The following is a 113936-nucleotide window of genomic DNA, read 5'->3' as shown; positions in this document are numbered from 1 at the left end:
CCGCGGCGGCAACCAGCAAGCAGCAGGGCATCGCGCCGATGTCCGGCACCGTGCAGCAGACGGCGTCGCTGGGCCTGCCCGCGCTGCCGCAGACCGGCGGCGAGACCTCGCCGCTCAGTCTGCTGTCGGGCTCGCACGAGGTGAAGGTCTGGTACGGCGGCGACCAGAAGTTCCGGGTGGCCATGCCGACCCAGCTGAACGAGACCAACCTGATCGTGAACGGCGACCAGGGCTGGTACTGGGACAGCGCCACCAACACCGCGACCAAGTTGACGGTCAAGGCAGGCGGCGAGCAGCAGCACAAAACGCCGGTGCCGCAGCCGACCGACCTGACGCCGGCCCAGGTGGCGCAGCGGATGCTGGAAGGCGTCGACGAGCACTCGTCCGTCCGGGTGATCAACACGGCCGAGGTGGCGGGCCGGCCGGCCTACCAGCTCGTGCTGGCGCCCAAGGATGAGGGCTCGCTGGTGCAGGAGGTACGCATCGCGCTCGACGGCGAGACGTACGTGCCGCTCCAGGTCCAGCTGTTCGCCAAGGGGTCGGCGGAGCCGGCATACCAAGTGGGCTTCACGCAGGTGACGTTCACCACACCGGCCGAGGAGAACTTCACCTTCACCCCGCCCGCGGGCGCGAAGGTGGAGGAGGCGACGCTGGGCGGGGAAGGCTTCGGCAAGCAGGCCGAGGAGCGCGCCGAGCACGCGGCCGACGTGGCCGGCGAGGCCAAGTGGGTCGGCGACGGCTGGTCGAGGGTCGCGGTCGTGCCCTTCAAGCTGTCGGACCTGCAGGCCCAGACGGCGAAGGGAGGCGAGGACGGCAACGCGGCCGCGATGCTGGACACGGTGCTCAAGTCCGCCACCCCGGTGAGCGGCACGTGGGGCTCGGGCAAGCTGATCAAGACCAAGCTCGTCACCGCCCTGCTGACCGACGACGGCCGCCTCCTGGCCGGCGCGGTCACGCCCGAGGAGATCATCAAGGCGGCGGGCATCAAGTGACCGCCATCACGCTGGAAGCGGGGTCGCCCTTCGGGGCGGCCCCGCCCTCGGGGGACGCGATTGTGACGCACGGCCTGACCAAGCGTTTCCGGGGCGGCCAGGTCGCCGTGGACGCGCTGGACCTGGCCGTACCGCGCGGGTCGGTGTTCGGCTTCCTCGGGCCCAACGGCTCGGGCAAGACCACCACGATCCGCATGCTGCTCGGCCTGGTCGCGCCCACGGAGGGGACCTACTCCGTGCTCGGCCTGCCGGTCGCCCACGCCCTGCCCCTGGTGGGGGCGCTGGTCGAGGGGCCGGCCTTCTACCCCTACCTGTCGGGCGCGGCCAACCTCATGCGGTTCGACGCCGCCGACCCGACCGCGGAGCGCGCCACCGCCAAGCGGCGCGTGGCCGACGCGCTCGAGCGGGTGGGCCTGTCGGCCGCCGCGGGCAAGCGCTACCGCAACTACTCGCTCGGCATGCGCCAGCGGCTGGCCATCGCGGCCGCGCTGCTGGGGCCGCGGGAGCTGCTCATCCTGGACGAGCCGACCAACGGGCTCGACCCGCAGGGCACGCGTGAGGTGCGCACGCTGGTCAAGGAGATCGCCGCCGACGGCACCACCGTCTTCGTCTCCTCCCACCTGCTGGCCGAGATCGAGCAGATGTGCACGCACGCGGCGATCATGCGTACCGGCAGGCTCGTCGCGCAGGGCACGATCGCCTCGCTGAGCAGCGGCCTGGTCGCCCGCGTGCGGGTGGAGACGCCGGACGTGGCCGCCGCCGCGCGCACGCTCGGCACGCTGGGCCTGGCCGATGTGCGGGCCGGCGACGCGGAGGTGACCGCCGAGCTGGGCGGGCACGCCCCGGAGAAGATCAACGCCGCGCTGGTGGGGGATGGCGTGGCCGTACGGGGGCTGGCGGTCGTGCGGCCGAGCCTCGAGGACGTGTTCGTCGGGCTGACAGGAGAGGGATTCGATGTCGACGGCTGACACCCGGACGCAGACCCCCGAGACTCGCGAGAACCGCCGCACACCGGGCTTGGTGCCCGTATCGGAGACCATGCGCACCACCGAACGTCGGCCACCGCAGCCCGCCGAGCAGATCGGCTCTCCAGCGCCTCCGGCCAGAAGGACGTGGGCGTTCTGGCGGCTGCTCGGCTCGGAGCTGGGCCTGACCTTCCGCCGGCCGCGCAACCTGGCGCTGCTGGCCGTGCTCGGCGTCGTGCCGATCATCCTCGGCGTCGGGCTCTGGATCGCCGCCGGCTCCGGCGGCGACGACGAGATGAGCGGCATCATCCAGGACGTCGCGGGCAACAGCCTCATGCTGACGTTCCTGTCGTTCTCCTTCCTCGTGCTGCTGCTCATGCCGGTGGTCGTCAGCGTGGTCGCGGGCGACTCGATCGCGGGGGAGGCGGGCACGGGGACGCTGCGCTATCTGCTGGCCGCACCGGCCGGGCGCACGCGGCTGCTGGCGGTGAAATACCTCAACGCGGTCGTCTTCGCCTACGCGGCCACCGCAGTGGTGGCTCTGTCGGCGCTGCTGACGGGGCTGATCCTGTTCCCCGGCGGATCCGTGACGCTGCTGTCGGGCACCACCATCTCCGTGGCGGACGGGCTGCTGCGCATCCTCATCACCGTCGGGTACGTCGGCGCCGGCATGGCCGCGCTGGCCGCCGTCGCGGTGGCGCTGTCGACGTTCACCGAGGTGTCCATCGGGGCCATCGCCGGGACCATGGTGTTCATCATCATCTGCCAGGTGCTCCGGGCCATCCCGGACCTCGCCCCGATCGTCCCCTACCTGCTGCCGAGCCGGTTCACCGACTTCGACGCGGTCCTGCGCAGCCCCATCGACACCGCCGTCCTGCGCGACGGGCTGCTGGCCTTCGGGGCGTACATCGTGCTCTTCGGCTCCATCGCCTGGGCCCGCTTCTCCGGTAAGGACATCACGTCCTGACCGGCCGTCGGCCGCTCAGGACGTGCCGGTGGCCGTCGGCGTCGCAGTGGCGGAGACCGTCGCGGAAGGATCCGGGGACTCGCCCGGCCCTTCCTGCGGGATCGTGCTGATCGAGCTGGACGGTTGCGGGCAGTCCCGCCGGGCCGCGGCGTTGCCCCGCCTGCGTCCCGCCGGGCTCGCGCACGGACCAGGGTCGGCGCCGCCCGGGTCGCCGGGGCCGCTGGTGTTCTCCGGCCGGGTGGTGTCCTTCCTGCCGGGCGGGGGGCTGAGCACGGCGGCCGGGTTGCGCGTGCGGGTGGGCGTGACGAAGACAGTGGGCACCGTGGGCGTCGAGTTGACCGGGGCCACGGTCGCCCGCGTGGGCGGCAGGCCGCCGGTCGGACCGGCGGACCGGCGGACGGTGGAGTCGGCACTGCCGCGGGGCTGGACGATGGCCGGGTCGGCGGGCACCAAGGAGCCGCCTCCCATGCTCGTCCCGTCGCCACCGGAGGCCGCGATCACCGTGACCGCCGCGATCGACACGGTGGCCAGGGCCGCGAAGGTGGCGTGGGACAGATGCGCGCCGGCCTTGGCGCGGCTCTTCCTGCGCGGCTTCGTGCCCGGCGCCGGCTCGTCGGGCGGCGAGGCGAGACGCACCAGCCCTCCGCCGGGCGGATACGGCACGGGGGTCCAGATCTCCGCGAGCACGCCCGACACGGCCTGCCGCAGATCCCAGGGATCGCCGACACCGCCGGCGGCCAGCAGCGCCCGCAGCAGGTCGGCGGCCTTCGGGCGGTCGGCGGGGTCCTTGGCCAGAGCCGCCTCGACGGCGGGACGCAGCAGGGCCGGCACACCCTCCAGCCGCGGCGGGTCGAACAGGATCCGCCTGGTCAGCACATCCGGCTCACCCCCGCCGAACGGATGGTGCCCGGACGCGGCGAAGGCCACCAGGCACCCCCACGCGAACACGTCGGAGGCGGGCAGCGCGGGACCGCCCGTCAGCCGCTCCGGCGCCACCCAGCCGGGACTGCCCATGACCTGCCCGGCCTGCGTGTGAGCGGCCAGCGTGTCGACGTCGCGGGCGATGCCGAAGTCGATGACGCGCGGCCCGTGCGTGGACAGCAGCACGTTGCCGGGCTTGAGGTCCCGGTGCACCAGCCCCGCCTCGTGCACCGCCACCAGCGCGGCGGCGACGCCGAGCGCCACGCCGTAGGACAGGTCGGGCGTGAGCGGCCCCCTGGCCATCACGACCTGCGAGAGCGCGGGGCCCGGGATGTACTCGGTGACCAGGTACGGGCGGTCCTTGTCGGTACCGTCCTCCACGACCGCAGCCGTGCAGAAGGGCAGCAATCTGCGCGAGAATGCCACTTCCTCAGCGAAGCGTGCCCGTAGCGTGGCATCGTTGAGATGCACCGTATGCGGTGTCTTGAGGGCGACCAGGCCACCCTGAGGGTGTTCAGCCAGGTACACCACTCCCATCCCGCCCGTGCCGAGGCGGCCCAAGAGCAGGTATCGGCCGATGATGACCGGGTCGCCCACCGTAAGCGGTCGCACGCCAGGTGGCATGCCGCTCTCCCCACGCGCCATCCGGGCCTCGCCTCTTCTTGATCTGGACACGGCAAAGCACACTGTGGCCGGATCCGCGGGAGCTTTCCGCATGTCTTACATAAGGGGTATTGGAGGTAAGGCGGTCATACCTCCGAAGTAAGGAAGGGGAGTGATTTAACGGTCTGAAGTGGCGTTTTGCCGTTCGTGGGACCGTGGCCCTTCAGCTCGGGAAGACGGCGGCCAGCTCGGGGATGCGGGCGCGGTAGCCGTCGAGCAGCCTGTGTGCCGTCGTCACCGAGTCGACCAGCGGATGCAGCGCGAACGCCGCCACCGCCAGATCGGAAGATCCGGTCAGCGCGGCCTCGATGGCCGTCTGCTCGACCGCCTTCACCTGCTGGAGGAGACCCAGGAACCGCCCGGGGAGCGGGCGGGTGGCGAAGGGGCGCACGCCGGCGCCGCCGACCGCGCACGGGATCTCCACGACCGCGTCCTCGGGCAGGCCCGGCACCGCCGAGCCGTTGCGCACGTTGAGGATCATGGTGGCGGGCTCGCCGCGGGCGATGGCGGCCATGAGCGCCAGCGCGATGCCCTCGTACCCGCCCGCTTCGAGGTCGGCGGCCTCCCGCTCACCGGCGTCGGTGGCGTCGCGGGCCTCGGCCATGTAGGTGGCGTCGCGCTGCCTGCGTGCGCTCAGCCACTCGGCGAGCGCCTCGTCCGGCCGCGCCCGCACCGCGGCGTAGAACGCGTCCTGCTGGCCCAGCAGGGACTCGCCCCGGGTGGGTCCGGAGATCGCGGCGACGGCCTCGCGGGTGAAGTAGTAGTAGTACAGGTATTCGTTGGGCAGCGCCCCGAGCGTGCGCACCCACTCGGGTCCGAAGATGCGGGCCTCCTCGACCTTCACCAGCGCCGCGTCGTCGGTGAGCAGGCCGGGCAGCACGTCGCGGCCCTGGTGGACGAGGCCGCGCAGCCAGCCGAGGTGGTTGAGCCCCACGTAGTCGGGCGACACCCGGGCCGGGTCGAGCCCGAGCGCGGCGGCGGCCCGCCGGATCAACCCGATCGGGGAGTCGCAGATGCCGATCACCCGGTCGCCGAGCACGCGCCGCATGGCCTCGGTGATCATCCCCGCCGGGTTGGTGAAGTTGATGACCCAGGCGCGGGGCGCGAGCGCGGCCACCCGCTCGGCCACGTGGAGCGCGACCGGGATGGTCCGCAGGCCGTAGGCGATGCCGCCGGGACCGGTCGTCTCCTGGCCGAGCAGGCCCAGCTCCAGCGCCACCCGCTCGTCCGCGGTGCGCCCGGCCAGGCCGCCCACGCGGATGGCCGAGAAGACGAAGTCCGCCTCGCGCAGCGCGGTGTCCAGGTCGGTGGTGGTCCGCACGACGGGCGGGTCGTCGTGTCCGGCGGCGAGCTGGCGCAGCACGTGCCCGATGGTCTCCAGCCGCTGCGCCGACACGTCGTACAGCACCACCTCCTGCACGCGGGGCTTGGCCCGATCGCGCAGGAGCGCGCCGTACACGAGCGGCACCCGGAAGCCCCCGCCTCCGAGGACGGCCAGTCTCATCCGCATCCCTTCACGTGAGCAGGACCTCGGCGCCCGCGGCGGCGCAGTTGCGCAGCGTCGCCGCGTCGGCGCCCTCGTTCGTCACGATGACGTCGATGTCCTCGGGGCCGCACACGCGCAGCGCGCCGGTGCCGGGGAACTTGTGCCGGTCCACGAGCAGCACCACCTGCCGCGCCGCCGCGATCATGGCGCGCTTCAGCGGCACCTCGGCGAGCGTGGTGTCCACGAGCTGCCCGTCCGGCCGCACGCCGCTGGCGCCCAGGAACACGCGGTCGGCGACCACCTGGCTCAGCGCCGCCTCGGTCAGCACCCCGACGAGCGAGTGGTAGGGCCGGCGCAGCATGCCGCCCAGCATCAGCAGCTCGACCGCCGGGTCGGCGCGGAGCACGTCGAGCACGGCGAGGCTGGAGGTGACCACGGTGACGCGGCGCCGGCGCAGCCGCTCGGCCAGCCGCATCGTGGTCGTCCCGATGTCGAGCAGGATCACATCCCCGTCGGCCACCAGCTGCGCGGCCCGCGCGGCCACCGCCTCCTTGTCCTGCTCGTCGACCGCCTCGACCGCGGCGAACGGCCGGTCGGCGTCGGCGTCCACGCTGGCCAGAGCGCCGCCGCGGACGCGCCGCAGCGTCCCGTCGCGGTCGAGCACCTCGAGGTCCCTGCGGATGGTCGACGGGCTCACGCCGAGCTGGCTGGCGAGATCACGAACGCTCGTGGCGCCTGAGAGCCGGACGCGGCGCATGATCTCGGCATGCCTGAGGCGCTGAAGCACGGCGCGAGTGTATCAACCAATTTCGCGCAGAAGTAGGCATCTTGCTCCAAACACTTGCGTGGAAATACTTGAAGTGTCCGAGTAAACGTGCAAGATTGCGCACATCTCGGTGTGTCGAGGAGGACCCATTCCCGTGTCTGTCCAGGCGTACGACCCTCTGGCCGGCGAGCGGACCCCCGAGGGTCCGCAGTTCGACGTGTTCCTGGCCGGGACGGTCTTCCTGGACATCATCTTCACGGGCCTGCCCGCGATGCCCGAGGCCGGCACCGAGATCTGGGCCGAGGGCATGGGCTCGTGCCCGGGCGGCATCGCCAACCTCGCCATCGCGACCAGCCGGCTGGGGCTGCGCACGTCGCTGGCGGCCGCGTTCGGCGACGACGACTACGGCGACTTCTGCTGGCGCACGCTGGAGGAGCAGGAGTCGGTCGACCTGTCCAGGTCGCAGCGTTTCGAGCACTGGCACTCGCCGGTGACGGTGTCCATGGCGGTGGACCGCGACCGCAGCATGGTGACCCACGGCCATCGCGCGCCCATGCCGGCGTCCGAGATGATCGGCAAGCCGCCCCGCTCCAAGGCCGTGATCGTGACGCTCTCCCCCGAAGAGCCGCTCGGCGCGCCGGGCAGCTCGTGCAACTGGGCCGAGCTGGCGCACCGCGACGGGGCGCTGATCTTCGCGGACGTGGGCTGGGACCCGTCCGGCGCCTGGTCGTCCGAGGTGCTGGAGCAACTGTCGGTCTGCCACGCGTTCCTGCCGAACGCGACCGAGGCGATGGCCTACACCCGCACCGACACGCCCCGCGACGCGCTGTACGCGATCGCCGACCGGGTGCCGCTGGCCGTGGTGACCGACGGGGCCAACGGCGCCATGGCCATCGACTCGATCACGGGGGAGGAGGCGTTCGTGCCCGCGCCGCGGGTGACGGCGCTCGACCCGACCGGCGCGGGCGACGTCTTCGGCGCCGGCTTCGTGCTCGGCACCCTGTGCCGCTGGCCGCTCGCCGACCGGCTGGCGTTCGCCGAGGTGTGCGCTGCGCTGGCGGTCCAGCAGTTCGGCGGGTCGCTGGCCGCGCCGGGCTGGGGGGACATCGCGGACTGGTGGCACGAGGTGCGCGAGGCGGCCGGGCACAGCGGCGCCTACGGCAGCTCGCTGGCGCGCCGCTACGCCTTCCTCGACCGGCTGGTGCCCACTGTCCCGGTCGGCGCGGTGCGCCGCGCCGTCGCCACCATCGCCCGTTACGCCGACGTCGGCATGGCCTCCCAGAGGCCCCCTGCCGAGGGCGAGGACCCGGACGCGCCTCGCGCGCCTGCGCAGAAGGAGTAACACCATGACCCCCCCGATGCGACTCGCCGCGCTCGCCGCGGGCATGCTGGTCCTGACCGCGTGCGCGCCCGGCTCCTCGGCCCCGCCGTCGCCGGCCTCGCCCGCAGGGTCGTCTTCAGGGTCGCCGAATGCGGTGCGCACCGATGCCGCCGGTCTCGGCAACGTCACGCTCACCGTCTGGGATCAGGAGGTACGCGGCGGGCAGGCGGCCCAGATGAAGCAGCTCAACGACGCCTTCCAGGCCAAATACCCCAACATCAAGCTGAACCGGGTCTCCCGCTCCTTCGACGACCTCAACACCACCCTGCGCCTGGCGCTGAGCGGCAACGAGCCGCCGGACGTGGTGGAGGCCAACAACGGCCGCTCCGCGATGGGCGCGTTCGTCAAGGCCGGTCAGCTGCGCCCGCTGGACGCCTACGCCGACGTGTACGGGTGGAAGCAGCGCTACCCGGAGTCGGTGCTGCGGTACTCGCGCTACAGCGCCGACGGCAAGCTGTTCGGCGAGGGCAACCTGTACGGCCTGCCGCAGGTCGGCGAGGTCGTCGGCATCTTCTACAACCGGGCCAAGCTCACCAAGCTCGGCCTGGAGCCGCCGAAGACGTGGGCCGACTTCGAGACGGCGCTGGCCACGGCCAAGGCGGGCGGCGAGGTGCCGCTGCAGCTCGGCAACCTCGACAAGTGGCCGGCCGTCCACGTGTTCGGCACCGTGCAGGGCCGCCACGTCCCACCCGGCCAGATCGGCACGCTGGCCTTCGGCCGCAAGGGCGCCTCCTGGAACACGACCGAGAACACCACCGCCGCCGAGCAACTCGTCGGCTGGGTCGACAAGGGCTACTTCGCCAAGGGCTTCAACGGCCAGGGGTACGACCCGGCCTGGCAGGCGTTCGGCAAGGGCCAGGGCGTCTTCATGATCGCCGGCACCTGGCTCCTCGCCGACCTGCAGAAGACCTTGGGCGACGACCTGGGGTTCATGCTGCCGCCGGGCGTCACGGCCGACGCGCCGCCGGTCGCGACGGGCGGCACGGGACTGCCGTTCGCGATCACCGCCAAGAGCCCCAACCCGGACGCGGCGGCGGCGTACATCAACTTCATCACCAGCGCCGACGCCATGAAAGTGCTCACCGAGACAGGGAACCTGCCGGTCGCCGAGACCGACCAGCAGAGCGTGGCCAAGGGCCCGCAGCAGGACGTCTTCACCGCGTTCGGGACCGTGACCGCGAAGAACGGGCTGGTGCCGTACCTGGACTACGCCACCCCGACGTTCGCCGACACGCTGGGGGCGGCGCTGCAGGACCTGCTGGCCAAGAAGGCGACCCCGCAGGAGTTCCTGGCCACGCTGGAGAAGGACTACAAGACCTTCGCCGAGAGCAACGGATGACCCAGCCGACGATGGGGACCCGGCCTCCCGGGGAGCCCCGCCGCGTCGCCTACCTGTACGTGCTGCCGGCCTTCGCCGTGTACGCGGCGTTCCTGCTCTATCCGATCGGCCGCGCGGTGCAGCTCTCGTTGTACGACTGGGACGGCCTGTCCCTGGGCAGATGGGTCGGCCTGGAGAACTATGCCGCGATCGTCGCCGACGAAGGGCTGCGGGCCGCCTTCGGCCACGCGCTGGTCCTCATCGTCTTCTACGCGGCAGGGCCGCTGGTGATCGGGCTGGGGCTGGCCGCGATCCTCAACCACGCCAAGGTGCGCGGGCTGGGGTTCTTCCGCACCGTGGTGTTCCTGCCGCAGGTCGTCGCCATGGTCGTCGTGGCCGTGGCGTGGCGGCGGGTGTACGCGCCCGACGGCACGCTCAACACGCTGCTCGGCGCGCTGGGGCTGGACGCGCTGACCCGGGGCTGGCTGGGCGACTACACCTTCGCCTTGCCGGCGGTCGGCGTGGTGGGCACGTGGTTCGAGACGGGCCTGGTGACCGTGCTGCTGCTGGCCGGGATGAGCCGCATCCCCGCCGAGTTGTACGAGGCGGCGCGGCTGGACGGGGCGGGCGCGGTGCGGGAGTTCTTCGCGGTCACGCTGCCGTCGGTGCGCGGGGAGATCGCGGTCGCCCTGACGCTGACGGTGATCGCCGCGTTGCGCACGTTCGACCTGGTGTACATCACGACGCGGGGCGGGCCAGGCGACTCGACGTCGGTGCCGTCGTACGAGGTCTACCACCGGGCCTTCGGGCTCAGCCAGGTCGGCTCGGCGGCGGCGATCGGCGTCACGCTGACCGTCGTCATCTTCGTGATCTCGTTCGGGATCAACCGGTTCGCGGACAGGGGGGTCACGTGATCTCGCGCGGGGAGCGGGCGGCCAACTACGTCATCCTGTCGGTGTTCGCCGCGTTCGCGCTCTTCCCCATCGTGACCATCCTGTCGGCCGCGCTCGGGCCCGCCGACAGCGGCGGCACGGCCGGGCTCGGGAACTTCGCGGCGGCGTGGGAGATCGGCCGGTTCGGCACGTACCTGCGCAGCAGCCTGATGGTGTCGTCGTTCGTCGTGGTCGTCAGCGTGCTGCTGTCGATCATGAGCGGGTACGCGTTCGGCACCATGCGCTTCCGCGGCCAGTCGGTGCTGTTCTACCTGTTCATGCTCGGGATCATGATGCCGAGCGAGGCCGTCGCGGTGCCGCTCTACTTCGACCTGCGCACCCTGGGACTGATCGACACGTTCTGGTCGGTGGCGCTGCCTCAGGTGGCGTTGTCGGTGGCGTTCGGCACGTTCTGGATGCGGGCGTACTTCCGCGCATCCAACCGGGCGATCGTCGAGGCCGCCCGCATCGACGGGGCCTCGACGTGGCGCATCCTGTGGCAGGTGCTGGTGCCGCCGGCCCGGCCCGCCCTCGTCACTCTGACCGTGCTGGTCTTCATGTGGACGTGGAACGAGTTCCTCATCCCGCTGATCATGGTGACCAGCGAGTCGCTGCGGACCGCGCCCCTCGGGCTGGCGTTCTTCCAGGGCCAGTACACCTCCGGCTTCACCCTCCTCGCCGCCGGGTCGGTCATCGTGGCGACCCCGGTCGTGATCTTCTACTTGTTCCTCCAGCGACACTTCGTCCGCGGCCTGCTCCAGGGGGCGGTCCGCGAATAACCCCACGGAGGTTCCATGCGACGACTGCTGATGGCGTTGGTCACCGTTTCCGCGCTGTTGCCCGCTCTACCGGCCGACGCCGAGGCCGCCGAGGCGCCCGTGGACCTGGACGCGTTGTTCGTCGGCGCGCACCCCGACGACGAGGCGTTCACCCTGTCCACGCTCGGCCAATGGAACGAGGACCACGACGTGCGCGCCGGCGTCGTCACCGTCACCCGCGGCGAGGGCGGCGGCAACGCCGTCGGCCCCGAGGAGGGCCCGGCGCTCGGGCTGCTGCGCGAGGCCGAGGAGCGGACGGCGGTTGCCAAGGCCGGCATCGGCGAGGTGTTCAACCTCGACGACGTCGACTTCTACTACACGGTCAGCGCCCCGCTGACTGACCAGGTCTGGGGCGGCGACACCCTCGAGAAGGTCGTGCGGACCATCCGGCAGACCCGCCCGGAGATCCTGCTGACCATGGACCCCGCCCCGACACCGGGCAACCACGGCAACCACCAGGAGGCCGCCCGGCTGGCCATCGAGGCGTTCTACGCGGCGGCCGACCCGAAGGCGTTCCCCGAGCAGATCACCCGCGAAGGGCTGCGTCCCTTCGCGCCCGCGCGGCTGCTCACCGGCGGCGGGCGCGGCACCTCGCAGACCGGGCCCTCGTGCGCCGCGTCGTTCCGGCCCGCCAACCCGGCGCAGAACGTGTACGGCGTGTGGAGCGGACGCCCCTCGCAGCGCGGCCGGACGTGGGCCGCGATCGAGCGTGACGCCCAGCGCACCTACGCCTCCCAGGGCTGGGCCGTCTTCCCCGACGTGCCGTCCGACCCCGCCCAGCTGGGCTGCGACTTCTTCACCCAAGTGGACGCGCGGGTGCCCTTCCCCGAGCCGGGCACCCCGGCGGCGGCCGCGCCGACGGCCATCCTCGACGGGGCGCTGACCAGGCCGAGCGGGACCGTCCCGCTCGGGACCCAGCTCGGCCTGCGGACCAGCACGTTCGACGTCCGCCCCGGCACCCCCTTCACCGTCGAGGTCGCCGCGAGCGCCGCTCGCGAGCCGCTGGGCCGCTCGTCCGCGGCGCTCCGGGTGCCCGAGGGCTGGACGGTCACGGGCTCCGGCGACCTCGGCCGGATCGCCGCCGGACGCACCGGTTCGGCGCGCTTCACCGTGACGCCGACCCAGAGCGCGGCCGGCAGGACCAGGATCGGAGCCGTGCTGACCACCGAAAGGGGACGGGGCTACACCGACCGGCAGGTCGAGGCGGGCCCCGCCGTGCGTGGGCAGCAGCAACTGCTTCCCCAGGTCGACCAGTACGAGACGTGGGTGAGCGAGGTCGGTGTGCCGCAGCTGCGCGGGCTGGTCACGCCCGTGCTCACCCTCCCGTCCGGTGGCTCCCGGCAGATCGGCGTCGTGGTGACGAACGTGGGCGACGCCGCCCGGTCCGGCACCGTACGCGTGGACCTGCCCGCCGGCTTCGCCGCCGACCGCGCCGAGGCCGCCTACCGCGACCTGGGCCCGGGGGCGTCGGTGACGGTGCCGTTCACCGTCACCAACACCGACACCTCGCTGAAGACCTCCAACGAGGGCGGCGACTACGCCTACACCGTCACCGTGGACGGCGCGGTCACCGGACGACCCGCGCTCGAACTCGTCCCGGCCACCACGATCCCGCAGGCGGCGTCTACGGGGCCCACCGTGGACGGCGCAGAGGGCGACGGCGAGTACACCGGGCCCGCGCTCGACCTCTCCCGCCGCTGGGAGGGCACCGCGTGCTCGTCGGCGGACGACTGCTCCGGCACGGCCAAGCTGGCCTGGCGCGACGACACGTTGTACGTCGTGGTGCAGGTGAAGGACGACGTGCTGGGCACGCGGCTGGCCGCCGCCGACTGCAAGCGGCACTGGCGTACCGACGCGGTGGAGGTCACCCTCGACCCGCGCGGCACATCCGAGAACACCTCCACGACCTTCAAGGCGGCCATCCTGCCAGTGACCGCCGAAGGGCCGCCGTGCGCGCTGCGGGACGCCGACAACCGCCAGGGTCCCGCCACGGGCGTGCGGATCGCCTCTTCGGTCGTCTCCGGCGCGTACACGGTGGAAATGTCCATCCCGATGGAGGCCCTGCCCGGCTCCGTCGACCCCGAGCACCTGGGCCTGAACATCCTGGTGTACGACTCCGACACGCAGAACAAGACCGGCCAGACCCGGATCGGCTGGTCGACGTGGGGCGGCGTACAAGGCGACCCGTACCGGTGGGGCGTGGCGACCCTGCCGGGGTACCGGCCGCCCGCGGACCGGCCGGCGCCCGATCCGGTGATCCCCGACACCGCCCTGTCCAGCCTGGACTCGCCGCAGTCGCTGGAGCAGGCGGTCCGCGCGCACGTCCCCGTGGGCGGCGGGCCCGCGGCGCAGGCGTCCGCGAGCGGCCACGCGACCGCGGCCACGGGCGTGCCGGACGGAGTGAAGGTGACGTTGCGCACGGCCGCTGCCGGCAAGGCCCACCTGTTCGTCCGCGATGCTCGGGGAACGGCAGGCAGCCGGGTCGTCACAGTGTCCGCCAAAGGCACGACGACCGTGACCGTCCCCCTGACCCGCGCCATGGATGCCTCGCCGACGGTGGTGTCCGGCTGGGAGGCCGCCGGCGGCGGCACAACGGCCTCCCAGGTCCCGGTGCGGTAGCCGACCGCAGCGCGCGGCGGGCTGTGCGGCGCCGGGCCGCCCGCGCGGGGCCGCGCGCGGCGCGCGTGTCAGGCTGAGCGGCGGCGGAGGCCGAGGGCGGCGAGGACGACGCCGACGACGCCCACCGCCAGACCGGCGCCGCCCAGCAGGCGCGCGGTGCCGTCAGACCCGGCCGGATTCAAGACCACCGAGGTCGCAGCCGGGGAGGCGGCCGCCGCGGCGGCGCTGGGGGAAGCGGACGGGGAGGCGGCGGCGGGGACGAGCTTGAGCAGCGGAGCCGGGTGCTCGTCCTCCGTGCCGTCCGCCTTCGGCGCCTCGGCCCAGTCCACGACCTCCCCGTTCGAGTACGTCTGCTTCGTCGGGAACAGCAGCTGATCCGTGTCCTTGGGCAACTGCCCCATGGACACCTCGAACTCCTGGAACTCACCCGGGTTGATCTTCCCGCCCGACCAGACGACCGTGGTGACGGCCTCCTCCAGGTCGCCGTACTCGGTCTTGACCGGCGTGGGCAGCTTGCCCTCCGTCACCTTCACCTCCCATCCGGGCAGAGGCTTGACCGACACGAAGGCCAGCGGGTGGTCGGCGGGGAAGCTGACTTCGATCTTGGTGGTCGAGGCGGTGTCACGCTCGTTCGGCACCCGGAACGCGACCTTGGTGAAGGACCCCTGCTCGGCGGTGCCCGGCTGGACGGTGACGTGGGCCAGCGCGGGCAGCGCGAGGCCGGCGGTGAGAGCAGTGGCGGCGGCGAGCACGGTCGCGGCACGGCGTACGAAGGACATGGCGATACTCCACTTGGCTGATTGAGAGGAAAGAGGTGTCAGAGGGTCAGGCGGGAAGTGGAGGACCACGCCTGGCCAGACAGTGCCGGAACCCCGGCTGGGGCGGGACGACCCGGGTGAAGACGACCGGCACGTACGCACGCACGGCGGGCACCGCCACCGGGCGCAATAGGACGAGACGGCGGCCGAGGCGGCGCAGCAGCGACCAGAGCGCGGCCTCGCCACGCGCCAGCCACGCGCCGGTGATCAGCGTGGCCGTCAGGTGGGCGAGCAACATCCCGGCGTTGACCGCCAGGCCGCCTCCGTGGACGTGCACGGAGACGTAGGCGGTGTCGTCGCCGGCGAACAGTTCGTGCAGCCCGAGCTGCGCCACCGCCAGCACACCGTTGACGGTCACGGGAGAACGTTCCCTGCCGCACAGGGCCAGCCCCAGCCCTGCCACCGCCGCGAGCCCCAGCCCGGCGGCCCATGGCTCGGGACCCGAGCCGCCACCCACGACGTGTGCGAGCGTGGCGAGGATCACGCAGACGGCGGAGAAGGCGGCCGTCCGCGCGAGACGGAGGGGAAGTTGCGCGCGCATGGGTGTGCCACATGGTCTCACGGGGCAGGGTGTCTTGAGACCTCAAGTGCTCAATGCCTGGTCGGTTTGCGGCATTTGTCGCTAGGGTCGTGCCGATTACGTTGATACAGAGGTGAGAACGTTGCGGCACTTGGCGGGTTTGCTTATCGGGCTTGTAGTAACGGCAGCTGTAGTGGCAGGTGGCGGCTGGGCTGTACAGCAGGCCGTCGGCAGTGCGGCGGCGGCTCCACCGGACAGCCAGCAGATGTGGATCGCGCTCGGCGCGATGGCCGCGGTCGGCCTCGTCCTCGGGCTCGTGGTGGCGGGCAGGGTCTCCCCGCTGGCGGCCTTCGTGCCGTCCATGGTCCTACTGGCGTGGACGGTCATCTACGCGCTCGACGTGAACAGGGCGCTGTCCCTCATCCCGTCCGAGCCGTCGGTGAACCAGATCATCAGGGACGCGGGGTTCGGCGCCAAGACCATGCTGACGACGGGCGTGTTCGCCCTGCTCGGCGTGGCGCTGTTCATTCCGGTGCTGATGCCGTCGCGCTGGTCGCGCCAGCGCGACGACCTGGACGAGGAGTACGAGCCCGCGTCCGAGAGCACCTACTACTGAGCAGTGGTGCCGGTGTAGAGGCGGGTGACGACGTCCTCGATCGTGGACTGGTCGGGGGCGGTGGCCATCAGCTCCTCCAGCGTCCCGTCGAACGCCAGCCGACCGTGGTCGATCAGCATCACCCGGCGGCACAGGCGTTCGATGTCGCCGAGGTCGTGCGTGGTCAGCAACACGGTCGTGCCCTCCTCGGCGTTGAGCTTGCGCAGGAACTCCCGGATGCCGGCCTTGCTGACCACGTCGAGCCCGATCGTCGGCTCGTCGAGCACCAGCACGTCCGGCGCGTGCAGCAGCGCGGCCGCCAGGTCGCCGCGCATCCGCTGGCCGAGGCTGAGCTGCCGGACCGGTGTGCGCAGGAACGCGCCGAGGTCGAGGGTCTCGGTCAGCTCGTTGAGCCTCGACCTGAACGCCGCGCGCTCGACCTTGTAGAGCAGCCGGATCAGCTCGAAGCTGTCGGCGAGCGGCAGGTCCCACCACAGCGTCGTGCGCTGCCCGAACACCACGCCGATCCGCCGCGCGAGCGTGGTGCGCCGGCGGGACGGGTCCAGCCCGGCCACGCGCACCCGTCCTGAGGTGGGCGTGAGGATGCCGCACAACATCTTGATCGTGGTGGACTTGCCCGCCCCGTTGGGCCCGAGGTAGCCGACGAACTCCCCGGCCGACACGGTGAACGACAGGTCGCGTACGGCGTGGACGACGGTCCTTTTCACTTTGAACGAGCGTCCCGCCCGCTCGAGCTCGATCATTCTCAACTCCCCGTGGATCGGTAGTGCCTGATGCCCTGCCGCCAGGCCAGCGCCGCCAGCAGGGCGAGAACCAGCGCGGCGGCCGGCCCCATGAACCGCATGAACTCCGGCGTGCCGAACGGGTCGTCGCGGCCCAGCACGTACAGGCCCGGCTGCCAGTTGATGAAGGCCAGCGGGACCGCGTACGTCACGCCCCTGACCAGGTCGCGACCGTAGATGCTGAACGGGTATTGACTGAGCTGCTGGCTGCCGTAGGTGAAGGAGCTGACCACCTCCGGGGCGTCGGTCAGCACGAACTGCAGCGCCCCGCCCAGCGTCCACAGCGCCGTGAAGATGACCATCCCTGTGATCAGCATGACCGGGATCAGCCAGGCACGCCGCCAGTCGACGTCCAGCACGGCCAGCGCGTAGCCGAGCACCGCGCCCGCCTGCATCACCCGCCCGACCCTGGTGCCGTTGAAGTGGTCGGTGGCCAGTTGCAGCCACGCGCTGACCGGCCGGATGAGGAAGGTGTCCAGCGTGCCCGCCTTGATGTGCTGGCTGACCCGGTCGAGGTTGCTGACGAACATGTCGCAGACGGTGAAGGCCACGCTGGAGGTGCCGTACAGGAAGAGGACCTCCTCGCGGGAGAACCCGGCGAGCGAGGTGGTATTGGCGAAGATGACCAGGATGACGGCGACGTCGAGGGCGGCGATGACGCCGCCGAGCGCGACCATCAGCCAGAACGACGCCGGGTACGCGGCCGCGGCGCGGGTCCACGTCCAGGCCAGCAGGAAATACGTCCTAACCACCCTGGATCACCACCTTGTGGCGGATCACCCGGGTGCCGAGCGCGCCGAGCCCGAGCAGCACCACCGCCCAGAACGCCTGGAAGGCCAGCGTCTCCAGGACGGGCGCCTTGCCGAGGTAGAGGTCGGTGGGCAGCTGGACCATGGCCGCCCACGGCAACGACGCGGCGAGGTCGCCGAGCCAGCCGGGGAAGATGCGCAACGGCAGCATCAGCCCGGAGAAGAAGGTCGTCAGGACCAGCGACAGCACCGCCACGCCGCGGTCGTCGACCAGCCAGCAGACCGACAGCGCGACCAGGTAGCGCCAGCCGAAGCTGACCACGACCGCGATCGCGAAGCCGCACAGGAACGCCGCCCACCGGCCGGGATCGGCGGGCACGACGATGCCGAACAACGCCGCGCCGAGCAGCATCGGCGGGATGCCGCGGACGAGGAACAGGTAGGCGGCCCTGCCGAGGTCCTCGGCCAGCGACCACAGCTGCAGCGAGGCCGGGCGGACCAGGTCGAGCGCGATGTCGCCGCTGCGGATGCGCTCGGGGAGGCCGAGGCCGCCGCCGAACAGCTGCATCGGCCCGATGAACGCCTGGGTGACGAAGCAGAAGGTGACGGCGTCGGTGATGTCGTAGCCGGCCAGCCCGGGGCGGGCTTGCCAGAGTGCGATGAGGATGTAGGCGCGCAGGACGCCGAACACGCTGTTGGTGAACGCGCCGGCGAGTGCTGCCCAGACGTAGGTGGCGTGCTTGCGGAAGCCGTACCGGACGAGCCGGGCATAGAGGAGTATGGTTGACACCTCCGGATCTGTAAGGACATGGCTACGCGCCGTGTCCGGACCCGCGCACGGGTCTGCCGACGGAAAGCATGGAATTATCCGTCGGAGCGTCAGCGGTTCGCAACGGGATAAACGAGGCCCGCCAGCGTGACACATTGCCGAAATGTCCGTGTAAGCGATGAGACACTTACTGGCTGGTAGGATTCGGCTCTTTGGGGAATGACACTCTTCGGAGGGTCATTATGCGGATCGACGGGGATGTGTCTCCTCAATACCCCTTGAGCTGGCAGGCCCGCGCGCTGATCAGTCTGATGCGCGGAACGTTGAAGCCGGCGTCCAGTCTCTTGATGCGCCATCCGCTCGCGCTGGTGGGGGCGGCCCGCATCGGCAGGCTCGCACGGCTGGTGCAGGTGCCGCACCCGGCGCACGTGTCCATCACGTCCGCCGCCTTCCCGGATTGCGGCGGGGAGTGGGTACGCGGCGGCGAGGGCCTGGATGAGGGCAAGGCCTTGTTGTACTTCCACGGGGGCGGCTATTTCTCCTGCTCGCCGCGCACGCACCGATCCATCACCTGGCGGCTGTCGGTGGTGTCCAGGCGGCCGGTGCTGGCGCTCGACTATCGCCAGGGCCCGGTCCACAAGCTGGCGGACTCGCTGGCCGACGCGCTGGACGCCTACGACTGCCTGCTGCGGCACGGCTACGCCCCCAAGGACATCGTCCTCGCGGGCGACTCCGCCGGCGGCCATCTGACGCTGGTGACGCTGCTGGCGCTGCGTGACCGGGGGCTGCCGCTGCCCGCGGCCGCGATCTGCCTGTCGCCGTGGGCGGACCTGACCGACATCCCGCGCCGCGCGAACCGCTGGGAGGACCCGCTGCTGCCGGCCAGCCGGGTGGGGTGGCTGGCGCGCCGGTGGACCTCCGGGCTGGATCCGCACGACCCGCTGGTCTCGCCGGTGCACGGCGACTTCACCGGACTGCCGCCGCTCATGATCGTGACCGGCTCCACCGAGGTGCTCCGCGACGAGGCACGGCGGGTGGCCGAGCGGGCACGGAGCGGCGGGGTGCTCGTCAGGTATGAGGAATGGCGGCGCATGCCGCATGCGTTCCCTATTTTGGCGGACGTGTTGCCTGAGGCGCGGCTGGCATTCCAGCACATGGCACTGTTCTTGTCCGCGGTGGGGGCGGGCCCCGCCGCGTCGGCGGGCGACACGGCGGCCGCCTGACCGCGACGGAGATCCGGCCCCCACTGGCAGGATCGGCGAGACGGAGTATAAGGTTAGGCATGCCTAACTCTGTCAGGGGGATGTTTCTCTATGGCTGAAAAGCCCACGGACCATCATCGGGGTGTCGTCCTACGAACCGAGCGGCTCTCCCCGCACATGGTCCGCATCGTGGTCGGCGGCGACGGGCTGGCCGACTTCGCCACCTCGGGCCTGACCGACCACTACGTGAAGGTCGTCTTCCCCTACGAGGATGTCGAATATCCCCAGCCGTTCAGCGTGAAGGCCTGCCGTGAGACCATGCCGCGCGAGCTCTGGCCGCGGCTGCGCACCTACACCGTGCGCGCCTGGGACCCGGACGCCCGCGAGCTGACCCTTGACTTCGTGGTCCACGGCGACGAGGGCGTGGCCGGGCCGTGGGCGGATCGTGCCGCGCCGGGTGACGTCGTGCTCCTGCTGGGGCCCGGCGGCGGCTACGCGCCCGATCCGGCGGCGGATTGGCATCTGCTGGTGGGTGACGAGAGCGCGCTGCCGGCCATCGCGGCCTCGCTCGAGGTGCTGCCCGACGGGGTGCTCGCGCACGTCCTGGTGGAGGTGGACGGGCCGGAGGACGAGCTGAAGCTGGACACGGCCGCGGACGCCAGGATCACGTGGCTGTACCGGGGTGACCGGCCGGTGGGTGAGGTTCTGGTGCGGACCGTGTGCGAGCTGGAGTTCCCGGACGGGAACGTGCACGCGTTCGTGCACGGCGAGGCCGGTTTCGTCAAGAAGCTCCGCCGCCACCTGCGCCTGGAGCGGGGGATCTCGATGGATCGCCTGTCGATCTCCGGCTACTGGCGGGCCGGGGTGGACGACGAGGGGTGGCGCGCCGCCAAGCGCGACTGGAACCGCCAGGTCGAGGCCGAGGAAGCCGCCGCGATCGCCGGCTGACTCCGCCGCGTCGCGTAAGGGGGCCGCGCCAGTCGCTGGGGGAAGACTGACGCGGCCGTCGCCGGGGAACCATCCCATGCCCTGGAGGTGGCCGGCGAGATCAGGGGATCAGTGGGTGAACTGCTCCTCTTCCGTCGAGCCCTTGAGGGCGGTGGTCGAGGAGTCGGGCGCCACGGCCGTGCTGACCAGGTCGAAGTAGCCGGTGCCGACCTCGCGCTGGTGCCGCGTCGCGGTGTAGCCGCGCGACTCGGCGGCGAACTCGGCCTCCTGCAGCTCGACGTACGCCGTCATGCCGTCGTTCGCGTACCCCTGGGCGAGGTCGAACATGCCGTGGTTCAGGGAGTGGAACCCGGCGAGGGTGATGAACTGGAACGTGTACCCCATGTGCCCGAGCTCCCGCTGGAACTTGGCGATCGTCGAGTCGTCCAGGTGCTTCTTCCAGTTGAACGAGGGCGAGCAGTTGTAGGCGAGCATCTGGTCCGGGTACTCGGCCTTGATCGCCTCGGCGAACTCGCGCGCCACGTCCAGGTCGGGCGTGCCGGTCTCCATCCAGAGCAGGTCGGAGTACGGCGCGTAGGCCAGGCCGCGCGCGACGCACGCCTGGATGCCGTTCCTGACCCGGTAGAAGCCCTCCGCGGTGCGCTCGCCGGTGGTGAACTGCTGGTCGCGCGGGTCCACGTCACTGGTCAGGAGCGTCGCGGCCTGGGCGTCGGTCCGCGCGACGATCAGTGAAGGGACGCCGCAGACGTCGGCGGCGAGGCGGGCGGCGTTCAGGGTCTTGATGTGCTGGCCGGTCGGGATGAGCACCTTGCCGCCCAGATGGCCGCACTTCTTCTCGGAGGCGAGCTGGTCCTCCCAGTGCACGCCCGCGGCACCGGCCGCGATCATGCCCTTCATGAGCTCGAACGCGTTGAGCACGCCGCCGAACCCGGCTTCGGCGTCGGCCACGATCGGCGCCAGCCAGTGCGGCGCCTCAATGCCTTCCGACCAGGTGATCTGGTCGGCGCGCAGCAGCGCGTTGTTGATGCGGCGCACGACGGCCGGCACGGAGTTGGCCGGGTACAGGCTCTGGTCCGGGTAGGTCTGCCCGCCCAGGTTCGCGTCCGCCGCGACCTGCCAGCCGGACAGGTAGATCGCCTTCAGGCCGGCCTTCACCTGCTGCACGGCCTGGTTGCCGGTCAGCGCGCCGAGGGCGTGGACGTAGTCCTCGGTGTGCAGGAGGTCCCACAGCCGCTCGGCGCCAAGCCGGGCCAGCGTGTGCTCCTCCTGGACGCTGCCGCGCAACCTGATCACGTCTTCGGCGCTGTAGGTGCGCTCGACGCCCTCCCACCGAGGGTCGTTGTCCCACTCGTCCCGCAGCTGCTCAGCAGCTCCCTTGAGGCGATCGTTCATCGTTCACTCCTTTGTCGTCCCCTGGGTGCTTACGCCGAGTCTCATGCCCGGGAGGGCTCGTCCAATAGGCAGAGCGGCTGAGAAGATTCGCGAAAATTCTGAACCTGTCCATTACTGACGGGTATTTGAAGGAGAAGAAATCGCGAGTTTTACCGTTGGCCTAGACCAATCGCGCTGTGGCGGACGATGTGGCGCTGGGGGTAGAAGATGGACCGAATTTCTGTCTAAGATCGGGCCATGGCGTCCTTGCTGGGTGAAGAACCGCTGTCTTTGACGCAAGAGCTGGATCTCATCGCGTTTGGCCAGCGCCTGCGCCACCTGCGCAAACAGCGCGGCATGACCCTGTCCGACCTGGGCTCACGCGTGAGCAGGGCGCCGAGCCAGCTGTCGCTGCTGGAAAACGGCAAGCGCGAGCCCAAGCTGTCGCTGCTCAAGGCTCTGGCCTCCGCGCTCGGCGTGCCCATCGAGGAGCTGCTGCGCCGCCAGCCGCCCAACCGCCGCGCCCAGCTGGAGATCGCCCTGGAGGAGGCGCAGCGCGACCCCGTCTACGCCGGGCTCGGGCTGCCGCGGCTGAAGGTCTCCGCCCGCGTGCCCAACGACGTGCTGGAGCACATCCTCGGGCTCTACGGCGAGCTGCGCGCCCGGCAGGCCCGCGGCACCGCCACCCCCGAGGAGGCCCGGGCGGCCAACGCCGAGCTGCGGCGGCGCCAGCGCGAGGTGGGCAACTACTTCCCCGAGATCGAGGAGGCCGCCGCCAAGGCGCTCGACGCGGTCGGCTACCGCACCGGCGCGTTGTCCCAGAGCACGATCCAGAGTCTGGTGACGCATTTCGGCTACACCGTGCACACCGCGCAGGACCTTCCCCGCTCCGTACGCTCCATCACCGACCTGCGCCACCGCCGCATCTACGTCAAGCACGAGCAGCTCGGCATGCACACCCCGCGCACGATCCTGCTCCAGACGCTCGGCCACCTGGCGCTCGGCCACGACAAGCCCCGCGACTTCGCCGACTTCCTGCGCCAGCGCACCGAGGCCAACTACTTCGCCGCCGCCGTCCTCGTCCCCGAGCGGGCCGCCACGCTCTACCTGCAGGAGGCCAAGAGCGACCGGGCGCTGTCGGTGGAGGACCTCCGGGACGTGTTCGCGGTGTCGTACGAGATGGCCGCGCACCGCTTCACCAACCTCGCCACACACCACCTGGGTCTCGTCTGCCACTTTGTGCGCAATGACGCCGGCGGCACCATCTACAAGGCCTACGAGAACGACGGCATCGAGTTCCCCGCCGACGAGCAGGGCGCCATCGAGGGCCAGCGGATGTGCCTGCAGTGGTCGGGGCGGCAGGTGTTCGCCTCTCCGGACCGGTTCTCCGTCTACTACCAATACTCCGACTCGCCCACCGGGACCTACTTCTGCGTGGCGCACGTGGATCCGTCCCGCGAGCGGGACTTCGCCATCACGCTGGGGGTGCCGTTCAAGGAGTCGCGGTGGTTCCGCGGCCGCGAGACCACCAACCGCACCAAGTCCAACTGCCCGGGCGGCGACTGCTGCCGCCGCCCGCCCACCGAGCTGTCCGAACGCTGGGAGGGGTACGCCTGGCCGTCGGCCCGCGCCAACTCCCACGTCCTGGCCGCGCTGCCGCCCGGGTCGTTCCCCGGCGTTGACGAGGCGGACGTGTATACCTTCCTGGAGCGCCACGCGGGCAGCACATAACTTGCCCCCTGACGGGAATGGGGAGGAGTTGGGGGATTCGGGGGGAGGTGTCGCATGCTTCCAGAAGTATCCGGATGGTTGCGGCGCCGTACTTCGTCTGCCGGGGACTGGCCGGTCCGGGACCTGGTGGCCGCCAAAGGGGACACCACCGTCAGCGTGGTGCTCCCAGCCCGCGACGAACGAGAGACCATCGGCGACATCGTCCGCGTCGTCCGGCGCGAGCTGGACGGGCTCGTAGACGAGATCGTGGTCATCGACTCGCGCTCCTGCGACGACACCGCTCGGGTGGCCGCGCGTGCCGGAGCCCGGGTGCACGCCCAGGACGAGATCCTGCCGGAGCTCGAGCCGCTGGACGGCAAGGGCGAGGCCCTGTGGAAGTCGCTGGCGGTCACCGGCGGTGACGTGCTGGTGTTCGCCGACGCCGACATCAAGGGGTTCCGCGCCTCGCTGATCTGCGGGGTGCTCGGGCCGCTGCTCGCCGACCCCACCGTCGGCTACGTCAAGGGCTGCTACGACCGCCCGTTGAACGGCGCGCCGAACGGCGGCGGCCGCGTCACCGAACTGGTCGCGCGCCCGCTCATCAACCTGCACTGGCCGATGCTGGCCGGCTTCGTGCAGCCGCTGGCCGGCGAGTACGCCGGCCGCCGCTCAGCGCTCGAGCGCGTCCCGTTCCTCACTGGCTACGGCGTCGAACTGGGCCTGCTGATCGACCTGCTCGACCTGGCCGGGCTGGACGCCTTCGCGCAGGTGGACCTGGGGTCACGGGAGCACGCCCCGCAGTCGACCGAGGCGCTCGGCGGCATGGCGTCCCAGATCATGCTGGCCGCCTGGTCCCGCCTGCAACGCCAAGGCAAAATCCAGGCATTTCACGAACCGTCGCTACGCCTGGCCCAGTTCCGGCGCGGCTGTTGCGGTCACGACGTCCTGAACCGCGACGTCCGGATCTCGGAACGCCCACCCATGATCACCCTGCCTGCCTGAATGGTTCAGCAGGCAGGGGGCATTCCAGCCGAGAGTACCGATCGGTAAGGTGTTACCAGCGGTAACGGTGCGGCCGAGGTGAGGAGTGCAGCGCATGAGCGGGTTCTGCCCGGAGCTCAGTGACGACGTGATCGAGGTGCGCGACTGGGTGCACGCGTTCGCCCGCGACGTGATCCGCCCCGCCGGCGCCGAATGGGACGAGCGCGAGGAGACCCCCTGGCCGGTCATCCAGGAAGCCGCCAAGATCGGCCTGTACTCCTTGGACTTCTTCGCCACCCAGTGGTTCGAGGAGAGCGGGCTCGGGCTGCCCGTGGCGTTCGAGGAGATCTTCTGGGGCGACGCGGGCATCGGCCTGTCCATCGTCGGCACCGGCCTGGCCGCCGCCGCCCTGTCCTCGAACGGCACCCCCGAGCAGATGGGGGAGTGGCTCCCGCAGATGTTCGGCTCCGAGAACGACGTCAAGCTGGGCGCCTTCTGCGCCTCCGAGCCCGACGCCGGCTCCGACATCGGCTCGATCCGCACCCGCGCCGTCCACGACCGGGGCGACTGGGTGCTGAACGGAGTCAAGACCTGGGCCACGAACGGCGGCATCGCCGACGTCCACGTGGTCGTCGCCTCCGTCGAGCCGTCCCTCGGCACCCGTGGCCAGGCCTCCTTCGTCATCCCTCCGGGCACGCCGGGCCTGTCCATGGGCCAGAAGTTCCGCAAGCACGGCATCCGCGCCTCCCACACGGCCGAGGTGATCCTGGACGACGTCCGCATCCCCGGCTCCTGCCTGCTCGGCGGCAAGGACCGGCTCGACGCCCGGCTGGCCCGCGTACGCAACGGCGAACGGGCCGGCGAGCAGTCGGCCATGCGGACGTTCGAGACCACCCGTCCGTCGGTCGCCGCCATGGCCGTGGGCATCGCCCGGGCGGCCTTCGAGTACGCCAGGGACTACGCCCGCGAGCGTGAACAGTTCGGCCGCAAGATCGGCGAGAACCAGGCGATCGCCTTCCTCCTCGCCGACATGGCCACCCGCGTGGACGTCGCCCGCTTCCTGACCTGGCGCGCGGCCTGGATGGCCCGCCAGGGCCGGCAGTTCGAGCAGGCGGAGGGGTCGATGTCGAAGCTGGTGGCGGGGGAGACGGCGGTGTGGGTGACGGAGCAGGCGATCCAGATCCTGGGTGGCGCCGGGTATACGAGAGACCATCCGGTGGAGCGTTTCCACCGAGACGCCAAGATCTTCACCATTTTCGAGGGAACATCAGAGATCCAGCGGTTGATCATCGGCCGTGCGGTCACTGGCCTGCAGGTTCGCTGAAAATGTCCGATCTTCGAAGCATGTTTTTGGAGATCCATTAGCGTCCTGTTCCGTCGCTGTTCCGTCAGAGTGAGCGTGCAGTCTCGGAAGAAGATCGTTTGACGTGCCGCCTCTGATTACGGAGAGCGACAATGATCTTCTGGTTCGGAGAAGTGCGACGTACGACCGCTGGGGCAGCGGAGGGCGCGCCGGTTGTAGCCGCCGTCAGGAGCGGGGAGAGGATTCATCGAGCTGTCCTTTGCGGGGACTGCATCCAGGTGGAACGCTCTGCGGCCGTGGGACGACGCTCCAGCAACGCCATCCCACGGCCGCGCCGCTCGCGGGGGCAACCGGGGCGGCTGCCGTGGTCGGGGTTTGCGGGTTCGCAACCACGGCCAGGGGTGGCTTCTACTTCTGGGCGTGCCCATTGACGACACTGAGGCCCGGCGAACCTGATTGCCGGGCGTGCGGCGCGCGAGGAGGCACGGCGAGGCGCCGTTCCATCGCCGTCTCGCACAGGTTCACCGCGGCGAAGAGGTCGGCCATCAGTCGGTCTGGGATCGTGCCGAGCCCGAGCCCGGAAGACTGCACTGCAGAGGTGAGCCTCTGCTGCTCCGTTCCGATGAGCATCGCTCTGCACCCGTCGTGGCCAAGTACCTCCCGGGCTACGTAGCCGTCGGCTGATGCGAGGGCTTCTTTGATGAGGCAGGCGTACGCCGGGCCGAGCCTCATCGGGTCGGCGCAGGAGGTGAGATCGATGACGGCCAGACCGAGGCGGGCGCGGAAGACGGCATGACCGGGCGCTCGCATGCCTGCGAGGTACTGTTCGATCATCAGGCTGACCTCGCGTATTGCGGATTGGCCGGCGGCGAGGCGGCACATCACTGCCAGGCACGCCGCGACCTGCTCCTCCCACGGCTCGGTGAGCGTGCTGTCCTGCAGTACCGCGAGGGCGGCGTCCGCTTCACCCGCAAGGCAGGAGGCCACGATCTTGACCTGTCGTCCGTCGAGCAGGTGCCGGCCGATGCCCTTGTTCTGCTCGGCGTGGGCGACTGCGTCCTTCCATCGGCCCAGGCGCACCAGGGCGCGGGTGCCCTCGGACAGGTAGACGCCCCACAGCCAGCGGCGGAGCTCGCGGTAATCCTCGGAGCTGCCGGTCAAGTCGCTGGTCGGCAGATGCTTGCCCTCGATGACCGCGTCGGTGTTGGACTTGACGGCGTGGTGGAGGGTGTTGAGCAGGCTCCAGGCGGCGGCCGCGTCGTCGGCGCGGATGAGAAGGCGGGCGAGGTTGACGACCGGTTCGAGCATGTGTCTGGCCTGGCGGACGGTCAGGCGGCCGGCGTGGCGGTAGGGGGCTATCTGGCGCCAGCACCATTCGTGCGCCAGGTCGGGCATTCCGCAGTCGCTCACGATCAGCGCTGCCTTGTTGAGCGCCTCGGCCACGAGAGGGAGCGGGTCGTCGGCGTGGTCAGCGTCGCAGGCGAGGCCGCTGACCTCTCCAACGCGCTCGTCGAAGGGCGGGTACGGGGGGTGGGGGCGGTCGACCGGTCAAGTCGAGCGGGCGATGGAGCTCTACGAGCGGTGGCTGTCGCCGGAATCCTTCTCCCGGAGGGATTACGGCTACTTCCTGTCGCTCAAGAGCGAAGCGTTCGTCGCGATGGAACGGCCGGACAGCGCGGCGATGAACGGCCTTGAGGCGTTGGCGTTGGCACGCGAGACGAACTCGGCCCGGACCCATCGGGAGATCTTGAGGCTGGTGGGGAAGTTGCGGCGCTGGCGGCAGCGGGAGAGCGTGCGCGAGCTACGCCACGCTGTCCTTGCTTAGCCAGTCGCTCACGGTACCGATGGTTCGGGCCTGCCGTTCCTGGGTCTGCGGGTCGGCGTATTGAGGATCATCGTGGACTGCGATGCCGTGCTGGGCGCCTTCGATTTCGATGAGACGGGCACTACCTCCGAACTTGTGCACGGCGTCTCGTGAGGACTGCACCGGGATGAACGTATCGCCGGTGCCGTGCACGATCAGCGTGGGTGCCATGACGTTGCCCAGCTCCGTGTGCGGCTGAAGGTAGAACACTTCATTCAGCAGCGCTCGCCCCAGCTTGAACGATGGCGAGTGCGCGACGAACCCTTGCGTGGACAGCTCTCGCCCGGCGTCTTCGTCTATCTGGTCGTCGTGCCAGTACGGCTTGTCGTCCACGAAGCGCCTCTTGTAGTTGAGCAGGGGGTTGATCAACACCAGCCGCCGAACAGCGTCCGCGTAGCGCGAGGCGTAGAGGGCTGAGATGCCGCCGCCGAAACTGGCGCCGATGATGTTCGCCTGTCGGCTCCCGATTTCGGCGCGAATACACTGCGTTGCCGCTCGGATGTCGTTGACGACTCCGGCGAGCGTCAGGTCTTCCTGCCGCCCTTCGCTCTCGCCGTGAGCGCGGAAGTCGAAGCGAAGCGACGGCAGGCCGGCGTCGGCCAAGCCGAGCGCCAGGCGGGCGAAGAAGCCGCCCTCATCACGGGTGACCCCGCCCCCATGCACCAGCACCGTCGCCGACGTGCCCTGTGACACTTCGGGCGTGACCAGGGTGCCGCGAAGGTTGAGCCCATCCAAGGACGTGAAGGTGATCTCATGCGCGTTTGCAGCCACGTGCAGCAGCATACGGACGGCGCTCGCCGTCCCGCGAGTACGAAGATCAGGACAAGGTGAGCGGCAAGTTGTCGGTCTGGAACCGGAGTGGGCGGGCAAGTCCTGACGAAGCAAGGGGCACGGACGCTCCACATGACTCTCCAGCCCTCGGCAACCGTGCCTCAAGCGTGCCGCCATGGGGAACCGGTGAGGTAAGGAGTCTTACCAGAAAGGCGCCCGGTGGTCCGGAGTGAGGTTTTACGCTTTTGAGTTGGTGGGTTGACCGTCGCTGCGGAGGGACACGACGGGAGGCGTGCGGGGAGGAACCTGTTCGCCCTCACGTGCGGCCCACGCTTGCGCCTGCCACACCACGCTGGTGGCGTGTTCCTCCGCGGCCATGGTCATCGCGGTCATGAGGAAGAGGCGCGCGGCAGCGTCGTATCGCACGGTGGGCAGGTTCAGGGTGCCGCTGACCTGCCACGTCTTGCCTTGATCGATAGATACCAGAAGGGTCACCAGAGCCGACTCACCCGGTAGTACGGGCGGGCACGCCGGGGGTCTTTACCCTGATCAGGCGCCGGAGACGACGATCTGCCCGCCGAACGATCACCACGGAGGAACAGGGACGACGACCGGCGAGGGAGCGCCATCCCAGGTCACCCGAATCTCCCGTGGGGTGCTGTGCGCCAGTGACGAGCTGAGCCTTACTTCGGCCGAAGCACCCGGCTCCATCGCCACACCGTCCGGGGCGTGCTCCACACCGGGGCACGGTCGTATCGACCGTCACGCCGGTCACGGTCTCAGCGCCAGCGTTCCAGAGATAGGCGACATTCTCCGACTCGCGCGTCATCTCCCATGCGACCGTCGGCTGCATATCCCGCATTCCCTCGATCTCGGCGACCTGCTCGGCAGCGAATGCCGAGCGTTCCGCCGCGTCCGCGGACCGCGTACCTGCCGCTGCCGACTCTTCAGCGGCGGCCGCCGACCGTCTGGCTTCCACGACAGCTTGTTTCGCCGCCTTGGCACAGCTGCGCTGGTACCTGAGCGAGATCAGAGAAACCGCGAAGGCTGCGAAAGAAAATACGAGAGCGACGACGACCCCGGACCAGGTGGCGAGATCTCCAGTAGCAGCGGCTTCCATGACCGGCTCCTCCCGGGGCTGGCGATTGAGCGTCGCTTAGCATAACGACGACCACGCGGCCATCGGCAGCGGACTGGCGGTGCCTCTGATGGCGGTCCTGGGTTCGGCACGGGACTACGTCGACCACGATGTGGCGGATGGTGGCTTGCGCCAGGGCGCCTCGGGATCGGCAAGCGGGAATTCTCCTGGGCGGGATCGCCGGCCATCTCCGGCCTGCTGTGTGTCCTGGGGACCAGCATCGCCATCCAGGATCTGAGCGCGGTCAACGACAAGGCCATCCCGAGCGCGTTCGAGTGGACCCTCGCCGGTGCCGCGGCCGCCGGCATCCTCGCCGTCGTGGTGGCCATGCCGGTGCTGATCGCCCGTCTGCTGCGCCCCGTCCGCCAGAGCATCTGAGGTGCTCGGCGTCACCACTCGGCGCAGACATGCTCGGCCGCGCGAAACGCCAGGGCCATGATCGTCAGCACGGGATTGACGGCGCCGTTGGTGACGTGCACGGAGGCGTCCATGACATAGAGGTTGTCGTGGCCGTGGACACGACCCCACCGGTCCACGACCGACGTCCGCTCGTCATCGCCCATCCGGCACGTTCCCGACTGGTGCTGACCCGCGTACAGGGCCAGGGGAGCCGGCTGCGTCCACGTCCGCCGCGCGCCCGAGGCGAGCAGCCAGGCGCGGGCCCGGCCGGCAATGTAGGCCGCGGTACGCACGGTCTCCGGATGTGTCGTGCCGGACAGGCGGGCGACAGGGATGCCCCACCGGTCGCGTACGTGGGGGTCGAGTCGCGTCCTCGCGTGCGGGCTGGGGATTTCCTGGACCGGACCGCCCACCCGCATGACGTGGCGGTACTTCTCCCGGATGTACCGCTTGTTCTCCATGCCCCAGCGGGGCAGGTCAGGAGGAAGATTGCCGGCCCAAAAGGCGATCGGCAGCACGGTGAACTCGTCGGCGAGCATCGCCCCGCCGATGACGCCGTCGTTGTGGTGCGCGACGTCGAGTGTCGCCAGCGAGACGCCGGGCCCGAGCCCGTCGTACACGGGCTCCGGCATCTCGCCCAGAGCCCAGGCGTAGGCGTGGCCTTGCACGTGCCGCCCCACCTGATCGTGGTTGTTGCCCAGCCCGTACGGCTCGCGCTGCGTCCGTGAGTTCTGGAGCAGCCGCGCCGTCTCGATCGCACCGGCCGCGCAGACGACGACCTCGGCCTCGACGACGTGGCGTGCCCCTGACCGGTCCACCCAGCGGACGCCGGTGACCCGGCCCGCGGGATCGCATTCGATTCGTTCGGCCACCGCCTCCGGCAGCAGCCGGGCGCGGCCGGTGGCGAGCGCGCGGCGTAGCACCGTGTTGTGCGAGCCGTTCTTCGCCTCCACCCGGCAGGCGAAGCCGACACAGTGCTGGCAGCGGGTGCACGCGGCCCGTCCGGCGTACGGCACCGAGTTGATCAGCAGGGGCACCGGCAGCACCTCCCAGCCGAGGGCGGCCGCGCCCCCGCGCAGGGCTCTGGCCTGCGGGCTCTCCGGAAGCGGGGGCATGGGGTACGGCCTGGCGCGCTTCCAGTGACGGCTGCTCGCCTGGTGGTCGCCGCAGACTCCGATCTCCCACTCGGCCCGTTCGTAGAAGGGTGCGAGGTCGTCGTAGCCGATGGGCCAGTCGGCGAGACTGCTCCCCTCGGGGACGCCGTACGTGCTCGCCATGGCGAAGTCGGCGGGCAGGAACCGCCACGCCTGGGCCCCGTAGAGCCGCGTACCGCCGCCGACCAGCGTGGCGTTGCCGTGGAAACCCGGCTCGTGCGGCCGCACCACATGCTCGCCGCCCGCCGCGTCGACGAAGACCCGCGGGCCGTCCTCGTAGTCCGGGCCGGAGCGGTGGGGATAGCGGGTGAAGCGGTGATTGCGCAGATGGTCGCGACCGATCTGCTCGTACGTGAGGTCGCGGCCGCGTTCCAGCACGACCACCTGCTTGCCGGCCTCGGCGAGGATCGCGGCGGCGACCCCGCCACCCGCGCCCGATCCGATCACGACCGCGTCCGCCCGCATCAGCCGCGTCCCTCTCGCCCGATCAATCGCTCACCTGGAACCCGATCATCCGCCAGGAGACGGCGTCGCGGTTGCCGCCGTTGTCCGGATCGCCGTAGAAGCCCTCCATGACGTGCCCCACCACCGTGTTGACGAACACCACCGGGTCGAACGGCCACGGCGTGCGAGTGTCGCCGGATTCCACGCCCCGCAGCAGCTCCTCGCGACGCTCGTACGAGAGCACGGGGAAACGCGCGCCGTACCTCCCGCGCGCCTCGGCCTCTACGGCGTCGAGGCCCGCCGCATAGTACGCGCGCAGGTCGAACCGCCCCTCCAGATAATCGAGCACACCGGCCTCGGTGCCGCTCGGGTACTCGTCGGCGGGGACGATCGTGTCCACGACCGCGCTCAGCGTCGCGGCCTGCTCAGGGGTCACTCCCCACAACGGGGCGCCGGGCGCTCGCATGTGCCCTCGATCACCTGCCTTTCCGGGACGGATCGTATGACGTTTTCACAGTGCGGCGCGTCCGCCGGGATCGGCACTCAAGCCGCGAAGGCCGGAGTCCTGGTCGAGTGTCCGGGGCAGGCCGAGGTGCGCTGCGATCGTCGTCTCGAAATGCGTGAGCTCGCAGATCCGGTCGCCGGCGAAGCCTGCCACGAGGACCCCCGTGACGCGCAGGGCACCGGTCACTGGGTCGCGGACGTACTCGCCCCACGCAGGCTGGCCGTTCGCCCGGACCGGCACCATCCTGGCGATCCCTCGCCGGTGCGCGTCGATCGCGGTGAAGAACCGGTGGACCGCCTCGGTGCCCCGGTACTCGAAGGGCAGGGGCGGCATCCGCACCCACACGTCATCGGTCATCAACGCGATGAGCGCATCCACGTCGTGCTCGGTGAAGGCCGTGACGAAGCGGTCCACCAGCGCCTGCTCCTCCGGCCCGCCGGCGGGTGGCGGTGACGGCCGCTCGGGGGTGCGGGCCGCGTCCATCGTCGCCCGGGCGCGCTTGAGCGCACTGGTGACGGCGTCCTCGGTCAGCCCGAGCAGCTCGGCGGCCTCGCTCGCCCGGTAGCCGAGCACGTCACGCAGGAGCAACACCGCGCGCTGGTTCGGCGGCAGCAGTTGAACGGCGGTCACGAACGCCAGCGAGATCGCCTCGCGGGACTCGTACCGTGCCTCAGGTCCCGGCGCCTGATCGGGCAGGCCGTCGAGCAGGACATCCGGATACGGCTGCAGCCACAGCACCTCGCCCCTCCTGGAAAGCTCCGGCGGTGGAATCGCGGGCTGCGCAGCCGCCACCCGTCGGCGCCCTGACGTCCGCAGCACGTTGAGGCACCGGTTGGTGACGATGCGAAACAGCCACGTGCGGATGGACGATCGCCCTTCGAACCCGCCCAGGCCGGCCCACGCCGAGAGCAACGCGTCCTGCAGCGCGTCCTCGGCGTCCTGCAACGACCCGAGCATGCGGTAGCAGTGCGCCTGCAGCTCGCCGCGATGTGGCTCGATCAGCGCCGTGAACGCGTCACGGTCACCCTCCCGTGCCCGCTGGAGCAGTTCGGCCGACATGGATCACCTCCGTCGTCATTCTCCGCTCGGTACCGACACCGCCGGCCGCCTGAACTGGTCGCCACGGGCCCGCCCAGTTTCCGCCGGCCCGCAGTGTCTGTCTGTGGTGCAAGCCCGCACCGTCAGAACCGAACGGAGAACCCCACCATGTCGAACACCATCGCGAACAGGACCGTCCTCGTGACCGGCGCCAACCGAGGCCTCGGACGCGCGCTGGTCGATGAGGCCTTGCGCAGAGGCGCCGAGCGGGTCTACGCCGGGATGCGGCAGCCCTCGCCCCATCCCGACGGACGCGTCACCCCACTGATGCTCGACGTGACCGACGGCGCGCAGATCCAGGCGGCCGCCGAACGCGTCGATGCGCTCGACGTCCTGGTCAACAACGCCGGGCTGGCGGCCTACGACGACCTCGGTGACCGGGCGGTGCTGGAGCGGCACTTGGCGGTCAACCTCTTCGGCCCGTACGCCGTCACCCAGGCGTTCCTGCCGCAGTTGACCCGCTCGCGCGGCGCCGTCGCCAACGTGTTGTCGGTCGCGGCCCTCGCATCCCTGCCGCTGACCCCCGCGTACTCGATCTCCAAGGCCGCGGCGTTCTCGCTCACCCAGTCCCTGCGCGCATTGCTCGCTTCGCGGGGTGTCCGGGTGCACGCCGTGCTGGCAGGACCCGTCGACACCGAGATGTCCCGCGGCTTCGACGTACCGAAGGCCGCTCCGGAGTCGGTGGCACAGGCGATCTTCGACGGCGTGGCCGGCGGCGAGGAGGAGATCTTCCCTGACCCCATGTCGGCGTCTCTGGCGCCGAGCTGGCCCGTCGGCGCGGTCAAGGCGCTCGAGCGCGAGAACGCCGCGTTGCTCGAGTCTCCGCGCTGATCACGAACACACAGGAAAAGGAGGACGAAGCATCGTGAGCGACTTGTCGGGTAAGACCACTCTTGTTGTCGGCGCGAGCCGAGGGCTGGGACGCGGGATCGCCGGCGCGATCGCCGACGTCGGCTCCCCGGTGATCGCGCTCAGCCGGTCCGATCACCTTCCCGCCCGTTCGGACATCCGAACCGAGGTCGCGGACGCCGCCGACGCCGCGACGGCCAAGCGTCTCCTCGACCGCTATGAACCGGCCGCCGTCGTCCTGGTGGCCGGCGCCGGCCCGCTCATACGTCCGCTGCACGAGCAGACGTGGGAGACGTTCTCGGTCAACTGGCACGCCGACGTCCAGATCGCGTTCCACTGGTTGCGCGAGGCCCTGCTCCGGCCCTTGAGCCCCGGCAGTCGGGTGGTCGTGGTCAGCAGTGGTGCCGCGCTGGCCGGGTCGCCGCTCAGCGGCGGGTACGCCGGAGCCAAGGCCACTCAGCGTCTGATGACCGCATACGCGCGGGACGAGGCCGAGCGTGCCGGCCTCGGCATCACCTTCACCGCCGTGCTGCCCCGGCTCACGCCGCTGACCGCACTGGGCCGGCCCGCCGTGCAGGCGTACGCGGCGCGTGCCGGCGTGCCCGAAGAGGAGTACGTCCGGGAGCTGGGAGAGCCGCTGACCCCCGAGGGCGCCGGCGCCGCCGTGGCCGAGCTACTGACCGCGGATGCCGCCACCGTGGCCCCGGCCTATCTGCTCTCCGCCGCCGGTCTGCGGCAACTGCCCTGACGCAGCTCGGCGGAGTCGTTACGTGAGGGGCGGCACGGGCAGCGGGGAGTGGAGGTGACATAGGCAGAGAGAAGGAGAAGCCGTGGCGGCACATGCGGGAGAGAAGGCGCAGGAGACCGGCGACTTCCACTGCGCGAAGTGCAGCGAGAAGGTGCATGTGAAGAAAGGGGACAAGATCCCCAAGTGCCCGAACGGGCACACCAGCTTCGAACGACGGACCAAAGAACCACGCAGCTGAGGCCCCATGGGCGTGGTCCGCTCACCCCGCTTGCGGGGGGTGTCGAACTTTGCTCGTGGGGCAGCGGGTGGGCATGGCTGGAATAACGCTGCGCAGCAGCGCATTCAATGATCACGCGATGATCCCGCACGAGTACTCCCACGAAGCCGGCGACGTCTCACCCGCGCTGGAGTGGGCCGACGTCTGGACGAGGCGGCCGAGTTGGTGCTCGTGTGCGAGGACCCCGACGCCCCGGGCGGCACCTTCACCCATTGGCTGGTCGCCGGCATCCCGCCGGACGCCTCCGGTCTGGAAGCGGGTGACGAGCTGAAAGCTTTCCCCGTCGGCCGCAACGACTTCGGCACGCAGGGGTACGGTGGTCCGCACCCGCCGCCCGGCGATGCTCCGCACCGCTACTTCTTCCGCCTTTACGCCATGCCCGCTTCGACCGGACTGGCCGACGGCTCCTCCTCCGCCGAGTTCCGGCGCGCGACCGAGGGGAAGGTGCTTGCCTCGGGCACGCTGGTCGGCACGTACGGCAGGTAGGCCCCCGCAGCGCGGTGAGGCAGGCAGGCATCAGCCGCTCTTGTGTTGGCCTTGCTCTGGAGCCCCTCCGTTGTGGAGAACGCGCTTCAGTAGGTCCAGTCCAGGTCGCCCTCCGGTGCGACGCTGTGAGGCGAGTCACGGAGCGGTTCCCCACGCTCCAGCGCGTGCGCGACGTCTTCGAGGAAGTCCGCGTAGGACGGCCAGGCCCAGCTGCCGGTGAAGGTCAGGCCTTCCTCGTGGAAGAAGCTGCCGACCCGGCCCTTGCCGTCGAGCACCAGGTTGTCGCCGCCGCCGTCCATCGCGAACGGGATGGCGCTGCCGTGCCACCAGAACCCTTCGGGGTCGACGTACCCCTGAGGCTCTTTGGAGCCCGACGGCATCACATCCTCGGACACGTCCGCAGCTGATCTTCCAGTCCCACACGATCTCCTCGACCGGGGTCAGGCGGTAGACGAAGAAGAATGACCCCATGCCGAACTCCGCGCCGTTGTGGCGCAGCAGCGACGCTTTCAGATCATCGGGGAAGGTCACGCCCATCGTGGCCTCGGCCTTGGCGATATCCCTGAGCGTGGTAGGCGGATTGAGCTCCTCATAGGTGCGCGGCGCGTTCTTGGCCAGCCATCGGTCAAGGCGCGTCCAGGCCGCGTTCACGCGGGCGGTGACCTGGCGGTTCGGCCGGCGGACCACGGGCCGCGCTGCTTGGGACGGCACCCCATGCTTTCCATCTCGGGCTCCCGCGTGGGCTCGGGCTCCCGCGTGGGCTCGGGCTCCCGCGTGGGCTCGGGTTCCTGCGCGGCGCGGCCACTGCTGGAGGCGGCGTCTCGACGGGCCGTGGCGGCGCCTCGTCGCCGACACGAAGCATGACCATGACCGTGGTGAGCGCGGCCTTGGTCCGGTGGGCCGGCCTGTAAGGGCGGGGCAATTCGCTGATGTCCCGGGCCTGCCGCAACCCCGACCAGGTGGCGGCGATGACGAGCAACGACGGACCGTAGTACCAGATGAGCCCGGCCACGTCGTACTCCCAGAGCGGTGGCATCGAGGACCCGGCGCGGAGGTTGTCGAGAATCTCGTCGGCCTCGTGAAAGGCCATCTCGGCGAGCAGGACACCCGAAAGCCGCCATGCCGATCCGCAACTGGGCTCGGGCCGAGGGCCGGCGCAGCGCCAGCCAGGCCAGCACCACAGCGTGACCCCGACCGGCAATAAGGACCTGTCACTGATGTCATCGATGATGCGGTGGATCAGCGACATGGGCGGCGGTGGGGCGGCCATGGTGCTGACGCGCCAGCGGGATGGCTCGGGCGGTGACAGCAGGAGGGTGATGACCGTCGCAGGCAGCCAGGCAACGTAGGTGATCACGGCCATTGGCCACCATAAGGAGGGACGCACCGCAGGACCCTTTCGGGTCGTGGGACAGGGCGGGGCAGAGCGCACTGGGGCTCGGGTGGGCCACGTGGCGGCCAGGCGGCTGCTCGTCGACGCGCGATAACCGATGGTTATAACCACAGGTATTGGACCATAAGGTGGTCCACCGGCGAGCATGATGATCGATCCCATTCCCACGAAGCGGAGAGACGTCATGACCGAACAGCCGCAGCCGTCGCGGCGGGCGATCCTCACGACCGGCGCCACGGGCGCGGTGGCGCTGGCCGCCGGCGTCGTTTCCACGGCAGCGCCCGCCTTGGCCAACACCCAGAACCCGCCCGCCCCGTCCACCGGCAGGGCCGACCCCCGAGGGCGCTTCGCCGGCAAGGTGGTGCTCATCACCGGCGCCACGTCGGGCATCGGGCAGGCCACCGCGTACGAGCTGGCCAGGCAGGGAGCGCAGGTGTTCTTCTGCGGGCGGCGTGAGGAGCTCGGCCGCCGCCACGAGCGGGAGATCCAACAGTTCGGCGGTGAGGCAACGTACATGCGGGCCGACGTGTCGAAGGAAGATGACGTGCGGGCGTTCGTGGCCACTTGCGTACGCCGGTACGGGCGCGTCGACATCGCCTTCAACAACGCCGGAATCGAGAGCCCGAAGGCGGCGCCGCTGCACGAGCAGACGCTGAGCGACTTCGAGCAGGTCTGGCGCACGAACGCGGCCGGGGTGTTCCTGGCGATGAAGTACGAGATCCCGCACATGCTCCGGCAGGGCGCCGGGATCATCGTCAACACCGCCTCGATCTCGGCCGAGGTGGGGTTCGCGACGATCTCGCCGTACAACGCGAGCAAGCACGCCGTGGCGTCGTTGACGAAGGTGGCCGCGCTGGAGTACGCCGACAAGAACATCCGGATCAACGCGCTGGCCCCCGGCGCCGTGGACACGCCGATGCTGGAGCGGGCGGCGAAGGCGTTCGGGGTGACGTACGAGCAGATCGCGCAGGACTACCCGATCAAGCGGATCGTACGGCCACAGGAGATGGCAAGGGTGGTGATGTGGCTGGCCTCCGACGACGCGACCGCCGTGCTGGGCACGGACATCGACGCGTCGGGCGGCTACCTCACCGGCTGACACCCGAAGCCGCCGGTACGAGCACCGTCTCGCGAATTCTCTGTCCTGCCTCCAGCGATGCCGCACTGCACGTCAGACGGCATCTGGTGGACAGCCTTTCCTCCGCAGTCGCCAGATCCACTGGAACGGCCCGGATGCGCTGACCGACGGGAAAGGGCGATCGCCCGACCTGCCGCAACGACGACTGACGACTTGCTGAATTCTTCACCGCATCCGTAGTTCCCCATGCGTGAGCGATGGCCGTTCTCGCGGGGAAACTCGTCCCCTGTTTACACCATCTTTCGGTTGCTCTTGCTCTAATACCATCTCATGATCGATAGAGGCGATACCCCGATGACCGATGATCCTTCCACACAGCGTCCCGAAACCGGTTCCCGACGGACCTTGCTCGGGGCCGCCGTCGGCACCCTCGCGGGCGCAGCTGTACTGTCCATTCCATCCCGCGCCTTGGCGAACGACTCCTCCGAGGGCGCCGGTGGTGTGCGGCGCGTGGCCGACCGGGCGATGGACCGCTTCGATCACGGCTGGCGCACCGGCGAATGGGAGCCGTTCCTGGCCATGCTGACGCCGCGCTTCTCCTTCTGGTTCCCCCAAGGCCAATGGCGAGGACACCACGAGGGAGAGGCCGGGCGGCAGGCCGTCGCCGCATGGGCACAGTTCCACGCGGACAATGGCGATCGGGTGTACGGCCGGCGGCGAAACGTCACCACCATGGGCGATCGGGTGCTTTACGAGTACGACTCCCGTGGCGCTTCCACCTCCACGACCGGCTACCTCAACTGGGAGACGATCATCGTCAGCGTGACGGGTGAGCGAATCAGCGCGCTGCACGAGTACTGGGGGAACATTCCCCCGATGGCTGAGTGAGATCCCGATAGGGAACGTCTCGGGCATCGGAGGGAATTGGGCATAGAGCCAGGAGGCGAATTGCAGCGGCTGCATCAACGCATCCTTGAGGACTCCTCAGCACGAGAGAGGCCGAGTACGCGCCGCTGGTGCCTCTCGCGGAGCTGTGACGGCACCAATCGGAGATCGCCAGTCAGAGAGCAGCCTCCTCGAAGTGGCTTTGGAGTGGGAGGGTGTGGCTGGGCAGGTGACCGCGGGCGACGCCGTCCCTGCGGCGTTGATCGAGAATGTCGAGCTGGGTCTGGGCCTGAGATTCGTCGGTACTCGCCTGTGTCTTGTCAGTACGCGCTCGCTCCTCCAGCTCTCCGTGTTTCGTGAGGGCCTCCCTCGCGGCCTCCGCTGACCGTCACCTCGGTCAAGCTCACCGGCCTCACCTGGCGCATCGCGGGCATCGACGCGGCCCAGCACTCCTACGTGGCGGAGTTCCTCACCGCCGACGCCAGTCTGTTCCGTCGCTGTTCCGTCAGAGGATGAAAGGAAGCGCGTGACGCTGCAGAACGACGTCGTGCAAAATACCAGGTCAGCGGCTTGATGGCGCTGTTAGTGCTGGTGGCGGGAGGGATCCCCCAAGACCTACACCATTTTCGAGGGGACGTCGGAGATCCAGCGGTTGATCATCGGCCGCGCCGTCACTGGCCTGCAGGTTCGTTGAAGATGTGGGATGACCGAAGGTCGAGCCGATCTCCCATCCAGATTCCTACGGCTGCCGCTCGTATCGGCTGTGGAACCTCTCCGACACCCCGCCGCACGCCGGACACGCTGCCTGCGACGTGCCCGTTCTGGCCTGGATCCGTACCGACTTACCGGTGCGGAAGATTCGCTCGATTCAGAAACCGGCCAGGTGAGGGAGAAGACTTCCAAAGCTCTGAGACGATCACGCAACGTGATCAACAGGTTCCGGGCCGAGTCCATCTGGAGATCACGGAATCTGTGCCAGACTCCGGATTCTGCAGTGCGCGTTTGCCCTGGTAGAGGGCGGGCTTGCGGTGGAGTGCGCTCCAACTCCTAGCGTGTTCCCATGCCAGCATCGCCACAGCCGAACGATGACGCGGAGACTTTGTCGATCACCGAGGTATCGCGCAGGACCGGCCTGTCCGCGGACACCCTGCGCTACTACGAGAAGGCCGGACTCATCCAACCCGTCCGCCGCAGCCGAGTCGGCGTGCGCCGGTACGCGACGGCCGACATGGAGTGGCTCGCCTTCCTGATGCGCCTGCGCGACACGGGCATGTCGATCGCCGACATGAAGCTGTTCGCCGAACTGCGCCGGGCCGGCGACGAGAGCATCGCCGCCAGGCTGGAACTGCTGAGCGACCATCGCAAGGTCGTTGACCAGCGCCTGCGGAGCTTGCGATCGAGTATGCGCGCACTGGACAAGAAGATCGCCCACTACCGAGCCCTCCTGGGGGAGAAGTGACCGCGGCAACGGATCGGCACCACCAACACCTTCGATCCCTGGGCTGGCCTGGTGGGAGGGGAAGCACGTGTGCCAAGCGCCTGCTCTGCGGATCCGGCGGCGCGCGGGTGAACTTCGTACGGCGTCTCCTGGGCGTGATTCTGCTGGCGGCGACGGTCGGGTGTACGGGCGAGACGAGCCGGACGCCCCGTACGGGCGCCCCGTCGCCCGGTTCGTCGTCCGCTGGCGCCGCACCCGTGGCGATCCACACCGGCTTCTCAGCGCCGACCGGCCTGGCGTTCGCTCCGGATGGGACGCTGTACGTCTCCAACTGGTCGGGCGGGACGGTCGAACGCGTCACCCCGGACGGCGCGCGCTCGACGTTCGCGGAGGTGTCCTCGCCCGCCGGGCTGGCCTTGGACACCGAGGGCAACCTTTACGTCGCCAGCTACTCCGGCGACACCGTCTACCGGATCAGCCCAGCAGGGCGGCGGCAGGAGTTCGCGACGGGGTTTCACACCCCGGCGGGCATCAGCTTCGATTCGCGCGGCAACCTGCTGGTCTGCAACCGGGCCAGCGACGAGATCATGCGGGTCGCCCCCGACGGCACGGTCAGCAGAGTGACCGGTGGGCTCAGCACGCCTGTCGGCGTGGCCGAGGACGCCCAGGGCACGATCTTCGTGGCCAACTACGACGGCGGGATCCTGTCACGCATCGGCCGCGATGGCCGGGTGTCCACGCACTCCGATGACTTCGACGGGCTCGGCGTCGGCCTGGTCATCGGTCGGGACGGCCGCCTGTTCGCCACGGACCGGGCGGCGGGCGCCATCAAACGGGTGGAGCCGGACGGAAGCGCCGTCGCGGTCATGTCCGGCCTCGGCTCGCCCGTCGCGCTCGGTGTGAACGCCGCCGGCGCCGTCTACACGGCGACCTGGGACGACGGTGCCCTCTACCAGGTGCCCGCTTGACCGGCCCCGGCGATCTCCTCGGGTTCGGCGACACGCTCGAGGCCGTCCATGTTCAGCGGGCCAGCCTCGCCTGGTGCATCGGGGACACCTCGCCTCTGGTCGACAATCTTGTACGGCTGGCGCGCGACCTGTTCCGCCCTGCTTCGCAGTAGGTCGGACGTCTCACCGAGTGCGATCCGATCGCCGGTCAGCCGGTCAGGTAGCCGCCCGAGGCGTCGACGTCTGTTCCGACCACCGCGGACGCCTCGTCCGAGGCAAGGAACATGATCACGCGGGCGATCTCGTCGGGATGAACGATCCGTTTGATCGGGTAGCCCTGCGCGATTTCCGCATAGGTGGTCCCGAACGCCTCGGCGGCGCGCCGCAGCATCGGGGTGTCCACCGCTCCCGGCGCCAGAGCGTTGACGCGGATGCCCTTGTCCGCGTATTCCAATGCGGCGACCTTGGTGAGCGAGGCGACGGCGTGCTTGCTGGCGTTATACGGGGCATGGTGGCGAACCCGGCTTCGGCGGAGATCGAGGCCGTGTTGATGATGACGCCGCGACGCTGGCTCAGCATCCGCGGCAGCTCGTACTTCATGGACAAGAAGACGCCCCGGGCGTTGGTGCGCCAGACTGCGTCGAAGTCGCGTACCGACTGCTGGTGCAACGGTGAGGGCCTGGGCGTTTCGATGCCCGCGTTGCTGACGGCGATGTCGATCCGGCCATAGTGGCGCACGCACTCTGTGACCAGCGCTGCGACGTCGGATTCCTCGCGTACGTCGGCCCGGCGGAAGCTCGCCTCTCCGCCGGAGTCGCGGATCTCGCGCTCGTTGCTCCGTCCCAACTCGGTACGCCGGCCACAGAACATCACCCGTGCGCCCTCCTAGGCGAAGGCGTAGGCGGTGGCCTTGCCGATGCCCGAAGTCGCACCGGTGATGAGCACGGTCTTCCCTGCGAACCCGCCGGTGCCGCCGTGGCGCCCGGCTCCGGACGGCGCCGTGTGCGCGGCGGCTTCCCCGCCCGGAAGGGCGGCGGCCATGAGGCCGGCGGCCCCCGCCATCAGGACGTCGCGCCGCGGTGAGGAGAGCGACGGGCGGCGGCGTTCGGCACGTGGATCGAGTGACATGGTCGTCCTCCAGGATGGGTGGCAGCGGGATCGAGAAGGGAGTTCGTGCACGTGGCAGGCGCCCCCGAGAGTAACCGGGGCCCGATTCACCGGAACGCCGGCGCGGCGGCCGCCTGGCCTCGTGATCCCGCGAGATCTAGAAAACCTCCTTCTCCCGGGTCACGTCCAAGACCTCTTTCTATACGGTGAACGCATAGATCGCCCTTGGGATGGGCGCGGGAGGCAGTCGCATGGATGTGGACACGCGTGCCCTGCGCTACTTCATCGAGCTGGCCGAACAGCTCAACTTCACGCGAGCCGCCGAACGGCTCTTCGTCTCCCAGCCGGTCCTCAGCCGCGGAATCCGCCGCCTGGAAGAAGACCTTCGCACGCCGCTCTTCGAGCGGACCAGCCGGCAGGTGTCGCTCACGACCGCAGGAGAGGCATTCCTCCCCCTCGCCCGGCAACTGATCGCCGACTGGCGGGCCGCCGAGCGCACGGCACGGCTTGTCGCCGCCGCCACAGCACGCATTCTGCGGGTCGGCTTCGAGGCCTCAGGGGCCGGTTCGCTGGCCACCCAGGCCTACGCCGAATTCCGGCGGCTGCACCCCGGCTTCTCCGTCGAGCCGAAACGCTTCGAGTGGGGCGGTGAGGTCGCTGCGCTGCATGAGGGGCTCGTCGACGTCGCTTTTGCGTGGCTCCCAGCCGACACGACCGGACTGCACACCGAGATCGTCGCCGTCGAGGGGCGCATGGTCGGCATCGCCGCCGGGCACCGACTGGCCGAGCGCGAGACGATCTCGATCCTCGACCTATCCGATGAGCCGTTGGTGTGGACCCGCCGGGCCCCGAGGCACTGGGTCGACTGGTGGGCGGTGAACCCCCGCCCGGATGGACGCGCGCCGATCTGGGGTCCGGAGAACGACAACGTCGAGGAGATGCTCGAACACGTCGCATCCGGGTCGGCCGTCTGCATCGGTCCCGAGTCGATGAGCCGGCACTACGGCCGACCTGACCTGGCCTGGCGGCCCGTCCACGACATCCCGCCGCTACGCATCGCGATGTGCTGGCCGCACGACCGGACCGATCAGCCCGTGGCCGCCTTCGGATCGGTCGTCCGCCGGCTGGCCGGCCGTAGCTGACCATGGCCGGACGGCGGGTCACCGCCGGCCCGCACGCGGATGGGCCGCGGTCGGCGACCAGTCAGAGTGACAGATGCAGGGCTTCGGGGGAGCCGGAGAGGCTGAGCGTGTCCCGAAAGGAGCACGCATGTCGGATGAGTCGTCCCAGAACCCCACCAGGCGCACCGTGTTGCGCGGGAGTGCAGCCGTCGGAGCCGCCCTGACCCTCGGCCACCTGCCCGCCGCCACGGTGAGTTCCGCCCCGCCGCGCCCGATCTCTCTTACCGTCAACGGACGGCACGTGGCGGCGGCCATCGACCCGCGCACGAGCCTGCTCGACGCCCTGCGCGACGAAGCGGGCACCACGGGCCCGAAGAAGGGCTGCAACCAGGGCGCATGCGGGGCCTGCACGGTGTTACTGGACGGGCGGCGGGTGCTGTCGTGCCTGACCTTCGCGGTGATGCACGAGGCGCAGGAGATCACCACCATCGAGGGGATCGCCGACGGCGACAGCCTGCACCCCGTACAGCAGGCGTTCATCGACCACGACGCGTTCCAGTGCGGCTTCTGCACCTCCGGACAGATCGTCTCCGCCGTCGGACTGCTCGCCGAGGAGCCCGGCATCGCGAAGGACCGCATCCCGGAGGGGATGAGCGGCAACCTCTGCAGGTGCGCGGCCTATTGCAACATCCGGGACGCCATCCAGTCCGCCTCCACCGAGATGGCGAAGGAAAGATAGGCATGGACCCCTTCCAGTACGTACGGCCCCGCAGCCTCGACGAGGCGATCCGGGTGCTCGCCGGCAATCCCACGGCCACCGTCATCGCCGGCGGCACCGACCTGACGACCTTGATGCGCGACGGGATCCGCCGGCCGAGCCACCTGATCGACATCAACGGGCTCGATCTCGCCGAGGTCTCCGAACGACCGGACGGAGGGCTCCGCATCGGCGCCCTGTGCCGCAACGCCGTCTCCGACAAGCGGATCGAGCGGGATTTCCCGGTCCTCACCGAGGCGTTGCGGTCCGGCGCGTCCCCGCAGATCCGCAACCGCGCGACCTTCGGCGGCAACCTTCTGCAGCGGGTGCGCTGCCCCTACTACCGGGTGCCCGAGTTCGCCTGCAACCGCCGCGACCCCGGTTCCGGCTGTGCCGCGCTGGACGGCGACAGCAGCCGGCAGGCGATCCTGGGCACGAGCCGAGCGTGCGTCGCCGTACATCCCTCCGACTGCGCCGTCGCCCTGCAGGCACTCGACGCCGAGATCCTGGTACGCGGGCCCGGCGGGGAGCGCCGCATTCCCATCGACGCGCTGCACCGGCTGCCCGGCGATACCCCCGCCGAGGAGGTCACACTGCGCCGCGATGAGCTCGTCCTCGCCGTCGAGCTACCGCCGCGGGCCTTCTCCGAGCGTTCCCACTACGTCAAATTCCGGGACCGTGCCTCGTACGCCTTCGCTCTTACCGCCGCCGCCGTCGCCGTGGAACTGCGCGGCGGCAGGATCCGCTCGTCCAGGATCGCGCTCGGCGGCGTGGCGCCCAAGCCGTGGCGGGCGCGGGCCGCCGAGCGGGCGCTGTACGGCCGGCCGTTCGACAAGGACGCCATCGACGCCGCCGCGAAGGCGGCGACCGACGGCGCCGCGCCACGACCCGACAACACGTACAAGGTGAACCTCGCCCAGGAAGTCGTACGGCGAGCCCTCACCGAGCTGAAAGGTGACCGATGACATCCAGGACGACCGAGGTGCCGAAGTCGGGGATCGGCGCGCCCGTGGACCGGGTGGAGGCACATGACAAGGTCACCGGTGCGGCCCTGTATACCGCCGACGCCCGGCTGCCCCGCATGACCCACGCCGTCCTCGTCGCCTCCACCGTCTCCGCGGGCCGGGTGCGCCGCATCGACACCGCGCGAGCGGCGACCGCGCCCGGTGTGCTCGCCGTACTCACCCACCGTGACCGGATGCCGTGGCGGGGCACTCCCGAGGACGCCACATTCATGGAGGCCCGTTTCCCGCTGGCCGATGACCGGATCTCCTACTACGGGCAATACCTTGCCGTCGTCGTCGCCGAGACACTGGCGCAGGCCGAGTACGCGGCGTCGCTTGTGGCCGTCGACTACGAGAGGCACCGGCCGGTGCCCACCCTCGACCAGGCGCTCCCTCACGCCTACACCGCGACCGGGCGCTTCATCCAGCCGCCGTTCCCCCAGCGAGCGGTGCTACCCGAGGGCGCCGACCCGGGGGCGGCGATGGAGGGCGCGGCGGTGCGCGTCGACGCCACCTACCGCGTGCCGCACTACAGCCACGCCCCGCTGGAGCCGGGTGCCGTGGTCGCCTCCTGGGAGGGCGACGCGCTCACACTGCGCGACTGCAGTCAGAAGGTGCACCAACACCGGGACATCGTGGCGGCCGTGTTCGGACTGCCGCCCGAACGCGTACGGGTGCTGTCCCCGCTCGTCGGCGGGGCGTTCGGCAACAAGACCGACACGTGGGCCCACAGCCTGCTCGCCGCCGCTGCCGCGCGAGCCGTGCGGCGGCCGGTCAAGCTCGTTCTCACGCGCAAGCAGGCCTTCACCGCGACGGGTCATCAGCCGCCGATCATCCAGCGCCTCCGCCTCGGCGCCGACGCCGGTGGAAAGCTCGCGGTGATCGTCCACGACGTCGTCAACGCGACCGAGGTGCGCGGCGACCGGCCGGATCCCGCGGTCGTCTCGACGGCCTCCACCTACGCGGCGCCCGTCCTGTCGGTCACCACGCGGGTCGCGAAGGTGAACATCAGCCCGTCCGCCAACCTCCGCGCGCCGGGCGACGGGCCTGGTTCCTTCGCCCTGGAGTGCGCGATGGACGAGTTGGCCTACCGTCTCGGCATGGACCCGCTGGACCTGCGTCGCCGCAACCACCTGGAAAAGGACCCGCTCACCCGCAGGCCGTACAGCGACAAGAACCTGCTGGAGGCCTACGATCTGGGCGCCGAGCGCTTCGGCTGGTCGCGCCGCCCGGCCAAGCCGGGCTCGCTCCGCGACGGCGACGACCTGGTCGGCTACGGCATGGCCACCGCCGTCCGCGGCGAACTCCCCGATCCCCTGGCGACACAGGCCGAGGTGGAGATCCGGGCGGACGGCACGGCCGAGGTACGTACGGCCATCCAGGAGATCGGGACCGGCAGCCTCACCATGGTCGCCCAGATCACCGCGGCCGGCACCGGCGTGCCCCTCGGCCGGGTCGATGTCCGGGCGGGTGACACGAGGCTGCCCAGGACCCCGGGCAACGGCGGCTCGAAGGCGACGGGGTACACCGGCTCCGCGGTCCATCTCGCCGCGGAGCAGGCCCGTACGACCGCCGTACGCATGGCCGTCACGGACCCCGAATCGCCCCTGCACGGGCTGCCGCAGGACGAGATCGAGGCGGATGACGGCAGGCTGTTCCATCGGGAGAAACCAGGGCGCGGGGAGACCTACCGCGCCCTGCTGGCCCGCAACGGCGGAAAACCGGTCCTGGGCAAGGGGAACTACACGCCGCGCACGTCGCACGCGGTGGCCACCTTCGGCGCGCACTTCACCGAGGTGCGCGTCGACCCCCGGCTGCCGCGCGTCCGGGTCACCAGGCACGTCGGCGTCTTCGACATCGGCCGGGTCACCAACCACAAAGCGGCACGGAACCAGGCGCAGGGCGGCATCGTGTTCGGCATGGGCTGGGCGCTGATGGAGCAGCTGGTGCCCGACCCGGTCTCCGGGCGGTACGTCGGCCCCGCGTTCACCGACTACCACATCCCGGTTAACGCAGACGTCCCCGACATCGACGTGCTCTTCGTGGATAAACCCGACACGATCGCCCACCCGCACGGCAGCAAAGGGATGGGCGAGGTGGTCGCGGTCGGTGTCGCCGCGGCCATTGCCAACGCCGTCTATCACGCCACGGGCAAGCGGATCCGCGAGCTGCCCATCACCCCGGACAAGCTGGTGAGCTGAGGTGGGCGGGATCAGGCTACAGATCGGCGTCGCGCAGCTGGGAGCGGCTGCTGATCCCCAGCTTGGGAAAGATCTTGTACAGATGGTAGCCGACGGTCCGCGGGCTCACCGAGAGCCGCGCACCGATCTCCCGGTTACTCAGCCCCGCCGCGGCCAGCCGCGCGACCTGCGACTCCTGAACCGTCAGTCGCGCGGTGGGATCACCGCGCCGCCGGGCCACACCCCCGGCCGCCCGCAGTTGAAGCCGGGCGCGTTCCGCCTCCCGCTCCGCGCCGAGACCCTCCAGCACCTCGACCGCGTGCCGCAGCTGCCCCCTGGCCTCGCCCTCGTGCCGGGTGCGGCGCAGCCACTCGCCGTACAGCATCGCCGTACGGGCCTGGGTGTACGGCTCGTCCGCCGCGCCCGGGGCCGCCAGAGCCGCCCGGAAATGCTTGTCGGCCGCGTTCCCCTCCGCCAGCAGGGCCCGCAGGGCGTGCCGGTGCGACTGCGGCCACCCCAGCGTGCTCTGCTCCGACCACTGCTCGAACGCCCGTACGACCTGCTCCGCGCCTTCTCCCCGGCCTGCCCGCACCTGTGCCTCGACCTCGTCGAGGACCGCGCGGCGCGCCAGCCGCCGGTGGGCGAACGGAGATCCAGGCCGGTTGAGCGACCCAAGCCGCTCGCAGGCCTCCTCGTAGTCGTCCGCACCCAGCGCCAGCCGTCCCAGCGCCCACTGCGCGGTGGCCGCCGCCGACCTGTTGCCCCGCGAGAGCGCCAGCGCCACGGCCCGCTCGGCATGTTCGCGGCATTCGTTCTCCTGCCCGCGCCCGGCGTACAGCAGGGCGAGCAGGGCCAGCAGATCCGCCTCCAGGACGGACTGCCCCACGTCCCGCGCCGCGCGCAGCCCTTCCAGCGCGTGGGCCTCGCAGTCCCGCCACATTCCCAGGTGGTACTCCAATTCCGCGAGCCAGGACAGGAGCAGGACATGGACGGCCAGCATCCCGGTGGCCTCGAGGTGCGCGCACGCCTCCAGGGCGAAGGCGCGGGCCTGCCGGGGCAGTGCCCCGAACGTCGCGAGCGCCGCCGCCCACACCCAGCGGAGCGCCTGGTCAGGAGAGAGAGACGACGGAGCGGCCTCGAACAGCTGCCACGGAGACAGCCCGTGCCGGGGCCGGTCGGCGAGAGAATCCGCGAGCCACCGGCCGTATCTGGCATATCCCGGGTCCAGGGCGCCCGCGGCCTCTATCCGCGCCGCGGCGCGCAGCGACTCGTCCGTGCGGTCGGCGCGCAACGCCCCGTCCACGGCCATGAACATCAGGTCGACCGCGCGCGCGGTGTTCTCGGGGTGCTCCTCGGTAATCACTTCTGCGACGTGCAGCAGCCGCGCGACGGCCGCCTCCTGGTCGCCGTCCCAGAGCTCCATCATGCCCTGCAGCCGGAGCAGTTCCAGCCGGGTGGCGTCGTCCGCGGGCCGGGCCAGCGCCTCCCGCAGCAGCGAGCGCGCGAGGAGAGGACTGCCCGACTTCCAGGCGGAGTCCGCCGCCGCGGCCAGCCGCCTGGTGTGCTGCCGCGGGGCCGTGCTCATCTGGGCGGCCCGGTGCAGGACGGCCGCCGCGGCGGCCAGACCACCCCGCCTCTTCACCTCCGCCGCACCGGCCTCCAGCATCTCCGCGAGCCGGTCGTCGGGTGCCGTCGCCGCGAGCGCGCGATGCCACACGGCCCGTTCGCCCCGCGCCGGCTCCGGCGACGACGCCAGTTCGTCGGCGAGAGCCCGGTGGACCCGCGCCCGGCGCTGCGCGGAGGCGTCGGCGTACACGGCGGCGCGCACGAGCGGGTGCCGGAAGCGCAACCGGAGCCCTTGGAGGTCCCCTTGGAGGTCCAGGTGTCCCGCGCGCTCGGCCGCGTCGAGCGCTCCGGCGGCGGCCCCGAGCCGGCCGGCCGCACCCAGCACGATGTCGGTGCGGCCGCTGTCCTCGGCGGCGGCCACCAGGAGCAGGGTACGGACCGGCTCGGGAAGATCCCTGGTCCGCTCCGCGAAGATCGTGCGCAGCCGCCGGCCGACCGGGGCCGTACCGGTAAGGACGATCTGCTCCGCCACCTCGGACGGATCGCCGAGCCGTACCACCTCCTCCAGCGCCAGCGGGTTGCCGCCGACGGCCGCGACGATCGCGCGCCTGGCAGGCCCGGGTGACCCCCACCCCTGCTCGTCGAGCAGCGCGGAGGCGGCCTCGTCGGCAAGCCCGAGGAGCGCGATCCGGGGAAGTTCCCGGATCTCCACGGCACCCTCGGACTCCCGCTGGGCGGCGAGGAGGCCGATGGGAAGGCCGTCGAGCCGGCGGGCGGCGAACAGCACGACCCCGGCGCTGGCCCGGTCGAGCCACTGCAGATCGTCCACGACGACGAGCAGCGGGATCTCCTGCGCGGCCCGTCGTAGCAGCGAGAGCGCGGCGACGCGCACCGGCAGGTCGGCGGTGGACGCGGTGGACAGGCCCAACGCGCTGCGCAACGCCGTGGCCTGCTCCTCCGGTAGCTCAGGCAGCAGGTCGAGCAGGGGGGACAGCAACTGGTGCAGCCCTCCGAAGGCCAGCGGAAGCTCGGCCTGCACGCCCGAGCAGCTGACCACTCGCACATCGGACCCGGCCTCCGCGACCGCCCGCCGCAGCAGCGTGGTCTTCCCGATCCCGGCCTCGCCCCGCAACACGAGGGCTCGGCCCCGGCCACGGCGAGTGTCGGAAACGAGGCCGCTCAACGCCTGAAGTTCCTCTTCCCGCCCATGGAGCATGTTTGGAGGCTACCTCCGCGGAACGCCGGGAAGCCGTGCAGCCCTATCACCCCAAAAGGATCAGGAGCCTTCCAATGTGGCACACACTCATCCTCAGCTTTCTCGCGGTCTCATCGCGGGCAACGGAGTGCCCCATCTCATTCGCGGCATCACGAGGACGAGCTATCCGTGCGCGCTGGGAAACGGCCCCATCCCCAATTTCCTCGCGGGCTGGGCCGGCCTCGTCCTCGGCGGCCTGCTGCTGTGGTGGGCGCACATCGATCGGCACCCAGAGTGGTCCTTCGCCGCCGTCAGCACGGGTGTCCTCCTCATCGGCCTGTTCCACGCGGGTCCCGGCGCGTTCGGCCGCAAGGGGAACGGCGTCAGCGCTGGGAGAGGGCCAGTCGGACACCGAAACCCAACAGCACCGCGCCTGTGACGGCCTCCATGGCACGCCGCACCCGCGAGCGGTCGAACAGCGCCCGCGCCTTGTCGATCGCCATGGTGTAGCACGTCAGCCACGCGAACGTCATCAGTGAGAACAGCAGGCCGAGCAGCACCATCGTCACGAAGTCCCCGCCTGGGGCGAACTGCGGCAGCAGGCTCATGAAGAACGCGGCCATCTTGGGGTTCGCCAGGTCATTGATCAACCCCTGGCGCAGCGACCGGCCCGGGGTCACGCGCAGGAGCGGCCCGCCCGCGACGGCGGGGCGGTCGCCCCCGCGCCAGGCCGCCCGCAACGACTGCAGTCCCAGGTAGACCAGGTAGGCGGCGCCGGCGAACTTCATCGCCAGGAACGCCGGTTCCGAGGCGTGGATGAGCCCGGCGATGCCGAGGCCGGTGGCCACCGTCCAGATCGCCTGGCCGGTGGCGACACCCGCCGCGGTCCAGATGCCGCCGCGGCGCCCGCCGGAGAACGCGTTGCGCATCGTGAGCGCCGTATCCGGGCCCGGCGTGCAGATGACGACGATCGACAGGCCGATGAAGGCGGTCAGCTGAACCCACATGCAACTCTCCTACAGTCTCCCGGTCTTGGGCTCGCTGGTGGCGGCATCCGCGCCCCAGTTGGCGAGCAGGCGAAGCGCCCGCTCGGACGCCGCCCCCGCCTCCGCGGTGTACACCACCAGCGTCTGATCGCCGCCATCGGCGGGTCTCAGACACTCGAAGTCGAGCGTCATCTCACCCACCAGCGGATGGATGAACCGCTTCCGGCCACGGGCATGATCGCGCACGTGGTGGGCGGCCCACCACGTGCGAAAGTGGTCGCTCTTGACCGACAATTCGCCGACGAGCGCCGCGAGTTCGGCGTCGCCGGGGTGGCTCGCCGCCTGGACGCGCAGGTAGGCGACGGTATCCCGGCCTTTTGATGTCCAGTCGGCGAAAACGGCCTGGACGGAGCGGTTAAGGAAGATCATCCGGGCCCAGTTGCGGTCGCGAGGAGACAGCGCGGCGAAATCGGTGAAGACCGCGGATGCCAGGCCGTTCCACGCCAGCACATCGGCCCGGTGGCCGACCACATAGGCGGGTACGCCCTCGGCCATGTCCAGCAGTCGTAACAGACCGGGGAGCACCTTCGGGCGGCTGACGGGCCGCCTGTGGCTCGGTTTGACGAGGTTGCGGAGGTAGGCGCGCTCGTCTTCGCTGAGGCTCAGGGCCCGGGTGAGAGCCTCGAGGATGGGTTCGGAGACGTTCCGGACCTTGCCCTGCTCGAGACGGATGTAGTAGTCCACACTCATGCCCGCCAGGTAGGCGAGTTCCTCGCGGCGGAGACCGGGCACGCGGCGCCGCCCGCCGAACGGCTGGATGCCTGCCTGTTCTGGCTTCAGGCGGGCACGCCGGTTCCGGAGGAACTCACTCAGCTCGGCACGCCGGTCCATCTCGCCAGTATCGGTCATTCTTCTCTCGTCAGGGTGGTACCGCGGTGCCCAGGATAAATCCGGCCATGGGTGCGACTCCGTCCGCCGCCCACCATTGATGCCATGATCCTTCAACTGGCGAACCTTCTCATGGCGGTCACCATCACGGGCGCGGTCCTGCCGGATCCCGCGCCCGCGGGACCGGACCGGCCGTACGAACCACCGGTCGGCGGCCCGGAGAACCTCGACACGCTCGACGTCGACGTGGCCCCGGACGGGGGCGGTCACAACGGCGTCACCATCACCTTCGACCGGCGCAGCCGTACGGAATCGGGAGAGAAGCCCGCGGCGGCGAGGCGTTTCGTGTTCCTCTTCGACCGGTCGGTACGGCTCCGCCCGGAGGCGTTCCCCGTCTGCGACGAAGCTGCGTTGCGCGAGTGGGGGCCCGCGGCGTGCCCGTCCGGGTCGCGGGTCGGATCGGGCTCGGCGCGGTATCACGGCTCGGCCGGCACGCAGGAAGTGCTCGCGTTCAACGGGCGGACACCGGACGGCACGCCCCTCGTGCTCGTGTCCATCCCCGCAAGCAAGACCGTTCTCCCGCAGACGCTGGAGCGGGCCGCGCCGCCGTACCAGAAGAAATATCGAATCGCGCTCGACGAGATCCTCCCGCCGAATGCCACGCCGCCCCAGGACCGCGGCGCCACGACCCGGTTCACCCTCAGTTTCGGAGCCGCCCGCGGATCGGTCAGCTACGTCGAAGCGCCACCGAGACGGCTCGACTTCGCGCTGTGGAGCGAGTTCGTCACCGGCCAACGACTCATGACCCCGGCCGCCCAATAGGGCGACGGCCCAGTGTCTTCCATCTCGTACTCGACAGCCGTGGCCAGGACCGCGAACATGAAGCGGCCTTCCTGGCCTGACACTCGGGTAGCCGCCATGAGCCCAAAGTGGAGCGTTGGGCACGTCTCACTCACTGGCGTCATTTGCGCTGGAGGCGACTATTGATATCCATATCGATATGGCGGGATGATTCATATCAATATTGGACGTCCCTGGGTAGTTTCTGATCTTCTCTTCGGCATGACACGACATCTCCGACTGCGACCAGCGGTCGTGATATTGACCGCTTCTGCGCTGCTGGGCGGCCCCGCCTATGCGGCGGGTGCCGTCACCGGCAAGACGAGTACCTCCAGCGTCGCCGCCCAGACGGGGAGCAACGCCCCCTCCGGCTCCGACCTGAACATGACGCTGCAGGAACTCGAGAAGTCCTACGACGGGCGTATCGGCGCGGTGGGCATCGACCTGGGGACCGGTAGAACGGTCGGCTACCGGGCCGACGAGCGCTTCCCGTTCAACTCCATGTTCAAGGTGTTCGCGTGCGCGGCAGTGCTGCACAAAGCGCGCACCAGCGACCCCGGGCTGATGGACAAGGTGATTCGCTGGAAGCCTGCCGAGATGGCCGAGCTGACCGCGAACTCCCCAGAGACCACCGAATACACCGACACCGGCATGACACCCGCACAGCTGTGCCGCGCCGGGATCACCAAATCCGACGGCTTCGCGGGCAACACGCTGCTGAAGCAGATCGGCGGGCCGCGCGGGCTGACCGAGTTCTTCCGCGCCACCGGGGATCGGACGAGTCGCCTGGACCGAACGGAGCCCAGGCTGACCGAGTGGAAGCCCGGTGAAGAGCGCGACACCACCACCCCCGCGGCGGCCGCACAGACCTTCACCAAGCTCACCACCGGTAAGACCCTCCACACCCGCGACCGAGCGCGGCTGGTCGGCTGGCTGAAGGCCAGCCTCACCGGCGCCAATCGGATCAAGGCGGGACTCCCCAAGGACTGGACGGTCGGCGACAAGACCGGCACCGGCGGCGCGAGCAACTACGGCACCGCCAACGACCTGGCGATCGTCTGGACACCCGGATCGAACGCGCCGATCATCCTGTCGGTGTTCACCAACCGCAACCTCAACAACACCCCGCACGATGACAAGGTGATCGCCTCCACCGCGACCGCGCTGGCCAAGGCCCTCGGCAGGTTGTGACCGGCCATCGGGTCGTGACGCGGTCGGCAAGGTAAAGCGGGTCGCGAATGCCGCCCAGGCTGCCGACACCACCACCGTCACACAGCGGTGCGGAGGGCAGCGTCAGTCGAGACCGTTGACCGCTCGGGCGTTCCGGTCCTCGATGTAGGTCGCCGCCGCGCGCTGGATCAACACGAGCTTGCGCGCCGCGGCCGTCGGCAACCCGTCCCTGACAGCGGCCGCGTGTGCAGCGATCAGTCCGGCGAATTCTAGAATCTCCTACGGAAGGGTGGGCATGGTCGGGACGTTGGGTTCGCCCCGCACCGGCACCATCGACGCGCGTTCGCGCGCGCCGTTCGGCTGGGCGCCGCTGGTCGTCCTGTTCATCGTCGGATTCGTGGACCGGATCGAGCACAACCTGCTGATCGGCGTGCTCCCTGCCGTTCAGCGCGAATGGGGCTTCAGCGACACCGCCGCCGGCTCGATCCCGACGGCCGCCGCCTTGGCGGCGGCCGTCGTGGCCTTGCCCGCCGGGTATCTGGCGGACCGGCTCAGCCGTACCCGGATCATCGCGGTGGTCGTCCTCGTCTGGGCGATCGCCACGCTGGGCTCCGGCCTGGCCACCGGGTTCGTGATGTTCTACCTGATGCGCGTGCTGCTGGCGGCGGCTGAGAACATCGACAACCCCGCCTCCGGGAGCCTGCTCGCCGACTACTATCCGCCGGTCAGCCGGGCGAAGGCGTATGGGCTCACGCGCGTCACCATGCACCTCGGGGGCGTCGGGACACTGCTGGGCGGGGTTCTGGCGGAGGCGTTCTCGTGGCGTACGGCGTTCCTCGTCATGGTGGTGCCGGGCGTGCTCACGGCCCTGCTCGTCTGGCTGCTGCGCGAGCCGCGCCGCGGCGAGCTCGACCGCCTGGTGGCGGCCGGCGACGCGTCCCCGGCCTCCCTCGCGCCCGCTTACGCGGCCTCCGCCACGTCTACTTCCACCGCCTCCGCCGCGCCCCTGGCCAAGCCGCCGTTCTGGCGGCAGTTCCGGCAGGTCCTCGCCATCCCCACCCTGGTCTTCGTCTGCGCCGGCCTGTCCCTGCTCACCCTCGGCCTGGCCGGGATCTTCTACTGGCTGCCCACGTTCATGGTGCGCACACTCGGCATCGGCACGGCCGCGGCGGGCTCGCTGAGCGGACTGATCACGGTCGCGGGCACGCTGACTGACACCCTGGTCGGGTCGTGGCTGGGCAGGAAGTGGCACGGCACCCGCAAGGGCGGCCGCCTGCTGGCCGGCGGCAGCGGTATCACGGCCGGCTCATTGGTCCTGGCCGGAGCGCTGTCCATGGAGTCGATCGGCGCGATGACCGTGCTGGCCCTGCTGGCCAGCTCGCTGATGGCCATCGCGATCCCGAACATGACGGCGTGCCTGGCGGACGTGGTCCCGGCCGCCGGACGCGGCCTCGGCTTCGCCGTCCTGCAACTGCTCATCACGGGCGGCGGCGCCTTCGGCTCCCTGGTCGTCGGCATCGCCTCGGACCGGCTCGGGTCGTTGCTCGCCGGGATGTACATCCTGGTGATCCCGATGGTCGCCGGCGGGCTCCTCACGCTCAGGGCGAGGACGTCGTTCGAACGCGACAGGCGCAAGGTCATGGAGGAAGCCGCCCGCGGCTGAGCCGCGGCACACTGGACGAGCGCCCGCGGCTGAGCCCCGGGCGGCCAATAGCGGTAGCGCTTCACCTCGACGTTGGACCCCCGGTGCGATGGCGAAGCCGAAGCCGCCCAGCAACGCGATGGTGACCGCGGCCGGGACCTGGGCGGCGGCGGTGAAGGTGACGAACACCGATGTTGTGGGACGGCCGGCCTGAGTTGATCGTCTGGGGGCCGTCGTTTAGAGTTCCAGGCAGCGTCGCGTGTCGGTGGCGGACTGCGTCAGGCATGGAGGCGTCGGATCCGGAAGGTGGTCATGATGACCCTTTCCCCGTTCCTCACCCGTGGGTGAGAGCGAGAAGAACAGGCTCATAGCCTGGAACCTTGAACTGCAGGCGGCGCATCAACGCCTGCATCGAGCACTGCGCCTCGCGCGCGAATCCCTGGAAGCCGGGGACACCGCCTCGGCACGGGCAGACCTCCTGCTGTACTGCAAGGGATTCTGTGCCGCCCTCGACGGGCATCACGTGCGCGAAGACGTCGGGCTCTTTCCCGAACTGTCCGCGCGCCATCCGTCGCTGCGGCCCACGATCGCCAAGCTCCAGCAGGACCACGAGATGATCGCGATGCTGCTCGGGCGGTTCGACCGCGCGATCACCTCGGACGCCACGCCGAGCGAGCTGGCCATGCACCTGGACGGCCTCTCCGCGATCATGGAGTCCCATTTCCGGTACGAGGAGCGCGAACTCCTGGGCGTCCTGTCAACGCTGGACCTCGACGCCGATCCGCATGACCTCCTCGGACCGCTCTGATCGCGGCCTTCCATCCCGTCGTATTGCGATGGATTATCTGGGGTTGTCATACGAATCTGCTGGTCAGTCGCATGAAGGTCGTTTAAGGCACGTCAGGCACCATCGACCCCAGCATGCCGAGCATGATGGGGTGCGGCGCGAAGGCATTCGAGCGTGTGGAGAGGCGATCGATCAGCGATGTGGGCCGTTGCGATGAGGCGGCGCAGTGCCGCGTGGGCGGGTTGGCACCACGTGGCCTTGCCACCTGGCCGGCCGTGGACACCGGCGTCGCCGACGGGCCGCACCGGCCTGGCTCGCGCGCCCGCCGCGCGGCCGTCGAGATCGCCGAGAACGCCTGCTGGGCCGGCGTGCCCTGGGAGGCGAGGGCACCCGTTGGTGGCCAAGGAGGAGATGGGCCGCGCGTCTCGGATCGTGCTGCAGCACGATCTGGCCCGCGGCGCGGTCCAGCGGGTCAGCCGGTGGGAGTACCTGACCGGGATCATCGACGCCGAACGCGAGCAGATACGCGCCGCGCGGCTGGCCCGCGGCGAGCCCTACGACTACGACCTCGCCGCCGAGCTCAGGCCCAGCACTCCGACGACGCCGCTGACGACGTCCCCAAGGACGTCCCGCACCCAGGCTGAGGCCGCCGAGCAGGTCACGGCGGCCGCTGAAGCCGCGGCTGGTCAGGCACGCGCGGAGCTGGACCGCGAGCGCGAGCAGAACGCCGGCGAGCTCACCGACTGCTGGAGGACCTGGCCGCCGCCAAACAACAGCTGCGCGGGCAGCTCACCGCCGCCCAAGCTGCGGCGCCGACCGCCGCACAGCAGGCCGCGGCCGCCGAAACCCGGGCCGCCCGCCGACCTGCTGCAGACCCTGCGCGATCAGCGCACCTGACCAGGGCCCCGCCGCGCCAGGCACCACCCGACCCCCGTGCAAGACGACATTCCCCGACACCCGCGGAGGCCCTGATGGCCACGACCCCAACTACACCGCCCGGCCTGGACGCGATCCACTGCCGGTGAGCCGGATCGAGTCTCGTCACGTCCGCGGAGGGGCGATCGGCGATTTGGCTGACCAACGACAGCGGTGGGACGTGATGATCAACGTGGCCTTGTCTTGAGGCACAGGGTTACGGCCACGACATAGGACGACAGCTGAACAGCTGTGCCCGTGAGTGACTGCCAAGGAACCGCGCCTTGCCGCATCGCCTCACTCAACTCTCCAGCCGCAGCTCCTGGCGCGAATGCCACGAGGTTGTTGAGGACATGCATCGCGATCGCGGCTTCGAGTCCGCAGGTGCGTACGGTCAGCCAGCCCATCACCATTCCGAAACTGAAGACATCGACCGGTCCCCAGCCGGTATATCCGTGGAGTGAGGCGAAAAGCAGCGAACCAGCCACGATTCCCGGCCACGGGCTTTTCATCAGGGTCCCGAACGCCTGGATGAGCCAGCCGCGGAACATGTATTCCTCGGCCGTGGCCTGGAAGGGCACGAGGAGCACGATGACGGTCAGGGCTGGGACCGCCCGGTCCCAGCCGGCCCAGCCGAAATCGATGGGGGAGCCCAAGCCTGTGGCGTGGAAGACGATCGCCTGCGTCATGACCCCGAGTGTCAGTGAAACCACGGCGAGGCCGGCGTAGCGCAACAGCTGCCGCCAGCGCAGCCGTCCGGTGATCGAGGAGAGCGTACCTGGCCTGCGGCCCTGTACGAACCGTGCGGAGCCGAGGACGACGGGGAGAACCAGCGCGACCGACAGCAGCATGACGGCGAGGCCGAAGCTTTCGTGGCGGTACAGAGCCTCCACGGTCAGGGGCGTCGGGATGTCGAAGGCGGGAGCCACGGCGGTCGCCATGAGCAACACCAGGAACGTGGATGCGAACAGGCCGCAGGCCACGATCAGGGTGCCCATCACCCCTCTCCACCACTGTCCGCGAGCGGTTCGCGCAAGGTGGTCATACCTGGGCGGGATGATCACCAGATCGGGCGTTCCGTTCGCTGTACCACTCGAGAACATGCTTCTATCCCCGACGCTCACGGTGTGCCCAAGCGAGTTCCCCTGGCGTCCATCATGCGGAGATGGACACGGATGCCGTCTGTCGGGTCCTTGAACATGTCCCGGCCGTGGAGACCATATTGGTTGGCCAGGATGATGACCTGACGAGTGGCCTGCGGCAACGCAATGCGGCCTGGAGACCGGGCGAGTGAGGACTGCATACGGGCCGGGAGATCCGGTTGCGCGGCATCCGCCGTTATCACACCGTTCACGCAGACCAATTCCTCGTGTGCGGATGTCGTCGAAAAGACAGGAACCGAAATCTGCTTGATGTCGACAGCGGCCAGGTCATCGCCTTCACGTGCGTCTGGCGTCAGCTTCATCGTGTAGGGCCGGCCTACACCGAACGCTGTTCTGAATTCTTTGCGATCGGGCCAGCTGTGAACGGGCACCCAGAGCAGGTCCCCAGGCTGCTCGAAGCCGATATAGATATTGTGCAGCACGATCCGGTTGGGGACGAAAACCGCTCTAGTCTCCGGGTCCACCCTTATGTCGGTGTGGAAACCATGGACGTCGCCCAGGCCGAAATGAGACAACCCGGCGGACACCAGCCTTTCATGATTGGCCGGTGATGTTTTCGTGAGCTCGAATGGTGTGCGGTTTCGGCTGTCGATGCATGCCTGGACCATGCAGCCGCCGATGGATACAGCCAACGTGGCCATGAGAAGCGTTTCCGCCTGTGGGCCCAGTTGCTCCATGGCTGGGAAGCTGATTTGCGCCGCTGCGATGCCGGGAGCGTCGAGCAGTTCATTCGCGGCTTCCAAGGTGTCGGGGAAGCTGAGCCGGGCGGTGTGGGTGGCTTCACGGTAGATCTCCGCGTCGCGAAAAGCCGCCAGTGACGGGACGCGGTCCTCGGGAAATCGCCCTATGAATTCTTCGACGTGGTCCGGCTCCAGAGAAAGATGGCCGGTCCGGCCTTCCGCTGCCGTGTGCATAGAGTGCCCCTGTTCGAGGTGCGAGTAATGGAGAAACCGCCCCAACGGAATTGGAGCGGTTTCTTCGTGTTACAAGATCGCGGTAACGACCTCCAGCAGGCCGGCCTCGCAGTTCTGCATGGCAGTGACAACATCGCCGATGACGGACGTAATGATGTCGGGGCTCATTTCTGCACACCTCCTCAAAATGCGCTCGGACTCGCCTCATCTGTGAATGACTCTGTCATGGCGCTGCATAAATCAGGCATAGTGTCAATACAAAGCCCGGCACATGCCTCCTGTCATGCCGAATAGCAGGCTCCGTGAACAGTGGAATCATCAAGCGCCGCACGAACGTGCGTATTGTCAGGCAGAGGCGGCTGGTGAGCCGTCGTTGGCGTACCGCTCGATTACGGCGGCGATCTCGCTGACTTCCGGCGCGGATATGGCGTGCAGGACGGCGAGAGAGCTTCGCCAGGCGTCGACGGCCGCGGGCAGGTCTCCGGCGTCGCGGTACACGTCGCCCAGGGCGCGCAGGGCCAGGCCGTGGCGGCGTGGAACAGGGATGGCCTGGCAGATCGCCACGACGTTCACCAACGTCGCGGCCGCTTCGTCGTACCGTCGTTGCAGGCGCCGGAGCTCGGCCCAGCTGAACAGGACGCGGGCCTGGCCTATGCCCTCGCCGACGTTCTCGTAGATGTCCAGGGCATGACGCAGGAGACGTTCGGCGTCGGTGAAGTCTTGCTGGGCGAGCCTGACCGAGGCGAGCCCAAGGGAGGCGTAGGCGCTCCCCCGGGGAAAGCCGATGGCGTCGAGGCCGGCCAGCGCCTGACTGAAGCAGCCTTCAGCAGCCGCGGGATTGCCCCGTGCGAGCTCGATCTCCCCAAGGAGGACCCTGGTGAATTCCCTGGAACGCACATCGCCGGTGTCCTCTGCCAGCTTTACCGCCTGCCGGAGGTAGGGGTCGGCGAGGTCGTACTTGCCCGAGTTCATATGAATGCGGCCGATGCCCCGCATGACGGTGATCTGCGTACCCCGATCGTCGACTTGCACCAGGCTGTCGATAGCCTCCCGGTAACAGGCCAGCGCGTGTGCGTTGCTGCCTCGGAGACGATGGAGTTCGGCCATATTGACCGTGGCCATGGCATGACCGTGCCGGTCTTGAACCTGGTCGAACAACTGCAGAGCCTCCTTCAGGGCCTGGCCACACCGGGGCAGGTCGTTCTGGGCCATGTGCAGTCTCGCGAGCCCGTTGAGCATGGTCGCTTGCCCGCGGGTGTCGCCCGACCTCTGCGTGCTGTCCAGGGCGATCTTGTGTGTGGTCCGCCATTCGTCGTGGAGGCTGCGGGTTTCGAAGAGATACATGGCCGCGGCGGCCAGTTCCCAGCACAACTCGCCAGCTCCGAGCTCCGCGCTCTGGCGGACCGCGGCGACGATTCCCTCCCGCTCGGCCTCGACCCAGCCGAGCGGGTCGGGCAGGACATGGCGTTCAATGACCTCGGATTCGGAACTCCACAGCGGGCTGCGGCCACGCACCAGTCGGTAGTCTCCGCCGCACAGCCGCATGTGCGCCTGGCGGGTGAGGCCGAGCCAGGCGCTCAAGGCGCGGCGCACTGCGGCGATGCCTTCATTCTCGGGCTCCTCGAGCCCAGCACATTCTCGCGCGTACACGCGAGTCAGGTCATGGAAGCGGAAGCGGGTCTGCCCACACTGGTCGCGGCCCGCGACGTCGAGCAGACGGACGTCGACCAGTCGCTCGATCATGTCCTCGGCCTCAGCGTGCTGTATGTCGAGCAGGGCCGCGGCCACCCAGACGGCGAACTCACGCGCCTCGATCAGCCCGAGAAGGCGAAACAGCCGCTGCTCGGGAGAGGTGAGGCCCTGGTAGCCCACGGCGAGGCTGGTCCGCACCGCCTGGGATCCGTGGGTGAGATGACGCAGGCGGTTTCTGGTGTTGCTCAGCCTGATGACCAGTTGGTCCAGACTCCAGTGCGGGCGCGCGGCGAGCTTGGCGCCGGTGATACGCACCGCAAGGGGCAGGCCACCGCACAACTGGACGAGCACTTCGGCGTCGCCGGGCTCCTCAGCCGCCCGATCGGCGCCGATGATGCGCCGTAGGAGTTCAAGCGCCTCACTGGACGGCATCATCGGCAGATCGATGACCTGTGTCGCGGGCAGGCCTGTCAGTCGGTGCCTGCTCGTGATCAGCACCGCGCACCCCGGCGTGCCCGGTAACAGCGGATAGAGCTGACCCTCGTCCCCCGCATCGTCGAGCACCACCAGATAGCGCCGATTCGCCAGCTTGCTCCGGTACAACTCCGCCCGCTGATCCAACCCCACAGGGATGGCAGACATGTCGACTCCGAGCCCGCGCAGGAGCCGGCCCAGCGCCTTCTCCGGATCTATTGGATGATCGTCACCGCCGCGCAGGTTGATGTAGAGCTGCCCGTCGCGAAAATCTTGCCGGACGTGGTGGGCGACGTGGACCGCGAGGGTGGACTTGCCCACTCCGCCCTGGCCCGATATCACGCACACAGGCACCGTCGGCGCCAGAAGTTTCCCCGCATTGCCTGCAGTATCGGATCTCGACGCCTGGTTCCGGCCCGGGGAGATCGCCTCGATCGCCGCCGACAGCTCCCCGCGCCTGCCGACGAAGTCGGCGATGTCCAGCGGAAGCTGGCAGACCCCCCCGCCTCCCGGTACGGGCGGCTCCACAGCAGGCAGGTCACCACCAAGGATCGTGGCCTGCAATTGCTGGAGATCCCGACCGGGTTCCACACCCAGCTCAGCCACCAGCACGTCACGGGCCCGCCGATAAGCTTCAAGCGCCCTGTCCCGCTGTCCTGTCCGCGCGAATGCCAGCATGAGCAGGTACCAGGCCTTCTCCCGTAACGGCTGCTCGGTCAGCAGGCAACGGAGATCGTCGACGACTTCTCGGGAATGCCCCAAGCCCAGTTTCATCTCCGCGTACTCAAGACGCGCCTGCGTGTGGTGTTCCTCCAACTCAGTTACGCGGTCGAGTAGATCGCCCCTCAGCGATGTACCTTCGGCCGGCTGCCCGTGCCAGAGCGCCAGTGCCCGCTCGAACCGTCCAACCGCTGCTTCGGGCTCACCCCTTTCCGCTTCCTGCCGGGCAAGTCGCACCTCCTGGTCGAAGATGAGCAGATCGACCATCTCGGTATCAACCTGCAGCGAATAGCCGGATCCTGTTGTGAGGAGGCGCGTCTCCGTTGGCAACGCCCTTCTCAGCTGAGAAATGTATGTGCGCAGGTTAGCGGCAGCCGAAGGAGGGGGGCTGTCCCACAACGCGGTGATCAGACGCTCCTTGGACACCATGGTGTTGACATTGAGTAGCAGGGTGGCCAAGACCGCACTCTGCTTGCCGCTCAACTCGACGGGCTGCCGACCATCCACGCGAACACATACCGGGCCCAAAACGCCGAATCTCGCATCTGTCAAAGCGCACTCCAGCCTGTGACGAGCGGGTCGACCACGGCTCTGAGCCCATTGTTGATCAGGAAATTCTCGTCAGTCGAGGGTCAGTCCGACCTGGAAGCACGACTGGGGCCTGACCACAGCAGTGCCCAGGTGGCCGGCCCGCGGGCCTGGGGGCTCGGAGGGTTGAGGGGCCAGGCTGCCCTACTTGCCGGGGCAGAGGACGGCTTCGGCCGCCTGGTTGATGGCTCGGCCGGTGGCGGCTGGGTCCTGATTGCTCGTCGTGGTGGACATCGCGAACTGGATGCGGCCGTCGGTGGAGCTGACGGTGACGGCGGTGAAGCCGGCGGCGCCGCCTGCGGTCACCTGCAGTTGTGGGTCGCCTCCGCACATGGGCGTCGGTGCAGGGGTGTTCTCGGGCGGGTCGGTGATCAGCTTCTGCAGGGCCGGTGGGAGCAGTTTGCCCTGGTGGAAGGCGCGGGAGAACGCGCTGATGTCGCGCGCGGTGGAGATCACGCCTCCGGCGCCGTGCCCGAAGCTGGCGTTGAGCCGGTCCATGTCGTGCACCTTGCCTTCGGCGTCGGTGCTGTAACCGTGCCCGTGCGGGCCCTTGATGCCCTCCGGCGGCTTGACCGGCAGGTACGAGCGGCTCATCCCGAGCGGGACGAAGAGCCGGCGGGCGAATTCGGTGGCCAGCGAGCGGCCGGTCACCTTCTCGATGATCATGCCGAGCAGCATGTAGTTGGTGTTGGAGTAGAAGTACTTCTCGCCCGGCTCCCCGGTGCGCGGCTGGCTGCGTGACTTCTTCACCAACTCGATCGGCGGGTAATAGGTGGTGAAGTCGTATATGTCGACGAGCTTGGGAGTGAACCAGTTCGGGATGCCGGATGTGTGCCGGATCAGCTGCCGTACCGTGATCTCGTCGGCCCGCTCCACGGCGTCCTGGCTCACCACCTCCGGCAAGAGGTCGCTCAGCTTGTCCTCCAGCCCCAGCTTGCCCTCCTTGACCAGCTGGAGCACCACCGTGGCCGTCAGCCGCTTGGTCTGCGACCCGATCCGGTAGCGGGAGTCGGCGGGGATGCGCCCGCCCTTGCCGTCGAGGAGCCGCGAACCCGCCGAGCCCTTGCCGACGCGCCTCCCGTCCAGGTAGACCTCCCCGATCGTCCCCACCACCCCGCTGGTCCGGGCGAGTACGTCCAGGGCCCGCTGCACGTCCCCCACCTTCGACGTGGCGGCGGTCGCGGTCGCGGGCGTGGCGGCGGCGGCCAACGTCAGCATCGCGCAGGCCAGGCCGGCGACGCGGCGTGCCGTAATGGCGTGGTTCATGATGATGATCCCTTCGTTGCGTGCGGGATCTTTTGTAGGGCGGCGGGTGTTTCCTGGCCGTTTCCATCGGTCCGGCGGCCGTGGAGCGGCATCGGGCCGATGGTGTTCGGTGCCTCAGGAATGCCAGGAGCCGGTCCAGGGGCCAGGTGTTGATGACGTCGTCCGTGGTCAGCCAGGCCTGTGGGGCTCAATTCTCGGTGGTTTCAGCGTCCGGACTACCACCTGCGCACCCCCGCCACCCGCTGCGCGACCGAGTTCGACGCGCTCTTCCTGCGGCGCTACGCCGCCCGTCACGGCCAGGGGTTGATCGTACGGCCGGGGCGCAAGGAGGTCACGCTGGACTACCGGCCAGCGAGCGCCGGCTTTCGCGGGTCGCCGAGCTGACCCTGTCCGGCATCCCCGACGTGCTCGGATACGCCGCGCCGACACGAAAGCTGATCGCTCTGGCCGACGAGTGCACCTTGGACCTGGAGGCCTACAGCCGCTACCTCGGCCGCGTACCCGATGGGCAAGCCTCGGTCCAGGCCCAGGCGTTGCTGCCAGCCGAACTGGTGAACCTCTCGGGCGGTGGCGCCGGACAGGCGATCGCCTGGGCGCGCCATCGGCTAGGTACGCAGGAGTGCCGCCGTCGTCCCGGTGGGGGAGTTTTCCGCTTTCATCTCCTCGCCCCAGGAGGCGAAGCCGACCAAGAAAGACGTCATCGCCCTGGCTGAGGTACTGGGCAGGGCAGGTGTCGGCATCGAACCCGACCCGCGCTTGGGCGGCGCGGTTGTTACCTCGGTATCCATGGTGTTGTTTGCGGCGCCGGATGGCCCGACGGCGGCGGCCTCTGACGCCTACCAGGCGGCGATGTTGCTGCTGCACCTGGCGGCGGCGGTCAGCGGCGCAGACGGACTCTCCCAGCCGACCAGCCGACCAGCCGAGATCAACACCAGCACCCCGAACGATCTTCAATTACCTCGACGTGCGAAAACGGGGCTAGCTCCACGACCTGGTACTCACCGCAGGCGAACCCGGCCGAGCGCCGTGGCGGCCACGTCCTCAAGGAAGGTGGGATCGGCCAGGACCCGCTCCAGCTCGGCCATGTCCGATGGCGGGGCGCGCACCTGTCGCAGCCGCTGGTCATCGTACGAAGTGTTCGCGATCAGCAGGGCTCGGCGCGTCATGGCTCGGTCTTGGCGTGCCGGTCCACGAACAGGTCGATCAATCGGTCCAGGTCGGCCGCCCCCGCCCCGGTGATCTCGAGGCGGTCGTCGTCGAGCTCGAGGACGACGGATCGGGCGGGGGAGCGCTCAGTCCATGCCTTGACGGTCGGGATCACGTTCTCCAGCAGTTGGCGGGAGGCCATGAAAGTGAGCAAGGGCGTCCTTCTCGGGGGGTGAAGGGATGAGGGAAGCATCCCGCCACCTGCTCTCCCGGCACTCGGGTACACCGGGAGATCAAGAACCGTTGGCCTCCGCGACACCGACCTTCGCGGTACGGAGGTCCGCCGTGTCGGCAGGCGGTCCACAAACCTCTGCGACGAGCGAGCGGAACCATTGGTGAGCTGGGTGGGTGTGCAGCCGCTCATGCCAGACGAGCTTGTAAATCAGCTTCTCGGTTTCGAAGGGCAAGTCGCGGACGACCAATCCGTGCCGCGCGATGAGCATCTGGCCGGGTCCAGTGACATAGCCGCTCGGCACACAGGTCAGCAGATCGCTTTCGGCGACGATCCGCAACGCGTCGGCGAAGTGGTTGACGACGGCGACGATCGTCCGTGCGCGTCCCTGCAAGCTGAGCCAGCCGTCGATCGCGCCCAGATCCATGCCTGACGGGGTCACCAGCACGTGGGCGGCCGCCGCGAACTGATCCAGGGTCATCTCTCTCATCAGCGCGTGTCCGCCTTGCATCACGCACACGTAGTGATCTGTACGAAGACCCTGCACATGAATGCCACGAGGAAGCGCCGGAAACATGCCGACGGCGCAGTCCAGTGTGCCGCGCTCGATTCCGTCAAGAGAGCCGGCGTTCGTGTGGAAGGAGAACGCGACGCGAGCATAGGTCGACGCGGCCCTCAGCTTCAGAGTGATGCCGCAGACCGCTTCCGCCGTGAGGCTGTCGGTGACCGCGAGGCGGAAGCTGGTCGGGTCCGAGCTGGGGTCGAAGTGGTGGGGTGCGATCGAGGCCCGGATCACCGCCAGGGAACGATGAAGCTCAGGCCAGATGGCCAGCATCCGCGAGGTCGGCTGGACGCCGTCGGCGACTCTGAGGAACAGCTGGTCCTGCGTCAGCTTCCGAGCGCGCCTAAGCGCGTTGCTGACGGCCGGCTGGCTCATCGACAGGCTGGCCGCGGCGCGCGTCACGTTCCGCTCCAGCATGATGGCCTCGATCACCAGAAGGAGGTTGAGGTCGAGCCGTACGTTATTCACCTGAGTGATGACGATCCCCTCAGACTCTGAATTGGACCCATCCGGGGCAACTGGGCAACTATCAGCGGGAACGCGCCACGCCGAGTATCAAGACCGGTTACCGCGAGTGGCGCCCGAAATGTCAGAAGGATTTCGCAACATGATAGACGCTCCCGCTGGAGACGTGCTGCCGAAGCTGACCGGAAAGATCAGCCCCGAGCGGATTCGTCTCCTGCGCACCCCGCGGCCGCCCCAGGGCCTGATCGAGGGATTCAAGGGCATCGCCGACGCCACCAGCGTGGTCTCCGACATCATGGACGAGCTGGGCCTCACCGGGGTGATCGGCGCCTCGGTTCTCGAGCCGACCCTGCCGTCCACGAGCATCGTCGGGCCGGCGCTGACCGTGCGCAACATCATGCAACGTGAGCCGGTTCATGAAACGGCGCGCGGCCACGTCAACCGCATGGCGGAGTTCGAGGCGCACAACCTGGCGCTGCCCGGCGACGTCATCGTGATCGACGGCGTCGCAGGCGTCTCCAACATGGGCGGCATCTCGGCGCAGACCGGCAAGCGGCAAGGTGAAGCCGGCGCCATCGTCTCCGGCGGCATCCGCGACCTCGGCCATTCCCGGCGGGTCGGCTACCCTCTCTGGGCCACTGAAATCACCCCGGTGACGGGAAAGTGGCGCATCGAGACGGTGGAGATCAACGGCGATGTCCAGATCGCCGGCGTCCGTGTCTCTCCCGGCGACATCGTCGTCGCCGACGAAACCGGCGTGTGCTTCATCCCGATCTCCCGGGCGGCCGAGGTGCTGGAACGAGCACTGTCGAAAGCCGCCTTCGAGGAGGAGAAGTGCGCGGCGGTCGACGCCGGCACCGCGGTTGCCGATCTCCCGACGAATGCGTGAAGGCCATGACCGATTCCCCGCTGAGTCTGCGTGTCTCTATCCTCGACGACTACCAGGACGTCGTCCGTACGCTCGACTGCTTCGCCAAGCTGGACGGCCATGACGTCACGATCTGGAACGACGCGGTGGCCGACGTGGATGTGCTGGCCGAGCGCCTGGCCGATGCCGACGTGCTGGTCCTGCTTCGCGAGCGTACCAAGGTCGGCGAAGCGCTGCTCAGCCGCCTGCCGAAGCTCAAGCTGATCAGCCAGAACGGTCACATCCCGCATGTCGACCTCGCCGCGTGCACGCGGCACGGCGTGATCGCGTCCTCGGCCCTGGCCGCACGCCCGTCGTACCCCACCGTGGAGCTCACGTGGGGCCTGATCCTGGCCGCGCTGCGCAACATCCCGTACGAGAGCGCCGCGCTGCGCGAGGGCCGCTGGCAGAGCACGATCGGGCTGGGGCTGCGTGGCCGGACGCTGGGCATCTACGGTTTCGGCCGGCTCGGCTCGATGGTGGCGCAGATCGGCGCGGCGTTCGGCATGGAGCTGCTGGTCTGGGGGCGGCAGGGCTCACTGGAGCGGGCGAGCGCCGCGGGCCTCCCGGTGGCCGCGAGCAGGCAGGCATTGTTCGAGCAGTCGGACGTGCTCAGCCTGCACCTGCGCCTGAGCGCGGAGACCACCGGCCTGATCGGCCCCGGCGACCTGGCCCTGATGAAGCGGACGGCGTTGCTGGTGAACACCAGCCGGGCGGAGCTGATCCAGCCCGGGGCGCTCGTCGCGGCCCTGCGTGCCGGGCGGCCGGGGAAGGCGGCGGTCGACGTGTTCGAGGACGAGCCGCTGACCGACCCGGCCGACCCGCTGCTGCGGCTGCCGAACGCCCTGTGCACGCCCCACCTCGGCTATGTCGAGCGGGACAACTACGAGTTCGCCTACGGCAACGCCTTCGATCAGATCGTGGCGTTCGCCCACGGCGCCCCCATCAACGTCCACAACCCCGAAGTGCTGAAAGGGACTGTGCGCAATGAACCTCGAGCTTGACGGGAAAATCGTCCTCGTCACAGGCGGTAGCAAAGGCATCGGACTGGCCTGTGCCCGCGCCTTCGGCAAGGAAGGCGCCCGCGCGGTCATCGTGTCCCGCAACAAGGACAATCTGAGCGCTGCCCAGGCGGCTCTGGCGGAGGACGGCGTCGAGGTCACGACGTTCGCGGCCGACCTGTCCGATGGAGCGGCGGCGGAACGCATGGTGGTGGCCGCCGAAGAGCAGGTCGGGCCGATCGACGTCCTGATCAACTCCGCCGGCGGCGCCAGGCGCGTGCCCCCCGCCGAACTGACGCCGGACAAGTGGCGCGTGGCGATGGACGCGAAGTTCTTCACGTACATGAACGTCATGGACCACGTCCTGCCGCGGATGGTGGAGCGGCGGGCCGGCGCGATCGTCAACATCATCGGCACCGGCGGGAAGATCGCCTCTCCGGTCCACCTTCCCGGCGGGGCGGCGAACGCGGCTCTGATGCTGGCCTCCGCAGGGCTGGCCGCGGCGTGGGGACGCGCGGGCGTCCGCGTCAACGTCATCAACCCCGGGGCGACCATGACCGGCCGGGTGCAGATGAATCTCGAGGCGGAATCGCGCATGACCGGAAAGCCGCCGGCGGAGCTGCTGCGTCAGAACCTGCAGCGCATCCCCCTCGGGCGGTACGCCACGCCGGAGGAGGTCGCCGATGCGGCGCTCTACCTCGCCAGCGCCCGGGCGTCCTACGTGACCGGCGCGTCGCTGACGATGGACGGCGCGCTGACCCCGCTCGTCGTGTGAGCCGCTGAGCCGGAGACAAGATCCAAGGTTGGGAAGGACAACCGAATGTTCAGCTGGTATCGCGAGCTGACCAAGCGCGAGCGCAACACATTCTGGGGATGCTTCTCAGGATGGGCGGTGGATGCGATGGATGCGCAGCTCTTCAGCTTCGTACTCCCCGTGCTCATCGCGGCCTGGGGCATGACCACGGCCCAAGCAGGCTACCTGGCTACGGCGACACTCATCTCGGCAGCTGTCGGCGGCTGGGCGTGTGGCTTCCTGGCGGACCGCTGGGGGCGTGTCCGCGTGATGCAGTTCACCATTCTCTGGTTCTCGATTTTCACCTTCGTCGCGGGCTTCACACAGAACTTCGAACAGCTCATCGTTGTGCGCGTGCTGCAAGGGCTGGGCTTCGGAGGGGAGTGGGCCGCCGGCGCGGTGCTCATGGGTGAGATCATCCGGCCTGCCCATCGCGGCAAGGCGGTGGGAAGCGTGCAAAGCGGCTTCGGCATCGGCTGGAGCATGGCCTCGATCCTCGCCGGCGTGGTCCTGGCCCTCGTACCGCCGGACTTCGGCTGGCGGGTGCTGCTGATGATCGGGGTGCTGCCCGGCCTTCTGGTGCTGTACTTGCGCCGCAGGATCGAGGAGCCGGAGCTTTACCAGCAGACGCGCGCGGCCATGGCGGCCAAAGGCCGCCGCAGCCCTGGCCTCGGGGCGATCTTCCGGCCGGAGGTGCGGTCGGTCACCATCAAGGCGTCGCTGCTGGCGTTCGGTGTGGTCGGCGTCGGTGGCGCGATCGTCAACTGGCTGCCGACGTTCATGAAGACGGTCCGGGAGCTGTCGCCCAGCGCCTCGGGGTACTACCTGTTCCTGGTGACCGGCGGCTCCTTCTTCGGTTTCCTGGCGAGTGCCTATCTGGCCGACGTGCTCGGTCGGCGGCGGACGTTCCAGCTGTTCCTGGCCTCTTCCTGGCTGGTGACCATCGCGTACATGTTCCTGCCGCTGTCAGGCTGGGGACTGGTCGTGATGGGTGTGCCGTTCGGTTTCTTCACGATCGGCAACTACGCGTCGCTGGGCCCGTACTTCACGGAACTGTTCCCCACGGCAATCCGCGGCAGCGGGCAGAGCTTCGCCTACAACTTCGGCAAAACGGCCGGTGCCATCGCGGTCTCCTGCATCGGCATTCTCGCCCAGTGGATCACCTTGGCAGAGGCCATCGGGCTGATCGCGCTGCTGGGCTACAGCATCGCGTTCCTCGTCACCCTGCTGCTTCCTGAGACGAAAGGCATCGCACTCGCGCCGGGCGGCCTTGATGCCGTGCCTGCGAACGTATCGCCGAGCAACTCGTCCACTGCATGAGACAGGCCGCACCCGCTGACGCCGTCCACGTCGCCCCCCGGCAGCGAGGTCCCCACATCGGACGCTCACTCTCCCCAACGCCGGCCCGCCTGGCCCACCTAGCGGGCCCGGCGTCGCCGGCGCGCCGGCCCGAGCCGCCGCGGGCGCGGCTCTCTGAGCACCACATGTTGTCGCCCGGGCTCACCCGCTCGGCCGATCCGCCCCAGCAAAGGACCTGAGGAAGACCACGATGCCGGAAGTCCACGTGTTCATGGCCGCGGGCAAGACCGACGAGCAGAAGAGGAGGATGATGATCGACATCACGAACGCCTTGATGAAGAACCTGGACTGCCTGCCGGATGCCGTCACGGTGCAGATCATCGAGGCGCAGTGGAGCGACAAGATGAAGGGCGGCCAGACGTTCGCGGAACGACGCGGTGGCACGACGCCGTCCGGTGATCCAGCTCGTCTCGGCTGACCGCGACGGTCTCGATGACTTGACCTCCAGCCTGCCCTGGCCGGAAACGCCGCGCCGCCACCAGCATCCTCGAAGGCGAGCAGGTGCTGATCGGGTGCTGCCCGCCGTGCTCGGCCCCGGTGGGCAGCACCCGCGTGCGGCGTCACTGTGGGATGGCCACCACGGTGAACTCGGCCGTCTGCGGGGATGGGATGCCGAAGCGGGCGTTGGGCAGGTAGAAGTGGTCGCCGAAGCGGGCGATCGTGGTCGGGATGTCGAAACGCGGGTCGGTGCGCCCTTCGAGGATCTGTCCCTTGGTGCCGGTCTTGTTCAGTCGCACCACCGCCACGGTGTTGAGGAAGTTCTGCACCACGTACAGGGTCCGTCCTTCGAGGAGCATGCCGTCGGCGAAACGGAGGTCCTCGCCGGCGAGGTCGACGGTGGTTCCCACGCCGGTGGCCGGGTCGACGCGGTAGAGCCGGCCGGTGTTCGTCTGTGCGATGAGCAGCGCCTTCCCGTCGGGGGTGCGGGCGATGCCGTTGGCGTTGAAGCCCTCTTCGAAGACGACGTCTCCGCCGAGCGGCACCTTGGCCACGTCGGCCTGCGACGGCAGTTCGCCTCGGGGTCCGAGTGGCAGCCGGTAGAGGACCTGGCTCATCGAGTCGGTGACCCAGACGGCGTCCGGGGTGAGCAGGAAGTCGTTGACGAACGTGGTGCCGGTGCCGAGCCGGTATGAGGCGATGACCTTGCCGCTTGCGGTGTCGATCACCCTGGCGTCGCCGGTCTCGCCGCCGGCGACGAAGAGGCGGCCGGAGGTGTCGAGGGCCACGCCTATGGCGGCTGTGCCGGGGCCGGGGGTGAGCACGTCTCCCTTGCCGGTCCGCAGGTCGAGCTTGTAGACGTCGCCGTTGGCCATGGAGGAGAGGTACGCGTGCGGGCCGCCGATCGCGATGCCCTCGGGGAAGAAGCCGGTGGGCAGTGTGATGGTGCGGGGGAAGCTCTGGGACTGGATGGACGGGGCGGCGTTGGCCGGTGAGGCGAGGGACGCGGCTGCGAGGAGCCCGGCCGCGCCCAGGGTGGTGACGAAGCCTCGGCGAGTGAGCATGTGGATCTCCAGGTGCGTAAGGCGAGGTGGTCGTCTCGCCTCCGATTGCGGACCGATCGGTCCGGGACTGATTGGTCCATAATGGGAGAAACGGACATACGATGTCAATGCCGGTCGCTACCATGAAAACGAGATCTTGACGTTCCCCTGCGGGCGCTCCGGTGCCGGTGAAGGCGGCGGGGGAGCGGTCATCCGAGCCTGAGGAGATGGGGCATGGCCCGCAAGCCGGCGCCCGGGACACGGGAGCGCATCCTGGCGGTCGCGTCACGCCTGTTCAGCATCCATGGCGTGCACGCCGTCGGTCTCCAGCAGATCATCGACGAAGCCGGATGCGGCAAGAACCTGCTGTACCGGGAGTTCGCCGGCAAGGACGAATTGGTCGTGGCCTGCCTGCACCGCTACCGCGAGAACTGGATGTCGACCATCGAAGAGGCGGGACGATCGGCCGGCGGTGATCCCGCCGGGCACCTTGTCGCCATTGTCGGCACCCTGGCCGCTGTGACGAGCAGCGCCGACTACCCCGGATGCCCGGTCCACAAGGCCTACGCCGAGTTCCCTGAGGCCGGACATCCGATCCGTCAGGCGTCCACCGAGCATTTCGAAGCGACTCGTGCCGTCCTCCATGACCTGGCGGCACGGGCCGGCGCGCCGGAGCCCGGTGTTCTGGCGAGCCGGATCATGCTGATCATCCATGGGCTGAGCACGAACCCTGCCGCACTCGGTGCCCCCGCCGTTCCGGCCGCTGTCGCCTTCGCCGAAGACCTCGTACGCGACGCGCTGCGGCCGTCGACACCCGCGCGCACCCATGCGGCAGGGCGAGCGGGCTGATCGGCCGGCAGGACGGGCCGTGCTCAGATGGAGCAGGGCCCGCCCCCAGCTTCTCCAGGAGTGCGCGAACGCATCGTCAGCCGCGCTGCCAGGCGACTCGCAGCCCCTCATCGGCGGCAAACCGCTCGAGGTGCACGCCGATGACGTGCTGGACCTGGGCCAGGGTGTCCTCGTCCGGCGCGGTCGCGGCCAGGCGCAGGGTCGTGGCGTCGCAGGTCATGGCGCACGCGCCACCGGCGATCACGAGGGTCGTCGTGTCGCCGTCCTGCACCACCTCGCACTTGCGGCCGAGGTGCGAGGCGAGTTGCTTGCGCCACCGCTCGCCACGCGCCGTGAGCACGTCGGCGTGGGACTGTAGGGTCTTCTCGTGCGTGTTCATGTCGTCCTTCCTGTTGTGTGGCGGCCCGGCCGGTCGGCGAGCCGATGATCGATCCGGGGCACGAGCACGCGGAGGTGCTGGTGCTGGTCCGGCAGTTGCCGTTGTTCGGCGCGGTGTCGCGGGTGGCCCGCAGGGCCGTTCGCCGGCACGCGTCGATGCCGCGCCTGCCCGACGCGCAGATCGAGGTGCTGCGCACGGTGGAGGCGAATCCGGGTATCGGGACGCGGGCCGTCGCCGAGCGGCTGCAACTGGTGCCGAACACGGTGTCGACGATCGTGGGCGAGCTCGTCCGCGCGCGGTTGCTGAAGCGGGCCCGCGACGATGTGGATCGTCGCGCCGCGCGGCTCTACCTCACTGAGGAGGCGGTGGAGCGCCTGGCGTCCTGGAGCGAAGCCGGTGATGAGGTGCTGTCGGCGGCGCTGCTGCGCCTGGACGAGGCCGATCGGCGGGCGCTCGGGCAGGCGATGCCGGCGCTGCGCCGATTGCTGGCGATCCTCGACGAGGGCGAGCCGGATGACGAGGGCGAGCCGGATGACGAGGCCGGTCACGAGGCGAGTGCCCGGGGCACGACCACCGGGCAGCCGGTGGCCGGATCGCGCAGCACGCTGGATTCCACGCCGTAGAGGCGGCGGACCAGATCGGCCGTCACGACCTCGTGGGGAGCGCCCTCCATGATCACCCGACCGGCCTTCATGGCGACGAGGTGGTCGGCGTGGCGGCAGGCGGAGATCAGGTCGTGCACGACGGCCACGACCGTCCGGCCGGCGTCGGCCAGGTCCCGCAGCAGCTCGAAGATCTCCAGCTGGTGGCCGAGGTCCAGCGCCGCGGTGGGCTCGTCGAGCAGCAGCACCTGCGTCTCCTGGGCGACCGCCATCGCGATCCAGGCCCGCTGCCGCTGCCCGCCCGACAGCGTCTCCAGCGGCCGGTCCGCCAAGGGCGCCATGCCGGTGGCGGTGAGCGCCCGGTCGACGGCCTGCTGGTCCTGCGATGACCACTGCCGGAGCAGTCCCTGGTGCGGTTGCCGGCCGAAGCGGACTAGGTCGGCGACGGTCAGACCGTCGGGGGCGGCGGCCGACTGGGGGAGCAGGCCGATGCGGCGGGCGGCCTCGCGTGCGGGCAGGTGCGCCAGCATTCGTCCGTCGAGCAGGACGGCCCCGCCCGCGGGCCGGTGCAACCGGCTCAGCCCGGCCAGGAGTGTGCTCTTGCCGCAGCCGTTCGGGCCGACGACCGCGCTGAGGCGGCCGGGCGGCAGGGTGAGCTGTACGGTGTCCACGACGACCGTACGGCCGTGGGCGAGGGTGAGGTCGTCGGCGTGCAGCACGGCGGATGGGGTCACGGGAGCCTCCGAGGGCGTGGGCTGAGCAGGAGCCAGATGAGGTAAGGGCCGCCGAGGACGGCGGTGACGATCCCGACCGGCACCTCGACGGGTGCGACGACGGTGCGCCCGACGGTGTCGGCGATGAGCACCAGCGCCGCGCCCGTCAGGGCGCTGCTCAGCACAGGGACGCCGCTGGGCCCGCAGATGCGGCGGGCGGCCTCGGGGGCGATGAGGGCGATGAGGCCGAGCGGCCCGCCGACGGCGACCGCCAGGCCGGCGCAGGTGACGGCGATCGTGAGAGCGGCGAGCCGCACGGCGTGCACCCGAACGCCGAGGCCCGCGGCCACGGTGTCGGACAACCGCAACGTGGTCATCCGCCGTCCCACCAGTGCCGCCGCCGGAAGGCCGACGGTGAGGCCGATGCCGAGCAGGGTCACCGGCAGGGCGGGGCGGGCGTTCAAGGTGCCGACCGTCCACGGGAAGGCGGCGTTGGCCGCGTCGATCGGCGCGCGGATCAGCAGCAGGCTCGTGACCGCGCCGAATACCGCCCCCACCCCGAGCCCCACGACGACGAACCGGTAGCCGGACGTGCCGGCGCCGCCGGCCAGCCCGAGGGCCAGCGCCGCCGCCGTGGCTGCGCCGATGAGAGCCATCACCGAGGGGGCGAAGCAGGCGGAGACGCCTGCGACGGAGGCGACCGCGAAGGCGGTGGCGCCGTCGTCGATGCCCACGGTGCCGGGCGTGGCGAGCCGGTTGCGGGCGAGGGTCTGCATGAGGCAGCCGGAGACGCCGAGTGCGGCGCCGACGAGCAGGGCGGCGATCAGCCGGGGCGCTCGAAGCCGCCGCACGACGAGCACGTCGGCGGGGTCGCCCACGCCGGCCAGCGCCGGCAGCGAACGCAGCGGGCCGAGCGACGCGGTACCGGTGGCGAGGGCGGCGATCACGGCGAGGAGCAGGAGAGCGACGAGTACGGCGAACCCGACCGCCGCGCGTACGGGCACCAGCACCGACAGGCCGCCCACCCGCAGCAGCATGCTGCCCCGAGGCGCCCGGCAGGCGGACAGAGCCGCGGCGGTCACAGGGACGGCACCCTTCGGGCACGCACCACGGCGACGAGAACGGGCGCCCCGATCAAGGCGGTGACCACGCCGAGCGGCATCTCGTACGGGCGCACCAGCAACCGCGACGCGACGTCGGCGGCGAGCACGACGGCCGGCCCGAGCAGCAGCGACGGGAGCAGCACTCGACGCAGGTCCGGCCCGGCCAGCGCCCGGGCGGCGAAGGGCGCCACCAGGCCCACGAACGCGATCGGCCCGGCCACCGCGGTGGCGCCTCCCACGAGCAGGGCGACGGCGACCAGGGCGCAGAGGCGGGCACGGCGCGGCCGGTGCCCGAGCCCGGCGGCCACCTGATCGCCGAGGGCGACGGCGGCGAGCGGGCGGGCCACGAGCAGGACCAGCGATCCGCCGATCAGGAGGGCGGGGGCGGCGCCGGCCAGCACGCCCAGGTCACGTCCGGCGACGCCGCCCACGGTCCAGAACCGCACCTCGTCCGCGCTGCGCTGGTCGACGAGCAGCAACAGGGAGATCAGCGACGCGAGGAAGCCGCTGATCGCGGCACCGGCCAGCACGAGTCGTACGGGGTCATCCCCGACGCCCCGCAGTCGCGCCGCGCCCGCGGCGGCCAGACAGCCGAGCAGCGCGCCGAGCACGGCGGCGTGCGGCCCGAGCGTGGCCACACTGCCGCCCCACGCGATGACCAGGGTCACCGCCGTGGAGGCGCCGGCGCTGACCCCGAGCAGTCCGGGCTCGGCGAGCGGGTTGCGCGTGGCCGCCTGGAGCACCGCTCCGGCCGTGCTCAGAGCCGCGCCGACCGCAACGGCCACCACCGCGCGCGGCCAGCGCAGCTGCCATACGGCGAAGGCCGCCTCCGGATCGGCCACGGCACCGCTCAGCGCCCCTAACGCGCGCCCTGGGCCCACCTCGCCACTGCCGATCAGGAGAGATGCGACGACCGTCACCGCGAGGAGCGCCGCTGGCACGACGATCCTCGCAGCCGGGCGGTAGGCGGGTGCGTTGTCCCGGGGCGAAGGGCTGGGGACGGACCGCGCGCGGTCCTCGACGAGCACGTGGCCTCCGATGGGTCTCGCGCCCGAGCGGGCGCGTGTGATTAGGTAAGGCAAACCATACCTCTGTATCAGAGGTATTTTCTAGCCGCCCCATGGGAGTCGCCTTGTCCAGGTCCTCGACCGCGCCGTCACCCCGCCGCCTCGTCGTGGCGCGCTTGCCGGTGCCCTGCTCACTCTGCTCACCGCATGCGGGGGCGAAGCCGCCACGCCGCCCACCGGCGGGGGTGGCGGACCGGTCACCACCGTGCAGACCGCGTACGGTGCCGTTCAGGTCCCAGCCGAGCTCCGCCGGGTCGTCGCGCTGGGCGACACGGCGCTGGACAGCGCACTCGCCCTCGGCGCCATACCGGTCGGCACGCTGGCCAGCCGGGGTGGCGCCACCGTGTCGGCGTACCTCGCCGACCGGGTTCCCGCCATCGCGATCGTCGGCACCGTCCGGGAGATCAACCTCGAAGCCGTCGTCGAAGCCCGGCCCGACCTCATCCTCGCCGCCTCCGGCACGACCCGGGAGCAGTACGACGCGCTCAGGGCGATCGCCCCGACGGTCGTGCCCAAGCCGGCCCGCTTCGGCGACTGGGAGAGCGAGACCCGTACAGTTGCCGCGGCGCTCGGCAAGGCCGCAGGGGCCGAACGGCTCATCGCCGGCATCGAGCAACGCGCGAAGGACATCGCCGGGCGCCGCTCGGGCAGCGGAACGGCGGTCGTCGTCCGCTGGATGCCCACCGGCCCTGTGATCGTCTCGTCGGCGCTGATGGCCGGCCGGCTGCTCCAGCTGACCGGTGGCCGGACGTCCCCGGCCGCGACCTTCACCGACAAGCCGCACACTGACCCGCTCAGCCTGGAGAACCTCGGCCAGATCGACGCCGGCTTCATCTACCTCACCACGCTCAATGCCGACGGCGAGAAGGCCCTGGCCGCCGCCAAGGCGCAACCGGCGTTCGCCCGCCTCCCGGCCGTCAAGGCGGGCCAGAGCGCCGCTGTCGACGGAAACGTCTGGAGCAGCGCAGCCGGACCCATCGCGGCGGGTAAGGTCCTCGACGACATCGAGCGGCTTCACACCGCCCCGTGAACCAGCCCACAAGGGCTTCGTCGGACGGTTCCCCTCGCCGACCGCTCAACCGTTGACGTACGGGGCGAGCGCCACGGCGAGGAGGCCACCCATGAGCCCGAGGTTCTTGAGGAACTGGATGCGGTTGGCCTTGCGTGCCTGAGGATCGGTCTCGGCCCAGAACGCATGACCGGCGAGCGTCGTCGGGATCAGTGAGATCACCAGCCCGACCGCCGCGGCCTGCCACAGCACGCCGGTGGCGACGCCGATGCCGCCCGCGACCATCGCGACACCGTTGAATCGCACGGCGATCTCCGGGTGGGGGATGCGGAGCTTGGCCGCCATCGCGACGCGTGCGCCGGGTGCGGTGACGGCCTCGTAGCCGAGCCAGACGAAGGGCAGGCCGATTGCGATGCAGGCAAGCCGAAAGGCGATGTCCATGGCTGAACTCCTGAAGGGTGAAGGAAACGGGTACTACTCGCAGGCGGTCATCGCCTGGATGTCAGGGGGAGAGGATGTGGCGGGTGTCCGGACGTCACCGCGACGAGCGGTGGCAGGGACCGTCGTCACGCATGCGTACGGTCCTCACCCGGAGTGCGTCACGTGGACCGCGTTCCGGAGCGCGTTGAGCACGTGCCGGATCATCTGGCCCGACGTGTTGGCCTTGAGGAAGCTCGAGATGCCGCCGTAGGTGAGCTCCAGGACGATCCCGCCGAGGTCGAGCGCGCTGATGCCCGGCTCGCGGCCGGGCAGGAGCTTGCTCCGCAGGAGCGAGCCGGCCTGCTCCCATTGACTCACGAAGAGCTGACGGTGGCGATCGCTCAGGGTGCCATCGCGCTGCGCACGACGCATGAACTCGATGGCGATGATGCCCCACTTCTGCTCGCTCGCACGGGAGTCACTCCACCGGGCGACGACCTCGATCACCTCGTCAGGATCCGTGACCCCGCGCAGCAGCTCGGAGAGCTCGTGGACGTCCCGGCCGGCATTCCCTTCGAGCAACTCCAGCAGGACCTCCTCCTTCGAGGAGAAGTTGGAATAGAAGGCTCCCTTCGAGAAGCCGGCCTCTTCGGCAATACGTTCGACCGAGGCACCGTCATAGCCGTCGCGCGCGACGACGTCCAGCGCCGAGAGAAGAAGCTTCTCCCGCGTGAGTGCCTGCTTCTGCTCTCGCGTCAGCCGAGCCATTGGTACTCCACATCCGTTCGGTTGTTCGTGTGTTGCGCGCGGGTGTACCGCTCCTCCTTCACCGAAGGCAGACTATTGCGGCAACCGCCCCTGCCGTCCGTCCGGGCCCACAGCGTGAGCCCGGACGCGCAGCTCGATTCAGCCGGCGATGCCGGCCTTGGAGACATCGATGACGGAGTCGCGCGCCACCCAGCTCTTACCGTCGAACTCGTGCAGCTGATATTGGTGAACCAGTCGGCCGTCCTTTTTGCCGGTGAGCGAAGCTTGATTGACGAGCAGGGGGTTCTCCTCCTGGGAAAGCGAGTCCCACGCGGAGAGGAAGCCGTCGCTGCTGATCTCCTCTGCCGAGCGGAGGGCTGAAACGATGGCTGCCGCCAGCCCGTAGCCGGTGAGAGCGAAGGTCTGGCCGGCATCCGCGGACGGCGCGTACTTCGCCATGTCGGCCCGGTACTGTGCCAGCGCTTTGTCGTCGCTCAGGGCGGGGTTCTGGGGATCCTTGAACCACTGGTAGGAGAGAGCCTTGACGACGTTCTCCGCGCCGGCGGGATTGACCGTGCTGGCGAAGTCGGCGTACGGGCTGCCAATGAAGATCGTCGGCTTGTACTTGATCTGGCCCATGTGGGACAGCAGCGCGCCGATGGTCGGCGGGCCATGGGTCACGACCAGCACGTTGACGCCTGCGGCCTTGAGCTCCGTGACCTGGGACGTCAGGTCCCCCTGGCCCGGCGGGATCCGTATGGCCTTCACGGGGGTGATGCCGGCCGCGGCGAGTCCGGCGAGCTGGCTCTCGGCGAAGGCGTTGTTGAATCCCAGGAAACCGACGACGGCCTTGGGGAGGTTCTTCGCGATGTACTGCCCCTGGAGCTCACCCTCCCAGGCGATGTCCGGCACGAACGCGCGCGTGTAGGGGAAGCTCTGGACGTCGCTCAGCTCCTTCTCTCCCCCCTGCACGATCTGGGCGACGTGCGCCGCGTTGAGCGGAGGCCGCGCGGCAACGGAGATCCCGCCGAAGTTGACGACGATCGTCGCCTTGTCGCGCTCGGCGAACTGCCTGTTGTTGGACACCATGCGTGCGGGGTCGAAGGCGTCGTCGACGACCTTGAAGTCGATCTTTCGCCCGTCGACGCCTCCGGCGGCGCTCACGGCGTCGAAGTACGCCTTGGCCCCGGCGGCCGAGGCGCCCGCCGACGCCAGAGGGCCGCTGAGCGGGTAGCTGGCCCGGATGACGATGTCGCCGCTGCCGTCCACCGCGTCTTGGGAGGATGCCGCGCGCCCGGAGCATCCCGCCAGAACGACCGCCAACATCGTCATGGCTGCGGCCATGACCTTCTTACTTCTGTAGCGCACCATGGGAATCCTCTCGGTGGGGCTTACGTGAGGTCGGACATCTGCTTGTCGGGCACTGCCTGGTCGGCACGGCGCGTATGGGATCCGCGCACCGGAGGCACGTCTCCCTGGGACCCGATGGCGCGATGTGCCAGGCGCGAGAGGTCACCGACGAGGCCGGACGGCGCGACGATGAGGGTCAGGACGAGGGCGCAGGCGTAGACGAGCTGGGACCAGTTGCCCGCGAACTCGGCGCTGACGACGGTCTCGGCGAGCTTGGGGAGATAGATCACGGTCGCCGCGCCGACGAGGGCGCCGGCCCAGGTCCTGCTGCCGCCGACGACGCTCGCCGCGAGCAGCGTGATCGAGAAAGGCACGAGATAGCTGTCCGGTACGGCGATCGCCGCGACGAGCGCGTAGAACGCGCCCCCTGTCCCGGCGACCGCCGCGCTGACGGCGAAGGCCATGAGCTTCGTGCGGTTGATGTTGATCCCGTTCGCGGCCGCCAGGAGTGCGCTCGTCCGGACGGCCGCGAACGCCCGGCCGAGCCGGCCGGTGACCAGGTTGCGCAGCACGAGGAGAGTCAGGGCGAGCGCGACGAGGCACACGAGGAAACCGAACTGCGCCTCGGTGAGCCCGCTCCAGGCCGGTGGCTCGATCGGGGAGTGCGCCATGAAGATGCCGAAGGTCCCGCCCGTGATCGGCTTGAGCCGGATGAGGAGCAGCGGGAAGATCGCCGCCACGGCGATCGTGAGCAGCCCGAGGTTGGCCCCGCCCATGGTGAGGCCGAGCACGCCGAGCAGCAGGCCGAGGGCCAGGCACACGGCGCCGCCGACGAGGACCGCGGACCACCACGGCCACCCGTACGTGGCCACGAGAATGATCGCCGCATAACCGCCCAGCCCGAAGATGGCGCCGTGGCCGACGCTGATCTGGCCGGAATGCCCCAGCAGGAGGTTCAGCCCGGCGACCGCCATCGCGATGGCGAGCATGCGTGTGAGGTCCAGCAGGTCGTAGTCGGAGACGACGAAGGGGACGACGACACCGATCATGAGTGCGGCGGCCCAGCCGATGGGGACGGCCCAGCGCAGGCTCGTGTTCATACCCTCACCGTCCTGGTTCTGCCGAAGAGTCCCGCCGGCCGCAGCATCACGACGAGGGCGGTGAGGGCGAAGGGAGCGATGATCGCGAGGTCCCTGTCCAGCCCGGGCACGTACCGGCTGGCCAGGTTGTCGGTGATGCCGATCAGGATGCCCCCGACGACCGCCCCCACACGGCTGGACAGCCCGCCGAGCGTGCCGGCGGCCAGCGCCAGCAGGAGGGGGAAGGTCATCATCCCCGGCGAGAGCGTGAGGACCGGCGCGGCCACGACCGCGGCGAACGCGCCGACCGCGGCGGCGACGGCCCACCCCACCATGAGCCACAGGCCCTGGTGCTGGCCGAGGAGTGTGGCCGAGGCGGGATTCTGCGCCACCGCGCGGAGCCGCAGTCCGACACTGGTCCGGTTGAACAGCAGCGCCGTCGCGGCCATGACGGCGAGCAGCGTGATCAGTGACCCGGCCTGCTGGACCGTCATGTGCAGGCCCGCGAACTCGATCAGCCCTTTCCCGAACGGGCTGGGGAAGGTTCGCGGGTCGGTTGTCCAGATGATCGACATGAGGGCGTTCAGGCCGAGGAGCAGCGCGACGCTCAGCGTGAGCAGAGGGAGTTCGCCGGCGCCCTCCAGGCGGCGGACCAGCACCCTCTCGATGAGCGCCCCACCGCCCGCGGACAGGGCAACCGTGAGGGGGAGGGCCACCCAGAAGCCCACGCCCGCTTGGGTCAGGACCAACGTCGCGTAGGCCGACAGAGTGGCCATCTCCCCCTGGGAGAAGTTGAGCATCCCCGTGCCCTGGAAGACGACGCTCAGCGCGAGCGCGAGCATGCCGTACACGAGCCCTGTGCTCAGTCCGTCCAGCAGCTGCTGGAGCAGTTCGGTCATTTCTCGTCCTCTTCCGGATCGCCGGCCGCTTCTCCCAGGTAGGCGCGCCTGATCACGTCGCCGTCGCTGAAGTCCGCCGTGGGACCGGCGGCGGCGACCCGGCCGCCCGCCAGGACGACGGCGCGGTCGGCGATGCGCAGGGAGAGTCGTGCGTTCTGCTCGGCGATCAGCAGCGATATGGACCACTCGCCCCTGATCCCGGCCAGGGTCTCGAAAAGCTGCTGGGTCACCATGGGCGCCAGGCCCAGTGACGGCTCGTCGATGAGCAGCAACTGCGGGCGCGCCATCAGCGCGCGTCCGATCGCGAGCATTTGCTGCTGCCCGCCCGACAGGAGCCCTGCGGCCCGCCGTCGCATGTCCGCCAGCACCGGGAACGTCGCATACACCTGGGTGAGGTCCTCGCGCGCGGTCGAACGCCGTCCTTTCGGACGGGCCAGGCCGCCGAGCCGCAGGTTCTCCTCCACGGTGAGGTCGGCGAAGGTGCCCCGGCCCTCGGGTACGTGGCCGACGCCGGCGCGGGCGGTGCGTGCGCCGCTCCAGCCGGCGATGCTCACCCCGCTGAGGATGATCTCGCCACGCGTCGACACCACCCGGGAGATGGCCCGCAGCAGCGTCGTCTTGCCGGCTCCGTTGGGCCCCAGAAGCACGACGATCTCGCCCGGGGCGATGCCGAGGTCGATCCCGTGAAGGACCTCGACCGACCCGTACCGCGCGACGAGCCGCCTGGTCTCGAGCAGTCCCGTACTCATGCCTCCACCTCCGCCCAGTCATCGCCGAGGTAGGCGGCGACGACCTGAGGATCGGCCGCTACCTCGGCGGGGGGCCCGGCGACCAGAAGACGTCCCGCGTCGAGGACGACCACGTGGCGCGACACCCGCATCACGAGGCCCACGTCGTGCTCGACGAGGACGCACGTCATGCCGACCGCCGCCGCGAACTCCCCGACGTCGTCGAGCAGCTCGGACGCTTCGTCCGCGCCGAGTCCCGCGGCCGGTTCGTCGAGCAGCAGCAGCCGTGGCTCGGCGAGCAGGGCCCTGGCGACCTCGACCCGTCGCCGGTCCCCATGGGCCAGGCTGCTGACGCGGCGCACGTCCGCTCGGGAGACACCGAGGCGCGACAGCAGCTCGCATGCCCGCGCACGCATCGAGGTCTCGTCCGACCTCATCGCGGGCAGCCGCAGGATCGATCCGATCAGCCCTCCGCGTACCTTCGGGTGCGCACCCAGCATGACGTTGTCGAGCGCGGTCAGGTCCGGCACGAGCAGCGGTGTCTGGAAGGTGCGCGCAACGCCGAGCGCCGCGCGGCGGTCGGCGTGCAGCCGGCTCAGGTCACGACCTTCGAGTTCGACCGTGCCCTCATGGCGGACGACCCCGCTGATGCAGTTCAGGAGCGTGGTCTTGCCCGCTCCGTTCGGTCCGATCACCGCGGAGACGCCGCCCGCGGGGATCGAGAAAGAGACGTCCTGGAGCGCTCGGACCCCCTGGAAGCTGACTCCCAGGGCGCCGACGCGCAACGCGATGTCGGGTGGTGGATCGGTCATCGTCGGCACCGTCCTTGTCTGCGTGAGGTCGCCGATCAGGGCGAGCACCGGTGGTGCCCGCTGTCCATCGACTCGTCGACCTTCGCGTCCGCGACGTGGACGGCGTCCTCGGTCGCGCGGCCTCACGGACCATCGGATCCGAGGCGCGAGCACTTCGAGGGCGGTGTCGTTCACTGTCGTCTCACTTCTTCGTGAGACGGGGGACGGTCCGGGGCGAGTCCGGGGTAACGAGGGCCGTGGCACAGGGCGGCTGTGCTGACGGCACTGTGACATCCTGTACAGGATCTGGATTCCGGACGGTATCTGCTGCTGGTGGCGGGTGTCAACAGCCCGTTCATCGCGGCGAAACACGCCTGCCACGCGGCGGTCGCCGGGGATGTCCATGGGAGTGCCGGCCGGGTAAGGGCCCATCTCGATGCGTCACCGCAGGTCGGACGGCTCTCGACGCCTCGCGGCGCTGGTCTCAGGGCGAGGCGCGACGGGGTATTGACATCGCAAAGCGTGTTACATACTGTCCAGTATCCAAAGTCTGGCTGGTTTCCCAGTGAATGGCCGTACGGCTCGCCGTGACGGTTCGCGACCGCCGACTCAATCCGACCTTCCCGTCAAGACTGAATTGAGGAAGAGGACATGTCTGTATCGGAGCTGACGGGCGAGAACCTGTACCGGGATCCCTATCCGGTGTACGCCCGCCTGCGCGAGGAATCGCCGGTGGCCTTTTTCGATGGCACCAAGGAATTCCTCGTCACGCGTTTCGAGGACTGTCGCGCGGTGGGTTCGAACGATCGCGTGTTCGGCCCGTCCGGCAGCCCCGACCGGCCGGAGGCGCGCGTCATGGGCATGCCGAACGTGCTGAGCATGAGCGGCGACGAACACCAACTGCTGCGTGCGGGCATCGACGACAACCTGACCCAGGAGGCGGTCCGGGGTTACGTGGAAATGCTCACGCGCCCGGTCGTGGAGGACTACCTCGCCCAGTTGAAACCCAGAGGCGCGGCGAATCTCACCGCCGACCTCTTTGAGCCGATCTCGGTCCGCTGCATCGGCAACGTCATCGGCCTCACGGACACCCCGAACGACACTCTGGTCGAGTGGTTCCACGCGATGGCGGCGGGCCTGCAGAACGTGAGCGACGACCAGGCCGTATGGGATCGGCTCGACCGTGCCCTGGCCGAGATCGAGACGCAGCTCGGGGCACTCTACGAACGGGCGCTCGCCAGGCCCGACCACACTCTGATGAGCCATGTGATGCGCGGCGGCATGCCCGAGGGGCAGGTGCGCAGTCTCGACGAGATCCTGCCCACGATGAAGGTGATCATTCTGGGCGGTCTCCAGGAGCCCGGCCACGCCGCCGCGAACGCCTGCGCGGGCCTGCTGCTGAACCCCGACCAGGCGAAGGTGGCCGCCGCGGACCCGGCGGAGCACGCGCTCCGCGCGTTCGACGAGGGCCTGCGCTGGATCGCCCCGATCGGGGTCACGCCACGGGTCGCCGCCGAGGACGTCGTCGTGGCCGGCACGACCATCCCGGCCGGAGCCTCGGTCGCCATCGTCATGGCCTCGGCGAACCGGGACGCGAGCCGCTTCGACAATCCCGATCGGTTCGACATGTTCCGCAAGAAGCGTCCGCACCTGTCCTTCGGCTTCCGGCCGCATTTCTGCTCGGGTCACGCCCTCTCGCGGGCGATGGGCCAGATCGCCCTCGAGGAGGTCTTCCGACAGCTGCCGAACCTGCGGCTGGACGACAGCCGCGAGCTGCAGGCCAAGGGATGGCGTTTCCGCGGCGTCACGGATGTGCCGGCGACATGGGACGCGTGAGCAGCCTGGCCATCGACTGCCATGGCCACTTCACGACCGAACCCCCGGAGTTCCACGCCTTCCGCAAGGCTCAGATCGCCTTCGCCGAAGGGCGATCACAGGAACCCGCCTACTCCGGGATCGATGACGACGAACTCCAGCGGATCGTCGCTCAGAACCAGCTCCAGGTGCAGCAGGAACGAGGCTCGGACCTGACGATCCTGTCGCCGCGTGCGTCGGGCATGGGCCATCACGTCCCGGGTCAGGACATCGCCACGGAATGGGCCCGGCTCTCGAATGACACGGTCCGGCGCATCTGCGAGCTCTTCCCGCGGAACTTCGCCGCCGTGTGCCAGTTGCCCCAGACGGTCGACGGTGACCTGGAGCCCGTGATCGAGGAGCTGGAGCGCTGCGTGGGACACGGCTTCATCGGGTGCAACCTCAACCCGGACCCCTCGGGCGGACACTGGTCGGCACCGCCGATCTACGACCGCTGGTGGGATCCGCTGTGGGAGACCATGACCCGGCTGGACGTGCCGGCCATGATCCATGTCTCCGGCTCCTGCGCACGCGCCCTGCACACGACGGGGGCGCACTACCTCGCCGCCGACACCGCCGTGTTCATGCAGTTGATCGAGGGCGACCTCTTCGAGCGGCATCCCGCGCTGCGGCTGATCATCCCGCACGGTGGCGGTGCGGCTCCGTACCACTGGGGCCGCTACCGGGGCCTGTCGATCATGCTCGGCAAGCCTCCGCTGTCCGAGCATCTGATGCACAACCTGTTCTTCGACACCTGCGTCTACCACCAGGCCGGCATCGACGCCCTGTTCACGGTGATCGACCCGAAGAACCTGATCTTCGGGTCCGAGCTCCTCGGCGCGGTGCGCGCGGTGGACCCCGAGACCGGACACCCCTTCGACGACACCAAGCGCTACATCGACGCGCTCGGCCTGGACGATGAGACGCGGCACGCCGTTTTCGAGGGCAACGCGCGACGCGTCTACCCCAGGCTCGATGCGCTTCTCACGGCGCAAGGGCGCTGACCAGGCGCTCGTCTTTCCACCATTGGAGGTTCCATCGATGGCTACTGACCTGACACGAGTACGTTTCGCCGGCGGCGCCCAAGGTTTCAACTGGCTTCCGGTCTTCGTCGCGGAGGACCAGGGCCTGTTCGCGAAGTACGGGCTGGCGATCGACTACCTGCGGCTGGGCTCGGTCGACAAGGCCACCTCGGCCGTGCGCGACGGCACGGCCGATCTGGCGATCACGCCGCCGGAGGGCGCGGTCGCCGACTTCCTCTCCGGCGGCGATCTGCGCCTCATCGCGGCCAACGCGCTCCGCCTTCCGATGTCGCTCGTCGCGCGGCCTGGGATCGGCGGCATCGCCGAGCTGCGTGGAAAGCGGATCGGCACGTCATCCCTCACGGAGGGGACGGCCATCTACACGCAGATGATGCTCCAGCCGGAGGGCCTGTCGTATCCCGGTGACTACGAGTTCGTCCTCGCCGGTGTGCACACCACCCGGTGGGACGCACTGCAGAAGGGCGAGATCGACTGCGCTCCTCAGCCGGCACCGTGGAACTTCCTGGCCGAACGGCAGGGATACCGCCTCATCGGCGAGGTGAACGACGTGCTCCCTGAGATCATCTTCGCCGCGGTCATCGCCCATGCGGGCTGGACGTCGCGGAACCGGGACACCGTCACGAAGCTGGTGGCCGCACTGGCCGAGGCCCACGACATCGTGAACGACCCGGCCCACGACGCCGTCACGCTGCCGATCTACCAGCGGATCACGACGCCCGACGACCCGGACCTGGCCGCGAGAGGTCTGTCCTACACGCGGGACATGGGCATGTGGCCGAAGAATCTCGAGGTCGCGCCGGCAGCCCTGGAAGCCACCGTGGACGTCATGATCCGCACCGGGCTGGTCGCGGCGGAACGGCGCGCCGAGGCGGCAGGCGTCCTCGACCCCAGCTTCGTACCGGTGAGTTGAGCATGGCACGCGTGGTGACGACGATCGCGCGCACCGATGCGGCGATCTGCGATGGCTTCGCCGCACTCGGCGTGGCGACCGTGCACGAGGCACAGGGCCGGACCGGGCTCGTCGGCTCCCGGCTGCGCCCCCGTCAATCCGGGACGACCGTCGCCGGCACGGCTCTGACCTGCGAGGTCCCCCCGGGGGACAACTGGATGATCCATGTCGCGCTCGAGCAGGCGCAACCGGGCGACATCTTGGTCGTCACCCCGACCTCGCCATGCGACGACGGCTACTTCGGCGATCTCCTCGCCACGTCGGCGCAGGCCCGGGGCATCCGCGGGCTCGTGATCGACGCCGGGGTACGCGACGTCGCGCAGTTGCGCACGATGGGCTTTCCCGTCTGGAGCAAGACCGTCAGCGCCCAGGGCACCGTCAAGGAGACGCTCGCCGACGTACAGGTCCCCATCGTCTGCGCCGGCGCTTTGATCACGCCGGGAGACGTGATCGTCGCGGATGACGACGGTGTCTGCGTGGTGCCGCGCGGCACCGCGGCCGCGGTGCTCGAGACGGCCCGCCGCCGTGCGGCGGCGGAGGAGGACAAACGCCGGCTGTACGCGTCCGGCCGGCTCAGTCTCGACGTCAACGAGATGCGGGCTCGGTTGCAGGAGAAAGGACTGATCTATGAGTAGGTTCGCGCCGCCGGATGTCCCGCGGCGTGTGGTCACCGGCACCAGGGACGGAAAGTCCGTAGTCGTCAGCGACGGTCCTGTCCCGAACGCCCACCACTACACCTCGATCCCCGGCATGATGACCTCGGTCGTCTACACGACCGCGGCGACTCCACCGTTGCCGCAGGACGACGGCGAGTGCGCGCCCGCGGGACTGGTGGTGCCACCGGCACCCGGTGAGACCCGCCTCATGATCGTTACCTTTCCGCCGGACACGTCGATGGCGCGGCCGGAGTTCGACCCGGCCGCGGCGGATGCGGAGCAGCGGGAGTTCATCCCCGGTCTGGCGGAGCGGTTCGAGGCGGACGCGCCAGGCATGCACCGCACGGAGACGGTCGACTACGACATCGTCCTCGACGGGGAGATCTGGCTGGAGCTGGACGACGGGGCCACCACGCATCTGCGGACCGGCGACGTGGCGGTCCAGTGCGGTACTCGGCACGCCTGGCGGAACAAGACAGACCGGACCGCGACGATGTGCTTCGTCCTGATCGGCGCCCTGCTGCGATGACATCAGCACACTCCACCATCGAGCACGTCGACTGCCTCGTCGTCGGCGGCGGACACGCGGGCGCGGAGACCGTGATCGCGCTTCGGCAGGCGGGGTTCGTGGGACGCATCGGCCTGCTCGGGGACGAGCTGGTGCCGCCCTACGAGCGTCCCGCCCTCTCAAAGGAATATCTGGCCGGCAAGAAGGACTTCGAGCAGCTGCTGCTGCGTCCCTCGGAGTTCTGGACGGAGCACGTGGTGACGCTGCGCCTCGGCCGGCGCGTCGAAGCCGTCGACCCCGAGGCCCACACGGTCACATGTGACGATCACACCACGATCGGCTACGGCGTGCTGGTGTGGGCCGCAGGAGGCCGTCCGCGTGAGGTGGCCTGCCCCGGGAACGACCTGGGCGGCGTCCGCACACTGCGCAACAAGGCGGACTGCGATCAGCTCATCGCCGCCCTGCCGCAGAGCCGTCGCTTCGCGGTGGTCGGCGGCGGCTACATCGGCCTCGAGGCTGCGGCGGTGCTCCGTGAGTTCGGCAAGGAAGTCACGATCATCGAAACGCTGGACCGGGTCCTCGCCCGCGTCGCCGCGGAACCGGTGTCCCGGTTTTTCGAGGCCGAGCACCGATCTCGCGGGGTGGACCTGCGCCTCGGCGCCGGCGTCGCCGAGATCCTGGGACACGACGGGGCGGTGAGCGGCGTGCGCCTCACGGACGACACGGTGATCCCGGCCGATCAGGTGATCGTGGGGATCGGCATCGAGCCGGCGATCCAGCCGCTCCTGCGTGCGGGGGCGGAGGCGGCCCCCGGCGGGACCGGCGTCCTGATCGACGACCTCTGCAGCACGACGCTCACGGACGTGTACTGCGTCGGCGACTGCGCGGTGATGAGGAGCGGGCCCGGCGTCCGCATCGAGTCACGGCAGAACGCTTCGGAACAGGCGCAGACGGCCGGCAAGGCGATCAGCGGGCACCCCCAGCCGTTGCGTCTCGTTCCGTGGTTCTGGTCGCACCAGTACGACCTGCGCCTGCAGACCATCGGCCTGAGCCTCGGGCACGACCAGACCGTCCTCCGTGGCGACCCGGCAGAGCGAGGCTTTTCTCTCTTCTATCTGAAGAACGGCGCGGTCATCGCACTGGACTGCATCAACGCGACCCGGGACTACGTGCAGGGACGCAGGCTCGTGGAAGCAGGCGCGCGCATCGACCCCGCACGTCTGGCCGATACACGGACGCCACTGAAGGAAATCACCGCGGCGGCCTGATCCGCTGCGCCGATCACAGACTCATGTGCCAGGAGGAGGAACGACCCATGCACTTCACTGTCACCACACGGGACGGTGTCGCCCACACGGTGGAAGGCCGCGCGGGCATGTCGCTGATGCAAAACATTCGCAACGCCGGGATCGAGGAGTTGCAGGCGATCTGTGGGGGGAGCCTCTCCTGCGCGACCTGCCACGTCTACGTCGACGTCCTGCCCGAGGGCGCCGAGCTTCCCCCTACGTCGCGGGACGAAGGGGACCTTCTCGATGCGTCCGACTATTTCGCGGACAACTCCCGCCTGGCCTGCCAGCTGATCTTCGGCCCTCAGCTCGACCGCGTGCGCGTGACGATCGCGCCCGAGGACTGACGAACGCCACGGCGACATTCCGTTCAAGAAAGGCATGATGGTGCAACTGATGCGCGCCGCGCGACTGCACGCGGTCGGCGACAAGATGGTGATCGAGGACGTGGAGCGCCCGACCGCGGCCGGCACGGACGTCGTGGTGGCGGTGAAGGGCTGCGGCATGGTGCCGAACCTGGCCAACGTGCTCGCGAACTGGGAGTCGTGGTACCCCCAGATGCCGCTCCCGCCACGTCCGGCGATCTTCGGGCTCGATCCCGTGGGCATCGTGCACGAGGTCGGGGAGCTCGTCGTCAACGTCAAGCCGGGGGACCGGGTCTACGTGAATCCGGGCCGCTCGTGCGGTGCGTGTCACGCCTGCGTGTCCGGTGTCCCGCAGCAGTGCGACTTCTGGACGTTGAACGGCTACTTCGGCTACAACGACAACAGCCTCGAGATGTTCCGGCGTTATCCGCACGGGGGCTTCTGCGAATACATGCGCGCCCCACAGAGCGCCCTCGTCAAGCTCCCCGGCACCTTCGAGTTCCGGCAGGCGACCCGGATGGGTTACCTCGGAACGGCCTTTGCCGCGGTCAAGAAGCTGGGACCCCTGGCGGGTAAGTCGTTGATCATCAACGGCGCGACGGGAACGCTCGGGGTCGGCGTCACCCTCGTGGCCCTGGCGCTCGGCGTCTCGCGCATCTACGCCGTGGCGCGCGGGACTCGGTTGCTGGAGCGACTGCAGGCGCTCGCCCCCGACCGGATCGAGACGTTCTCGAACGTCGAAGGCAGCACCGCCGCCTGGGTGAAGTCGTCGACCGCCGGCCGGGGTGCGGACTCCATGGTCGACACGCTCGGCGCCGTCGCCTCACTCGACTCGTTCAAGGACGCGATGCACGGCGTGAGGCGCGGCGGCCGGATCGTCAACATCGGCGGGACGGCCGGCGAGCTCGGCGTCGACGTGAAGTGGTGGATGGACGAGCAGATGGAGCTGATCGGCTCGGTCTGGTTCACCACCGCCGAAGGGATGGAGCTGGCCGAGATGATCCGTCATGGGGTGATCGACCTCTCGGTGCTGCAGCCCATGAGCTGGCCACTCGACGAGATCAACGAGGCGATCTCCGGTGTCGCCCGTGGCGATGGCGGCTTCACCAGCTACCTCGTCGAAATCTGATCGTGGCATCGCCCTTGAGCTCGCCGGGGGCGCCATCACCACAACACCTTGCGGGCCTGGGAGCCGCTTCCCATCCGCGTTCACCGATGAGAAAGGGATCCCATGACCTACGAAGTCCAGGCCGTCGTCGCCCGCGGCAAAGGCGAGCCGGTGTCCGTCGAGACCATCCTGGTTCCCGACCCGGGACCGGGCGAGGCGGTGGTGAACGTCCAGGCGTGCGGGGTCTGCCACACCGACCTGCACTACCGGGAAGGCGGGATCAACGACGACTTCCCGTTCCTGCTCGGCCACGAGGCCGCGGGCGTCGTCGAGGCGGTCGGCGCGGGAGTCACCGACGTGCGACCCGGTGACTTCGTGATCCTCAACTGGCGCGCGGTGTGCGGCCAGTGCCGCGCTTGCCTGCGGGGCCGCCCCTGGTACTGCTTCAACACCCACAACGCGGCGCAGAAGATGACGCTCAAGGACGGCACCGAGTTGTCGCCCGCGCTCGGCATCGGCGCGTTCGCGGAGAAGACGCTGGTGGCGGCCGGGCAATGCACCAAGGTGCCGGCCGAGGCGTCCGCCCAGGTGGCGGGCCTGCTGGGCTGCGGCGTGATGGCCGGGATCGGCGCGGCGATCAACACCGGCGAGGTGACCCGCGGCGACAGCGTGGCCGTGATCGGCTGCGGCGGCGTCGGCGACGCCGCGATCCTGGGCGCGTCGCTGGCCGGAGCTGCGAAGATCATCGCAGTGGACGTGGACGATCAGAAGCTCGCCTGGGCGCGAGACTTCGGCGCCACCCATACCGTCAACTCCCGCACGGCCGAACCCGTCGAGGCGATCCGCGACCTCACCGGCGGCCACGGCGCCGACGTGGTCATCGAGGCGGTCGGCCGCCCGGAGACGTACGAGCAGGCGTTTTACGCCCGCGACCTGGCCGGGACCGTCGTCCTGGTGGGGGTGCCGACCCCTGGGATGCGGATCGAGCTGCCCCTGCTGGACGTGTTCGGCCGCGGCGGTGCGCTGAAATCGTCCTGGTACGGCGACTGCCTGCCCAGCCGCGACTTCCCCATGCTGATCGACCTGTTCCTGCGGCACCGGCTGCCGCTGGACAAGTTCGTCACCGAGACCATCGCGCTGGACCAGGTCGAGGAGGCGTTCGCCAAGATGCACCACGGCGACGTGCTCCGCTCGGTGGTGACCCTCTAGATGATCGACCACACCGTCACCTCCGGCACCTTCACCTTGGACGGCCAGACGTTCGACGTCGACAACAACGTCTGGGTGCTCGGCGACGACACCGAATGCGTGGTGATCGACGCCCCGCACGACACCGAGGCCATCATGAAGCTGGTCGACGGCCGGCGGGTGCTCGCCCTGCTGGCCACCCACGCCCACGACGACCACATCCGGCACGCCCCCGAACTGGCCCGCCTGACCGGCGCGCCGATCCTCCTCCATCCCGCCGACCTGCCCCTGTGGCGACTCACCCACCCCGGACGCGAGCCCGACGGCAAACTGGCCGACGAGCAGATCATCGCGGTGGCGGGCACGGAAGTGCGCGTGCTCCACACACCGGGCCACGCTCCCGGCGCCTGCTCCTTCCACATGCCCGACCTCGGCGCCGTCTTCACCGGGGACACCCTCTTTCAGGGAGGGCCGGGCGCCACCGGGCGCTCGTACTCATCGTTCGACACGATCATCGCCTCGATCCGCGACAGACTGCTCGTCCTGCAGCCCGAGACGATCGTGCACACCGGCCACGGACCCGACACCACGATCGGCGCCGAGCAGCCTCACGTGCAGGAATGGATACGCCGAGGGCATTGAGGACGGCAGCCCGTCTTCGGTGTGTGCCAGTCAGCCCCGGGGGTTACACGTCTCCAGCAGTGACGTGACCAGTCGCTACCCCCGCCACCGGGGAATAGCCCCTAGCCGGCAGCGCGGCGCCTGGACTGCTCGTGTAGTTTGACGCGATTGGACACTAGGCAGATGCCTGCCTGCCGTTGGCCGCCTACGGCCTGGCCGTAGGCCCTGGAGCTTAATCAACGAAGGGTTGAACTGACGTCGATACCCGGTTCCCAAGTGGATCTGGGCGCTCGCCACATGGCTCGGCCGACGTTGAGATTGACTACTCTAAGTGACGGCATTGCGCGTATGGATGGGAGCCGCGGTGAGGGTCCTGTTCCGTCAGAGGTTGAAAGGGGCCGGGCGAGGCTGCACATGAATGCAATGCAAAGCGCCAGTTCAGAGGCTTGATCATCTTGTTGGTGCTGGTAGCGGAATTGATATCCGAAGATCTACACCATCTTCGAGGGTACGTCCGAGATCCAGCGCCTCATCATCGGTCGGGCGGTTACCGGATGGCCTGTCAGGTAGGGTTTCCGCAGGTCGGGGGCGATGTTGGGGTCGCGTCGAAGATGGCCTTTGAGGCTCGATTCCATGATCATCGGGCTCCGGTGGTTTGCGTTCTATTACTGATACGTACCCGGAGTGATGGGTGGCGTGCTGAGTTGTGCTGACCCCTGGGTCGTGGTAGCCGCCGGACGGGCCGCTTGGCCCGAGTCGCAACGCACGCGCACGTCCGACTCGGGCCGGTCGTCCAAGAAGCTTGCTGAGCCTGAGGCTGGACCGGGAAGGTTCGTCAGCCGCCGATCAACGCGGCCGTGATCGCGATGATGGCCGCCGGGACGGCGCGTCGTGGTCGGACAAGGACCGCCGCGATGCTGAGCTCGAGCGACCTGGTCAACCTGACTCCGCGGTCGTCTCGGCCGGTGGCGTTTCCGGCCGCGAGTTCACGGTGAGTTTGGATTCGATGCCGATGTAGTGGTCGTGGATCGCCGCACGCGCCCGGTCGGGATCGCCGCTGAGAATCGCATCGAAGATGTCGGCGTGGCCTTGGTAGGCATCCATCGGTGTGCGACCGCGCGGTGGTGGCGCCGCGGCGTGGAAGGCGAGCCAGAACTGGTCGAACAGTCTCAGCAGCATCCCGTTGTCGAGATCGCGGAACAAGAGCTGGTGGAACTGGCGGTCCTGCTCGGGGAAGCCCTCCCCCTGTTCGGCGAGCCTGCGCATCGTGTCCAGGTTCTCTCGCAGCGCGGCGACGCTCGTGGGCGACATGGCCCGCATCGCGTCGGCGACCAGGCCGGCTTCGAGGGTCTTCCGCAACGCGACCAACTCTCGCAGGGCTCGATGGTCTTGCATGAGGCCGTAGGGGAGGTGGTCGAGCAGCGGAGTAAAGGAGAAGTGGCATACGTAGACGCCGCTGCCGCGACGTGTCTCCAGGACGCCGGTGGACTCCAGCGCCTTGACCGCCTCGCGGACCGAGTTGCGACTGACCCCGAACAGCCGGGCCAGTTCGGACTCCGGCTTGAGTGGGTCACCGGGGCGCAACCCCTGCTTGAGGATGTAGTTTCTGATCTCCTGCTGCACGATCTTGTGCAGCGGAGGGGCGTTGCCGAGCCGCCGGAACTCCGGCTGCACGTCGTCCTCTCGAGTCGCCACGTTCTGGATCGACCTCCTATTCGTATCAACTTGTAGGATATCTTGCCAGTCTTGACACTGTGATGGGCGCCGCTTACGGTGACGAAATCTGTAGGACATCTTGCAGCAACGCGCTGGTATTCCGGTGCGAAGGAGGTCGCCGGTGTCAGGTGGAGGCCTGGATGGTGTGGTCCGAGACGACATCGCCCACAGCGGCACCATGCCCGTCGTGCCGGATCGCGGTGCCGGCCGGCCGGTGCTCAGCGTGCGGAACCTGGTTGTCGAGTTCACGACGCCGGCGGGCGTGGTGCGCGCGGTCGACGGGATGAGCTACGACGTCTACGGCGGTGAGACGCTCAGCGTGGTGGGGGAGACCGGGTCGGGCAAGAGCGTCTCGGTGCTCGCCGCGCTGGGCCTGCTCCAGACGGCGAACCTGCGGCGGGTCTCCGGCGAGGTGATGCTCGCCGGCGTGGATCTGCTGACCCTGCCGGAGGCAGAGCTGCGACGGCGGCTCGGGCGCGACGTGGCGATGATCTTCCAGGACGCCATCTCCGCCCTCAACCCGGTCCAGCGAGTCGGCGACCAGATTGCCGAGGGGCTGCGGGTGCACGACCGCGCCCTGACGGCCAACGCGGCGCGGGAGCGCGTCGTGGAGCTGCTCGAGATGGTGGGCGTGCCCCACCCGCGGGCCCGCTACGACCAGTACCCCCACCAGTTCTCCGGGGGGATGTGCCAGCGGGTGATGATCGCCATGGCGATCGCGAACCGCCCCAAGGTCCTGATCGCGGACGAGCCCACCACGGCGCTGGACGTGAGCGTCCAGGCGCAGATCCTCGACGTACTCCGGAGGGCGCGGGAGGAGACCGGCGCCGGCGTCGTGCTGATCACCCACGACCTCGGAGTGGTCGCCGAGACCGCCGACCGGGTCGCCGTGACCTACGGCGGCCGGATCGTGGAGAACGGCGACGTCATTTCGATCTTCACCCGGCCGCGACACCCCTATACCGCCGCCCTGATGCGCTCGCTGCCCCGGCTCGACAGCACGGTGGAACGGCTGCTCCCGATCCCGGGACAGCCGCCCGACCTCACCGAGATACCGCCGGGGTGTGCGTTCGCGCCGCGCTGCCCGACCGCCCGCGGCCGCAGTGTCTGCATACAGACCCGGCCGGAGTTGCGGGCCGACGACGCCGGTGCCGGCACGAGCGCCTGCCACTTCCCGGACGAGGCGGCGGTGAGTCCCGGGACGGGAGCCGGCGCGCAGCCGCTGAGCAGCGACCCGGCGGAGCCGGTGGCCACGTCGGCCGGTGCCGGCGAGGCGGCACCGGAGTCGGCCGTGTCAGTCCTGGAGGTCCGGGATGCGGTGAGCCGGTTCCCGGTGCGATCCGGGGTCTTCGCGCGGGCGACCGCCTGGGTGCACGCGGTGGACGGGGTATCGCTGCGCATCCCGGCTGGGGGAACGCTCGGCCTGGTCGGCGAGTCCGGCTGTGGCAAGACCACGCTCGCGCGGCTCGTCCTGCGGCTGGTGGATCCGACCGGCGGGCAGATCCTCGTGGAGGGAGACGACGTCGGGCGGGCGGGCCGAGCCGGCCTGCGGCGGATCCGGCGGCGCGCGCAGATGGTCTTCCAGGATCCGTACGCCTCGCTGAATCCGCGCCTGACCGTCGGTGACAACGTGGCCGAGCCGCTGCGGCTGCAGCGCCTTCCCCGCGCGCGGCGCCGGGAAGACGTGCGCGAGCTGTTCAGCCGCGTGGGCCTGCGGCCGGAGCACGTCGACCGGTTCCCGGCGGAGTTCTCCGGCGGGCAGCGCCAGCGGGTGGCGATCGCGCGGGCCCTGGCATCCCGGCCCCGGCTGCTGATCCTCGACGAGCCGGTGTCCGCCCTGGACGTGTCGGTGCAGGCGCAGGTGCTGAACCTGCTGGCGGACCTGCAGCGGGAGTCCGGGATGGCATACCTGTTCGTCAGCCACGATCTTTCGGTCATCCGCCAGGTCGCCGACCAGGTCGCGGTCATGTATCTCGGGAAGATCGTCGAGTCCGGGTCGGTGACCCGGGTGTACGACGACGCGCGCCACCCCTACACCCGTTCGCTGCTGGCGTCGGTGCCGGTACCGGATCCGGTCGGCCGCGAGACCCGGCGCCGGGTGCCGCTGGGCGGTGACGTCCCCAGTCCGGTGAACCCGCCGTCGGGGTGCCGCTTCCGTACCCGGTGCCCGATCGCGGCGGCCCGCTGTGCCGAGGAGGAACCATTGCTGCGTCCCGTCGCCGGCGGGCACACGGCCTGCCACTTCGCCGATGAAGTTCCCGATCTGGTCTCGCAGGTGAGCGCATGAGCGCGCCACCCGCCGGCGCCCCGACGGTTGCGCCCCAACGGCGACGGCTGGCGGCGGCGCGCCGGTTCGCCCGGTCCCGGTCCGCCGTCGTCAGTGCGGTCGGCTTGGCCACGCTCGCGGTGATGGCGCTGCTCGCGCCGATCGTCGCGCCGTTCGACCCCGCCGCGCAGAGCGGCGAGCCCTTGCTCGGCCCGTCCGGGACGTACTTGCTCGGCACCGACCAGCTCGGCCGGGACATCGTCTCCCGGATGATCCACGGCGCTCGCGGCTCGCTGCTCGTCGCGGCTGGTGCCGCCGCGGTCGGCGCGGGAATCGGGGTCCCGCTGGGACTTGTCGCCGGGTACCTGGGGCGGTGGGCCGACGCGGTCGCGATGCGGGTGGTCGACCTGCTGCTGGCGGTGCCCGGGATCCTGCTCGCGCTGGTCATCATCGCGGTGCTGGGGCCGGGCCGGCTCAACCTGATCCTGGCGATCGGGATCGGTCCGATACCGGAGTTCGCCCGGCTGACCCGGGTGGCGACCCTGGAGGTACGCGAGCGCGACTTCGTGCTGGCGGCCCGTGGGATGGGCGCGAGCACGCCGGACACGATGGCCCGCACCGTACTGCCGAACGTGCTCGGTCCTGTCATGGTGCAGTTCGTCATCACCGCGTCGATGGCGGTCGTGATCGAAGCGGGGCTGAGCTTCCTCGGGCTCGGCACCCCGCCGCCGGCGCCATCGTGGGGCGGCATGCTCCAGGACGCCCGTTCGTACCTGTACCAGAGTCCAACCTACGGACTGTTCCCGGGGATCTGCCTGGCCGCCACCGTGTTCTTCCTGGAACGGATTGGGCGTGGCCTGCAGCTTGCGGTCGGTGGCGGCGGGGCGTGCGCGGCGGCGCGCGGCATCGGCAGAGGAGCGGTGTAGATGTACGGCTATCTGGTCCGCCGGCTGATGCAGTTCGCGGTGGTGCTGCTGCTCGGCTCGATCGCCGTGTGGGCGTTCGTCCTCCTGCTGCCCGGAGACCCTGCCACGGTGTTGATCGGCCCGGACGCGAGCGCCGCCGAGTTGGCCGCGACCCGCGCCCGGATGGGGCTGGACCAGCCCTTCCTGGCGCAGTACGGGATCTGGCTCGGCCACGCGTTCACCGGTGACCTCGGCGCGTCGTACTACTCGGGCCAGCCGGTGCTCACCGAGCTGATGGACCGGATCCCGGCGACGGTGCAGCTGGCCGGGTTCACCCTGGTGCTGACGCTGCTCGTCGCGGTGCCGGTCGGCATCGTGGTGGCGTTGCGGCCGTACTCGGTCGTCGGCCGGGTCCTGCAGAGCTACCTCACGGTGGGCCTGGCGGTGCCGGCGTTCTGGCTCGGTCTGCTGCTCATCATCGTGCTCGCCGTGGAGCTGCGGTGGCTGCCCGCCTCCAGCGATTTCGTGCCGCTGTGGCAGGACCCCGGCGCCGCGCTGACCAGCACGATCCTGCCGGCGTCCGCCATCGCCGTGCACACCTCCAGCGTCACCGCCCGGTTCCTCGCCAACTCTCTGGGCGAGGTGATGGGCAAGGACTACATCCGCACCGCCCGCGCCAAGGGCGTGCCGGAACGGGACGTGATCCGCCGGCACGCCGTGCGGAACGCCGCACTGCCGACCGTCACCATCGTCGGGCTCCAGCTCGGCAGCTTTCTCGGCGGCACCGTCGTCATCGAGGCCGTCTTCAACTACCCCGGACTCGGGCGGCTGCTCTACACCGCTATCGGGGAACGCGACTACGCCCTGGTACAGGGCGGGGTGCTGTTCGTCGTCGCCACCTTCCTGCTGCTGAATCTCCTGGTGGACGTGGCCTACGGCGTCCTAGATCCGCGTATCCGGCTCACCTGACCTCCACCCCCCACTCCACCTCAGAGGGCACCACCATGAGCATTTCTCCGCGACAGTCCCGCCTCATTTCCCGCCGCGCGCTACTACAGTCCGGCCTGGCGGTCACCGGCGCGCTCGCCGCCGCGCCGCTGCTGGGCGCCTGCGGTTCCGGCGGCGATGCCGGCACCAGCGGTGGCGCCGGCGCCGGCAAGCTCACGCTCGGTACGACGAAGATCATGCAGTTCGACCCGTACCTCACCAACACCGACATCCACATCCATGCCTTCTACACGTACCTGGTCGACTACCCGACCGACGGCACGTACAAGGCCATTCCCGCCGGCGCCGAGAAGTGGGAGTTCGCCGCCGACCACGCGTCGGTCACCCTCACCCTGCGGGAGGCGAAATTCCACTCCGGTGCGGCGGTCAGCGCAGCGGATGTCGTCGCCGGTATCAAGCGGGCGCAGAACCCCGATACCGCATTCACCCTCGCGCAGCCGTCCGCGTTCATCGGCTCGGCGACCGCGGTCGACGATCGCACCGTACGCGTCGACTTCAAGGCGCCCACCCCGGAGGCGCTCGTCATCGACTGGATGTTCGCGTTCCCGCTGATTCCGGCGGACAAGAACTCTCCGAAGCAGCTGGAACACGAGCCCGCCGGCTCCGGGCCGTTCCGGCTCGGGGAGTTCCAGCGCAACCAGCGCCTGACGCTGACGAAGAACCCCGACTTCTACGATGCGGGCAAGCCATACCTCAACGAAGTCGAGTACCGGTTCTTCACCGACGAGGACGCGTTGGTGGCGGCGCTCGAGTCGGGGTCCGTCGACGGCGCCGCATACATCGGGTTCCGGCACTCCGAGCGGCTGAAGGATCGGTTCACCCTGGTGAAGGGCAGCGGCCGGATGACCCTGTTCTTCATGAACGCCACCATCCCGCCGTTCGACAACAAGCTGCTGCGGCAGGCGCTGGCGCGGGCCATCGACCGCGAGCGGATCATCAAGCAGGTCAACTTCGGCATCGGCGACCCCATCTACACGGCGTTCATGCCGCCGTCGCCCGCGTTCGACCCGGCGTACCTCGACTCGCACGGGTTCGACCTGGACGCCGCGGCCGCGATGCTGGAGCAGTCCGGCGGCGCGCGCAAGGCCACCGCGGGCGTGGCCTCAGGAAGCCCCTCCGTGGAGGTGTTGCAGATCATCCAGGCGGACCTGAAGAAGATCGGGTTCGAGTTGGAGATCGCCCCGCAGGAGGAGGCCGCGTACCTCGAGGCGCTGTTCGCCAGCAAACTGCAGTGCACCGTCGCCGCGCAGCCGAACAACCTGCAGAGCCCGTCGCTGATCGCCCGGGGCCGGCAGATGCTGCCGGGCAAGGAGAACACGACGTTCCGCGAGAAGGTGCCGCCCGCGTACGTCGAGGCGGTGGCCGCGGCCGGCTCCGCGATCACGCCGGAGGACCAGAAGGCCGCGTACGCGGCGCTGAACAAGGTCCTCGCCGAGGAGTCCTGGGCGATCGGGATCTCCACCCAGCCGTCGCTGTTCGCGCTCGACAAGCGCATCACTGGCCTGGCCACCGATCCCCGCGACTTCGTCACCCTCATCAACACGAAGGCCTGACCGGCCCGCCGGCCAATCGAAGGGAACCGCATGACCCGCTTGGGCTACTGCACCGACGGACCGGACATGGCGCTGCTCACCGCCGTGTTCACCCCGTTCGACGAGGCTGGCGGACTCGCCCTCGACATCGTCGCGAAGCAGGCGGACGCGCTGGTCGCGTGGGGGTCGCCGGCGGCGTTCGTCGGCGGCACCGCCGGCGAAGGAGCGTCCATGTCCACCGCCGAGCGGATGGCGCTGGCCGAGCGGTGGTGCGAGGTCGCGGCCGGCCGGCTGGACGTCCTCGTCCATGTGGGACACGCGAGCGTCACCGAGGCCGGCCGGCTGGCGGCGCACGCGGAATCGCTGGGGGTGAAGGCGATCTCCGCGGTCCCCCCGTACTTCCATCGTCCCAACACAGTGGTTGCGCTGGTCGATGCCTGCGCGGCCATCGCGGACGCCGCCCCGACGCTGCCGTTCACCTACTACCACATCCCCTCGGCGACCGGAGTGAACCTGCGTGCCAGCGACGTTCTGCTGGCCGCGCGGGAGAGGATCCCGACCTTCGCCGGGGTCAAGTTCGCCCACAACGACATGGTCGACCTGCAACGCTGCCTGCACCTGGCGGGGGAGGAACAGGAGATCTACGTCGGCGTGGCCAACCTGGCGCTCGCCGCCTGGCAGTGGGGGGCACGAGCCGCCATCGGGTCGGTGTACAACTTCGCCGGCCCGCTGTTCCGTCAGATGCTCGACCATGCCGCCGGAGGAGACCTGGCGGCCGCGCAACGGCTCCAACTCCAGGCGCAGCAGGTCATCGAAATCGCCGGGCGGTACGGTGGCGAGCTGGCCGGCTTCAAAGCGCTCGGCTCCTTGTTCGCCGTCGACTGCGGACCATGCCGCCAGCCGCTGGTGTCGCCCGGTTCGCATGAGCTGGCCGGGTTGCGCGCCGAGGTGACCCGGCTCGGATTCGGCGACGAGATCCACTGATGCCCAATGTTCTGGTCATCCAGGCCGACCAGTTCCGGGCGGACTGCCTCGGCGTCGCCGGCAACCCGGACGTGCGTACCCCCAACCTGGACCGGCTGGCCGCCGACGGCGTCCGATACAGCAACGCGTTCTGCCCGTTCCCGGTCTGCACCCCATCCCGGTACTCGCTGCTGTCCGGCCTGCACGTGCGCCAGCATGGTGGTTGGACGAATCGTTGCACTCTCGCGCCCGGCATCGACACGTTCCCGCGGGCGTTACGCCGGGCCGGGTACCGGACGGCGGCGGTCGGCAAGATGCACTTCACGCCGACCTACCTTGACGTCGGCTACGACCGCATGGAGCTCGCCGAGCAGGACGGGCCCGGCCGGTACGACGACGACTACCACCGGGAGCTGGCCGCGGCCGGGCTGGCGCCGGTGACCGACCTCGTCGACCAGGAGCAGGAATTCCGCGCGCAGGCATCCCGGTCGTACTGGGAGACCTTCGGCAGCGGAAGGTCGAACCTGCCGGAACAGTGGCACTCCACCACCTGGATCGGCGAACGGGCGCGGACCGTGCTGGCCGGCTGGTCCGGCGGCACCGGTCAGTTGCTGCACGTGTCGTTCATCAAGCCGCATCACCCGTTCGACCCGCCCGCGGGCTGGGACGACCTGTACGACCCGGCGACGCTGACCCCGTTACCGGGCTGGACGGACACGATTCCGGAAGGCGACCGCCGCCACCGACGGGAGTACTTCGACTACGAATCGCTGACGCGGCCGCTGCTGCAACGGGTCATGGCGCTCTACTACGCCACCATCACGCAGCTGGACCACCAGGTGGGCCTGATGCTCGACCTGCTGCGGGAGCGCGGGCTCTACGACGACACCCTCATCATCTTCACCGCCGACCACGGAGAGTACCTCGGCTTCCACCACCTGCTCCTCAAGGACGGGCCGATGTACGACCCTGTGGTGAAGGTGCCGCTGCTGGTCAAGTTTCCGGGCGGGCGGCGGCCCGGCGATGTCGCCGACGCGCTTGTCTCGCTGGTCGACGTCGCCCCGACGATCCTGGCGAGCTGCGGCGTGCAGCCGGCGTCACCGCTGCCCGGTCGTGACCTGGCCGACCCGGTGGCCGGGCACGACTGTGTCTTCGCCGAGACCCGCCGCCGGCTGGGCGCCGGGGGCATGGCCCGCACCGAGCGGTACAAGCTGCTGTGGTCCGAGACGGCCGGAGAGTCCTTCTTCGACCTGGCCGCCGACCCGCACGAGCTGACTGACCTCCTCGACGACCCCGCGTACGGTGATGCGCTCGGGCAGATGCGCGAGGCCGTGACGCGATGGGCGCTCTACGACGCGACCCCACCCACCTATCTGGACCTCAGCGCCCCGCACCGCGGAATCACCACCGAGGACGACCGTGCCGCGCGGCACGAGCTGTTCGCGTCCGCGGTCGCCAAGCACCGCACCGACTCGTGACCCCCCATGAGGAGAGGAACGACGATCGTGACAACTCATCGCAGACTCCGACACCGGGTATCGAGGTTAGCCGCTTTAGCCGGCGCGGCGGCGGTGGTGATGCCGATGACGGCAGCACCCGTCGCGGCCGACGTCATCGAGACGACGGCCGACCCATTCCGGGCGAAGACAATGGTGGTGTTCTCCGACCCGAACGTGCCGACCGGGTGTCACCGGATTCCGGCGATCGTCCGCGCGGTGGACGGGTCGTTGCTGGCCTTCGCCGAGCACCGGCTCAACAGCTGCGCCGACAAGTCCAACATCGAGACGGTGGTCAGGCGGCTGCCGCCCGGTGCCACACGGTGGCTGCCGGAGCAGACGGTCGTGCGGGGCGAGCCTGACAATCCCCAGGCGCCGGCGACCCGCGGCAACGCCGCGCCGGTGGTGTACCGGCACCTGCCGGGCGCTCCGGCGGCCGGCGCCCCGGACGGCCGGATCGTGCTGCTGGGCACGCACAACCCGGTGGACCCGGCCACTCCCGGCCAGAGCCACGGGGGTGCCCCACGTACCCCGTACATGGTGTACAGCGACGACAACGGGGTGACCTGGAGCCAGCCACGCACCCTGGAGGAGCTGGACGACCCGGCCTGGGGTCACTACGCGACAGGTCCGGTGCACGCCATCCAGCTCACTCGCGGCGCCCACGCCGGGCGGCTGGTGGCAGGCGTCAACTATGTCCCCCCGGGCGTCCGCGGTGCCATGCTCGTCTACAGCGATGACGGCGGCGTGATCTGGCAGCGGGGCGCGCGGGTGGACTATCCGCTGGGCCGGCAACTGATCCCGCAGGAGATGAGCCTGGTTGAACAAGCCAACGGTGACATTTTCGTGTGGGCCAGGCAGAACTGGAGCGGCGGCACCGACGAGGAAGAGGCCGACCCGGACATCCGCCCGCACCGGGCGTACGCCATCAGCAAGGACGGCGGCCAGACATACGACAGTGGCTTCACGCTGCTGCGCGGATTCGAGGCACCGCCAGTCCAGTCGGCGGCATTGCGGCTGCGGGCCACCGACGAAGGGGACCGGTACAACCGGATCCTCACGTCCGCGGCATCGGTGAACGTGGACCCGCGGAGCCGGATGACCATCCGCTCGACGTTCGACGAGGGGCTCAGCTGGCAGACCGTCGACACCCCCGCCCGCTCGAGCGACGAAGGCGTCCAGGTGTGGGGCGACAACAACCGCGACATCTCCGTCGAGGACTGCGCCTGCTACGGCGGTTACTCGGACATGGTGGAACTACCCAACGGCCATGTCGGGCTGCTCTACGAACGGACCAGGTCCGGTTGCTGGTCCACCCGGACCTGCGCCGGGACCACCGACTACCGTGCGGAGATCGCGTTCGTCGTACTCGACGACCGCGACCTGCACACCCCGTCCACCACTCCGGACGTGCCGGGCCGGTCGGCGCTGGTGTTCGAGGGTGTCACGACCACCCGCGGCGTGTACGGCCAGGCGCTGGCCTTCGATGGGCAGCGGGGTCGGGTGCAGTTGCCGTACCGGACCGCGCCGGTGCTGGGTTCGGGCGATTTCACCGTGTCGACCTGGGTCAGGCACGACGACGATTCCAAGGACCAGGTCATCGTCTCGGCGTACGGCCAGGACGGCGAGGCGAAGGTGTGGTTGCGGGCCGAGCCGGGCAGTGACCGTATCCGTGGCATGGTGAACGCCGCCGGCGGATCGGTGGCCGTCATGTCCGCCGGCGCTTACGCCGACGGCGCGTGGCATCACGTGGCGCTGCGCAGGCAGGGCGACACGGTCACCCTGTTCGTCGACGGTGCACAGGCCGGGGTCGCGTCCGGGGCCGGCGGTGCCGTCACCGGCGACGACCCCGCACCGATATACCTCGGACAGGGCCTCGACGGGGCGAACCGGTTCCACGGCAGCATGGACGAGTTCCGAATCTACGACCGTGCGCTGAGCACCGCCGAGCTGACCCGGCTGCGCACCGGCGACACCAACGGCATTCACGGCCGCACCGCACACCTGCCGATGGACGCCGTCATCCCACCCGGCGCCTGATCCTCCTTCTCCACCAGAACCCTCATCGCCATGAGAAAGAGGAGCGGCGACCGTGATCACTCATCGCAAACCCAAGCACCGGGCAGTGCTGCTCGCCCTCGGGCTCAGCGTGGCGGCGGCACTGACACCTGTCCAAGCTGCTGCGGCGGCGGTCGACCCGTTCGAGTCGAAGACCACCGTGCTGTTCTCCAGCCCGAACGTGCCCTCCGGGTGCTACCGGATTCCGTCGATCGTCCTGGCGGTGGACGGCTCGCTGCTGGCCTTCGCCGAGCACCGGTTCCACACGTGTGCGGACAAATCCAACATCGAGACGGTTGTCCGCCGTCTGCCCGCCGGCGCCACCGAATGGCAGCCGGCGCAGACCGTGGTGCGCGGCGAACCAGGGGACCCAGTGGCGCCGGCGACCCGCGGCAATCCCGGCCCGGTGGTGTACCGGCAGCTGCCGGGTGCTCCGGCGGTCGACGCGCCGGACGGCCGCATCGTGCTGCTGGGAACACACAACCCGGTGGATCCGGCCAAACCCGGGACCAACCACCGGACCGCGCCGCGGACCCCGTACGTCCTGCACAGCGACGACAACGGACTGACGTGGGCTGCTCCACGCCCGCTGCCCGAGCTGGACGATCCGTCCTGGGGCCACTACGCGACCGGCCCGGTGCACGCCATCCAGCTCACCCGCGGCGCGCACGTCGGCCGGCTGATCGCGGGCGTCAACTACAACTCCGGCGAGGGGGCCGGCGCGATGCTGGTCTACAGCGATGACGCCGGCGTCACCTGGCACCGGGGTGCCAACGCTTTCTACGGCATGGACCGCCAGCTGATCCCGCAGGAACTCAGCCTGGTGGAGCTCGTCAACGGCGACATCATGGTGTGGGCCAGGCAGAACTGGACCGGTGGCACGCCCGAGGAGGAGGCCGACTCGAACGTCCGCCCACACCGGGCGGTGGCGATCAGCAAGGACGGCGGGGCGACGTACCACAGCGACTTCACGCTGCGGCCCGGGTTCGAGGCACCGCACATCCAGTCCTCGTCGTTGCGGCTGGTGGCCACCGACGAAGGTGACGCATACAACCGGATCCTCACCATGGCGCCGTCGGTGAACACGGAGCCGAGGATCAGGCCGACCATCCGCTCGTCGTTCGACGAAGGGCTGAGCTGGCAGTCCGTCGACACCCCGCTCGACTCGACCGACGAGGGCGTCCAGGTGTACGGAACCAATGACCGCAGCGCCACAGTGGAGGAATGCGCCTGTTACGGCGGCTACGCCGACATGGTGGAACTGCCGGGCGGTGATGTCGGGCTGCTCTATGAGCGCGGCGCCACCGACTACCGCTCGGAGATCGCCTTCGTCCGGCTCAACGACCGCGACCTGCACACCCCGTCCACTACTCCGGACGTGCCGGGCGGGTCGGCGCTGGTGTTCGACGGCGTCACCACCACCGCGGGCCGGTACGGCCGGGCGTTCAGCTTCGACGGGGAACGCGGCCGGGCGCAGCTGCCCTTCCGGACCGCGTCGGTCCTGGGTACGGGTGACTTCACCGTGTCGACGTGGATCAAGTACGGCGACACCAGCAAGGACCAGGCACTGTTCTGGGCGTACGGCATCAACGGCGAACCCGAGGTGCGACTGAGCGCCGAACCCGGCGACAACCGGATCCGTGGCACGGTGACCACCGCCACGGGGTCGGCCGGCGTCACCTCCGCCGGCGCGTACGCCGATGACGCCTGGCACCACGTCGTGCTGCGTCGCCAAGCGGACACCGTCGCGTTGTTCGTGGACGGTGTCCAGGTCAGCGCCGCGTCCGGTGCCGCCGGGGCGGTCAGCGGCGACGATCCCACGCCCATCTACCTGGGGCAGCGGCTGGACGGGGCGAACCGGTTCCACGGCAGCATGGACGAGTTCCGTGTCTACGACCGCGCGCTGAGCACCGACGAGGTGTCCTTGCTGCACACCAGCAACACCAACGGCGTCCCCGGCCTCACAGCTCACCTGCCGATGAACGCCCTCGTGCCGGCCGGCGAGCAGATCGGAGACGGTGATGTCCGGTGAGCGTCGCCGCCGCGTAGTCGCTGTTGCGCTCCTCGCGGCGGCGCTCGCCGGCATCCCGCTCGCCATCGCACCGACTGCCCCGCCTCCCTCGCACGCCGCGTCGGCGTCGGCGGCGCTCGCCGGATCCGTGCCGAGGTTGACCGCCGGGACATTCGCCGATCCACCCTCGACGGCGCGTCCGAAGTATCGCTGGTGGATGCCGATGGCCTTCACAGAGGACGAGCAGCTACGCGCTGAGCTCGCCGACATCAAGGCCGTCGGCGCCGGCGGCGCGGAGGTCGCCACGACCACCGCCACCGGTCCGAAGGCCTTCGACCCCGAGTTCCTGGCGGAGTACGGCTGGGGCTCGCCGCGCTGGGCACAGAAGGTCCAGAGCATGCTGGAGACCGCCGGCCGGCTCGATCTGGCCCTGGACTTCACCATCAGTCCACGATGGCCGGCGATCGTCCCCACGGTGACCGATGTCAACGATCCACGGGCGTCGCAACAGTTGGTGTTCTCGCACGCCTTCGTCAAGGGCGGTACGAGATACGGCGGCGCCCTGCCGGCCAACTACAGCCCGCAACCCCCGGGCGGTGCGCGGCGCACCCCGATCGCCGTGCTGCTCGCCCAGTGCGCGGACGCGGCCTGCGACCGCCAGGGCAGCGGTCCACGGATGCTCCATCGCGACAGCGTGCGGGACCTCACCGACAGCGTCGGCGACGACGGCACGCTGAGCCTCGACGTGCCGGGCGACGCCGGGGACACTTATGTGCTGATCGGCTTCTTCCAGACCGGCGACGGCCAGCTTCGCAACAACTTCACCACGACCAGACCGAACTACGTCCTCGACCACCTCAGCGAACAGGGAGTCCGGGCGACGACGCAGTTCTACGACTCGTCGATTCTCACCCCGCCGGTGCGGGAGGCGCTCGACGCCGTCGGCAGTGTCGACCTCTTCGAGGACTCGCTCGAACTCGGGACCTCGCAGAAGTGGACGTGGGACTTCGCCGACCAGTGGGAGCGGCGGCGGGGCTACTCACCGATCTCCGTACTTCCGGCGCTCACCGACGCCGGATCCGCGGGCCTCACTGCGGCACCGTTCTTCGACTTCATCGACGGGAGCGGCGCGCGCATCCGGACCGACTACCGGCAGACCTGGAACGACCTGTACATCGACTCCCGGCTCGTGCCGTTGCGCCAATGGGCGAACGAACGCGGCATGGCGCTGCGGAGCCAGCCGTACGGCGGACCCATCGACACGCCGCAGGCGGCTACCCATGTCGACGTACCCGAGGGCGAGTCGCTGGTGTTCTACGACAACATCGAGCCCTACCGGCTAGTGTCGGTCGGCGCGCATCTGAACGGCACCCCGCTCGTGTCGAGCGAGTGTTGCGCGGCGCGTGAGAGCGTCTGGGCGACGACCGCCGGAGGCCGGCAGAACTCGGCCAACCTGCGCTCGGTGTACCGCGGATACGCGGGTGGAGTGACCCAGGTGGTGTGGCACGGCTACCCGTACCTGACCAAGGGGGAGGGCACAGCCGACCAGGCGGTGTGGCCTGGCATGTCGTATGGGGGCAACACCTCCTTCTCCGAGGCATGGGGCGCCAAGGGCGGGCCCAACTGGCCGGACTACCGGGCGATCAACGACCACCTCGCCCGGCTGCAATTGGTGCTTCGGCAGGGGAAGCCGACCTTCGACGTGGCCCTCTACCTACAGGACTTCGGCCTGCGATCGCCGGCCACCACGCTCACCGGACCGAAGACTCTCCTGGAGAGCGACTCGCCGCTGGCAGAACGTGGCTACACGTACGAGTACCTCAGTCCGGCGCACCTGCGGATGCCTTCGGCGAAGGTGTCGGACGGGCGGCTGTTCCCATCGGCCGGCGCATACCAGGCGATCGTCCTCCCGAACCAGAAGACGATGGCGGTCGACACCGCGCGCCGGTTGCTCGACCTGGCACGCGACGGACTGCCGGTCGTCTTCGTCGGTGAGCTGCCCTCGGCGACTCCGGGCTTCCACGACGCGGCGGCGCAGGATACCGAGCTGCGTCGGCTGATCGCCCAGTTGGCCGCGCGGCCCGGCGTGCACCGGGTCGCCGACCTCGCGGCCGTGCCGGACCTGCTCGCCCGGCTCGGGATAGCGCCGGCCGCCGCGCACGCGACGCCGTCCGCCGACGTGTTGAGTGTCCGCCGCTCCGACGCGACCACCGACTACTACTACCTGTTCAACCAGCGGTCGTGGGCGACCGAACAGCGGCTGACGCTCACCGGCGAAGGACGACCGTACAAGCTGGATACCTGGACCGGCGAGATCACTCCCCTCACCGACTATCGGCAGACACCGCACGGCGTGGAGGTCAACGTCGCCCTGGAGGCATCCGATACCGCGGTCATCGCGCTGTCGACCCGCCACGACGAGACGTTCCGGTGGTCGGCCCCGGTCGAACACGGTCCGACCGTCGCCCGCAATACCGGGTTGGGTCCTGTGCTACTCGACGATTGGACTCTCCAGGTGGAGAGCTGGACACGGGGTGAATCAGGGCTGCCCGGTGACACGGCCAAGACCACTCTTCCGGCCGTTGAACCGGTCGCCGGTGAGCGTGGAGCGCTGCCGCCGTGGTCGGCGATCACGCCGGCGAACGGCTACGACGTCGACCTCGGCGACGTGTCCGGGGTCGGGACGTACACCTCGACGTTCACCCTCGACGAGGCGTGGGACGGGGTCCGCACGGCATACCTGGATCTGGGAACCGCCGTCGACACGGTCACCGTGACGCTGAACGGGACCCGCATCCCGGCGCGGAGCCCGCAGGATCTCCGGCACATCGAGGTGGGCCGCCATCTGCGGGCCGGTGACAACACCTTGACGGTGCGCGTCGCGTCGACCCTCGTCAACGCGGTCCGGGTCGCACCCGGCACCGGGGCGGCCGGTCGGCCACGCCAGGATTACGGGTTGCTGGGGCCGGTACGCCTGACACCACGCGAGGCCCGGCAGCCGACCCTGGCGGTGGAGGCCCTCGAGCGGGAACTGCCGCTGGCCGCCGGCGGCACCAACCAGGCACGCGTCCGTATCGCCAACAACTCGCCCAGACCGGTGTCGGTCTCGGTCGACGTGACGACCGACGACGGAGTCGAGGCGACGGTGGACCGGCCGCCCCTGCGTATACCCGGACGGTCATCGGCGACGGCGCTGGTACGCCTGAGCGGTCAGCGCGAGTCCGGCTCGTCAACCCTCGTCATCGACGCGGTGGCGGCGAACGGGGCAAGAGGGCAGGCGCACGTCACCCTGCGGCACTCCCGCAACCTGGCGGTCAACACGACGGGTAGCCCGTACCCGCGCGTCTGGGCGTCGAGTTACCAGTACCAGCATCCGCCTTCGTTCCTGACGGACGGTTCTGCGTCGACGTACTGGGTGTCCGGCGGTCATACGCCCGGGCAGGCGCCGACACCGGAGACTCCGGAGTTCATCGGCGTCGACCTCGGACTGGCCACGGTGGTGCGTGCGGTGGGGTTGAGCGGCCGGGACAACTGGGCCCCGCGATCGTACGACGTGCAGACGTCTGTGGACGGCGAACGGTGGACGACCGTGCTGTCGGTCACGGACGACGACGCCAGGAACGCAGCGGCCACCAGGGCCGTCACGCCGACACGGGCGCGCCACGTACGGCTGCGCATCACCGAAGGCCGTTACCCCACCCAGCCGGGTCACAACACACAGCTGGCCGAGTTCGCTGTCTACTCCGCCGACGCCTGAGAAACGGAGGCACGCAATGCGCCCTGTCACTGGATACCGTTCGCCGCGATCCGTACTCGCCGCGGTCTTAGCCGTGGTCGCCGTCACCGCGTCCACGGTCCTCGCGCCCTACGCCGCACCGGCAGCGGCGGCCGGCAGCGACAGGCTGCGACTGGTGGCGTTGTCGGCCAGGCCCGAACTGGTGACGGCGGGCGACGTGCTCGTCACCGCGGCGGTGCCGCGCGGCAAGCCGTTGGACGCGGTCCGGTTCACGCTCAACGGCGCCGACATCACCGGCTCCTTCCGTGCGGACGCGAACGCGCACGCTTTCACCGGCCTGGTCGATCGGCTGCGGCCCGGACGCAACCACCTTGTCGCGACCGCGGGGCCGCTGCGCGACCAGCTCGTCTTGACGAACCATCCGGCCAGCGGGCCGGTGATCAGCGGTCCGCACGAAACGCCGTACGTCTGCACCACGGACCGGTTCCGCCTGGTCGACGGCGGCACGCTCGGCGACCCTCTCGACGCCGACTGCTCCGTGGCCACCCGGGTCGACTACGCCTACCGGTCGACCAGCGGAAAGACCCTGCCACTGCCGGATCCGGCGGCCAGACCCGACGACCTCGCCTGGACGACGACCCTCACCGGCCAGACGGTCCCGTTCCTCATCCGGATCGAGACCGGCACGGTCAACCGGTCGATCTACCAGATGTCCATGCTGCACGACCCGGCGACGGAAGAACCCGCCTTCCACCGGCGCAGCCCCGGCTGGAACGACCGGCTCATCTACACCTTCGGCGGCGGCTGCCGGCGCGGCTGGTACACCCAGGGCACGAACACCGGCGGTGTACTGGACCCGCAGATGCTCGGCCGCGGCTACGCGGTCGCGTCGGCGTCGCTGAACGTCTTCGGCAACAACTGCAACGACCTGCTCGCGGCAGAGACCATGATGATGGTCAAGGAACGGTTCGTCGAGCGCTACGGCGATCCGCTGTTCACCATCGGCTGGGGTTCTTCTGGAGGTTCCTACCAGGGACACCAGATCGCGGACAACTACCCGGGTCTGCTGGACGGCATCGTGGTCGGGCAGTCGTTCCCCGACGTCACGTCCGCGACGAACTTCACGCTGTTCGACTCCCGGTTGCTCGAGCACTATTTCACCGAGGTCGCGCCGGACACGTTCAGCCAGGAGCAGCAGCGCCAGGTCGCCGGCTTCCGGCGGTGGGAGAGCATCCGCAACCTCAGCGACGGGGCGAAGCGGCTGGACCCGGTCGCCGAATTCCCCACGGTGTTGCCCGCGGAGCTGCGCTACCACCCGCAGACCAACCCCCGTGGAGCGCGCGGGGACGTCTACGACCACACCGTGAACGTCTACGGACGCGATCCGGCCACCGGGTTCGCCCGGCGGGCCCTGGACAACGTGGGGGTGCAGTACGGGCTGGCCGCGCTGAACTCGGGCGCGATCACCACACAGCAGTTCCTCGACCTCAACCAGGGCATCGGGGGACTGGACATCGACGCCAAGCCGACGGCGCAGCGCACCGCGGCGGACCCGATCGCGAGGGACGCCGCCCACCGCACCGGGCGCATTCTCTTCGGCGGGGCCGGCCTGGCCGGCACGCCGATCATCGACTACCGGTCGTACTCCGATGACGCCGCGAACGGCGACATCCACATGATGACGCACGGTTACGCCACCCGGGCGCGGCTGGAGGCGGCGAACGGCGACGCGGACAACCAGGTCTTCCTCGTGGAGGACAGCCGTTTCGGCGGGTTCAGCCTCACCAGTCCAACCCTGCGGTACGCCCTGACGAGCATGGAGGAGTGGCTGTCCGCGATCGTGGGCGATGACTCGCGGTTGCCCGCGCACCAAAAGGTGGTGCGGAACAAGCCGGGTGATCTCACCGACGCCTGCTGGAGCCGCGACGCCGAGCCTCGCAAGATCGTTCAACGGCTCACCGCGGACAACGCCGGAGAGTGCGGACAGCTGTTCCCCGCCTACCCCACTCCACGACTGATAGCCGGCGCTCCGCTGACCGACGACGTGGTGACCTGCCACCGCAAGGCCGTCGACTGGAGCGACTACCGGGCGACCTTCAGCCCGGCCGAGCGCCGTCAGCTGTTGGAGATCTTCCCCTCAGGCGTGTGCGACTGGACCAAGCCCGGAGTCGGGCAGCGGCCGTTGCGCGATACCTGGCAGGCGTTCAACTGATCTCATGGAGGACTGCCCATGCCCCGACATCGGTTCCATACCCGCTTGTTAGTCTCCGGATGCGCTGCCCTGGCATTCGGCGCGGCAACCCTCTCCGCCCCCGGCATCGCGGCCGCCGCACCAGCCGCCACCGACGCCTATTCGACGTCCTGCGACGCCGAGGCCGCGAGCTACCGGCTGGTGCGCGTGCTCGACCTGCCCACCGCCGCGAACTGGCGGGACACTACCCCTCCGTACACACTCGACGACACCGCCGGCGTCGCCGGCGGTTTCGACCGGGTCGGCTACTGCCTGGAGCTCACCACGGAAGCGGGCACGAGGTGGGTGTGGACCTCGATGGAGGCGCTGAGCGGCGACCCCGACGCCGTGGGCCTGCCGACCCGCATGGAGCAGTCGCGGCACCAGTTCGTCGACGACCTGACGGTCGTCTCCAACGTGCCCGGCGTACAGGAGGTCGACGGCGGCTCGGGCTGGGTCGAGATGTGGCCCAACCAGTACGACGGAACGGGTTCGGGGCAGATACCGGGAGCGTCCGAGACCGCCCGCGATGCCGACGACGCGGTCCTGTGGGCGAACGGATACGGCTCGTTCCAGGTACACGCGTTCGCCGACGCGGCAAACGCCCGCGGTCCGCGGTCAGCGGACGCCGCCACCGCGACTCCGGTGCTGGCCGTCAACGCCTTCACCACCGCCGGACCGCAGACGATGGACGTCGGCATCGGCGCCG

General features: G+C 69.7%; 104 protein-coding genes and 3 pseudogenes (2 of these 107 cut by a window edge). 64 read left to right on the top strand and 43 right to left on the bottom strand.

Annotation, left to right across the window (positions count from 1 at the left end; translation table 11 throughout):
- The 3 genes in view from Q9G87_RS19870 to Q9G87_RS19860 are tightly spaced (each overlapping or abutting the next) and all read left to right on the top strand, a layout consistent with a single transcriptional unit that may run on beyond the window.
- Positions 1-992: the 3' portion of a LolA family protein gene (locus tag Q9G87_RS19870; protein ID WP_305917888.1), read on the top strand. 148 nt of this gene lie to the left of the window's left edge; 992 of the gene's 1140 nt are visible here — the last part of the coding sequence; its start codon lies off the left edge, out of view; it ends in the stop codon at positions 990-992.
- Positions 989-1960, top strand: a complete 972-nt coding sequence (locus Q9G87_RS19865; RefSeq protein WP_305917887.1) for an ABC transporter ATP-binding protein — start codon at positions 989-991, stop codon at positions 1958-1960. The genes Q9G87_RS19870 and Q9G87_RS19865 overlap by 4 nt, the downstream gene beginning before the upstream one ends.
- Positions 1947-2924 carry an ABC transporter permease gene (locus tag Q9G87_RS19860; protein WP_305917886.1) on the top strand — a complete coding sequence of 326 codons (978 nt, stop codon included), beginning with the start codon at positions 1947-1949 and terminating at the stop codon, positions 2922-2924. Before Q9G87_RS19865 ends, Q9G87_RS19860 begins: the two co-directional genes overlap by 14 nt.
- Before the next feature lie 15 nt (positions 2925-2939).
- On the opposite strand, the gene Q9G87_RS19855 is transcribed toward Q9G87_RS19860, so the two are convergent.
- From Q9G87_RS19855 to Q9G87_RS19845, 3 genes are all read right to left on the bottom strand, one after another.
- Complete coding sequence (locus Q9G87_RS19855) at positions 2940-4457, bottom strand: serine/threonine-protein kinase (RefSeq protein WP_305917885.1); 1518 nt, start codon at positions 4455-4457, stop codon at positions 2940-2942.
- A 214-nt stretch (positions 4458-4671) separates the two neighbouring features.
- The gene (locus Q9G87_RS19850; protein ID WP_305917884.1) at positions 4672-6012 is read right to left on the bottom strand and encodes a 6-phospho-beta-glucosidase; all 1341 of its coding nucleotides are present in this window, start codon (positions 6010-6012) and stop codon (positions 4672-4674) included.
- 10 nt (positions 6013-6022) lie between these two features.
- Entirely contained in the window at positions 6023-6781 is a 759-nt protein-coding gene (locus Q9G87_RS19845) for a DeoR/GlpR family DNA-binding transcription regulator (RefSeq protein ID WP_305917883.1), read from the bottom strand.
- Between the two features lie 133 nt (positions 6782-6914).
- Between Q9G87_RS19845 and Q9G87_RS19840 the strand changes: the two genes are divergently transcribed.
- Genes Q9G87_RS19840 through Q9G87_RS19820 form a run of 5 tightly spaced genes read left to right on the top strand, consistent with a single transcriptional unit; the run spans position 6915 to position 13828 of the window.
- Positions 6915-8102: a PfkB family carbohydrate kinase gene (locus Q9G87_RS19840; RefSeq protein ID WP_305917882.1), complete on the top strand. Its 1188-nt coding sequence runs from the start codon at positions 6915-6917 to the stop codon at positions 8100-8102.
- Positions 8103-8106: 4 nt separating this feature from the next.
- Positions 8107-9480 (top strand): extracellular solute-binding protein, encoded by a 1374-nt coding sequence (locus tag Q9G87_RS19835; RefSeq protein ID WP_305917881.1) that lies wholly within the window; start codon positions 8107-8109, stop codon positions 9478-9480.
- Positions 9477-10373 carry a carbohydrate ABC transporter permease gene (locus Q9G87_RS19830; protein WP_305917880.1) on the top strand — a complete coding sequence of 299 codons (897 nt, stop codon included), beginning with the start codon at positions 9477-9479 and terminating at the stop codon, positions 10371-10373. Before Q9G87_RS19835 ends, Q9G87_RS19830 begins: the two co-directional genes overlap by 4 nt.
- Complete coding sequence (locus Q9G87_RS19825; RefSeq protein WP_305917879.1) at positions 10370-11170, top strand: carbohydrate ABC transporter permease; 801 nt, start codon at positions 10370-10372, stop codon at positions 11168-11170. Before Q9G87_RS19830 ends, Q9G87_RS19825 begins: the two co-directional genes overlap by 4 nt.
- Before the next feature lie 15 nt (positions 11171-11185).
- The gene (locus Q9G87_RS19820) at positions 11186-13828 is read left to right on the top strand and encodes a sugar-binding protein (RefSeq protein ID WP_305917878.1); all 2643 of its coding nucleotides are present in this window, start codon (positions 11186-11188) and stop codon (positions 13826-13828) included.
- Positions 13829-13896: 68 nt separating this feature from the next.
- Here Q9G87_RS19820 and Q9G87_RS19815 read toward each other — a convergent pair whose 3' ends face one another.
- Together Q9G87_RS19815 and Q9G87_RS19810 are read right to left on the bottom strand one after the other, a co-directional pair.
- Complete coding sequence (locus Q9G87_RS19815) at positions 13897-14607, bottom strand: YcnI family copper-binding membrane protein (RefSeq protein WP_305917877.1); 711 nt, start codon at positions 14605-14607, stop codon at positions 13897-13899.
- A gap of 46 nt (positions 14608-14653) precedes the next feature.
- The gene (locus Q9G87_RS19810; RefSeq protein ID WP_305917876.1) at positions 14654-15187 is read right to left on the bottom strand and encodes an MFS transporter; all 534 of its coding nucleotides are present in this window, start codon (positions 15185-15187) and stop codon (positions 14654-14656) included.
- Positions 15188-15359: 172 nt separating this feature from the next.
- On the opposite strand from Q9G87_RS19810, the gene Q9G87_RS19805 reads away from it, so the two are divergent.
- A complete protein-coding gene (locus Q9G87_RS19805; RefSeq protein ID WP_305917875.1) occupies positions 15360-15782 on the top strand; it encodes a hypothetical protein in 423 nt (140 codons plus the stop codon).
- Here Q9G87_RS19805 and Q9G87_RS19800 read toward each other — a convergent pair.
- From Q9G87_RS19800 to Q9G87_RS19790, 3 genes are read right to left on the bottom strand one after another with little or no spacing between them, the layout of a single operon-like run.
- On the bottom strand, positions 15776-16525 hold the full coding sequence (locus Q9G87_RS19800) for an ABC transporter ATP-binding protein (protein ID WP_305917874.1): 750 nt from the start codon (positions 16523-16525) through the stop codon (positions 15776-15778). The two genes, Q9G87_RS19805 and Q9G87_RS19800, sit on opposite strands and share 7 nt — an antisense overlap.
- A 2-nt stretch (positions 16526-16527) precedes the next feature.
- Positions 16528-17316: an ABC transporter permease gene (locus Q9G87_RS19795; RefSeq protein WP_305917873.1), complete on the bottom strand. Its 789-nt coding sequence runs from the start codon at positions 17314-17316 to the stop codon at positions 16528-16530.
- A complete protein-coding gene (locus tag Q9G87_RS19790) occupies positions 17309-18103 on the bottom strand; it encodes an ABC transporter permease (RefSeq protein ID WP_305917872.1) in 795 nt (264 codons plus the stop codon). The genes Q9G87_RS19795 and Q9G87_RS19790 overlap by 8 nt, the downstream gene beginning before the upstream one ends.
- Positions 18104-18429: 326 nt before the next feature.
- Here Q9G87_RS19790 and Q9G87_RS19785 point away from each other — a divergent pair, with 326 nt between their 5' ends.
- Both Q9G87_RS19785 and Q9G87_RS19780 read left to right on the top strand, forming a co-directional pair.
- Positions 18430-19305: an alpha/beta hydrolase gene (locus tag Q9G87_RS19785; protein ID WP_305917871.1), complete on the top strand. Its 876-nt coding sequence runs from the start codon at positions 18430-18432 to the stop codon at positions 19303-19305.
- Positions 19306-19395: 90 nt separating this feature from the next.
- Entirely contained in the window at positions 19396-20232 is an 837-nt protein-coding gene (locus Q9G87_RS19780; RefSeq protein WP_305917870.1) for a siderophore-interacting protein, read from the top strand.
- A gap of 108 nt (positions 20233-20340) precedes the next feature.
- Here Q9G87_RS19780 and aceA read toward each other — a convergent pair whose 3' ends face one another.
- Positions 20341-21624 (bottom strand): isocitrate lyase, encoded by a 1284-nt coding sequence (gene aceA / locus Q9G87_RS19775; RefSeq protein WP_305917869.1) that lies wholly within the window; start codon positions 21622-21624, stop codon positions 20341-20343.
- Between the two features lie 237 nt (positions 21625-21861).
- Here aceA and Q9G87_RS19770 point away from each other — a divergent pair, with 237 nt between their 5' ends.
- The 3 genes from Q9G87_RS19770 (at position 21862) to Q9G87_RS19760 (ending at position 25618) form a co-directional block, all read left to right on the top strand.
- Positions 21862-23334: a helix-turn-helix transcriptional regulator gene (locus Q9G87_RS19770; RefSeq protein ID WP_305917868.1), complete on the top strand. Its 1473-nt coding sequence runs from the start codon at positions 21862-21864 to the stop codon at positions 23332-23334.
- Positions 23335-23388: 54 nt separating this feature from the next.
- Positions 23389-24315, top strand: coding sequence for a glucosyl-3-phosphoglycerate synthase (locus Q9G87_RS19765; protein WP_305917867.1), 927 nt, complete (start codon positions 23389-23391; stop codon positions 24313-24315).
- Positions 24316-24409: 94 nt separating this feature from the next.
- A complete protein-coding gene (locus Q9G87_RS19760; RefSeq protein WP_305917866.1) occupies positions 24410-25618 on the top strand; it encodes an acyl-CoA dehydrogenase family protein in 1209 nt (402 codons plus the stop codon).
- Positions 25619-26005: 387 nt separating this feature from the next.
- On the opposite strand, the gene Q9G87_RS19755 is transcribed toward Q9G87_RS19760, so the two are convergent.
- Positions 26006-27040, bottom strand: a complete 1035-nt coding sequence (locus tag Q9G87_RS19755; RefSeq protein ID WP_305917865.1) for a hypothetical protein — start codon at positions 27038-27040, stop codon at positions 26006-26008.
- Positions 27041-27161: 121 nt separating this feature from the next.
- Between Q9G87_RS19755 and Q9G87_RS19750 the strand changes: the two genes are divergently transcribed.
- Entirely contained in the window at positions 27162-27422 is a 261-nt protein-coding gene (locus Q9G87_RS19750; RefSeq protein ID WP_305917864.1) for a hypothetical protein, read from the top strand.
- Here Q9G87_RS19750 and Q9G87_RS19745 read toward each other — a convergent pair.
- The 5 genes from Q9G87_RS19745 to Q9G87_RS19725 form a co-directional block, all read right to left on the bottom strand.
- Positions 27399-28244 carry an alpha/beta hydrolase gene (locus Q9G87_RS19745; RefSeq protein WP_305917863.1) on the bottom strand — a complete coding sequence of 282 codons (846 nt, stop codon included), beginning with the start codon at positions 28242-28244 and terminating at the stop codon, positions 27399-27401. The two genes, Q9G87_RS19750 and Q9G87_RS19745, sit on opposite strands and share 24 nt — an antisense overlap.
- A gap of 225 nt (positions 28245-28469) precedes the next feature.
- The gene (locus Q9G87_RS19740) at positions 28470-28727 is read right to left on the bottom strand and encodes a hypothetical protein (RefSeq protein WP_305917862.1); all 258 of its coding nucleotides are present in this window, start codon (positions 28725-28727) and stop codon (positions 28470-28472) included.
- A 1032-nt stretch (positions 28728-29759) separates the two neighbouring features.
- Positions 29760-31388, bottom strand: a complete 1629-nt coding sequence (locus tag Q9G87_RS19735; protein WP_305917861.1) for a GMC oxidoreductase — start codon at positions 31386-31388, stop codon at positions 29760-29762.
- A gap of 22 nt (positions 31389-31410) precedes the next feature.
- Positions 31411-31833, bottom strand: a complete 423-nt coding sequence (locus Q9G87_RS19730; protein ID WP_305917860.1) for a gluconate 2-dehydrogenase subunit 3 family protein — start codon at positions 31831-31833, stop codon at positions 31411-31413.
- Between the two features lie 45 nt (positions 31834-31878).
- A complete protein-coding gene (locus Q9G87_RS19725) occupies positions 31879-32931 on the bottom strand; it encodes a sigma-70 family RNA polymerase sigma factor (RefSeq protein ID WP_305917859.1) in 1053 nt (350 codons plus the stop codon).
- Between the two features lie 147 nt (positions 32932-33078).
- Between Q9G87_RS19725 and Q9G87_RS19720 the strand changes: the two genes are divergently transcribed.
- The 4 genes from Q9G87_RS19720 (at position 33079) to Q9G87_RS19705 (ending at position 35330) form a co-directional block, all read left to right on the top strand.
- A complete protein-coding gene (locus Q9G87_RS19720) occupies positions 33079-33801 on the top strand; it encodes an SDR family NAD(P)-dependent oxidoreductase (RefSeq protein WP_305917858.1) in 723 nt (240 codons plus the stop codon).
- Between the two features lie 34 nt (positions 33802-33835).
- The gene (locus Q9G87_RS19715; protein ID WP_305917857.1) at positions 33836-34567 is read left to right on the top strand and encodes an SDR family oxidoreductase; all 732 of its coding nucleotides are present in this window, start codon (positions 33836-33838) and stop codon (positions 34565-34567) included.
- A gap of 82 nt (positions 34568-34649) precedes the next feature.
- The gene (locus tag Q9G87_RS19710) at positions 34650-34805 is read left to right on the top strand and encodes a zinc ribbon-containing protein (RefSeq protein WP_305917856.1); all 156 of its coding nucleotides are present in this window, start codon (positions 34650-34652) and stop codon (positions 34803-34805) included.
- 171 nt (positions 34806-34976) lie between these two features.
- Complete coding sequence (locus Q9G87_RS19705) at positions 34977-35330, top strand: YbhB/YbcL family Raf kinase inhibitor-like protein (RefSeq protein WP_305917855.1); 354 nt, start codon at positions 34977-34979, stop codon at positions 35328-35330.
- 86 nt (positions 35331-35416) lie between these two features.
- On the opposite strand, the gene Q9G87_RS19700 is transcribed toward Q9G87_RS19705, so the two are convergent.
- The 3 genes and pseudogenes from Q9G87_RS19700 to Q9G87_RS19695 form a co-directional block, all read right to left on the bottom strand.
- A complete protein-coding gene (locus tag Q9G87_RS19700) occupies positions 35417-35725 on the bottom strand; it encodes an SMI1/KNR4 family protein (protein WP_305917854.1) in 309 nt (102 codons plus the stop codon).
- Positions 35726-35753: 28 nt separating this feature from the next.
- Positions 35754-35981 (bottom strand): annotated as a pseudogene (locus Q9G87_RS60705) (SMI1/KNR4 family protein); the annotation flags it as partial.
- On the bottom strand, positions 35956-36687 hold the full coding sequence (locus Q9G87_RS19695; protein WP_305917853.1) for a hypothetical protein: 732 nt from the start codon (positions 36685-36687) through the stop codon (positions 35956-35958). The pseudogene Q9G87_RS60705 and the gene Q9G87_RS19695, both read right to left, overlap by 26 nt.
- 220 nt (positions 36688-36907) lie before the next feature.
- Here Q9G87_RS19695 and Q9G87_RS19690 point away from each other — a divergent pair, with 220 nt between their 5' ends.
- The 5 genes from Q9G87_RS19690 to Q9G87_RS19670 all read left to right on the top strand — a co-directional run bounded on the left by Q9G87_RS19690 (position 36908) and on the right by Q9G87_RS19670 (position 41244).
- Positions 36908-37822, top strand: coding sequence for an SDR family NAD(P)-dependent oxidoreductase (locus tag Q9G87_RS19690; protein ID WP_305917852.1), 915 nt, complete (start codon positions 36908-36910; stop codon positions 37820-37822).
- A gap of 333 nt (positions 37823-38155) precedes the next feature.
- Positions 38156-38689, top strand: coding sequence for a nuclear transport factor 2 family protein (locus tag Q9G87_RS19685; protein WP_305917851.1), 534 nt, complete (start codon positions 38156-38158; stop codon positions 38687-38689).
- Between the two features lie 1057 nt (positions 38690-39746).
- On the top strand, positions 39747-40145 hold the full coding sequence (locus Q9G87_RS19680) for a MerR family transcriptional regulator (protein WP_305917850.1): 399 nt from the start codon (positions 39747-39749) through the stop codon (positions 40143-40145).
- Between the two features lie 107 nt (positions 40146-40252).
- On the top strand, positions 40253-41092 hold the full coding sequence (locus tag Q9G87_RS19675; protein ID WP_305917849.1) for a Vgb family protein: 840 nt from the start codon (positions 40253-40255) through the stop codon (positions 41090-41092).
- Positions 41089-41244: a hypothetical protein gene (locus Q9G87_RS19670; protein ID WP_305917848.1), complete on the top strand. Its 156-nt coding sequence runs from the start codon at positions 41089-41091 to the stop codon at positions 41242-41244. Before Q9G87_RS19675 ends, Q9G87_RS19670 begins: the two co-directional genes overlap by 4 nt.
- A gap of 35 nt (positions 41245-41279) precedes the next feature.
- Here Q9G87_RS19670 and Q9G87_RS19665 read toward each other — a convergent pair.
- Both Q9G87_RS19665 and Q9G87_RS19660 read right to left on the bottom strand, forming a co-directional pair.
- Positions 41280-41941 (bottom strand): annotated as a pseudogene (locus tag Q9G87_RS19665) (SDR family NAD(P)-dependent oxidoreductase).
- 15 nt (positions 41942-41956) lie between these two features.
- The gene (locus Q9G87_RS19660; protein WP_305917847.1) at positions 41957-42199 is read right to left on the bottom strand and encodes a hypothetical protein; all 243 of its coding nucleotides are present in this window, start codon (positions 42197-42199) and stop codon (positions 41957-41959) included.
- A gap of 230 nt (positions 42200-42429) precedes the next feature.
- On the opposite strand from Q9G87_RS19660, the gene Q9G87_RS19655 reads away from it, so the two are divergent.
- From Q9G87_RS19655 to Q9G87_RS19640, 4 genes are all read left to right on the top strand, one after another.
- A complete protein-coding gene (locus Q9G87_RS19655) occupies positions 42430-43320 on the top strand; it encodes a LysR family transcriptional regulator (protein ID WP_305917846.1) in 891 nt (296 codons plus the stop codon).
- A 127-nt stretch (positions 43321-43447) separates the two neighbouring features.
- Positions 43448-44038 carry a (2Fe-2S)-binding protein gene (locus Q9G87_RS19650; RefSeq protein ID WP_305917845.1) on the top strand — a complete coding sequence of 197 codons (591 nt, stop codon included), beginning with the start codon at positions 43448-43450 and terminating at the stop codon, positions 44036-44038.
- Positions 44039-44040: 2 nt separating this feature from the next.
- Complete coding sequence (locus Q9G87_RS19645; protein ID WP_305917844.1) at positions 44041-45021, top strand: FAD binding domain-containing protein; 981 nt, start codon at positions 44041-44043, stop codon at positions 45019-45021.
- Positions 45018-47261: a xanthine dehydrogenase family protein molybdopterin-binding subunit gene (locus tag Q9G87_RS19640; protein WP_305917843.1), complete on the top strand. Its 2244-nt coding sequence runs from the start codon at positions 45018-45020 to the stop codon at positions 47259-47261. The genes Q9G87_RS19645 and Q9G87_RS19640 overlap by 4 nt, the downstream gene beginning before the upstream one ends.
- Before the next feature lie 16 nt (positions 47262-47277).
- On the opposite strand, the gene Q9G87_RS19635 is transcribed toward Q9G87_RS19640, so the two are convergent.
- The 3 genes from Q9G87_RS19635 to Q9G87_RS19625 form a co-directional block, all read right to left on the bottom strand.
- Positions 47278-50022, bottom strand: a complete 2745-nt coding sequence (locus tag Q9G87_RS19635) for an ATP-binding protein (protein ID WP_305917842.1) — start codon at positions 50020-50022, stop codon at positions 47278-47280.
- Positions 50023-50384: 362 nt separating this feature from the next.
- Positions 50385-51008 carry a LysE family translocator gene (locus Q9G87_RS19630; protein WP_305917841.1) on the bottom strand — a complete coding sequence of 208 codons (624 nt, stop codon included), beginning with the start codon at positions 51006-51008 and terminating at the stop codon, positions 50385-50387.
- 9 nt (positions 51009-51017) lie between these two features.
- The gene (locus Q9G87_RS19625) at positions 51018-51896 is read right to left on the bottom strand and encodes a helix-turn-helix transcriptional regulator (RefSeq protein WP_305917840.1); all 879 of its coding nucleotides are present in this window, start codon (positions 51894-51896) and stop codon (positions 51018-51020) included.
- Positions 51897-51980: 84 nt separating this feature from the next.
- On the opposite strand from Q9G87_RS19625, the gene Q9G87_RS19620 reads away from it, so the two are divergent.
- From Q9G87_RS19620 to Q9G87_RS19600, 5 genes are all read left to right on the top strand, one after another.
- The gene (locus Q9G87_RS19620) at positions 51981-52697 is read left to right on the top strand and encodes a hypothetical protein (protein ID WP_305917839.1); all 717 of its coding nucleotides are present in this window, start codon (positions 51981-51983) and stop codon (positions 52695-52697) included.
- A gap of 240 nt (positions 52698-52937) precedes the next feature.
- The gene (gene bla, locus Q9G87_RS19615; protein WP_305917838.1) at positions 52938-53906 is read left to right on the top strand and encodes a class A beta-lactamase; all 969 of its coding nucleotides are present in this window, start codon (positions 52938-52940) and stop codon (positions 53904-53906) included.
- Between the two features lie 274 nt (positions 53907-54180).
- Complete coding sequence (locus Q9G87_RS19610; RefSeq protein ID WP_305917837.1) at positions 54181-55548, top strand: MFS transporter; 1368 nt, start codon at positions 54181-54183, stop codon at positions 55546-55548.
- Between the two features lie 319 nt (positions 55549-55867).
- Positions 55868-56335 (top strand): hemerythrin domain-containing protein, encoded by a 468-nt coding sequence (locus Q9G87_RS19605; protein WP_305917836.1) that lies wholly within the window; start codon positions 55868-55870, stop codon positions 56333-56335.
- 390 nt (positions 56336-56725) lie between these two features.
- Positions 56726-57211 (top strand): hypothetical protein, encoded by a 486-nt coding sequence (locus Q9G87_RS19600; RefSeq protein WP_305917835.1) that lies wholly within the window; start codon positions 56726-56728, stop codon positions 57209-57211.
- 206 nt (positions 57212-57417) lie between these two features.
- Here the strand turns inward: Q9G87_RS19600 and Q9G87_RS19595 are convergent, their stop codons facing one another.
- The 4 genes from Q9G87_RS19595 to Q9G87_RS19580 all read right to left on the bottom strand — a co-directional run bounded on the left by Q9G87_RS19595 (position 57418) and on the right by Q9G87_RS19580 (position 64046).
- Positions 57418-58227, bottom strand: coding sequence for a CPBP family intramembrane glutamic endopeptidase (locus Q9G87_RS19595; RefSeq protein WP_305917834.1), 810 nt, complete (start codon positions 58225-58227; stop codon positions 57418-57420).
- Between the two features lie 122 nt (positions 58228-58349).
- Positions 58350-59306: a hypothetical protein gene (locus tag Q9G87_RS19590; RefSeq protein ID WP_305917833.1), complete on the bottom strand. Its 957-nt coding sequence runs from the start codon at positions 59304-59306 to the stop codon at positions 58350-58352.
- Between the two features lie 345 nt (positions 59307-59651).
- Positions 59652-62699 carry an AfsR/SARP family transcriptional regulator gene (locus Q9G87_RS19585; protein WP_305917832.1) on the bottom strand — a complete coding sequence of 1016 codons (3048 nt, stop codon included), beginning with the start codon at positions 62697-62699 and terminating at the stop codon, positions 59652-59654.
- A 225-nt stretch (positions 62700-62924) separates the two neighbouring features.
- Complete coding sequence (locus Q9G87_RS19580) at positions 62925-64046, bottom strand: serine hydrolase domain-containing protein (RefSeq protein WP_305917831.1); 1122 nt, start codon at positions 64044-64046, stop codon at positions 62925-62927.
- Positions 64047-64226: 180 nt separating this feature from the next.
- Here Q9G87_RS19580 and Q9G87_RS19575 point away from each other — a divergent pair, with 180 nt between their 5' ends.
- Complete coding sequence (locus tag Q9G87_RS19575) at positions 64227-64430, top strand: hypothetical protein (RefSeq protein WP_305917830.1); 204 nt, start codon at positions 64227-64229, stop codon at positions 64428-64430.
- A 614-nt stretch (positions 64431-65044) separates the two neighbouring features.
- On the opposite strand, the gene Q9G87_RS19570 is transcribed toward Q9G87_RS19575, so the two are convergent.
- The 3 genes from Q9G87_RS19570 to Q9G87_RS19560 form a co-directional block, all read right to left on the bottom strand.
- Positions 65045-65212 carry a hypothetical protein gene (locus Q9G87_RS19570; RefSeq protein WP_305917829.1) on the bottom strand — a complete coding sequence of 56 codons (168 nt, stop codon included), beginning with the start codon at positions 65210-65212 and terminating at the stop codon, positions 65045-65047.
- Positions 65209-65406, bottom strand: a complete 198-nt coding sequence (locus Q9G87_RS19565; protein WP_305917828.1) for a hypothetical protein — start codon at positions 65404-65406, stop codon at positions 65209-65211. Before Q9G87_RS19565 ends, Q9G87_RS19570 begins: the two co-directional genes overlap by 4 nt.
- A gap of 79 nt (positions 65407-65485) precedes the next feature.
- Entirely contained in the window at positions 65486-66454 is a 969-nt protein-coding gene (locus Q9G87_RS19560; RefSeq protein ID WP_305917827.1) for a LysR family transcriptional regulator, read from the bottom strand.
- Positions 66455-66617: 163 nt separating this feature from the next.
- On the opposite strand from Q9G87_RS19560, the gene Q9G87_RS19555 reads away from it, so the two are divergent.
- The 5 genes from Q9G87_RS19555 (at position 66618) to Q9G87_RS19535 (ending at position 70929) form a co-directional block, all read left to right on the top strand.
- Positions 66618-67340 (top strand): RraA family protein, encoded by a 723-nt coding sequence (locus Q9G87_RS19555; protein WP_305917826.1) that lies wholly within the window; start codon positions 66618-66620, stop codon positions 67338-67340.
- A 5-nt stretch (positions 67341-67345) separates the two neighbouring features.
- On the top strand, positions 67346-68362 hold the full coding sequence (locus tag Q9G87_RS19550) for a D-2-hydroxyacid dehydrogenase family protein (protein WP_305917825.1): 1017 nt from the start codon (positions 67346-67348) through the stop codon (positions 68360-68362).
- On the top strand, positions 68346-69134 hold the full coding sequence (locus Q9G87_RS19545; RefSeq protein ID WP_305917824.1) for an SDR family oxidoreductase: 789 nt from the start codon (positions 68346-68348) through the stop codon (positions 69132-69134). The genes Q9G87_RS19550 and Q9G87_RS19545 overlap by 17 nt, the downstream gene beginning before the upstream one ends.
- Before the next feature lie 45 nt (positions 69135-69179).
- On the top strand, positions 69180-70472 hold the full coding sequence (locus tag Q9G87_RS19540; RefSeq protein WP_305917823.1) for an MFS transporter: 1293 nt from the start codon (positions 69180-69182) through the stop codon (positions 70470-70472).
- 229 nt (positions 70473-70701) lie between these two features.
- A complete protein-coding gene (locus tag Q9G87_RS19535) occupies positions 70702-70929 on the top strand; it encodes a tautomerase family protein (RefSeq protein ID WP_305917822.1) in 228 nt (75 codons plus the stop codon).
- Between the two features lie 142 nt (positions 70930-71071).
- On the opposite strand, the gene Q9G87_RS19530 is transcribed toward Q9G87_RS19535, so the two are convergent.
- Complete coding sequence (locus tag Q9G87_RS19530) at positions 71072-72013, bottom strand: SMP-30/gluconolactonase/LRE family protein (protein WP_305917821.1); 942 nt, start codon at positions 72011-72013, stop codon at positions 71072-71074.
- 213 nt (positions 72014-72226) lie between these two features.
- Here Q9G87_RS19530 and Q9G87_RS19525 point away from each other — a divergent pair, with 213 nt between their 5' ends.
- On the top strand, positions 72227-72841 hold the full coding sequence (locus Q9G87_RS19525; protein ID WP_305917820.1) for a TetR/AcrR family transcriptional regulator: 615 nt from the start codon (positions 72227-72229) through the stop codon (positions 72839-72841).
- 76 nt (positions 72842-72917) lie between these two features.
- Here Q9G87_RS19525 and Q9G87_RS19520 read toward each other — a convergent pair whose 3' ends face one another.
- Positions 72918-73220 carry a DUF2218 domain-containing protein gene (locus Q9G87_RS19520; protein WP_305917819.1) on the bottom strand — a complete coding sequence of 101 codons (303 nt, stop codon included), beginning with the start codon at positions 73218-73220 and terminating at the stop codon, positions 72918-72920.
- 17 nt (positions 73221-73237) lie between these two features.
- On the opposite strand from Q9G87_RS19520, the gene Q9G87_RS19515 reads away from it, so the two are divergent.
- The gene (locus Q9G87_RS19515) at positions 73238-73843 is read left to right on the top strand and encodes a MarR family winged helix-turn-helix transcriptional regulator (protein WP_305917818.1); all 606 of its coding nucleotides are present in this window, start codon (positions 73238-73240) and stop codon (positions 73841-73843) included.
- On the opposite strand, the gene Q9G87_RS19510 is transcribed toward Q9G87_RS19515, so the two are convergent.
- Genes Q9G87_RS19510 through Q9G87_RS19500 form a run of 3 tightly spaced genes read right to left on the bottom strand, consistent with a single transcriptional unit; the run spans position 73765 to position 76579 of the window.
- On the bottom strand, positions 73765-74556 hold the full coding sequence (locus Q9G87_RS19510; protein WP_305917817.1) for an ABC transporter ATP-binding protein: 792 nt from the start codon (positions 74554-74556) through the stop codon (positions 73765-73767). The two genes, Q9G87_RS19515 and Q9G87_RS19510, sit on opposite strands and share 79 nt — an antisense overlap.
- Positions 74553-75617 carry a FecCD family ABC transporter permease gene (locus tag Q9G87_RS19505; RefSeq protein ID WP_305917816.1) on the bottom strand — a complete coding sequence of 355 codons (1065 nt, stop codon included), beginning with the start codon at positions 75615-75617 and terminating at the stop codon, positions 74553-74555. The genes Q9G87_RS19510 and Q9G87_RS19505 overlap by 4 nt, the downstream gene beginning before the upstream one ends.
- Complete coding sequence (locus Q9G87_RS19500) at positions 75614-76579, bottom strand: FecCD family ABC transporter permease (protein WP_305917815.1); 966 nt, start codon at positions 76577-76579, stop codon at positions 75614-75616. Before Q9G87_RS19500 ends, Q9G87_RS19505 begins: the two co-directional genes overlap by 4 nt.
- A gap of 331 nt (positions 76580-76910) precedes the next feature.
- Here Q9G87_RS19500 and Q9G87_RS19495 point away from each other — a divergent pair, with 331 nt between their 5' ends.
- Positions 76911-77735, top strand: a complete 825-nt coding sequence (locus Q9G87_RS19495) for an ABC transporter substrate-binding protein (protein WP_305917814.1) — start codon at positions 76911-76913, stop codon at positions 77733-77735.
- A 45-nt stretch (positions 77736-77780) separates the two neighbouring features.
- Here the strand turns inward: Q9G87_RS19495 and Q9G87_RS19490 are convergent, their stop codons facing one another.
- The 7 genes from Q9G87_RS19490 to Q9G87_RS19460 form a co-directional block, all read right to left on the bottom strand.
- The gene (locus Q9G87_RS19490; RefSeq protein WP_305917813.1) at positions 77781-78155 is read right to left on the bottom strand and encodes a DoxX family protein; all 375 of its coding nucleotides are present in this window, start codon (positions 78153-78155) and stop codon (positions 77781-77783) included.
- Positions 78156-78299: 144 nt separating this feature from the next.
- Complete coding sequence (locus Q9G87_RS19485) at positions 78300-78902, bottom strand: TetR/AcrR family transcriptional regulator (RefSeq protein ID WP_305917812.1); 603 nt, start codon at positions 78900-78902, stop codon at positions 78300-78302.
- Between the two features lie 138 nt (positions 78903-79040).
- Positions 79041-80252: an ABC transporter substrate-binding protein gene (locus Q9G87_RS19480; RefSeq protein WP_305917811.1), complete on the bottom strand. Its 1212-nt coding sequence runs from the start codon at positions 80250-80252 to the stop codon at positions 79041-79043.
- A 20-nt stretch (positions 80253-80272) separates the two neighbouring features.
- A complete protein-coding gene (locus Q9G87_RS19475; protein WP_305917810.1) occupies positions 80273-81331 on the bottom strand; it encodes a branched-chain amino acid ABC transporter permease in 1059 nt (352 codons plus the stop codon).
- Positions 81328-82209 (bottom strand): branched-chain amino acid ABC transporter permease, encoded by an 882-nt coding sequence (locus tag Q9G87_RS19470; RefSeq protein ID WP_305917809.1) that lies wholly within the window; start codon positions 82207-82209, stop codon positions 81328-81330. The genes Q9G87_RS19475 and Q9G87_RS19470 overlap by 4 nt, the downstream gene beginning before the upstream one ends.
- Positions 82206-82958, bottom strand: coding sequence for an ABC transporter ATP-binding protein (locus Q9G87_RS19465; protein ID WP_305917808.1), 753 nt, complete (start codon positions 82956-82958; stop codon positions 82206-82208). The genes Q9G87_RS19470 and Q9G87_RS19465 overlap by 4 nt, the downstream gene beginning before the upstream one ends.
- Positions 82955-83749 (bottom strand): ABC transporter ATP-binding protein, encoded by a 795-nt coding sequence (locus Q9G87_RS19460; RefSeq protein ID WP_305917807.1) that lies wholly within the window; start codon positions 83747-83749, stop codon positions 82955-82957. Before Q9G87_RS19460 ends, Q9G87_RS19465 begins: the two co-directional genes overlap by 4 nt.
- A gap of 630 nt (positions 83750-84379) precedes the next feature.
- Here Q9G87_RS19460 and Q9G87_RS19455 point away from each other — a divergent pair.
- From Q9G87_RS19455 to Q9G87_RS60700, 11 genes and pseudogenes are all read left to right on the top strand, one after another.
- Positions 84380-85564, top strand: a complete 1185-nt coding sequence (locus Q9G87_RS19455) for a cytochrome P450 (protein ID WP_305917806.1) — start codon at positions 84380-84382, stop codon at positions 85562-85564.
- Positions 85552-86586 (top strand): amidohydrolase family protein, encoded by a 1035-nt coding sequence (locus Q9G87_RS19450; RefSeq protein WP_305917805.1) that lies wholly within the window; start codon positions 85552-85554, stop codon positions 86584-86586. Before Q9G87_RS19455 ends, Q9G87_RS19450 begins: the two co-directional genes overlap by 13 nt.
- A 37-nt stretch (positions 86587-86623) precedes the next feature.
- On the top strand, positions 86624-87535 hold the full coding sequence (locus Q9G87_RS19445) for an ABC transporter substrate-binding protein (protein ID WP_305917804.1): 912 nt from the start codon (positions 86624-86626) through the stop codon (positions 87533-87535).
- A 2-nt stretch (positions 87536-87537) separates the two neighbouring features.
- The gene (locus tag Q9G87_RS19440) at positions 87538-88209 is read left to right on the top strand and encodes a 4-carboxy-4-hydroxy-2-oxoadipate aldolase/oxaloacetate decarboxylase (RefSeq protein WP_305917803.1); all 672 of its coding nucleotides are present in this window, start codon (positions 87538-87540) and stop codon (positions 88207-88209) included.
- Positions 88202-88759 carry a cupin domain-containing protein gene (locus Q9G87_RS19435; protein WP_305917802.1) on the top strand — a complete coding sequence of 186 codons (558 nt, stop codon included), beginning with the start codon at positions 88202-88204 and terminating at the stop codon, positions 88757-88759. Before Q9G87_RS19440 ends, Q9G87_RS19435 begins: the two co-directional genes overlap by 8 nt.
- Entirely contained in the window at positions 88756-90006 is a 1251-nt protein-coding gene (locus Q9G87_RS19430; RefSeq protein WP_305917801.1) for an NAD(P)/FAD-dependent oxidoreductase, read from the top strand. The genes Q9G87_RS19435 and Q9G87_RS19430 overlap by 4 nt, the downstream gene beginning before the upstream one ends.
- Before the next feature lie 47 nt (positions 90007-90053).
- Positions 90054-90371, top strand: coding sequence for a 2Fe-2S iron-sulfur cluster-binding protein (locus Q9G87_RS19425; RefSeq protein ID WP_305917800.1), 318 nt, complete (start codon positions 90054-90056; stop codon positions 90369-90371).
- A 49-nt stretch (positions 90372-90420) separates the two neighbouring features.
- On the top strand, positions 90421-91518 hold the full coding sequence (locus Q9G87_RS19420; protein WP_305917799.1) for an alcohol dehydrogenase catalytic domain-containing protein: 1098 nt from the start codon (positions 90421-90423) through the stop codon (positions 91516-91518).
- A gap of 102 nt (positions 91519-91620) precedes the next feature.
- Positions 91621-92706, top strand: coding sequence for an S-(hydroxymethyl)mycothiol dehydrogenase (locus Q9G87_RS19415; protein WP_305917798.1), 1086 nt, complete (start codon positions 91621-91623; stop codon positions 92704-92706).
- A complete protein-coding gene (locus Q9G87_RS19410) occupies positions 92707-93327 on the top strand; it encodes an MBL fold metallo-hydrolase (protein WP_305917797.1) in 621 nt (206 codons plus the stop codon). It begins immediately after the preceding gene.
- 468 nt (positions 93328-93795) lie between these two features.
- Positions 93796-93876: pseudogene (locus tag Q9G87_RS60700) on the top strand (hypothetical protein); the annotation flags it as partial.
- 366 nt (positions 93877-94242) lie between these two features.
- Here the strand turns inward: Q9G87_RS60700 and Q9G87_RS19405 are convergent.
- Positions 94243-95001, bottom strand: coding sequence for a FadR/GntR family transcriptional regulator (locus Q9G87_RS19405; protein ID WP_305917796.1), 759 nt, complete (start codon positions 94999-95001; stop codon positions 94243-94245).
- Between the two features lie 142 nt (positions 95002-95143).
- Here Q9G87_RS19405 and Q9G87_RS19400 point away from each other — a divergent pair, with 142 nt between their 5' ends.
- The 11 genes from Q9G87_RS19400 to Q9G87_RS19350 all read left to right on the top strand — a co-directional run.
- The gene (locus Q9G87_RS19400; protein WP_305917795.1) at positions 95144-97309 is read left to right on the top strand and encodes a dipeptide ABC transporter ATP-binding protein; all 2166 of its coding nucleotides are present in this window, start codon (positions 95144-95146) and stop codon (positions 97307-97309) included.
- Positions 97306-98214, top strand: a complete 909-nt coding sequence (locus Q9G87_RS19395) for an ABC transporter permease (protein ID WP_305917794.1) — start codon at positions 97306-97308, stop codon at positions 98212-98214. Before Q9G87_RS19400 ends, Q9G87_RS19395 begins: the two co-directional genes overlap by 4 nt.
- The gene (locus Q9G87_RS19390) at positions 98215-99162 is read left to right on the top strand and encodes an ABC transporter permease (protein WP_305917793.1); all 948 of its coding nucleotides are present in this window, start codon (positions 98215-98217) and stop codon (positions 99160-99162) included.
- A gap of 35 nt (positions 99163-99197) precedes the next feature.
- Complete coding sequence (locus Q9G87_RS19385) at positions 99198-100754, top strand: ABC transporter substrate-binding protein (protein WP_305917792.1); 1557 nt, start codon at positions 99198-99200, stop codon at positions 100752-100754.
- Positions 100755-100784: 30 nt separating this feature from the next.
- Positions 100785-101717 (top strand): dihydrodipicolinate synthase family protein, encoded by a 933-nt coding sequence (locus Q9G87_RS19380; RefSeq protein WP_305917791.1) that lies wholly within the window; start codon positions 100785-100787, stop codon positions 101715-101717.
- Positions 101717-103174 (top strand): sulfatase-like hydrolase/transferase, encoded by a 1458-nt coding sequence (locus Q9G87_RS19375; RefSeq protein ID WP_305917790.1) that lies wholly within the window; start codon positions 101717-101719, stop codon positions 103172-103174. Before Q9G87_RS19380 ends, Q9G87_RS19375 begins: the two co-directional genes overlap by 1 nt.
- Positions 103175-103279: 105 nt before the next feature.
- Positions 103280-105232, top strand: a complete 1953-nt coding sequence (locus Q9G87_RS19370) for a sialidase family protein (RefSeq protein WP_305917789.1) — start codon at positions 103280-103282, stop codon at positions 105230-105232.
- 52 nt (positions 105233-105284) lie between these two features.
- Entirely contained in the window at positions 105285-107282 is a 1998-nt protein-coding gene (locus tag Q9G87_RS19365) for a sialidase family protein (RefSeq protein ID WP_305917788.1), read from the top strand.
- Positions 107272-111018: a glycosyl hydrolase gene (locus tag Q9G87_RS19360; RefSeq protein WP_305917787.1), complete on the top strand. Its 3747-nt coding sequence runs from the start codon at positions 107272-107274 to the stop codon at positions 111016-111018. Before Q9G87_RS19365 ends, Q9G87_RS19360 begins: the two co-directional genes overlap by 11 nt.
- A 16-nt stretch (positions 111019-111034) precedes the next feature.
- On the top strand, positions 111035-113209 hold the full coding sequence (locus Q9G87_RS19355) for a DUF6351 family protein (RefSeq protein ID WP_305917786.1): 2175 nt from the start codon (positions 111035-111037) through the stop codon (positions 113207-113209).
- A gap of 45 nt (positions 113210-113254) precedes the next feature.
- On the top strand, positions 113255-113936 hold the 5' portion of the coding sequence (locus Q9G87_RS19350) for a sialate O-acetylesterase (RefSeq protein ID WP_305917785.1). The gene runs 1430 nt beyond the window's last position; 682 of the gene's 2112 nt are visible here — the first part of the coding sequence; the start codon lies at positions 113255-113257; its stop codon lies off the right edge, out of view.

It is taken from the genome of Nonomuraea turcica, from assembly GCF_030718205.1.
Taxonomy (GTDB): domain Bacteria; phylum Actinomycetota; class Actinomycetes; order Streptosporangiales; family Streptosporangiaceae; genus Nonomuraea.
Note: the sequence above shows the minus strand (reverse complement) of the source record. Positions and strands in the feature narration are given on the sequence as shown.

Excerpts from the sequence above, each read along its gene's own strand:
- Q9G87_RS19860 (WP_305917886.1), top strand. The coding sequence starts at position 1,947 with ATGTCGACGGCTGACACCCGGACGCAGACCCCCGAGACTCGCGAGAAC.
- Q9G87_RS19850 (WP_305917884.1), bottom strand. The coding sequence starts at position 6,012 with ATGAGACTGGCCGTCCTCGGAGGCGGGGGCTTCCGGGTGCCGCTCGTG.
- Q9G87_RS19835 (WP_305917881.1), top strand. The coding sequence starts at position 8,107 with ATGACCCCCCCGATGCGACTCGCCGCGCTCGCCGCGGGCATGCTGGTC.
- Q9G87_RS19830 (WP_305917880.1), top strand. The coding sequence starts at position 9,477 with ATGACCCAGCCGACGATGGGGACCCGGCCTCCCGGGGAGCCCCGCCGC.
- Q9G87_RS19820 (WP_305917878.1), top strand. The coding sequence starts at position 11,186 with ATGCGACGACTGCTGATGGCGTTGGTCACCGTTTCCGCGCTGTTGCCC.
- Q9G87_RS19815 (WP_305917877.1), bottom strand. The coding sequence starts at position 14,607 with ATGTCCTTCGTACGCCGTGCCGCGACCGTGCTCGCCGCCGCCACTGCT.
- Q9G87_RS19810 (WP_305917876.1), bottom strand. The coding sequence starts at position 15,187 with ATGCGCGCGCAACTTCCCCTCCGTCTCGCGCGGACGGCCGCCTTCTCC.
- Q9G87_RS19800 (WP_305917874.1), bottom strand. The coding sequence starts at position 16,525 with ATGATCGAGCTCGAGCGGGCGGGACGCTCGTTCAAAGTGAAAAGGACC.
- Q9G87_RS19785 (WP_305917871.1), top strand. The coding sequence starts at position 18,430 with ATGCGCCATCCGCTCGCGCTGGTGGGGGCGGCCCGCATCGGCAGGCTC.
- Q9G87_RS19780 (WP_305917870.1), top strand. The coding sequence starts at position 19,396 with ATGGCTGAAAAGCCCACGGACCATCATCGGGGTGTCGTCCTACGAACC.
- aceA (WP_305917869.1), bottom strand. The coding sequence starts at position 21,624 with ATGAACGATCGCCTCAAGGGAGCTGCTGAGCAGCTGCGGGACGAGTGG.
- Q9G87_RS19770 (WP_305917868.1), top strand. The coding sequence starts at position 21,862 with ATGGCGTCCTTGCTGGGTGAAGAACCGCTGTCTTTGACGCAAGAGCTG.
- Q9G87_RS19765 (WP_305917867.1), top strand. The coding sequence starts at position 23,389 with ATGCTTCCAGAAGTATCCGGATGGTTGCGGCGCCGTACTTCGTCTGCC.
- Q9G87_RS19760 (WP_305917866.1), top strand. The coding sequence starts at position 24,410 with ATGAGCGGGTTCTGCCCGGAGCTCAGTGACGACGTGATCGAGGTGCGC.
- Q9G87_RS19750 (WP_305917864.1), top strand. The coding sequence starts at position 27,162 with ATGGAGCTCTACGAGCGGTGGCTGTCGCCGGAATCCTTCTCCCGGAGG.
- Q9G87_RS19745 (WP_305917863.1), bottom strand. The coding sequence starts at position 28,244 with ATGCTGCTGCACGTGGCTGCAAACGCGCATGAGATCACCTTCACGTCC.
- Q9G87_RS19735 (WP_305917861.1), bottom strand. The coding sequence starts at position 31,388 with ATGCGGGCGGACGCGGTCGTGATCGGATCGGGCGCGGGTGGCGGGGTC.
- Q9G87_RS19730 (WP_305917860.1), bottom strand. The coding sequence starts at position 31,833 with ATGCGAGCGCCCGGCGCCCCGTTGTGGGGAGTGACCCCTGAGCAGGCC.
- Q9G87_RS19725 (WP_305917859.1), bottom strand. The coding sequence starts at position 32,931 with ATGTCGGCCGAACTGCTCCAGCGGGCACGGGAGGGTGACCGTGACGCG.
- Q9G87_RS19720 (WP_305917858.1), top strand. The coding sequence starts at position 33,079 with ATGTCGAACACCATCGCGAACAGGACCGTCCTCGTGACCGGCGCCAAC.
- Q9G87_RS19690 (WP_305917852.1), top strand. The coding sequence starts at position 36,908 with ATGACCGAACAGCCGCAGCCGTCGCGGCGGGCGATCCTCACGACCGGC.
- Q9G87_RS19685 (WP_305917851.1), top strand. The coding sequence starts at position 38,156 with ATGACCGATGATCCTTCCACACAGCGTCCCGAAACCGGTTCCCGACGG.
- Q9G87_RS19680 (WP_305917850.1), top strand. The coding sequence starts at position 39,747 with ATGCCAGCATCGCCACAGCCGAACGATGACGCGGAGACTTTGTCGATC.
- Q9G87_RS19660 (WP_305917847.1), bottom strand. The coding sequence starts at position 42,199 with ATGTCACTCGATCCACGTGCCGAACGCCGCCGCCCGTCGCTCTCCTCA.
- Q9G87_RS19655 (WP_305917846.1), top strand. The coding sequence starts at position 42,430 with ATGGATGTGGACACGCGTGCCCTGCGCTACTTCATCGAGCTGGCCGAA.
- Q9G87_RS19650 (WP_305917845.1), top strand. The coding sequence starts at position 43,448 with ATGTCGGATGAGTCGTCCCAGAACCCCACCAGGCGCACCGTGTTGCGC.
- Q9G87_RS19645 (WP_305917844.1), top strand. The coding sequence starts at position 44,041 with ATGGACCCCTTCCAGTACGTACGGCCCCGCAGCCTCGACGAGGCGATC.
- Q9G87_RS19640 (WP_305917843.1), top strand. The coding sequence starts at position 45,018 with ATGACATCCAGGACGACCGAGGTGCCGAAGTCGGGGATCGGCGCGCCC.
- Q9G87_RS19635 (WP_305917842.1), bottom strand. The coding sequence starts at position 50,022 with ATGCTCCATGGGCGGGAAGAGGAACTTCAGGCGTTGAGCGGCCTCGTT.
- Q9G87_RS19630 (WP_305917841.1), bottom strand. The coding sequence starts at position 51,008 with ATGTGGGTTCAGCTGACCGCCTTCATCGGCCTGTCGATCGTCGTCATC.
- Q9G87_RS19625 (WP_305917840.1), bottom strand. The coding sequence starts at position 51,896 with ATGACCGATACTGGCGAGATGGACCGGCGTGCCGAGCTGAGTGAGTTC.
- Q9G87_RS19620 (WP_305917839.1), top strand. The coding sequence starts at position 51,981 with ATGATCCTTCAACTGGCGAACCTTCTCATGGCGGTCACCATCACGGGC.
- bla (WP_305917838.1), top strand. The coding sequence starts at position 52,938 with ATGACACGACATCTCCGACTGCGACCAGCGGTCGTGATATTGACCGCT.
- Q9G87_RS19610 (WP_305917837.1), top strand. The coding sequence starts at position 54,181 with ATGGTCGGGACGTTGGGTTCGCCCCGCACCGGCACCATCGACGCGCGT.
- Q9G87_RS19600 (WP_305917835.1), top strand. The coding sequence starts at position 56,726 with ATGGGCCGCGCGTCTCGGATCGTGCTGCAGCACGATCTGGCCCGCGGC.
- Q9G87_RS19595 (WP_305917834.1), bottom strand. The coding sequence starts at position 58,227 with ATGGGCACCCTGATCGTGGCCTGCGGCCTGTTCGCATCCACGTTCCTG.
- Q9G87_RS19590 (WP_305917833.1), bottom strand. The coding sequence starts at position 59,306 with ATGCACACGGCAGCGGAAGGCCGGACCGGCCATCTTTCTCTGGAGCCG.
- Q9G87_RS19580 (WP_305917831.1), bottom strand. The coding sequence starts at position 64,046 with ATGAACCACGCCATTACGGCACGCCGCGTCGCCGGCCTGGCCTGCGCG.
- Q9G87_RS19570 (WP_305917829.1), bottom strand. The coding sequence starts at position 65,212 with ATGACGCGCCGAGCCCTGCTGATCGCGAACACTTCGTACGATGACCAG.
- Q9G87_RS19550 (WP_305917825.1), top strand. The coding sequence starts at position 67,346 with ATGACCGATTCCCCGCTGAGTCTGCGTGTCTCTATCCTCGACGACTAC.
- Q9G87_RS19545 (WP_305917824.1), top strand. The coding sequence starts at position 68,346 with ATGAACCTCGAGCTTGACGGGAAAATCGTCCTCGTCACAGGCGGTAGC.
- Q9G87_RS19540 (WP_305917823.1), top strand. The coding sequence starts at position 69,180 with ATGTTCAGCTGGTATCGCGAGCTGACCAAGCGCGAGCGCAACACATTC.
- Q9G87_RS19535 (WP_305917822.1), top strand. The coding sequence starts at position 70,702 with ATGCCGGAAGTCCACGTGTTCATGGCCGCGGGCAAGACCGACGAGCAG.
- Q9G87_RS19530 (WP_305917821.1), bottom strand. The coding sequence starts at position 72,013 with ATGCTCACTCGCCGAGGCTTCGTCACCACCCTGGGCGCGGCCGGGCTC.
- Q9G87_RS19525 (WP_305917820.1), top strand. The coding sequence starts at position 72,227 with ATGGCCCGCAAGCCGGCGCCCGGGACACGGGAGCGCATCCTGGCGGTC.
- Q9G87_RS19520 (WP_305917819.1), bottom strand. The coding sequence starts at position 73,220 with ATGAACACGCACGAGAAGACCCTACAGTCCCACGCCGACGTGCTCACG.
- Q9G87_RS19490 (WP_305917813.1), bottom strand. The coding sequence starts at position 78,155 with ATGGACATCGCCTTTCGGCTTGCCTGCATCGCAATCGGCCTGCCCTTC.
- Q9G87_RS19485 (WP_305917812.1), bottom strand. The coding sequence starts at position 78,902 with ATGGCTCGGCTGACGCGAGAGCAGAAGCAGGCACTCACGCGGGAGAAG.
- Q9G87_RS19480 (WP_305917811.1), bottom strand. The coding sequence starts at position 80,252 with ATGGTGCGCTACAGAAGTAAGAAGGTCATGGCCGCAGCCATGACGATG.
- Q9G87_RS19475 (WP_305917810.1), bottom strand. The coding sequence starts at position 81,331 with ATGAACACGAGCCTGCGCTGGGCCGTCCCCATCGGCTGGGCCGCCGCA.
- Q9G87_RS19470 (WP_305917809.1), bottom strand. The coding sequence starts at position 82,209 with ATGACCGAACTGCTCCAGCAGCTGCTGGACGGACTGAGCACAGGGCTC.
- Q9G87_RS19465 (WP_305917808.1), bottom strand. The coding sequence starts at position 82,958 with ATGAGTACGGGACTGCTCGAGACCAGGCGGCTCGTCGCGCGGTACGGG.
- Q9G87_RS19460 (WP_305917807.1), bottom strand. The coding sequence starts at position 83,749 with ATGACCGATCCACCACCCGACATCGCGTTGCGCGTCGGCGCCCTGGGA.
- Q9G87_RS19455 (WP_305917806.1), top strand. The coding sequence starts at position 84,380 with ATGTCTGTATCGGAGCTGACGGGCGAGAACCTGTACCGGGATCCCTAT.
- Q9G87_RS19450 (WP_305917805.1), top strand. The coding sequence starts at position 85,552 with ATGGGACGCGTGAGCAGCCTGGCCATCGACTGCCATGGCCACTTCACG.
- Q9G87_RS19445 (WP_305917804.1), top strand. The coding sequence starts at position 86,624 with ATGGCTACTGACCTGACACGAGTACGTTTCGCCGGCGGCGCCCAAGGT.
- Q9G87_RS19440 (WP_305917803.1), top strand. The coding sequence starts at position 87,538 with ATGGCACGCGTGGTGACGACGATCGCGCGCACCGATGCGGCGATCTGC.
- Q9G87_RS19435 (WP_305917802.1), top strand. The coding sequence starts at position 88,202 with ATGAGTAGGTTCGCGCCGCCGGATGTCCCGCGGCGTGTGGTCACCGGC.
- Q9G87_RS19430 (WP_305917801.1), top strand. The coding sequence starts at position 88,756 with ATGACATCAGCACACTCCACCATCGAGCACGTCGACTGCCTCGTCGTC.
- Q9G87_RS19425 (WP_305917800.1), top strand. The coding sequence starts at position 90,054 with ATGCACTTCACTGTCACCACACGGGACGGTGTCGCCCACACGGTGGAA.
- Q9G87_RS19420 (WP_305917799.1), top strand. The coding sequence starts at position 90,421 with ATGCGCGCCGCGCGACTGCACGCGGTCGGCGACAAGATGGTGATCGAG.
- Q9G87_RS19415 (WP_305917798.1), top strand. The coding sequence starts at position 91,621 with ATGACCTACGAAGTCCAGGCCGTCGTCGCCCGCGGCAAAGGCGAGCCG.
- Q9G87_RS19410 (WP_305917797.1), top strand. The coding sequence starts at position 92,707 with ATGATCGACCACACCGTCACCTCCGGCACCTTCACCTTGGACGGCCAG.
- Q9G87_RS19395 (WP_305917794.1), top strand. The coding sequence starts at position 97,306 with ATGAGCGCGCCACCCGCCGGCGCCCCGACGGTTGCGCCCCAACGGCGA.
- Q9G87_RS19390 (WP_305917793.1), top strand. The coding sequence starts at position 98,215 with ATGTACGGCTATCTGGTCCGCCGGCTGATGCAGTTCGCGGTGGTGCTG.
- Q9G87_RS19385 (WP_305917792.1), top strand. The coding sequence starts at position 99,198 with ATGAGCATTTCTCCGCGACAGTCCCGCCTCATTTCCCGCCGCGCGCTA.
- Q9G87_RS19380 (WP_305917791.1), top strand. The coding sequence starts at position 100,785 with ATGACCCGCTTGGGCTACTGCACCGACGGACCGGACATGGCGCTGCTC.
- Q9G87_RS19375 (WP_305917790.1), top strand. The coding sequence starts at position 101,717 with ATGCCCAATGTTCTGGTCATCCAGGCCGACCAGTTCCGGGCGGACTGC.
- Q9G87_RS19370 (WP_305917789.1), top strand. The coding sequence starts at position 103,280 with ATGACGGCAGCACCCGTCGCGGCCGACGTCATCGAGACGACGGCCGAC.
- Q9G87_RS19360 (WP_305917787.1), top strand. The coding sequence starts at position 107,272 with ATGTCCGGTGAGCGTCGCCGCCGCGTAGTCGCTGTTGCGCTCCTCGCG.
- Q9G87_RS19355 (WP_305917786.1), top strand. The coding sequence starts at position 111,035 with ATGCGCCCTGTCACTGGATACCGTTCGCCGCGATCCGTACTCGCCGCG.